This window comes from Enterocloster sp., assembly GCF_057861365.1.
Genome location: NZ_DBMACH010000004.1, coordinates 57,672 through 173,014 on the forward strand (window position 1 = coordinate 57,672; position 115,343 = coordinate 173,014).

Genomic DNA, 115,343 nt, shown 5'->3' on the forward strand with positions numbered 1-115,343 from the left:
ATACTGAAGCTTTTTTTCCAGCTCTTTTAAATGGATATTCATATGTATATTCCTTCCTTTTTAAACGCACAAAAGGGCTGTAAAAACAGCCCCGCGCGTTTTATTCATTCAATGCGTTTTTGATCTGCTCTGCAGCGTCTCCGACCGTAACGATCTGTTCTGCAGCATCATTGGGGATTTCGATATCGAACGCCTCCTCAATTCCCATAATGATCTGGAAAATATCCAGTGAATCGGCTCCAAGATCGTCTACAAAGGTAGCTCCCATGGTGATGTCATCCGGCTCCAGATTTAAAACCTCTGCAATAATTTCCTGCAATTTTTCAAATTCCATATTCTATCCCCTCTCCTGAATCTGTTTCTTTATAACATAGGCCCCTGAGCCTTTTCCTCTGCCAGCGACTGGCGGATCTTTTCGTTGATCTGCTGCTCCTTAAAGGTCACGCACTGGATAATGGAATTGCACACCTCAGTCCGGCTGGAATTTCCATGTGTCTTCACTACCAGTCCCTTTAATCCCAAAAGAGGCGCGCCGCCGTACTGACTGGCATCAAAAGATTTTAAGGTGGTCTTTAAAGCCGGTTTTACAAGAAGTGCCCCGATCTTGCTCCGGAGCGTTGCCATCATCCCCTGCTTTACCATATGGATCAAAGTAGCTCCTACACCCTCATACAGCTTTAAAATCACATTTCCTGTAAAGGCCTCACAGACAATTACGTCTGCGCCGCCGTGGGGGATTTCTCTGGCCTCAATACTTCCGATGAAATTGATATCCTTACATTCCTTTAACAGCGGGAACGTCTCCTTCACCAGTGCGTTTCCCTTTTCCTCTTCCGCACCGATATTTACAATGGCAACTCTTGGATTTGGAATTCCTACTACGTGTTCCATATAGATCGAACCCATTCTGGCAAACTGTACCAGATGAGACGCCCTGGCGTCTACATTCGCCCCGCAGTCGATCAGAAGGGATACGCCTTTTTCTGTAGGAATAAGCGGTGCAAGAGGCGGGCGCTCCACGCCCTTGATCCGTCCCACGATGACCTGTCCGCCTACTAAGATCGCTCCTGAGCTTCCGGCCGATACAAAAGCGTCTGCCTGTCCGTTCTTTACCAGGTTCATGCCTACTACGATGGATGAGTCTTTCTTTTTCCGGATCGCATTTACCGGCGGCTCTTCTGTAGCAATCACCTCTGAGGCATTTACCACCTGGATTTTCTCTTTGTCATAGGTATATTTGGAAAGTTCTTCCTGTACGGTCTTTTCCTGTCCTACCAAAAGAACCTGGATCTCCGGTTTCTTCTTTACCGCCTCAACGGCTCCTGCAACCATCTCCACAGGCGCATTGTCTCCGCCCATAGCATCTACCGCTACTCTGATCATAAAAAAGACTCTCCTTTCGTCTTTGCGATACAATTTATAATATACTAGATATCCGTCTATAAATCAATACGTTTTTATAGCTGCACCAGGGTAAAAAACGCCGAAAAAAGGACCGTCCCCATTCAGGGACAGCCCTTTAAAAAACAGATAAAACTATACCAGATCGTCAAGAACCGAAGCTCCGATGGTGCCCTCCGGCATGGAAACACCAAAATTATCAACTGCTGTAGCGCCGACCACTGCAAAGGTATCCTTTTCGCTCAGCGCGCCGCTTCCCTTCATGGAAGGGGAATAGGCCAAAAACGGTACCTTTTCACGGGTATGATCCGTTCCTGCATAGGTGGGATCATTGCCGTGATCTGCCGTGATGATCAAAAGATCATCTTCTCTTAATACGTCAAGAAGGATCCCCAACTTCTCATCAAAGCGTTCAATCTCCCCTGCATATCCCTTTGGATCCCGTCTGTGGCCCCAGAGGGCGTCAAAATCCACCAGATTCACAAAGCAAAGACCATGAAAATCCGTTCCCGCCACTTCTATGGTCTGCTCCATGCCATGAACAGAGCTTTTCGATTTCAGGGCCTTTGTAATGCCTTCTCCGTCAAAGATATCATTGATCTTTCCAATGGAAATCACATCAAAGCCTGCATCCTTTAAAGCATTTAATGCTGTCTTCCCAAAGGGCTTTAAGGCATAGTCATGGCGGTTGCTGGTGCGCTTAAATTCGCCCTTTTTCTTTCCCACATAAGGCCTTGCAATGACGCGCCCTACCTTCCATTCATCTTTTAACGTAAGCTCTCTGGCAATCTTACAGCACCGGTACAGCTCCTCAAGATCAAAGGTTTCCTCATTGCCGCAGATCTGCAGCACAGAGTCGGCAGAGGTATACACGATCATATGGCCGGTGGCAATCTCCTCCTCTGCCAGCTCGTCCAGGATTTCCGTTCCGCTGGAGCTTTTATTTCCAATTACCTTATGACCGGTGCGCTCCTCCAACTCCTTGATCAGCTCCGGCGGAAAGCCCGTCTCCGTAAAGGTCTTAAAGGGCGTCTTCACCTCCAGCCCCATCATCTCCCAGTGGCCGGTCATGGTATCCTTACCCAGGCTCTTTTCACGCAACTTTCCATAATAGCCAAGAGGCTGTTCCTCCGGCTCCACCTGTTTTAAAGGTGTGAGATTTGCCATCCCAAGCTTTCTTAAATGAGGGATCTTAAAGGTTTCTACCGACTGAGAGATGTGGCCCAGGGTATTGGAACCTACATCTCCAAACTGGGCAGCGTCCTCTGCCTCTCCTACCCCCAGAGAATCCATTACAACCACAAAGATACGTCTGAATTTTTCCATGTTCTGCTCCTTTACTGCTTTTCTTTCAGATTTCCGGGACCAAAGCCCAGGGGAAGAAGCTCTTCCAGCGTTTTTATGATATACCGTTCTTCATCAATTGCCACGATAATCTGAAACTCCTTTGGATCACAGAACTCCATCATTACCTGGCGGCATACGCCGCAGGGGGCTGTATAGTCTGTAACAACGCCGTTCATCCCTCCGGTAACGCAGATTGCATCAAAATCCTTTACTCCCTCGCTGACTGCCTTAAAAAATGCCGTCCGCTCTGCACAGTTACAGGGAGTATAGCCGGCATTTTCAATATTGCAGCCAGTATATATGTTCCCGTTTTTTGCAAGCAGAGCCGCGCCCACATGAAAATGGGAATACGGTGCATAGGAATAATCCAACTGAGCCTTCGCAGTACGGATCAGACGTTTTATCTCTTCCTGTTCCAGTGGTTTCATCGTCTACTCCTTCCTGGCATCAATAACCGGATGCTTCTTCATTTTTTACCAGCTTTACCATACGGCTCGTTCCCAGGCGGTCTGCTCCCAGCGCAAGGAAACGCTCTGCATCCGCCAGAGAGGAAATGCCGCCTGCCGCCTTGATCTTTACATTTTCTCCTATATGAGCGGCAAAAAGCGCAATGTCCTCAAAGGTGGCGCCTGCCTTTGAAAAGCCCGTAGAGGTTTTAATATAATCGGCGCCGGAAGCAGTGACCACCTGGCACATCTTTATCTTTTCTTCCTCTGTCAGCAGACAGGTTTCAATGATAACCTTTAAGATCTTATCCCCGCACACTGCCTTCAGCCTGCGGATCTCATCCTCAATTTCATCATAAAGGCCTGCCTTTGCCCAGCCGATATTGATCACCATGTCAATCTCGTCTGCTCCGTTTTCCAAAGCATTTCTGGTTTCAAACTCCTTTGTTTCCGTAGTCATATAGCCGTTAGGAAAACCGATCACCGTGCAGACGGCCATCTTATCTCCCATATATTCCTTTGCCTGCTTAACAAAGCTTGGCGGAATGCAGACAGAAGCTGTCTGATACGCGACGGCGTCATCACAGATCTGCCGGATCTCCTCCCATGTAGCCGTCTGTGCCAGCAGTGTATGATCTACATGGCTCATAAGTTCTTTTATTCCCATTTTCATATCCTCCTTTAAACATATATTCATCTTTCCTTCACCGGATCCATAAGAATCAGGCCAGTTCCAGGGCAATCTCCATCATCTTTCCAAAACCGATCTGGCGCTCCATTGCGCTTAATCCCTCCTGGCGATAGATATGATCGGAAATAGTAAGCATACAAAGCGCCTTTTTGCCTGCCCTGGCAGCATTCATATACAGGGCTGCCGCTTCCATTTCCACTGCCAGAACACCCATAGAACGCCATTTGTCATTCACATCTGCAGTTTCGTTATAAAAAATATCAGAGGAAAGGACATTTCCCACCACAGCCAGCGTTCCCTGATTCTTTGCAGTTTCGGCAGCCCTGTTTAAAAGGCTGTAATCTGCAATGGGCGCAAATGTACCCGGAAGTCCGTACTGATACGCATAATTGGAATCCGTACAGGCGCCCATGGCAATAACCACATCCATCAGATTCAAAGAATCCTGAAGTGCGCCAGCAGATCCGATGCGGATAATACTGTCCACATCGTAAAAATGAAACAGCTCATAGGAATAGATACCGATGGAGGGCATTCCCATGCCGGCTCCCATGACTGAAATCTCTTTTCCCTTATAGGTTCCCGTAAATCCCAGCATATTGCGGACTCCCGTGACCTGTCTGGGATTCTCAAGATAGGTTTCAGCGATATATCTGGCCCGAAGAGGATCTCCGGGCATAAGCACGGTTTTGGCAAAATCTCCTTTTGCCGCGCCGTTATGAGGAGTTGGTACTGACATAGATAAGCTTCCTTTCCAAACCGCATCTGTAAGGCAGCGGTTTACGTTTTACTTGGATTTGATAAAAATCTTTCCGTTGGCAGCCGGCGTATGGGCTTTTCCAACAAAGAGGATCAGCGCCAGCAGGGTTACCACATAGGGGATCATGGAAATCAGGTTCGGCGAGATCATGTTGCTCTGGCCCGCAAGGCTCTTGATGCCGCTGCAGAAGCCAAAGAGAAGGCAGGCAAGCATAGAGCCACCCGGTGAAAACTTACCGAAGATAACGGCCGCAATGGCGATAAAGCCCTGTCCTACAATTACGCTTGGGCGGAACTGGTTAATGGTAGCCAGCGTTACAAAAGCGCCTCCCAGGCCGGCCATAAAGCCGGACAGTATCACACAGCTGTAACGCACGCGGTACACGTCAATTCCCAGAGATTCACAGGCCTCCGGATGCTCTCCCACTGCCCGCAGATGGGCGCCGAAGCGCGTTTTGTAAAAGATAAACCAGCATACGCCTGCCAGGATAAACACCAGATATGCCACTGAATATACATTCAGTACATTGCTTAAAAAGGAGCCTGTTGGAAATACGCCCTCAAAAAGCTTTGGAAGCTTGCTTGCCGGATCCATGGCCGGAGTATCGGAGGAATTATTGTACATAGCTTTGCAGAGGAATACCGCAAGACCTGGGCCTAAAAAGTTGATGGCAGTTCCGGCAATGGTCTGATCTGCATGAAAGGAAATACATACGACCGCATGAATGACGCCAAAAAGCGCACCCGCAAGACCCGCTCCCAAAAAGGCCAGCCAGCCGTTTCCCGTTTCCAGCCCAAGTACCGCACCGGTAAATGCGCCGATGGTCATCATGCCCTCAATTCCAATATTGATAACTCCGCTCCTCTCAGAAAAGCAGGAGCCCAGGGCCGCCAGAAGAAGGGGCGGCGTTGCGATCAAAGTTGCATTGATCAAAAGGCCAAGATTTTTAATGATTACATCCATATTAGTTTGCCTCCTTCTTTGCAGCGAGCTTCTTAAACAGGATACGGAAGATCTGGGCAATGGCAATAAAGAGGATCACACAGCCCATGATAATGTCTACCACCTCTGAAGGCGCTTTTACAATGCTCAGCTTGGAGCCGCCGTACTTCATGGCTCCATAAAACAGTCCGGCAAAGATACAGCCAATGGGATTGGAGGAACCGATCAGGGCCACTGTGATTCCCTGAAAGCCATAGCCTTCCTGGCCTGCAAACTGGCTTAAACGGCCTGCCATGCCAAGGATCTGAACCGCTCCTCCAAGACCTGCCAGCGCACCGGAAATACTAAGAGCCGTAAGCACAGACGCATCAGAGTTAATACCGCCGTACAGAGCGCCGTTCCGGTTAAAGCCCACTGCTTTCAGTTTGTATCCCAGTGTCGTTTTTTCGATGATCACCCAGATGATCACAGCAGCCGCAACGGCCAGGATGATCCCCCAGTTTGCAACCTTGCATCCCAGTACATCTCTTACTGCCTCAGGGAAGAGGATACGGGCCGTTTCTGCCACATCCTTTGTGGCTTCACCGCCGCCTTCCTTGTGAATGGCAGGAATATTTACCACATAATTGGAGAGGTAAAAGGCAATCCAGTTAAACATGATAAACGACAAAACCTCGTGAATGCCCCGCTTTACCTTTAAAAGTCCTACCAGATAGGACCAGAGCGCTCCTGCTGCCGCTGCCGCCAAAAGGCACAGGGGAATATGGATAACAGCCGGAAGTTTTAAGGTAATTCCCAGCACACAGGCTACCAGGCTTCCCACTACAAACTGTCCTTCTGCTCCGATGTTGAAGACGCCGGTCCTAAAGGAGAATGCAACACTTAATCCGGTAAAGATCAAAGGGCTTGCATAGGTCAGTACCCATGCAAGATATTTTGGCTTGCCAAAAACACTGTCGATCAGCTTGCCGTAGGCCACTGCAGGGCTGATCCCTGCGATCATAAGGAAGACAGCTCCGATGATAAACCCGGCAACGATCGCAATGAGCGTATAAAGTAGATTGGATTCAAGGATACTTTTCTTTTTATTCATTCTTCCGTCCTCCTGCCATCATATAGCCGAGTTCTTTTTCATCTGCATTCTTTCCGGGAACGCTTCCTGTGATCCTGCCGTCAAAGATGACCTCAATCCGGTCAGAAAGACTCATGATCTCATCCAGCTCAAAGGAAACCAAAAGAACGGCCCTGTTTTTATTTCTCTGCTCTACCAGATACTTATGAACAAATTCAATGGCTCCTACATCCAGGCCGCGGGTAGGATTTACAGCGATCAGAAGATCCTTGTCATTGGTGACCTCTCTGGCAATAATGACCTTCTGCTGATTGCCTCCTGAAAGCGTTCCTGCCGGCGCTTCTTCGCAGCCTCTGGGACGCACATCAAATTTTTCAATCAGCTCTGCGGCATGGGCGCGGATCGCTTTCCGATTTAGAAATCCCTTATTTGAGAAAGGGGCCTCCTCAAAATGCTGCAGGATCAGGTTGTCCTCATTGGAAAAGTCCAGGATCAGTCCATGCTTCTGGCGGTCTGCCGGAATACTGGAAATACCGCTTTCAAAGGTTTCTTTCGGCGTTTTATTGATAACCTCTTTTCCCAGCATCTTCACGCTGCCGGATTCTGCCTTCTTAAGGCCTGTGAGGATTTCCACCAGCTCCGTCTGGCCGTTTCCGTCCACGCCTGCAAGACCTACGATTTCTCCCCTGCGGACCGTTAAATTAAGTCCCTTTAAGATCTCTGCGTCCCGATAATCCCTTGCCCTTACATCCTTTACCTCCAGAACGATTCCTCCCGGCTCCTGCTCCTTTTTATCCACCTTAAAATTCACATCACGGCCGACCATCATGGCTGCAAGGTCATTTTCTGTTACCTCATCCACCTTTACCGTGCGGATATATTTCCCCTGGCGGATAATGGTGCAGTGATCCGAAGACGCCGTGATCTCCTTCAGCTTATGGGTAATAAGGATCACGCTCTTTCCATCCCTTGTCAGATTCTCTATAATCTCCATCAGTCCTTCAATCTCCTGAGGGGTCAGGGAAGCGGTAGGCTCATCCAGGATCAGCGTATCCGCACCGCGGTAAAGCACCTTCAGTATCTCCACACGCTGCTGCATCCCAACGGAAATATCCTCGATCTTTGCGTCAGGATCGACCTTCATGCCATAACGCTCCGACAGCTCCATTACCTTCTGTCTGGCGGCTGCCTTATCGATGGAAAGCCCCTTTACAGGCTCAATTCCCAAAATAATATTATCCGTTACCGTAAATGGCTGGATCAGCATAAAATGCTGGTGGACCATACCGATCCCGATGTCGATAGCATCCTTTGGACTGGAAAAATGCACCTCTTTCCCTTTAATAAAAATCTGTCCGCTGGTAGGCTTATAAAGCCCGCAGAGCACATTCATCATCGTACTTTTACCGGCTCCGTTTTCTCCTAAAATGGCATGTACCTCACCCTTATGCACCGTCAGATTGATGTGGTCATTGGCTGTAAAATTACCGAATTTCTTTACAATGTCCTTCATCTGGACCATGACCTGGCTTTCATCCATATGGCTGGTCTTTCCCATGTATATTCCCTCCTTTTTCATATGATCACAATATCTTTAAATCCCATCTCCCTCAGTATGTCTGCCAGTTGCGTCAAACATTCAGGAGACGGAACCTGGTAGTGGGAATACGCTTCCCTCACTCCCATGGGACGGTACGCGATCAGCTTGATACGGATTTCGCGTATATTCCGGTAAGGCGCCAGAAGCGTTCCGATTCCCCGGATGCTTTTTTCTCCGTCATAGAGATCCGGAACGATCACAGCCCGGACTTCCTCCAGTTTTCCGTGCTTTGCAAGAAAAACCGCATTTTTAAGCACGATCCCGTTGCCTTCATCGGTGATCCGGCGGTGGTCTGTATCATCAAACGCCTTGATATCCAGCATTACGCCGTCAGATATCTCTAAAAGCTCCGGATAGTCCCATAAAGGGATAGTCCCATTGCTGTCAATGAGACAGCCAAGTCCGTCTGCTTTGGCAAGCGTAAACAGCGCCTTTAAAAAATCCGGCCAGAGCATACACTCTCCGCCGGATACTGAGATGCCCCGTATAAAGGGAATCTGCCGTTTTACAGCCGCATATACCTCCTCCGGCGTCATTTCCCGCACTTTTGGGGAACTGTCATTGGGACAGACATGGATACAGGTATCACACTGCACGCAGGCTCCCTGATCCCAGATGACCCGGTTATCCTCTCCCAGGGACAGCGCCCCGGCAGGGCACTGTCCCACACAGGCTCCGCAGTTTATACAGAGCCTTCTTGTTTCGGGATTATGACAATATTTGCAGTTAATGTTGCAGCCCTGGAGGAAAATGGCAGTTCTGTTTCCAGGACCGTCTACACTGCTGAAAGGAATGATTCGATTTACAATGGCTTTCATCAGCGCACCTTTCTCTCCAGGATATGACCGTTCTTGGAAGCTCCCAGCCCCAGACCGGTTGTGTTCTGGAGAACGGCCTGTCCCTGATCCAGTTTTTCCATTTCAGAGCGTTTTACCAGATAACCGGTCACTCGGATCACATCGCTGTCGCTGGAATAGAAGGACAGATAGCGCAGATCCATTTTAAAGGCCCCCTTAATGATATCCAGCACATATTCCGGGTTGCGGTGCACCGTCATATCGATTGGGAAAATATCTCCGGTTCCGGAGGTAAAATACCGGTGGAAATGCTCAAGCACCTTTAACTGGTCGATCAGCTCCTCTGGCTCCTCCCCGATCGGGATACGGGTTCCTGGAGTTATATCAATGTCTTCCGCAATTCCCACCTGGGCATGAAGCAGGAAGCGGCCTCCTGTTCCCTCACAGTAGGGATTTACATGGGCTGCGTTAAAAGCCTGGATCTGATCCATAATTTCAACGCCCAGCCGCGTAGCGATCTCATCATGGCCAAACCGTCCCTCTATACCTTCCTTTTCAAGAAGGATATTGACGCACTCTGCCAGGCCTACAAGACCGTACATGCCGGAGAAACGATCCCTGTGGATAAAGCCCTCCTTCGCAAGGAAGTGATGTTCAAAGAATCCGCTTTCCTCTACCTCAAACCGGATTCTCTCATCCATGTACCGTGCCATAATATCCAGTACATACGGCAGCTGCTGTTCTTTAAAATCCCGGATATCCTTTGCGCGCTTTGCAATATTTCCCAGGATCAGGCGGCACAGCGTATAAGCGCCGCCACCGTAAAGCAGGCCGTTATAGCAGCTTGCGATCACATAGCCTTCACCCAATTCACCCTTAAACATCTTATGGTTTGCGAAGCTGGGCTTTGCACTGTGCAGTGCGCACCGGATGGCCTCCAGGGCAAAGTCATCTTCTGTAACGCCTTCCTCATATTTCATGGTAATGTTGGGAACCGCATGTTCAAGCTCCGCTTCCACTTCTAACAGCAGGCGGCCTGCCTTGGTCGCCCTGGGACCGATATTTGCATGAGAGAAGGAGTCCAGTACCGTGCGGTCAATGTGCGTCATAAACATCCCTAAAAGCTTTTTCGCCTGAGCCTCGTCCACTGTATCAATAAAAGGCTCCAGCAGTTCATCTAACTGTCCCACATAAACCGGATAGTTGGTAACGCTGGGAACATGCTTATAAAAGATCAGCAGATTATTAATAGCCTCATACAGATCTGTCGGCGGTTTAAGCTGGAGAAATTCACTGCCCTCTTTCATAAATTTTGCATAATCCGGGATAATGTACCGGGGACGCATGGGCGCATGGCCTTCTGCCAGATCACAGATGCACTTACGGTCTGCAGGAACATTTAAAAGTTCATCCAGCCCTTCGGGGAGGTCCAAAACCTCCATCAGGGAATCCGCCTGGCAGGCCAGGTTCGTAAGCTTCTGCTCATGGGTCAGCACAGGGCTTTTTATAATGCTCAGGATATTCTCCCTTGTTTCATTTACACGCTCCATTGAAATGTCACGCATATATGGTTCCTCCTTCTGTCATTGTTCAATCTTAGTCTAACTGATATACATCGCCGTATGCAGCCTCAAACTCTTCCTTGCTGGCAGGAACAGTCACTTCGCCTGCAAGGATCTTAGCCTTAACATCCTCTACTGCCTTCTTTACATCCTCAGGAAGAAGATCCTGGGAAGGAGCAATATCTACGCCGCCTGCTGCCAGGTCATACGTATGAAGGCCGCCCTCTAAGGTACCGTTAAGCAGAGACTCTACACTGTCATAAACAGCGGTATCTACACGCTTCATAGCGGAAGTAATTACGGTTCCAGGTGCGTCATTGTACTGGTCTCTGTCCACGCCGATAGCATATACGCCTGCTTCCTGGCATGCCTCGATTACGCCAAGTCCGGTTGCGCCTGCTGCATGGAAAACAATATCAGCGCCATTGGTGATCGCGGTACCTGCGTTTGTTTTTCCGGTTGCCGGATCTGCAAAGGAGTTTGCGTTAAACTGCTGGATCGTAATATCCGGATTTGCATCAATAGCACCTGCACAATAGCCGTATCCGAACAGGTTCATGGTTTCATTTGTCATACCGATCACTACGCCGATATTGTCAGTCTCTGTCATAAGGCCGGCAACGTATCCTACCAGATAGGAAGCCTGCTCCTGGCGGAACATCAGACAAGTAACATTGGGCAGGTCAATGGTAGCGTCATCAATAATAGCAAACTTACACTCAGGATTTGCTTCCGCAGCCTGCTTGGTAGCGTCTGCCAGCATATAGCCTACGCTGATGATCAGGTCGTACTCTTCATCAATAAACGTCTCAATGTTTGGAACGTAGTCTGCATCAGTAGAGGACTCAAGATAATTTACCTCAACGCCAAAATCCTCTGCCGCCTTCTGAAGACCCTCCCAGGAAGACTGGTTGAAGGAACCGTCATTTACACCGCCTACGTCTGTTACAAGACCGATCTTGTATTCGGATCCGTCTTTTTTCTCACCTGCTGCCTCTGTTTCAGCTTCTTCTTTTTTTGCTGAAGTATCAGCGGCTGCGGAAGACTCTGCCTTTGTCTCAGAAGTGCCGCCTGAACCTCCACAGGCAGTCAGAGATACTGCCATGGCTGCTGCCAACATAAGTGCTGCTGTTTTCTTTTTCATAATGATTCTCTCCTTTTAAAGTATATAATGAAGCCCTGCTTTTAAGCAAAGCCCATGTGAAGCTGGAAAAATCCCCTGCTTATGAAACAGGGATTTTTCCAGCCTGCTGCCTTTTATAAAACTGCCTATTTCTGTTCCTGGCGGATCAGTTCCCGGATGGCCCCTATGGCGGTGCGGATTGCCATATCCGTATCATGGACCACCGGATTTTCCAGGCCCAGCTTTTCCCGCTCCTGATTTGCAACAACCAGGAATACGGAACCGGCCCGTACATGAAGCGCTCCGGCCACGATAAATAATGCGGCTGATTCCATTTCGGATGCCAGACAGCCCATCCGTTTCCAGGCTTCCCATTTGTTCAAAAGCTCATAGCTTACAGGCATGCGCTCCGGGGAGTGCTGGCCGTAAAAAGCATCCTTGCACTGAACTACGCCTGTATGGAAAGCAAGGCCCAGTTCCTTTGCAGAAGCTGTCAGCGCATTTGTCACTGTAAGGTCAGCAACTGCCGGATATTCAATCGGAGCATACTCTCTGCTGGTTCCTTCCATACGGATGGCCCCGGTGGCAATTACGGCATCACCGCTTTTTACCTCCGGCTGCATCCCTCCGCAGGTGCCTACACGGATAAAGGTATCTGCTCCGCAGTTTACCAGCTCCTCCATGGCAATGGAAGCAGAGGGGCCGCCGATACCCGTAGAAGTAACGCTTACCTTTACTCCATCTAACGTACCAGTATAGGTCACATACTCCCGGTTGTCAGCCACTAATACCGGATCATCAAAATACTTCGCGATCTTTTCACAGCGTTTTGGATCTCCCGGCAGTATCACATACCGTCCGACCTCTCCTTTTCCCACCTGAATGTGATATTGTTTGTTAGGATCTTCTGAATACTTCACGTTCTGTTCCTCCCTGTACGTTTTTTAATTATTATAAACCAGCCGCGGCTGATTCCTAACTGTCAATTTCACTCATCTTTGCATCCGCCAGAGCTTTTAAGCGCTGGTACTGGCTGCTGTCCATAGTGATATTCCATCCTTTTTTTGTAATATATCCTTCTGATACCAGACTCTTGATCGCTCTGGTGATCGTCCGTTCTGAAAGGCCTGTCATCTCAGAAAAATCCTTTCGGCTGATATAGGCGCTGTATGTTCCATTTTCCTCATAGGATTTATATAATTTGATCAATACCTGATAAACCCGCTGATTTCCGGACAACAGCACATACAGCCGTTCTTTTCTTGCCTGCTCCAGAAGATAATTGACAATTTCCTTTGTTTCCATCTGAAATGCATTGCTGTCGCTTTTCAGCCATCGCTCATACTGGTCTCTTCCAATCCGCAGGAAAATACTTTTTTCCACTGCTGCAAGAGAGGTCTTATACCGCTCCATTCCGCCTAAAATTTCCATCACCCCAAAAAGTTCAATAGGATAAAACTGAAAGAAACCATATACGGCCTCCTGTACCCGGTAGTCAACCGCAGACACCTGTCCCTGTAACAGCACATAAACGCGTTCTGCCGGCTCTCCCTCATGGATAAAAACAGTCCCTGCCGGAACCTCGATCACCTGAAACTGTTCCAGCAGCCAACGGGGAGCGCCTGCAAAATACTGTTTCAGATAATCCACCTTTTCCGGATTCAGCTTTTCAATCTGCTTCTGAGTTTCTATATTCAGTTTCTTAATCTGCTTTTGTGTTTCCTTCATAAAGGATTCCCTTTTGTATATTTCTTCCATTTAACTTGTTTTCATCATATCACATTTTCACAAAGAACAAAAGGACATATGTCACTTTTCAAAAAGGAAAAAGAGTTTTTTTGATGTTTGGCACAAAAAACCACCATATTTTTTTGCGTATATGGTGGTTTTTACCTATAGCTATATAAAATTACTGTTTCTGCTTACTTTTCAGATTCTTCACTTCTTTTATATACCTCTTCCAGAGGAATCTTTGCGCCATTCTGCGTTATGGCGCTTACAAGGAAGATTGCTATAAAAGCCAGGGGCACGGAGATGATCGCACTCTGGACGCCGCCCGGAGAACGTAAGACCACATCCCAGATGATCGTCGTCACCGCTCCGGTGATGATGCCTGCCAGACCGCCTGCCTTGGTTGCTTTTTTATAAAACAGCGCACAGATCAGGGCCGGTGTAATGGTTGCTCCATACATGGTATAGGCATACATCTGAACGGAAAGGATATCCGGGAAATAAAAGCCCAGAACAAACGCCAGAAAAGCCACAAGGACAATGGAAATACGAAGCATATTCAGTTTCTGCTTATCATCCGCATCCTTTTTGATCAGGCGCACCCATACGTCATAAGTCAGGTTGGAAGCCGTCGACAGAAGATAGGAGTCACCCGTAGTAATAACAAAACTCATGCAGGCAGCCATTACGATACCGCCTAAAACCGTAGGAAGCTTCTGTGCTGCCAGCTGGAATAAAATGGTATCTGCAGAATCGTTGGTTGGATACAGAGGAATGGCACAGGTTACAAGACCGATAATCAGGGCACATACAACAACCTCTGCAATTACAAGGCCCACATTGGATTTGCGGGCGGTGCGGCTGTCTTTTGCGGAACTGAACCGCTGGATCATGTTCTGATCACCCAGCACCAAAAACAGCGTTGGCAGCACATAGCCCAGCACCTGAGCAATATTCATAGTTCCAAAGATGGAATTTTTCTCTGCGGGAACCTGAGCCAGTACGCCGCCAAAGCCACCGAAATCTCCGCTCAGATATAAAATACCGAACATGAAGCCAAACACCATCATAAAAGCAGATAAAGCATCCGTATATGCCACGCTGACCATACCGCCGATCAGAGCCAGAAGCGCCATAAATATCACGCAGATCACAGTGGAGGTGATAAAATCAATGCCACTGGTAATCATAAAAATATTGCCGGCTGCCTTAAACTGGGAAGCTGTGGTTCCGATATACGCCAGAATAATGCAGATTGCAGCCAGATTTCTGGCAGCTGCTCCGTAGCGCAGCTCAAACAGCTCCGGAATAGTATATGTGGTACTTTTGCGGACTGCTCCTGAAATAAAATAAAGAACGATCATTCCGATCGGAGCTCCTGCAAACAGCAGGATACCAAACAGAGGTCCGTTTTTATAAACCAGGCCTGCGGAACCCGAAATACCGCCGCCGCCGCACCATGTAGCAAGCAGCGTTCCCACTAATACGATCATGGGAAGGCGTCTTCCCGCTACCGCAAAGTCATCTGAGCTTTTTACCATTTTTCTTTTTAAATAAAGACTCACTCCCACCATCAGGAGCAGATAGCCCACTACGAATAAAAACCGTACATCCATATCATTTTCCTCTCTTTTATCATACCTGTTCCATCTGCATTTTTATCCGAACATTATTCCTTATGGGCTGCATAAAGCTTCAGCAGCCGGATCAGGATCTCCACATTTTTCGCCATAGCCTGGATGGAAACAAACTCAAATCTGCCATGAGCATTTTCATAACCTGCTGTAATGTTGGGGCATGGAAGACCCATCTGGGAAATCCAGGAACCGTCTGTGCCGCCTCTCATTGCGATCTCAAAGGGCTCCACTCCGCATTCTTTCATAGCCTGCTTGCAGTAGTCGATCATAAACGGAACCTTTTTGATGACTTCCCGCATGCTGTAATAAATGCTGTCCCATTTAAGCTCCACGGTTCCCTCACCATAGCGCCGGTTCAGCTCCTCTATGCAGGATATAACATAGGCTTTTCTCTCCTCGTACCGATCCAGCTCATGATCCCGAACCAGACAGCGGATATAGGTCTTTTCAACAGTTCCTTCAAAAACAAAGGGATGAAAATACCCTTCCCTTCCTTCTGTAAACTGAGGCCGTTCCAGAGCCGGGAGCATAGCCATAAATTCTCCACCGATCTCCACTGCATTTTTCATAATGCCCTTGGCTGTTCCCGGATGAACACTCAGGCCATGGATAGTCAACTGAGCTTCCGCACCGTTGAAGGTTTCATACACCAGACCGCCCAGGGCGTCTCCGTCCATGGTATATGCAAGATCTGCCCCAAAACGCTCTACGCTGAAATTTTCCGTGCTGCGCGCGATCTCCTCATCCGGAGTAAAGCACAACTTGATCGGACCGTGAGGAATTTCAGGATGGCGGCAGAAAAACTCTGCCATTGTCATAATCGATGCTACCGCAGCCTTATCATCTCCTCCTAAGAGCGTGGTTCCATCTGTAAAAACAAGATCTTCTCCCACATATTTTCTAAGTGTAGGATAGTCATCTTCCCTCATAAGGATATTCTGTTCTTTATTTAACATCACATCCCCACCTGGATACTTTTCAAAAACCCATGGCTTTACATCTGTGCCGTCTGCATCCGGAGAAGTATCCATGTGGGCTACAAAGCCAATAGACAAGCCTGTTCCATCCGGCATCGTAGACGGGATGGACGCATAAACCAGACCTTCTTCTGTCAGCTCTGCATCCGTTACTCCCAATGAAATCAGCTCATCTCTAAGCATCCGCCCCAGATTTTTCTGCTTCATCGTGCTGGGAGCTGTAGAGGAACCAGCCTGAGACTGGGTATCAACCTTTACATAGCGGATAAAACGTTCCTTCACCTGTTCATAAAATTCAGACATATATGAAATTCCCCTCCTTATTTTCATGTATAAGCATAATATTAAAGCTGATTCCTGTATTTGTCAATCAATTATTTATAACGTTAAAGGTTTAAATCAAATGAGAGGACGTGGATAACCACCAGATGCGCATCGAAAAAAGAGGCCACCAGACAGCGATCCGTCTGGTGGTCTACATCATGAATGCGTCTGTTTATTTTTCTTCTGTAAGACCTGCCATCATAGGACCTAACGTTTCTCTGGAAGCATCCTTCTGATCCACGATTCCCATGATCCTGCCTTCAAACATAACCATAATACGATCCGAAAGCTCAATCAGCTCATCCAGTTCCGTAGAAACCATAAGCACCGCTGTGCCTCGGTCTCTCTGTTCCATGATTTTAGACTGGATATACTTGGTTGCGCCAATATCCAGACCTCTGGAGGGGTGGACTGCCACAAGAAGCTTGGGCGTACGGTCTAACTCACGTCCTACCACAAATTTCTGCTGGTTTCCGCCAGAAAGATTAATCGCCTGCTCCTTGATCGTAGGTGTCTTTACCTTAAAAAGCTGACAGATCTTCTTACTGTGATCTGCGATCCATTTCCAGTTCAGGAATTTATGCAGAGAAAACAGCTTCTGATCATAGCTTACCAGGATCAGGTTTTCCTCTATGGACATAGCCCCTACCATACCGTATTTATGGCGGTCCTCCGGGATATGGGCCACATCCAGGTTTAATATCTGCTTTGGTGTATAGTTAGTCGTATCAGTATCACAGATCATAATCTTTCCCTCGGAAGGTTTTCTGAGTCCTGTAATACACTGGATCAGTTCTGACTGTCCGTTTCCGTCTACACCGCAGACGCCTAAAATCTCACCGCCCTGAAGTTCAAAGCTTACATCCTTTACCGCTGGAAGCCCCCTGTCATTTAAACAGGTCAGATGCTCTACCCGAAGGCGTTCTCCCGTATATTCCGGCGGTTTGCGCTCCGTTTTTAACTCTACCTGGTGGCCTACCATGAGATTTGCCAGTTCCTGTCGGTTATGTACTTCAGAGATCTCCACCGTAGCTGCCAGCTTGCCCTGGCGCAGAACCGTACAGCGGTCGCAGATTTTCATGATTTCATTCAGCTTATGGCTGATAAAGATAACGGTGTGGCCTTCACTTGTAAGCTTATTCATCATGTCAAACAGACCATCTACCTCGTCCGGCGTGAGAACAGCTGTAGGCTCGTCCAGGATCAGAAGCTTTGCATCGCGGTAAAGAGCCTTTAAAATCTCCAGTCGCTGCTGCTGGCCGACAGAAAGCTGCTCGACTCTCACCCAGGGATCGATTTCCATGTTATAGCGTTTTCCAAGCTCTGTAAAGCGTTCTGCCGCCGCTTTTAAATCCAGGACCTGTTTATTTTCCTTTAGGCCAAGAACCACATTTTCGATTACGGTCAGGGCCGGAATCAGCATAAAATGCTGATGCACCATTCCAATTCCCAGAGCAATGGCCTGTTTTGGATCATTGATCACAACCTTCTGCCCGTTAAACCAGATTTCGCCCTCATAGCTGTCGTACATACCGTACAGACAGTTCATAAGGGTTGATTTTCCGGCTCCGTTTTCACCCAAAAGAGCATGGACCTCGCCTTTTTTTACACTCAGATTCACATCTTCATTGGCAACTACCGAAGCAAAGCGCTTGGTAATGTGCTTCATTTCCAAAATATACTCTGACATCCTGTTTTCCCCCCTATTCCTTTCTGTAAGCAACACCGCTGCAGGCCGGTTTATTGCTGCGCTTTGCAAACATACACAGTGCTACTATGGTGATGAAATAAGGAAGCATATTTAAGAACTGGTAATAGCTTCCGATGCCGGTTGTCAGCAGACGGTATTTTAACGCATCTGCCGCGCCAAACAGCAGCGCAGCCCAAAGTACCGTCTTGGGGGAATAATTTCCGAATACGCACACAGCCAGGGCCATAAAGCCTTTGCCAGAAACCATGCCCTCTGTAAAGGAAGAAAGCTGCCCCATGGAAACAAAAGAGCCTGCAAAGCCTGCCATCATGCCGGAAAACAGAACGGCTCCATAGCGAATGCGGAATACATTGATACCCACCGTATCACAGGCCTTGGGATACTCTCCCACTGCTCTTACCTTAAGGCCGATATTGGTGCGCTGAAGGACAAACCAGCATACCGGTACGCTTAAAAAAGCCAGATAAACGGGAAATGACCAGTTAAACAGCACTTCTCCCAAAATAGGAATCTTTGACAGTCCGGGAATAGGGATGGCTTCATAACCGGCTACCTTCTCACCATTTAACAGAAGCCTGTTTAATGTGATGGTAAAGCCGCCTGCGAAAATATTAAAGGCAGTTCCTACTACGATCTGATTGGAACGCAGGGTAATGGTAAAAAAAGCAAAGATCAGAGCCATAGCAAAGCCGCCTGCAATTGCTAAAAGAGCTCCCATGGCAGAGGAACCCGTAAGAGCCGCGCCAAGACAGCCCAAAAGAGCTCCTACCAGCATAATACCCTCTGTTCCGATATTTACGATACCGGCCCGCTCGCTGAAAACCAGTCCAAGAGCAGCCAGAAGAAGCGGTGTGGCAGTTCTGATATCCGCTGTCAGAAAGTTAGTAATAAAATCAGCCATGGTTTTCACCTCCTGTTACCCCGTGGGCTTTTTCTTTCTGTAACTTCCTGCCAAACCAGATAAACAGTTCCCGGCTGACAGCAAAGATAATGATCATACCCTGGATCATATAAATAGAAGCAGAAGGAACCTTTGCAAGCAGCTGCATCTTCACACCTCCTGCATTGAGGGCTCCGAACAGAATACCCGATACGATGATCCCCACCGGGCTGCAGCCGCCAAGAAGGGCCACTGCAACACCGCTGAAGCCAAAGTTATTGGAAAAGCCCTCTGTAAGGAAGTACTGCAGGCCGATAATATTGATAATACCGCCAAGACCCGCAAAGCCACCTGCCAAAAACATGGACAAGATAGAGTTGACGGGGATATTCATACCGGAATACCGGCCTGCGTTGGGATTCATGCCAATCACACGCATCTCATAGCCTCTGGTCGTCTTCCACATGAATACATAGTAAATGAGCACTGCGATCAAAGCAAAGATGATACCCAGATGAAGCCTGGTCTGAGGAAGAATGATCGGAAGCTTCACTGCATCTACAACGGAAGGCATACGGGGCGCAGCTCCCGGAGTTGCATCACGGAAAGGCGGATTTGTCACGCAGAAACTTACAAACTCCAGAGCAATATAATTGAGCATGATCGTGGTGATCAGCTCACTGGCTCCAAATTTCATCTTTAAAACCGCAACGATCAATCCCCACAAAGCACCGCCGATAAAGCCGCACAGAAGAACGAACAAGATATGGATCACTGGCGGAAGTCCATGGATATGGGAGCCGGCCAGAGAACCCAGAATCGCTCCGATATAAAGCTGCCCCTCCGCGCCCAGGTTTACCATACCGCAGCGCAGGGCAATAGCATAGCTGAGAGCAGTGAAAATAAGAGGGGTTGTCTGGATCAGGGTTTCTGCAATGGAGTTTTTGCTTCCAAATGCCCCCTTTAACAAGCTGGAATACGCTTTTCCTGCATCATAGCCCATAGCTGACAGTATGACCGCTCCCAGCACCAGCGCAACGACAATTGAGGCAAGCGGAAAGGTTAATTCCTTTAATTTTTTCACAATTTCTTTCTGCATATCTTTTTCCATCCTTTTGTTCAGGCACTTTTGACAAAAGGAGCTGCCAGAAACGTTCCTGACAGCTCCAATTCAATGACCATGGTTCAATTACTGAAGAGAAATCTCAACCTCTCCCTTTGCCATCTTGTCAATGGTTTCCTGAAGCCTTGTCTTTGCTTCATCGTTTACATCACCGAACCACTCGGTTGCATAAACAACACCCTTGTTTGCTCCATAAGTTTCTACCTCGGTTGGATTTAACTCACCCTTTGCATATGCGTCAAAGGTAGACTTAATTGCAATGGCAACATCCTTTACAATGATAATTTTAGTAGCAGTAGGAGCAGATGATTCCTGTCCAAGGCCGCAGCCAACCGCCATAACGCCTTTCTCCTCTCCTGCTTCCATGATGCCTACGCTGGCGTCATTTGCCATAGGAGAAATAACATCGGCTCCGCCCTCGATGATTGAGATGGCAGTTTCCTTTGCCTGGTTTACATCTGTAAAGCTTCCCGTGTTGATGCGGGTTGCTTCTACATTCAAGCCGTAGGTGGAATTGACATAGTCAACACCCTGCTGGAAACCGGAGGATCCCAGCTTAATGGGATTGATCTCCTGTCCGCCTACAAAGCCAACCTTTCCAGTCTCAGACAGGAGAGCTGCTGCAACACCCTGCAAAAAGCCCTGCTCCTCATCTGCGATGCGGACAGAAATAAAGTTGCCGTCTACGATGGTTCCGTTGATCTGCACAAAGGTTGTATCCGGGAAGTCCTTTGCAACAGGAGTACAGTAATCCTGATAGGAATTGGTGGTCAGATAAACCAGATTAAAGCCCTCGGAAGCGTATGTACGGGCTGCCTCAGCAGCATCTGTATCGCTGATGTTTTCCATATAAGCAATCTCTGCACCGGCTTCTTCAATGGATTTTAAGCCATTGTACTGGGTTTCATTCCAGTTTCCGTCATTGATCGCTCCTCCAAAGATAGCTGCAACCTTTAAGCCGGAAGTTTCCTTCGCCTCCCCGCCCTCAGCGGCCTTGCCGCCCTCTTCCTTCGCTGCCTCGGTAGATGCCGGAGCTGCTGCAGACTCCTCTGTTTTGCTGCCGCAAGCGGTCAGTGCTGTCATTGACATAGCTGCCGCAAGCATCAGTGCTGTTAATTTTTTCATAAATCTGTCCTCCTTTTTGTTTTTCCCCTCCTTTTTCGCAAGAAATGGGGATTTGAGAAACATCAATTACTTAACACCTCTATTATGGCAAATCTGGATAAAATTGTCAATATATTAACTCTTTTTTTATAAAAAAGAACGAAAAACACGAAAAATAAAGGAAATAAAGCGAAATGCAGAAATTAAAAAAGATCTCCAGAATTGCTTCCGAAGATCTTTTTATTTTTAATTGAGTAAGGAGAAATTAGTCCTCTACGCTTACGATCTCGCGCTTATTATAGCTTCCGCAAGCTTTACATACTCTATGAGGCATCATCAGGGCTCCGCACTTGCTGCACTTAACCAGATTTGGTGCGCTCATCTTCCAGTTTGCTCTACGGCTGTCTCTTCTTGCTTTAGAAGATTTATTCTTTGGACAAATAGACATGGTTTACACCTCCTTCAACTGTTTAAAAATATCCTGGATAACTGACATTCTCGGGTCCAGTGACTTGCCTGCGCAGTCACAAGTCCCACGGTTGAGATTTGTGCCACATCTATTGCAAATTCCCTTACAGTCTTCACTGCAGAGAACTCTCATAGGCAGGTTCAGGGTTAACTCATTACCAACCAGCTGGTCGACATCCAGATTATAACCTTTGATATAGAACTGCTCATCCAGATCTGCAATCCGGTCTTCACCGGTCTGCTTCATATCAACTTCCTGATCGATCACAAGATTAAAGGAAACCCTTACAGGTTCAAGGCATCTGGCGCAGACCATCGACAGCGTGAGCGCTGCCTCTCCGATCACGGTAAACACCTTATTACCCTCATTTGTAACAGTCAGCGTTACGGGTTCCTTTTCCACAATCTCATAGTCTCCGTCAGCAGCGTGAAATGAAGTCATCTCCAATGGGACTGTGTAAGTTCTGGACTTTCCCTCAACGGGAAACAGTTCTGATAAGTTGATCAGCATATCATACTCCTTGATATGCACCTTTGTTATTATACATAGGTGCATGGGGTTTGTCAACAAAATTTTGCCATATTTTTACCGAACTCTTTTTTACAGGCAAAAACCGCTGTCAAGCAGCTTTACTTTACAAGGCGAAGGGTCTCTCTTGCGATTGCCAGCTCCTCATTGGTTGGGATCAGCATTACCTTAACCTTAGAATCAGGAGCAGAAATAACGGTGCGCTTTCCTCTTACATCATTAGCAGCATCGTCGATCTTTACGCCCAGATAGCCCAGGTACTCGCAGACTTTCTTTCTGGTTGCCTTGTCATTCTCACCTACGCCGGCTGTAAAGGCAATGGCATCCACACCGTTCATGGCTGCAGTGTAAGCGCCTACATACTTAGCCACACGATATACGAATGCATCCAGAGCTACCTCTGCTAAATGGTTGCCCTCTTTTGCAGCATTCTCAATATCACGGAAGTCGCTGGAGATACCGTTTGTCATGCCCAGAACGCCGGACTTCTTATTTAATACATTGAGAACCTCGTTTACATCCATGTTCTCTTTATTTGCAATAAACTGTACGACAGCAGGGTCTACGTCACCGCTTCTGGTACCCATGATCAGGCCCTCAAGAGGAGTAAGTCCCATGCTGGTGTCCACGCACTTGCCGCCGATGGAAGCAGATACACTGGCGCCGTTTCCTAAATGGCATACGATCACCTTTGCATTCTCCGGATCCAGACCGCCGAACTTGATCGCCTCGCCGGATACGAACATGTGGCTGGTTCCGTGGAAGCCGTAGCGGCGGATGCTGTATTTCTCAAAATACTCATGAGGAATCGCATACATATAAGCTTTCTCAGGCATAGCCATACCAAAGGCAGTATCCCATACAGCTACGTTTGGCTTTCCGGGCATAGCCTCCTCGCAGGCCTCGATACCCATCAGGTTTGCAGGGTTGTGCAGAGGTCCAAGGTCGAAGCACTCGCGGATCACACGCTTTACGTCATCATTCACAACAACGGAATCGCTGTATACCATACCGCCGTGAAGTACTCGGTGGCCGATCGCAGAAATCTCATCTGTGTTTGTGATCACGCCATGGTCTGCATCCTGCAGAGCTTCCATAACAAGGCTGATCGCTACGGTATGATTTGGCATCGGCTGCTCAAGCACGAACTTGTCCTTGCCCTCTGGCTGGTGGGTCAGCTTGGATCCGTCAATACCGATACGCTCGCAAAGGCCCTTTGCGATTACATTTTCATTTTCCATATCGATCAGCTGGTACTTTAAAGAGGAACTTCCGCAGTTGATAACTAAAATCTTCATGATAGATATTTTCTCCTTTTACATATTCTGGCACTGTACGGCTGTAATTGCCACAACACCCACGATGTCGTCAGCAGAGCAGCCCCTGGACAGATCGTTTACAGGTCTGGCAATGCCCTGGCACATTGGGCCGTAAGCCTCTGCCTTGCCAAGTCTCTGAACCAGCTTGTAGCCGATGTTGCCTGCATCCAGATCCGGGAATACCAGAACGTTTGCATGGCCTGCTACCTTGCTGTCAGGAGCCTTGGAAGCGCCGATCTCAGGAACGATCGCAGCATCCAGCTGAAGCTCGCCGTCTAAAGCAAGCTCAGGAGCCATCTCCTTTGCGATCCGTGTAGCTTCTACTACCTTGTCAACGTCAGCATGCTTTGCGCTTCCCTTGGAAGAATGGGACAGCATGGCAACCTTTGGCTCATGGCCCGTAAGCATCTTAAAGCTCTCTGCAGAGGAAACAGCGATCGCTGCCAGCTCTTCCGGATTCGGATTCTGGTTCAAACCGCAGTCAGCGAATACGAAGGTTCCGTTGTCGCCCAGATCACAGTTCGGCACTTCCATTAAGAAGAAAGCGGAAACCAGCTTGGTGCCGGGAGCTGTTTTAATAACCTGAAGGCAGGGTCTTAAAGTATTGGCTGTAGAATGGCAGGCGCCGGAAACCATTCCGTCGGCATCTCCGTTCTTGATCATCAGGCAGCCATAGTAAGCGTAATCGCTTAAGATAGTCTCCCTTGCCTTCTCAGGAGTCATCCCCTTTGCCTTTCTCAGCTCTACGAATAAATCAATATATTCCTGAGTCTTCTCATAGGTCTGAGGGTTTACGATGGTAGCGCCGGAAACATCCAGGCCCTCGCTGTGCTCGCCGATATCCTCAGGCGTACCGATGATGATCAGGTTAGCCAGTCCTTCCTTTAAAATCTTTTCAGCAGCTACCCATGTTCTGCGATCCATGGACTCCGGAAGAACGATGGTTTTTTTATCTGCTCTTGCTTTTTCTTTGATAATATCGATTACTGCCATAATCTTATTTACCCCTTTCCTTATGTTAAAGCATATAGTCTTATTATATACGCACCCGTAACCGGAAACAAGTCGATTTTCATAAATTTTTGCATTTTTTTGAATACCTGTACCGCAGAACACAAAAAGTCCCCGAAAATGAGTTTTTCTCTTCCGGGGGCTTTCACTGCCGATACGCCGCGGGGGCGGTCAGATTTTTTCGTAACGGTCTACATTTATCACAAAGATGGTTGCGCCGCCCACATCTACCGTCATGGGCATCGTTGCATAATTTACCATTGTCGTACCGGAGATATAGGGCATATTTACAGTCAGCTTCTGATGCTGTCCGCACTCCTGCTTAATGATGGAAATAACCTCTTCTACCTTATCGTCTTCTGCACCGATCATCAGTGTGGTATTTCCTTTTTTCAGGAAACCTCCGGTGGTAGACAGGCGGGTTACGCTGTAGCGGTGTTGTGTAAGCTGGCTTACCACATCATCCTCATTGTCATTGCGTACGATTGCATATATTAACTTCATAAGCCAAACCTCCTTTTTCGGTTTATTGAAGCTATTATATCACACAATTCTGAAAAATAGTGTAAAAATTTTTATTTTTACGGATTATTTTTATGAGTTGGCTGCCGGCTTTGTTCCCAGTGTAATGGACACTTCATGCTCTACGTATGCACCGTTTACCAGAGACTGTACCGTAAGAGTAATTTCATCCCCTCCCTCATAATAGGCCAGCATATCCTTCAGCTCCTCCATCGTGGTAATGGACTGGCCGTCAAATTTGGTAATGATATCCTTTTCCTTCAGATCCGAAGATGCTGCTGCACCTCCAGGAACAATCTTGTATACATATACGCCTACCGGCATGCCATAAGCCTGTGAGGTTCCTGCATCAATATTGGTTCCCTGAATGCCAAGGTAGCCCTGAGATGCTTCATCTACCGCTTCTCTTGTTTTCTTGGTCATCAGACCGTCTAAAATTTCCCGGGCGCTGGTAATAGGGATTGCAAAGCCCATACCTTCTACCTCTGTGGAAGCAGTTTTGGCTGCATTGATACCGATCACATTTCCCTGAAGGTCAATGAGGGCGCCGCCGCTGTTTCCGGGATTAATGGCCGCATCGGTCTGGATATAGGTATGGACAATGCCGTTTTCATCCGTGATCTGGCGGTCTAAGGCACTGACATAGCCTACGGTAACAGACTGGCCATACCCCAGAGCATTTCCGATAGCAATTACCTGCTGTCCTACTTTTGCATTATCCGAATCTCCCATAGTAGCAATCTGGATTTTGCTCATGGTATCGGAAGGAATATCTGAAAGTTTTACAGCGATGATCGCCAGATCCGTGGCTGAATCTGTACCCTTAATAGCGGCAGAAACGTCTTTGTTGTCTGAAAATGTAACTGTAAGATCGGTAGAACCGGCTACTACATGGTTATTGGTGGCAATAAGAAGCTCTGTGTCATTCTTTCCTACAATAATGCCGGAACCGCTGCTCTGTGTCTGGTACGCCTGTGTCCTTCCAAAGAAATCCCTCTGCTGGATGGTCATGGTATCTGTAATCGCTACAATAGACGGCATGGCCTTCTCCACAATCGCGGAAACATCCGTTACAGTGGAAACTGTGGTTGTGTTTCCGCTGCCCGGCATAGTATTTGGCGCCGTTTCCTGAGCCTCTGTTGCAGCCTGCGGCTGTTCCTGTACATCAGCCATGATCCCTGTCATATTCATCAGTCTGGAACCTGCATAGTTAACGCCTGTCATCACACCGCCGGATACCGTGCCAAACAGGACAGCTGCCGCAGTAATCCCTGCTGCCCTACGTATCATGCGCTTTCCAGAAGATGTTTTTTTCTTTTTTTCATATTTCCGGCTGTCCCCGGAAAAATCCCTGTCCTGTCGGAACTGGTTATTGTATGGGGTATTTTCCCTCCAGGATGCATTTTCACCGGAAGGATGGTTCTGCAGCGGTTCTGTTTCTCTGCTCCGGGACTCATCTGTGCTGCGTCCCTCCTCCAGCTTTTGGGGCGTAGTCCAGTTTACCTTTCTTTCCTCTCTTTCATCCTGATTCATCTGCTCTCTATCTTTTTCTTCGTACATAACGAATGCTCCTTTCGTACACTTCCTTTTGATGGTTCAATCATACGAAAGAGAATTGTTTGATTTGTGACGAAATTGTGGAAATTTTGTGTCCTTGTGTTTATGTTCCTGCCTGTTAAACTGCAGGCCGTTTTAAGTTTCCGGTTGATAATTTTGCAAAAACAGGTAATATAATAGTGAGAATACGGCAGTTCTGCCGCTAAAGGAGCAGCTTATGAATATAACCGGAATTATTGCAGAATATAACCCTTTTCACGGAGGACACTGTTTTCATATAGAAGAAGCAAAAAAAAAGACAAATGCCGATTACTGCATTGTCGTTATGAGCGGGGATTTTGTCCAGCGGGGAGAACCGGCTGTTTTTGATAAATACCTCCGAACAAAAATGGCTCTGATGGGAGGGGCAGATCTTGTGATTGAGCTGCCCTCCGTCTTTGCGGTCAGCAGCGCCGAAGACTTTGCCGCCTGCGGGGTAAATCTTTTAAGCCGGCTGGGAGCCGTAACCCATCTCTGCTTCGGAAGTGAGGATGGAAATCTGGAAGGAATCCAGGCCGCTGCAAAGATTTTATCCGATGAAAGCCCTGATTTTTCAGCCCGTCTGCGGGAAGGATTAAAGCTGGGTTTAAGCTGGCCCCAGGCAAGAAACAGAGCCCTTCTTTCCATGGACATATGTTCCTGTTTCAAGGAGGATTCATTAAGCCGCCTTCTGGGATCTCCAAACAATCTTCTGGGAATTGAATACTGCAAAGCCATTTTCCGTTGCCGCAGCACCATCCGTCCTGTAACCATCCAGAGAAAGGGACAGGGATATCACGATAAAACGCTGGAATCGGGACAGGCATCCGCATCTGCGATCCGAAAAAGCCTTCTTGCATCTCAGCCGGAAAAAAAAGCCCGGTCTCACGAAGATTGTGTTTCCTGGGAGCCTCCCATTTCTTTATCGTCCCACATTCCTCCCCACATTCTCCCGCTTTATTCCCAGGGAAGGATTCTTGGGCCTGAAGACTGCGCAGGGCTTCTAAACTACCGCCTTCTTTCCCTGTTCCATAAGGGGGAGGATCTGACTGCGTTTTCAGATGTATCTAAGGAACTGGCTGACCGGCTCACCGGACAGCTGCTGCAGTATGAGGGCTGGGAAGGAAGGATCCGCCAGTTAAAAACAAAGCAGTATACCTATACGCGGATCAGCCGCTCTCTGACCCATATTCTTCTGGAAATCACAGATGCGCAGGTATTAAAGGCCAAGGAACTGGGCTATTCCCCCTATGCCAGGATCCTGGGCTTTAAAAAAGAGGCAGGATCTCTTTTGTCTCTTTTAAAGAAACAGTCTGAGATCCCGCTTATTACAAAAACTGCAAATGCCTCACAAATCCTTACTGAGGAAGCCATGACGCTTTTTAAGCAGGATCTGTTTGCCTCCCATGTACGCCAGAGTATGGAAGCAGCAAAGTATGGACAGACCGGGCGAAACGAATTTAATCAGCCCATCTGCATTATATAGCCGGTCAGTCCTGCCCTTCTTTCCGGCATCATTCATCTGTTCCTGCACGTTCTCCTGTTCCAAGTTCCGGCGCAAGAAGCCGTACGATCGCCGGATCTGCCTGGAGAAATTCCAGAAGCTTTCTAAGTTCTGTGCCGGTCTTCTCCCGTGCCTTTTTGAAAGCAGCGTCATTTCCCTGGCGGACTGCCCGAATGAGGATGTTTTTGGGAGTGTGTTCCATGTCGATAAATTCCAAAATCTGGGTACGATAGCCCCGGTACTCCAGTACCTGAGCCCGGATGGCATCCGTATACAGGGCAGCCATACGCTCTTTGATCAGGCCATAGCCAAATACCGGCTTCATTAACGGATTTTCAATCTGGCGGTTTAACTCATGCTGGCAGCAGGGAACAGACAAAATCACCTTTGCTCCCCATCCCACAGCCTTTTCCATGGCGTAGTCCGTAGCCAGATCACAGGCATGAAGGGTTACAACCATATCCACCCGATCTACGCCTTCGTAGGAAGCAATATCCCCGCAGAAGAAGCTTAAGCGGTCATAACCATAGGATTTTGCCAGAGTATCACAGCGGCAGATCACATCTTCCTTTAAGTCAAGGCCGATGATCCGGATCGGATACCCCCTTAGCTCCTTCAGATAATAATACATAGCAAAGGTCAGATAGGACTTTCCGCAGCCAAAATCCAGGATCACAGACTCTCTCGCAGGATCCAGATTCGGGAGAATATCTTCGATAAATTCCAGGAACCGGTTGATCTGGCGGTATTTATCATAACGGCTGCGGACAACCTTTCCTTCTGCCGTCATAACCCCCAGATCCACTAAAAAAGGAACCGGGATTCCCTCTTCCAGAATATAACGCTTTTTGCGGTTGTGCTCCAAAAGGCGCAGCCCGTTTTCCTGTCCGTCAAAGCGCGGACGGATTTTTTCGGAACCGGCAGCCTCTGTCCGTTCCTTCCTTCGGATTTTTACGGTTATTTTTCCCTTTTTGCTTACCAAAACCACTCCGGTTCCATGAATACCGCTCATCTCTGCCTGTCTGAAATTCTTATTAAGCATCTGGCAGACATAGGCGACCGCCTCTTCTTTCGTCAGGTTTCGGTGAAAGGCCTGTTTTCCTATCTGTTCCTCTGCCTGAAATACCAGCTCCCCCTTTAAAAGCAGGGGACGGATCCGGCTGCGGCTGCACCCGGAAGGCTCTGTGGGATGGCTTAAAAGCAGCCGCTCCAGCCCCTCATCTAAAAACAGCTCCAGCCCTTCTTCCAGCTTTTTGCGTTCATTCTGATCCATGGGAACACTCCTTTTTATTTCAGTCTGTTTCAGCCTTCCTTCCAGTTTTTTCTCAAAAGCTCCGGACAGGCCTCCAGATGGGCATAGTCATTAAAGCGTTCCAGTGTAAAACGCCTGTGGCCTCTGTCCCATTTTAACTGTGTGATACTTGTATTTTCCAGATCCTTTCCAAGAAGCCTCCATTTTTCCAGAGGCATCCCCAGATACCAGGCTGCCATGGTTCGGATCACTCCGCCGTGAGTCACCACGGCAATCCTCTCATGACCACTCTCTGCAAGCCGTTCCAAAACCGGGCCTGCCCTGCGGATCACATCTGCCGCACATTCTCCGCCCGGATAGGGCAGATCCTCTGTCATGGCAGCCTGACGCTCTTTAAATTCCCGGAAGCGGACTGCGATCTCTTCATCTGGAAGCCCCTCCATTTCCCCAAAAGAAATCTCTCCAAGCTCCGGACAGACCTGATGAGGCAGGAGTAAAAAACGGTTTATCTCCTCAGCCGTCTGTACCGCCCGGATCAGGCTGCTGGAATAAAGAACCTCAATTCCCCAGTCTGCAAGCCTATGGCCAAGAAGGGCAGCCTGACGGCGGCCCTCCGGAGAAAGATCCACATTTACATTACAGAGCCTGCTGCTCTGGCGGCCATGACGTATAAGATACAGCTCCATAAACCGGCCTCTTAATTCTTAAAGCTGTGGATAGGAGCAGGAATCCGTCCGCCTCTTGTCACAAACTTCTCGCAGGAAAATGTATTAACGGGAATAATCGGAGCATATCCTAAAAGTCCGCCAAATTCCGCCGTATCTCCTACCTTTTTTCCGATCACAGGGATCAGGCGTACTGCGGTTGTTTTCTGGTTTACCATACCAATGGCAGCCTCATCCGCAATGATGCCGGCAATGGTAGAAGCTGGTGTGTCACCGGGAATGGCGATCATATCGAGGCCTACTGAGCAGACGCAGGTCATGGCCTCCAGCTTCTCAATGGTAAGGGCGCCAAGGCTTACAGCATCGATCATGCCCTGATCCTCACTAACCGGGATAAATGCACCGCTTAAACCGCCTACATAAGAGGACGCCATAACGCCGCCCTTCTTTACCTGATCGTTTAACATGGCAAGAGCCGCTGTGGTGCCAGGAGCGCCTACCCGTTCTAAGCCGATCTCCTCCAGAATTTCTGCCACGCTGTCGCCTACCGCAGGAGTAGGGGCCAGAGAAAGGTCAATGATGCCAAAGGGAATACCCAGACGTCTGGAAGCTTCCTGGGCTACCAGCTGGCCTACGCGGGTGATCTTAAAGGCCGTCTTTTTGATGGTTTCACAGAGCACCTCAAAATTAGCACCTCTCACCCTTTCCAGAGCCACCTTCACAACGCCCGGGCCGCTGACACCTACATTGATAATGGCGTCAGCCTCTGTAACGCCGTGGAATGCACCTGCCATAAAGGGATTATCGTCGGGAGCATTGCAGAATACCACCAGCTTGGCACAGCCTAAGGAGTCATTCTCCTTTGTTGCCTCAGCCGTTTCCGTCACAATCCGTCCCATAAGCTCTACCGCGTCCATATTCAGGCCTGTCTTTGTAGAACCCACGTTGACAGAGCTGCAGATCCGTTCGGTCTGAGCCAGGGCCTGGGGGATAGAAAGGATCAGATTCTTATCTGCTGTGGTCATGCCCTTGCTTACCAGTGCAGAATAGCCGCCGATAAAGTTTACTCCCACTTCCTTTGCCGCCCGGTCAAGAGTCTTTGCAATAGTCACAAAATCCTCCGGCCTTTTGCAGGCTGCACCGCCCACCAGCGCAATAGGGGTAACGGAAATACGCTTATTCACGATGGGAATCCCGAAATCGCGTTCAATATCCTTTCCGGTGGAAACCAGATTCTTTGCCAGAGTGGTGATTTTTGTGTAAATTTTTTCATTCAGAGCATCCAGATCACTGTCCGCACAGTCTAAAAGACTGATACCCATGGTAATCGTGCGGACATCCAGTTTTTCATGCTCAATCATGTTGTTTGTTTCATTTACTTCATAAATATTTATCATAGCCCGTCTGTTCCTTCCCTTTTTTGCGCTTATCAGATTCTGTGCATCTTTGTGAAGATTTCTTCTCTCTGGATCTTAACAGAAACGCCGATTCCCTCTCCCAGCTTTTCAAGCTCCTCTGCCGCCTGTCCGAAGGAACTGTCCAGAGCACTGATGTCCACGATCATCATCATGTTGAAATATCCCTGTACAATGGTCTGGGAAATGTCCAGAATATTGATGCGGTGCTCTGCCAGATAGGTACATACCTTTGCAATAATTCCTACTGTGTCTTTTCCAACTACTGTAATGATTGCTTTGCTCATGCTCATTCTCCTCTTTCATTGTAATGGCTATATTATATATTAAGCTTGCTAATAATAGCAAGAATAATTATAAATAAACAATATCGCTCATCCTGTCTCTAGATGCTACGGAGATAGAAAAATCAGATGCTCCGTAGGGGCAGTCGCCCTCATCAATTTCCAGGCGAACCGTTTCATAAGCCAGCTCCGGATAATTGTTTTCCTTGCTCAGATGGCCTAAAAAGATCTTTTTTAAATGGTCATGGAGGATCCGGTTTAAAAGACGTCCTGCGTTTTCGTTGGACAGATGGCCGTGATCTCCCAGAATCCTGCGTTTTAAAGGATAAGGATAGGGGCCTGTCTCCAGCATCCGGACATCATGATTAGATTCTAAAAGCACTGCGTCAAGGCCCTTAAGGTTCTCTACAATGTATTCATCAAAATGGCCCATGTCCGTGGCCACGGCTACGCATTTTTTCTGATGCTCTACCCGGTATGCAACCGGATCTGCTGCATCATGATCAATTTTAAAGGGATGTATCTTAAGATCTCCCACCATAAAATCCACATCAGGATCAACGGGCTTTAAAAGCTGTCTGTCAAAATTTCCCAGGCTGCTGCAGGAGGCGATTCCCGCCAGAGTCTTTCGCGTACCGTAAATGGGCAGATGATACTTTCTGGAAATCACCCCAAGCCCCCGGATATGATCCGAATGTTCATGGGTGATCAGAATCCCTGCCATATCGCCTCCTGCCAGCCCAAGCTCATTTAACCCTGCCATGATGCGTTTATTGCTGATTCCGGCATCTACCAGGATATGAGTCTGATCGGAGCCGATATAAATACAGTTTCCGCTGCTTCCGCTTGCTATGCTTACCATTCTCATGTATCTATTCCTTCCCGTCCGTGCAGCAGCTCCCTTACCTGCGCGGCTGTACATTCCTGACTGTGGTTGTTATCGATCACCGCATCTGCTAGAGAACGAAACTCTTCATCCGAAGCCTGGCTTTCCATAATTGCCATCGACTTTTCCAAAGAATAGCCCCGGCTTTCCATCAGGCGGGATATACGGTTTTCTTCTGATGTATAAAGATACCACATTTCATCGCACTTGTCACGAAATTCTTTTGAAGGAAGGGCTGTTTCTATGACAACCCTCTCACTGCCGCAGGAATATGCCTCCGTAAGGACCGCGTTCCAGGTCAGCGGATGTGTGATCGCATTTACCTGTTTTCGTTTTTGTGGATCCTTAAAGATCTGCTCTGCCAGTCGGGCCCGGTCAATCCTGCCGTCGGGTCTTAAAATGTCCCGGCCAAAAAGAGCAGATATCTCTTCAAATGCTGCCTCCCCCGGCTCCAAAAGCCTCCTGGCCGTAAGATCGGTCTGAATCACATAAAAACCGTAGTGATCTTTCAAAAGGGTAAGAACCGTGCTCTTTCCCGCCCCCACACCTCCGATCAGGCCAAGGATAAATGTCTGTTTTTCTGCCATCGTCTGTCCTCCTGAATGTTCTATTTGGCATCAAACCAGGAGGCTCCTGTCTGGGCTTCCACCTCCAGAGCGACCTGTAAGCTGGCCGCATGCTTCATGCGGTCTGTCAGAAGATTTTTCACCTCTTCCTCTTCCTCTAACGGAGCTTCGATCAAAAGTTCATCGTGGATCTGCAGGACAATCCGGGAACGCAGCCCTCTTTTCCTTAACTCCCGATCCACATCGATCATGGCAATCTTCATAATATCCGCCGCGGAACCCTGGATGGGGGAATTCATAGCCACACGCTCTCCAAACTGACGCTGCATGAAATTGGATGACTTAAACTCAGGGATGGGCCTGCGCCGTCCGTAAAGGGTAGTCACATAGCCCTGCTCCTTTCCCTGCTTTACCAGACCGTCCAAAAAGGCCTTTACTCCGGGATAGGATTCAAAATATCGTTCAATATACTCCTTTGCTTCCTTTCGGGAGATGCTTAAGTCCTCGCTGAGTCCAAAGGCACTGATGCCGTAAACAATGCCGAAGTTGACCGCCTTGGCGTTGCGCCGCTGAAGAGGCGTCACCTTATCCAGAGGCACATGGAATACCTGGGAAGCCGTAGCTGCGTGGATATCCCTGGATTCTCTGTAAGCCTCGATCAGCCCTGCATCCCCGGACATATGGGCCAGGATACGAAGCTCGATCTGAGAATAATCCGCATCAATAAAAATACAGCCTTCCTTTGGCACAAATACCCGGCGTATCTCCCGTCCGAGTTCCATACGGACGGGTATATTCTGAAGATTGGGTTCTGTACTGCTGATGCGGCCTGTAGCTGTAATGGTCTGGTTAAATTTGCCGTGGATGCGGCCGTCCTCTCTGATAAATCCGGCCAGACCCTCCGCGTAGGTGGAATTTAACTTGGCAAGCTGGCGGTAATCCAGGATTTTCTGCACCACCGGATGGTCTGCCGCCAGCTTTTCCAGCACATCTGCCGCCGTAGAATAGCCCGTCTTTGTCTTTTTTCCACCCGGAAGCTTCATTTCACCAAAGAGAATCTCTCCCAGCTGCTTAGGGGAATTGATATTAAATTCTCTTCCCGTATCCTCATATATTTCTTTTTCCAGACGGGCAATCCCAACCTTTAGCTTGTCTCCGTATTCCTTTAATTTTTCTCTCTGAACCTGTATGCCTTCCTTCTCCATATGATACAGACTGTAAATCAGCGGCATTTCAATCTCTGTGTACAGTGTATACATTTCTTCATCCAAAAGGCGTTTTTTCAAAATCCCTGCGGATTTCCATACCGCATAGGCCATATAGCAGGCACAGTCCGCCGCCTTTTCCTCTTCCTGAACCAGCAGATCACCGATCTGGCCTTTTCCAAGAAGATCCGTCCGGGAAGGCAGGTCTTCTGAAAGGTAATCCTTTGCAAGGGTATCATAATCGTAGGTATCTTTTAAGGGATTTAAAAGATAGCCCGCCACTCCCGCATCATAAACAGGTGCTGAATCTTCCAGTTCCAGCACAGGAAGCATAGCCTTTAAATCCAGAACCCACACCGGATGAGAACCGCCGCAGATTTTTTTTGCCTCCCGGATCAGATCCTTACTGCTTATCTCTTTCCCGGTACGGATACAGTAAATCTCCTTCTCTCCCAGACAAAGCCCCATACCTGCCGCTGCAAAAACCTCGCTTTCTTCTGTTTCATCCGGCTTAAGGCCGCCTGCATCATCGAAAGAAAAGGAAAGCTGTTCTTCTCCTGCACTGCCTTCTTCCTCAGGAAGCACTGCAAAGGCAAAAATCAGCTGCATTCCTGTTACAGCTGCATTCCGGGCCTTTTTTAAGACCGCCTCTGCCTCCTTCCTTCCGGTAATAACCTGAAACTGTTCTTTGATTTCCAGAGGATTTTCCCCTGCCGCATCCGGAGAAAAACGGCTTAAAATGGACTTAAAGCCCATACGCTTCATAAACCGGAACGCCTGAGGGGTGTACAGATTCTCCACCTTTGCATCCTCATAAGAAAATTCCACCGGACAGCGGGTGCAGATAGTGGCAAGCTCCTTGCTCATCTGTGCTAAATCATAATGTTCTCCCAGGGCCTTCTGTGCTCTGGGCGGACGGATCTCCTCCAGATGGGCATAGGCATTTTCAATGGAACCGTAAGACACGATCAAACTGGTCGCCGTCTTTTCTCCAATAGAAGGAACTCCCGGTATATTATCAGAGGAATCGCCCATAAGGGCCTTTACATCAATAAATTCTTCCGGGGAAACCTGATACTCCCGCTTTACATCTTCCGGATAATAATCATGGATCTCTGTCGTTCCCCGGCTGGTTTTGGGAATACGGATCTTAATATGGCTGTCTGCCAGCTGTAAGAGATCCCGGTCTCCCGAAACAACCGATACCTCAGCGCCCTTCTCCTGGCACCGCTTTGCCACGGTTCCCAGAATATCGTCGGCCTCATAGCCGGCCAGAGTCAGGATCGGGATTTCCATGGCGGTCAGTGCTTCTTTTATAAGAGGCACCTGCTCTCTTAACTCTTCGGGCATAGGCTTTCGGGTCCCCTTGTATGCATCAAACATTTTGTGGCGGAAGGTAGGCTCCGGCAGGTCAAAGGCCACTGCCAGATGATCCGCCTTCTCCTCCTCTAAAATCTTCAGCATAATATTTAAAAAGCCGTATACCGCATTGGTATGCAGCCCCTCTGCATTGGTCAGATCCGGTACTCCGTAAAAGGCACGGTTTAATATACTGTGTCCGTCGATCAGTACAAGTTTGTCCATATTTTTTCAATTCCTCCTATTCTAAACGCCAAAGAATCCCCAGATGCGCAGCTGCAGGATCAGAACCAGAAGCACCGACCAGAAGCATAATGTGTTCACTGCATAAACCGCCGTGCGCAGAATATCCAGTGAGTGAATTCTCTGCCTGGACAGCTCCAGGGCTGTTTCCAGAGCGCCCTTTATATTGTACGTTCCGCTTCCCTCATCTAACTGCCTGATCCCCACATCTACGGTAAAATAGATCTCCAGCTCCTCCCTGCACTCCGGGCAGTGATCGATATGCTTTAAAAAGCCTTCCAGCTCCTGATCGGTAATACTTCCATTGATATAGGGCATCACAAGACGCTCCGCTTCCTCACAGGTCATATAAATGGCACCTCCTTTGGGCCGCTGTGAATGTAAATCCATGCTTTATATCATACAATAAAAAAATATGGTTTTCAACCAAAGTCCCCTGCTGCATTTCCAAAAATCCATTCCTGAAAAACAAAAAAGCCTCAAAAGCTGTATTTTCAAGCTTTTAAGACTTTTCATCCTGCCGGCGGCGGGACTTGAACCCGCACGCGGTTACCCGCAACAGATTTTGAGTCTGCATCGTCTGCCATTCCGACACGCCGGCATTGTTTCACAACGGTTGTTATTTTACCATAAACGTCAGATTTTGGCAAGTGCTTTTCTGTTTATTTTTTCTTGTCCCCTGTGCATGCCGCTTCCAGAACAGATGTTTGCGCCTGATTTTTATATTCCTCCACGATCCCGGCCCTGTTTCGTCCGATCACGTTGCTTAACTCCTTTTCTGTAATCATCCCTTTAAAATACATTTTCACCACATCCATGGGACTGGTCCCGACCCTGGCGATCAGTTCAAGGTATGTCATGGCCTTTTTCCTCCTTCTTGCCCCCACTTTCTTTACACGCTCTAATACTATATGCATCAGCCATGAAAAATATGACTGTTTTTTCCTTTCCTTCACGAATTTGTAAGTTTTTCTTCAAACCCTGTCCATGAGTTTCAGGTATAATTATTTTATTACAAATGAAAAAGGAGGACCCTATGGATAAAAGCAAGAAAATAATGATCGGAGCAATCGGCACTGTGGTAGTGGCCGGAGGTGTGATAATCGGACTGATCCTGGGACGTACGCCGCCAAAAGTAGATCTTTCTACCATTCATACAGAAGCATCAACGGAAGCTCCCGCAGAAAACAAACCGCAGGAAACAAAAGCACCTGAAACAGAACCATCAAAGGCACCTGAAGAATCGGTAACCGCCATCTCTGCAAAGGTGATGACCTATACCTCCGGAAAGGTATCCATTGAATATCCGGCGATTGAGCAGATGGAGGATGAGGAAAAGCAGAGCCGGATCAATGAACATTTAAAGGCAAATGCCCTTTCCATTCTGGATGTTTATGAGATCAATGAAAGTGCAGATACCCTTTCTGTTTCCTGCGAAATCATATCCGCCGATCCCAAGCGTCTCACCGCTGTATATACCGGAGAACTGAGCATCGAAGGCGGCGCTCATCCCAGCCGCATTTTTTACACCAATACACTGAATCTGAACCAGATGAAGGATATGGGACTGAATGACTTCACAGACGCCTATACCATGGCAGGCTATGTGCTAAGTGAAGATGTACGTTTTCCAAAGCTGAATGCCGAGGAAACAAGCGCTGCCTTGGAATACCGGAGCACACAGTCTATGGAAGCATTGACCGCTGTTTTTGAAAATGCAGATTTCCCGCTTTCCGGGAAAGAAACCTGGCCGGAATCCTTCAGCTATGAAAAACAGGGCCGGATTTACTTCTCTCTTCCCATCCCCCATGCTCTGGGAGACTATGTGATCGTAGAATTTGATCCGGCCACCAAATAAGCGTTAAACGATAATTCCTTGAGTTTTCCATTGCACCCCGGCCTTTTATCCAGTATAATGAATGTACGTTAAAAAATATACAAAGGAGCACTGCTTTTATGGAACAGATAATGGTTTTTAATCATCCGCTGATTCAGCACAAAATTTCAATCCTGCGCAACAAGAGTACCGGAACGAATGAATTCCGCGCCCTGATCGAAGAGATTGCCATGCTTATGGGATACGAGGCTTTAAGAGATCTTCCTTTAGAGGATGTTGAGGTAGAGACACCTTTAGAGACCTGCATGACGCCTATGATCGCCGGACGCAAGCTGGCTGTAGTTCCCATCCTGCGCGCTGGCCTTGGCATGGTAAACGGCATTCTGGCCCTGGTTCCCAGCGCAAAGATCGGCCATATCGGCCTTTACCGCGACGAGGTAACCCATGAGCCTCATGAGTATTACTGCAAGCTTCCAAGCCCCATTGAGGAGCGCACCATCATTGTCACCGATCCCATGCTGGCAACCGGAGGCTCCGCCGTGTCTGCTGTTGATTTCATCAAACAGCATGGCGGGAAAAAAATCAAATTTATGGCGATCATCGCTGCTCCCGAGGGCTTAGAGCGCCTTCACAAGGCACATCCAGATATCCAGATCTATGTAGGCCATCTGGACCGCTGCCTGAATGAAGATGCCTATATCTGTCCGGGTCTGGGCGATGCAGGCGACCGTATTTTCGGCACAAAATAATCCCGTTCCCATCATAAAAAACCTCCTCTCTTTCACAGGTTTTCCCGGATTGAGAGGAGGTCTTTTTATGCGCATCATGCGTTAAATCTTATCTTCTATTTACTTTACTACCTTTACAGTGCTGCTGGAAGCTGCTGTGCTCTTCTTTGCTCTGGTTCTCTTTGGCTTTGGAGCAGGCTCTTCTGCCTCTGCCTTAACGGCTTCAGCTTCTGCATCTCTGTTTTCCTTTACGATCACATTTTCCTGATTCTTGTAAATGGAATTTGCCGCTACACAGCCTCTTACACTGGAAAGAGGATATACAACGCTGTTTTTTCCGATTACGGTACCCGGATTTAATACGCTGTTGCAGCCAACTTCAACACAGTCTCCTAAGATTGCGCCGAATTTCTTAAATCCAGTCGTCACATCGCCGTCCTCTGCGTGAACCTTTACCAGGCTCTTGTCAGACTTTACATTAGAGGTCACTGCGCCTGCGCCCATATGTGCCTTGTAGCCCAGGATGGAATCGCCTACATAGTTGAAGTGAGGTACCTGAACCTCGTCAAACAGCAGGGCATTCTTTAACTCACAGGAGTTTCCTACTACAGCCTTTTCACCGATGATTACATTGCCTCTTAAAAATGCGTTGTGGCGCACATTGGCTCCCGCACATATGATCATAGGGCCTGTCATCATAATCGTAGGCGCAACCTTTGCAGTTTTATGGATCCAGATATCTTTACCGATCTTCCGATACTCATTTTCAGGAAGAAGGGATCCCAAAGAACGGATGAAATCGCCGATCTCCGGCAGTACCTCCCATGGATATGCGTGATTGTCAAAGATCCTTTCTGCAATGGTATGGCTCATGTCAAAAAGCTCTTTCATCTTCATTTCTTCCAATTTCATTGATCAGTTCTCCTTTTTTGTTTATAAAATACAGCAGCCGCGTCAAAAAGTCCTCTCAGATCGTACTGATTGTTCAGGCGGATCACATTGACGGTTCTTCCTGCTACAAAGCGTTCCAGCTTTTCCATATATTCGCCGGAGGTAATGAAACCCTCGGCTACATAGGTCAATCCCTTTTCCCAGCTGGCTGTAAGCTCCGGATTTAAAAGCTGGCGGATGGAATGATCCACCACATCATACACCATTTCCCCTAAAAGGGACGGCGTGATCACCTGTGTCTTTCCATTTAAAGAAAGATACTGGATACTCACCAGTTTTTTTAAAATCTCCGCGCGGGTGGCGCTGGTACCGATACCGCTTCCCTTGATCTGGGCCCGCAGCTCCTCATCCTCAATGAGCTGGCCCGCATTTTCCATCGCCAGGATCATAGAGCCTGAGGTATATCGCTTGGGAGGTGAGGTTTCCCCTTCCTTCACCCGCAGGTCCGCTACAGTAAGTATATCATTTTTTTTCAAATCTGCAAGCACCTGTAACAGTTCTGTTCTGTCAACTTTTGGGGATTCTGTATTATTTTTATCGGGATTCTCCTCTTTCTGGTCCTCAAAGGTCTCTTCAACCCCTGGTTTTTTTGCCAGATTCACATCCGCCACCTTCAAATATCCGGGCTCGGAAAGCACCTTAAATCCCGCAAAAAAATGCTCCTTTTTCCGCTCCAGCTCCAGGGTATACTTCTGGTAAACGGCAGGCGGATAAAAAATACTTAAAAAACGGCGGCAGATCACCTGATAGACCTTTTCCTGCAAGGGTGTAAGCTGTCTTAAGCTGCCCAGTCCCTGGCCCGTAGGAACGATCGCATAGTGGTCTGTGATCTGTTTGTCGTTGACATACCTGGTTTTTGCCAGGTTCTGCCAGCTGCTTCCCTGCAAAATCTCCTGAACAAAGGCACGCATGGGGCTGTAGCCGGAGAGTCCGCTTATGTTTTTTCGGATCTCTTTTGCTACCGCCGTGGATAAAACCCTGGCATCCGTACGGGGATAGGTAACCATCTTTTTTTCATACAGCTCCTGAACGACCTTCAGCGCTTCATCCGGGCTGATCTTAAACATTTTTGAGCAGTCATTCTGAAGCTCTGCCAGATTGTAAAGAAGCGGCGGATTTTTTGTTTCCTTTTTCTTTTCCTTTGAAACAACGGCAGCTGTAAGCGGTTCCTCTTCCTTTAGATATGCGATCAGTTCTCTGGCCCGTTCTTCCTCCTTAAAGCCGTTGTCCTTATAAAGGCAGGGCGTTCCAAAATATCTGGAACCTTCCACCGCCTTCCATTCAGCCTCCAGCGGAAGGGCTCGGCCATCCTTTGCCACTGCGTCAAAGGTTCCGATCACACGATAAAAGGGAGTCTTTACAAAGCTTCGTATCTCCCTCTCCCTGCGGACAACCATTCCCAGCACACAGGTCATCACACGACCTACGGAAAGAACCGTAAATTTGGTTCCCAGATAGTTTGACATGGCAGGACCGTACCGCAGGGTAAGCACCCGCGAGAAGTTGATCCCCATCAGGTAATCTTCCTTTGCGCGCAGATAGGCAGAAGCAGAAAGATTATCATATTCCGACTCATCCTTTGCTTCCCGGATTCCCCTGAGGATCTCCTCCTCTGTCTGGGAATCGATCCACACACGTTTCTGGCACTTGTCTTTTACTCCTGCCATCTGAGCCACCAGACGGTAGATATATTCTCCTTCCCGCCCGGAGTCCGTGCAGACATAGATCGTATCCACATCCGGACGGTTTAAAAGCCCCTTTACCACTGCAAACTGCCTGGCTACGCCGGGAATAATCTCGTATTTGAATTCCTTCGGCAGAAACGGCAGGGTCTGCAGGCTCCAGCGTTTAAATTTCATGTCATAGGCATCCGGATAGCTCATCGTCACCAGATGGCCCACACACCAGGTTACAATGGCGTCCTCGGATTCAATATATCCGTCTCCCCGCCGTCCCCGGATCTTTAATGCATCTGCAAACTGCTGGGCTACACTGGGCTTTTCCGCGATGTACAATGATTTTGACATGCGATCCCTCATTTTCCTTTTAATATAAATGCCTGCATGCAGGCATATTTATTTAGTATACCATTAAATAGAAAATATAGCAATAATTGAGTAAAAATCTCATGTTAAATTCAACCATTCTTTGTAGTTTTGCAGTTTGCGAGATAAAATCTCGCGATTTTTTTATCTTTGATGGAATCCACACAAATAAAAAGAGCCCTTTGTGAGTTTTTATCTCATCAAAAAGCCCTTTTCTATGTGAATTTTAATATCTGCCTTTTTATTCCGTTTCTGTATAGAACCTATAAACCGTCGTTGTATCGTACACCTCTCCTGCCTTTAAGATCGGGGACGGAAACTCAGGTTTATGACAGGCATCCGGGAAATGCTGGGTTTCAAAACAGAATGCATGGTGTCCCTCATAGCGGACACCGCCTTTTCCGGGAACCGGATCATTCAGGAAATTGGCTGTATAAAGCTGGATACCGGGAAGATCCGTATACGTCTCCATCATACGTCCGCTCTTTGGATCCTTCGCTCTTGCTGCAAGAGATAAAATCCCCGGATCGTGATCTAATACCCAGTTATGGTCATAACCATGTCCCAGGATCAATGCTTCATATGGCTCATCAATATCACGGCCCAGAGGCTTCATTTCCGTAAAGTCCATAGGGGTTCCCTCTACTGGAAGAATCTCTCCGGTAGGAATGGATACCTCATCTGCAGGAGTAAACTTAGAAGCAGCCAGCCATACCTCTTGATCCATAACAGAACCGCCATCATGGCCCGCCAGATTAAAGTAGCAGTGGTTTGTAAAGTTGGCAATGGTATCTGCATCACAGATCATATGGTAATGGATCCGGATGCTGTCATCCTCTGTCAGCGTATAGCTTACCTGGATGGATGCGTTTCCCGGATATCCCTGATCTCCGTCCGGGCTCTTTAAAGAAAAAGTAAGGCAGCTTCCCTCGTCGGTTTCTGCGGCCTCACAGTCCCAAAGGCGTCTGTGATAGAGATCCGGAGCACTGTGAAGATTATTTGGCCCGTTGTTCGCTTCCAGCTTATAGTCCTTTCCGTCAATGGTAATCACTGCCCCCCCGATACGGTTGGCGTTTCTTCCGATAATTGCGCCAAAATGAGGATTGTTGGACAGATACCCCTCCAGGTTATCATATCCCAGGATCACATCTGCTATTTTTCCCTTTTTATCCGGCACATTCATGGTCACCCAGGTTCCTCCAAGGGTGATAAAGTCTGCGCTGACTCCGTGATGATTCGTCAGCGTATACTTATAAACCGTTTCTCCGGACGGCATCACACCGAATGCCTGTTTTGTAATTGCCATAATTGCTATTTACCCCTTCCGTTTATGCAAAGCGCGTCCTTTGCTTATTTTTCCTTAATATATCCCTTTGCAGTCAGAAGCTCTGCGCAGAGAACGGCTCCGCCGGCAGCGCCGCGGACAGTATTATGGGAAAGTCCTACAAATTTATAATCGTAAACCGTATCCTCTCTCAAACGTCCCACAGAAATTCCCATTCCGTTTTCAAAGTCCACATCCAGGCTTACCTGAGGACGGTTATCCTCTTCCATATAACGGATAAACTGAGCAGGGGCACTTGGAAGCTTTAATTCCTGAGGAAGGCCCTTAAAGCTTTCCAGCTTTTCGATCAGTTCTTCCTTTGTAACCTTCTTTTTAAACTTTACAAACACAGCCGCTGTGTGGCCGTTTAATACAGGCACGCGGATGCACTGGCAGGTGATCACAGGAGACTGGGCCTTTACGATCACACCGTCTTCAATATGACCCCAGATACGCAGAGGCTCCTGCTCGCTCTTTTCTTCCTCTCCGCCGATATAGGGGATAATATTTCCTTCCATCTCCGGCCAGTCCTTAAAAGTCTTTCCGGCGCCGGAAATCGCCTGATATGTAGTAGCCACTACCTCATAAGGCTCAAATTCCTTCCAGGCAGTCAGTACGGGAGCATAGCTCTGAATGGAACAGTTGGGCTTAACGGCAATAAAGCCTCTGGTGGTGCCGAGACGCTTTTTCTGAAATTCGATCACATCAAAGTGCTCCGGATTTACCTCCGGGATTACCATAGGAACGTCCGGCGTCCAGCGGTGAGCGCTGTTGTTGGAAACCACAGGTGTCTCCGTTTTGGCATAAGCCTCCTCAATGGCACGGATCTCTTCCTTTGTCATATCCACTGCACTGAATACGAAATCAACGCCTGCAGCTACCTTTTCTACCTCGTTTACGTTCATTACGATCAGGTTTTTTACCGCCTCAGGCATAGGAGTTGTCATCTTCCAGCGGCCTCCTACAGCCTCTTCGTAAGTCTTTCCGGCAGATCTGGGGCTGGCAGCCACTGTCACTACCTCATACCATGGATGATTTTCCAGCAGGGCGATAAACCTCTGCCCTACCATACCTGTTGCGCCTAATATGCCCACTCTTAATTTTCTTTCCATGTCTCGCTCTCCTCGTCTTTCTTTTTCATAATCCTTCCGCTGATGATATGGGAAGCCTCCCCTGTAGGATTATTTCCTATCCTATACCAAAGTAAAGAAAAATGCAACCAGAAATTCGTGTTTTGCGCACATTTGTATTTCTATGGCGTACTTTTTACTTCTTTGTGCCTTTCGCATCCCGCTTAGTGATCCGCATTCCGCTCAAATTGATCTCCCTGTCTTTATAGGTAATGGCATACGGCTCATCGCCCAACAGATAAAGCTGCTCCAGCTCTTCATTTTTGGAAAGCTTTATGCCTCTGACACCTCTGGATGCCTTTTTAAGTACGGAAATGTCCTCCAACGGGAACCTCAGGAAATATCCCCCCGTGGTCTGAAGCACGACGGTAGCTGTCTGCTCCTCTACCAGCGCTACAGACAGGACTTCGTCCCCTTCCTGAAGCTTGGTAGCTGCCACCATGCGGTTATTAGTCTCAAACTCTTCTCCCGGCACCTGCTTTACCATAGCAAGCTTTGTGGCAAACACGAGCTTTCTTCCTTTCAGCTCCTGGGCGCAGGTAAGAAGACAGATCCGGTCTTCTCTTCCATCATATTTGCTCAAGTTTTCAATGGGCACACCCTTATCTCTCAGCTTTCCTGAGGGGATATCCAATGCCTTGATCTGATGCAGTGTTCCTGAGGCCGTAAACAGGCAGATCTTATCCGTATTCAGGCAGCGCTTTACATATACCTGCTCCGTATCCACCGTTTCCTGATTCCGTTCGTAAGTAGACTTATCCAAAAGCTTACAATAGCCGAAACGATCCATCACAAAAACAACCTCCTGAACCGGAACTGCATTCTCCACATAAACTGCCTCTGGGCCATCCTCGATCCGCGTCCGTCTTGGGACTGCAAATTCCTTCCGGATAGCTGCCAGATCGTCCTTGATCACCCGGTTCATCACCCCACGGCTGCCCAGGATCTTTTTGTAGCTTTCAATTCGTTTTAAGGTTTCCTTATGTTCCTTTTCCAGAGCCAGAATTTCCAGACCGATCAGCTTGTACAGCCGCATTTCCAAAATAGCAGACGCCTGGCGCTCTGTAAAGTGGAGCTTCTTTGCCTCCTCCTCAAATCCCGGCATCCGGAAATGGATATTGCTCACATCACCAGATATCAGACAGGCCTTCGCATCCTTTAAGCTTTTAGAACCTCTTAAAATTGCGATAATCAGGTCAATGCAGTCACAGGCGCTTATGAGGCCCTCCTGAATTTCCTTCTTTTCCAGTTCCTTTTCCAGAAGCACATTGTATTTACGCTCCGTATTCTGATACTGGAATTCCAAAAAATTGCGGAGAATCCCCTTTAAATTCAGCGTTTCCGGACGTCCGTCCGCAATAGCCAGCATATTGACTCCAAAGGTATCCTCAAGCTTTGTCTTCTTATATAAAATGTTCTTGATCCGGTCAATATCCGCGTCCTTTCTCAGCTCCAGTACGATACGGATCCCGTCCTTATTGGACTGATTGGAAATATCCACCACATCCGTAAGCTTTTTAGACTCTACCAGATCGGCTACGTCCACCAGAAACTTATTGATACCTGCTCCGATCATGGTATAGGGAATTTCCGTGATCACCAGCTTGTCCTTATCTGCCTTGCGCTTTCCAAGCTCCACCTCAAAACGGCCTCTGAGCTTTATTTTTCCCGTTCCGCTTTCATAGATTTCCGGAAGGTCGCTCTTATTTGCGATAATGCCTCCGGTGGGGAAATCCGGCCCCGGCATATGCTCCATCAGCTCTGCCGCAGTGATTGCGGGATTGTCAATATAGGCAGTTACCGCATCAATTACCTCTCCCAGATTGTGAGGGGGGATACTGGTGCTCATGCCCACCGCAATTCCCTCAGCTCCGTTTACCAGAAGGTTCGGCACCCGGACGGGAAGAACCTCCGGCTCCTTCTCCGTTTCATCATAATTGGGAACGAAATTTACGGTCTTATCCAAATCCTTTAAATAGACCTCCTGGGCAAATTTCTCCAGCCTTGCCTCCGTGTATCGCATAGCCGCCGCTCCATCACCCTCAATAGAGCCGAAATTGCCATGGCCGTCTACCAGAGCCATTCCCTTTTTAAATTCCTGGCTCATAACTACCAGCGTATCATAGATAGAACTGTCGCCGTGGGGATGGTATTTACCCATGGTATCGCCTACGATACGGGCGGATTTCCTGTGGGGCTTGTCGTAATCCAGGCGCAGCTGGCTCATATCATAGAGCACCCGGCGCTGAACGGGCTTTAAGCCGTCCCTGGCGTCGGGAATCGCTCTTGCAGTAATGACGCTCATGGAATAATTCATGTAGCTGCGCTGCATTTCCTCGCTGTATTCTGTCCGTAATATCTTTTCTGCCATTTTGTCCTCTCCTGTTATGCGTCGATCTCAGCCTCATCGGCGTGCTCATAGATAAACTGGCGGCGGGGGCCTACCTCGCTGCCCATCAGCATCTCCGTCACCTCAGAAGCCAGTCTTGCGTCCTCGATCTCAACCCGCTTTAATACCCGGCGTTCCGGATCCAGGGTCGTTTCCCAGAGCTGCTCCGCATCCATTTCACCAAGACCCTTATAGCGCTGCAGGGTAAAATCACCCTTGTGGGTCCTGCGGTAACGTTCCAGCTCCTTTTCATCATACAGATACTGCTCCTCCCCCTTTTTGGGGATTACCTTAAACAGAGGCGGCATGGCAATATACACATGGCCGTCATAGATCAGCTCCGGCATAAACCGGTATAAAAAGGTAAGAAGCAGCGTATCAATATGGCTTCCGTCCACATCCGCATCCGTCATGAGGATAATCTTGTCATAGCGCAGCTTCGTGATATCAAAATCATTTCCATAACCCTCTGAAAAGCCGCAGCCAAAGGAATTGATCATGGTCTTGATCTCCGCATTTGCCAGCACCTTATCCATAGAAGCCTTTTCTACATTTAAAATCTTTCCGCGGATAGGCAGAATGGCCTGATACTGCCGGTTTCTGGCTGTCTTTGCAGAGCCGCCGGCAGAATCTCCCTCTACGATAAAAATTTCACATTTGGAAGCGTCCCGGCTCTCGCAGTTTGCAAGCTTTCCGTTGCTGTCAAAAGAAAAACGGGATTTGGTCAGCATATTTGTCTTTGCCTTTTCCTCAGCCCTGCGGATCTTTGCAGACTTTTCCGCACAGCCGATCACTCCCTTTAAGACCTCCACATTCCGGTCAAAGTACAGCTGCAGCTCATCTCCCGCTACGGTAAATACTGCCTTGGTAGCGTCTGCGCTTGCCAGCTTTGTCTTGGTCTGTCCCTCAAAGATAGGGTCCGGATGCTTCACTGCGATCACAGCTGTCATACCGTTTCGGGTGTCCGCTCCCGTAAAGTTAGGATCTTTTTCCTTTAAAATACCAAGCTCTCTGGCATAAGAATTAATCATAGCAGTAAAACGGGTTTTAAAGCCTGCCAGATGGGTGCCGCCCTCCTGGGTGAAAATATTATTACAGAAGCCAAGGATATTCTCCTCGAAGGTATCTACAAACTGGATAGCTGCCTCAACCTCTACCCGGTCTACCTCTCCTTTAAAATAAATGGGCTCATGAACGGGAGTTTTTCCTGAATTTAATTCTTTCACATAAGAAATAATTCCCTCCGGCTCATGGTAAGTAATGGCTTCCTCTTCTCCACTCCGGTGATTCTCATAAAAAATCGTCAGATTGGGGTTCAGATAGGCTGTCTCATGGAGACGGCTTTTCAGCCAGTCTGCCTTAAAGCGTGTCTTTTCAAAGATTTCTCCATCCGGAAGAAAATTGATCTGGGTGCCGCTTTCCCTGCTCTTTCCCACAACCGGAAGAAGGCCCTGCTCCAGCTCAACCACCGGACGGCCCTTCTCATAGGCATCATGATAGACCAGACCGCCCCGGCTGATCTTTACATCCATATATTCCGAAAGGGCATTTACCACAGAGGAGCCTACGCCGTGAAGACCGCCGCTGGTTTTATATGCCTCATTGTCAAACTTGCCGCCCGCATGAAGGGTGGAAAGAACGATTCTGGCTGCCGAAACGCCTTTCTGGTGCATTTCCACCGGAATCCCTCGTCCATTGTCCTTTACAGTGCAGGAACCGTCCTTTTCCAGTTTCACCCAGATCTTAGAGCAAAAGCCAGCCAGATGCTCGTCCACTGCATTATCTACAATCTCATAGATCAGATGGTTCAGTCCCTTGGTACCAACGCCACCTATGTACATACCCGGCCGCTTGCGGACGGCCTCCAGGCCCTCTAAGACGGTAATACTGTCCGCATTATATTGTTCTGTTGCCATTCTTATCCTCCATATTCATGAAGCACGCCCCTTAAAAATTAAGGAGCGCGCCGGTTTGTCTCATAGTATTAAATCATATTTGAATGATTTTTTCAAGTTCATTGGGCCTCAAGCTTCTTTTCCAGCTCTTCTGCAAGGCGTTTCAGCTCCGGCCCCGGAGGATGCATATCAAAATCAAGGTGTGCTAAAAGCTCCCGGACGCGGTCCGGGCGGCCGCCGATCACAAGATCAAGATCCATAACAAGGCAGTCTCTTTCCTGTTTCTCTTTTTCACAGATATCCTTTTTGTACATAACATTTCCCTTCTGAAAAATTATTCTTTTATAAAAAGAATGGCCGGATCTATTCCTGATTATACCTCTGGCTGAATCCGGAAATAAAAACTTGTATTTTTAGAAAAAGTCTGCTAATATGGAACATCCGCGGCTAAAAATACAGGAGGATACGATTCAATGAAACAAACAATGAATGAAACAAAACCAAGCGGCTGGCAGAGACGGACAATCCTGTTTCTGACCAGCCAGTGCATTACCCTATTTGGTTCCACCCTGGTACAGATGGCCGTGGTCTGGTACGCCACCATGGAAACGGCAAGCGGAGCCTGGGTTGCAGCATTTACAGTGTGCTCCTATCTGCCCCAGTTTCTCATCTCCTTTTCAGGAGGCGTATGGGCGGACCGGTACAGCAGAAAACTGCTGATCGCAGGAGCAGATGCCCTTACGGCGCTGGCTACTCTGGCCATGCTGCTTGCAGTCCCGCACATCACCTCCAAACCGCTTTTTCTTGGAGGGCTTCTTTTAATGTCTGTCATCCGTTCCCTTGGAGCCGGCATACAGACCCCTGCTGTCAATGCAGTCATTCCTCAGCTGGTACCAGAGGAGCACCTGATGCGCTGCAACGGAATCAATGCAGCCATGCAGTCTGCGGTACAATTTGCCGCTCCTGCTGCCGCCGGAGCCATCTTTGCAGTCAGCACCCTGGATACAACCCTGATGATCGATATTGTGACTGCCATTTTGGGAATCGGCCTTTTATCCTGCCTGTCCATTCCCTCCTGTAAAAGCCAGGGACAGTGTTCCTCATTTATTCAGGATATGAAGGCCGGAGTGAACTATGCCTTTTCCCACCGTACTATCGGAAGGCTTCTGATCCTATATGGGCTTTTTACCTTCCTGTGCGTTCCTGCGGGCTTCCTGGCCGGACTTTTTGTGCGCAGAAGCTTTGGGGATACCTACTGGTACCTTACCGCCGTGGAGGTGATCGGCTTTGGAGGAATGATCCTGGGCGGGATCCTGATAAGCCTTAAAAATAACGGTCAAAGCAAAACCCGCCTTTTATCATGGGGGCTTTTCAGCTTTGGAGCCTTTGCTGTTGGGATGGGACTGTCTGCTTATTTTATTCCCTATCTTATCATGATGTTTTTCTATGGGATTGCTTTGACCGTGGTGCAAACCTCCATCACCACGCTTATCCAGGAACACACAGACGTCTCCATGCAGGGCCGTGTATTCGGTCTTTTGGGAACCATGTATTCCGGCTTTCTTCCCCTGGGAATGGCCCTCTTTGGTCCCATGGCAGACGCTTTCCCCCTTTCCTGGATCATGGTCGGATCCGGCGGCGCTCTGATACTTATGGGATTATATTCTAAATTGTTATAAAATTATAAATTTTTCCAAAAATTCTCTTGCAAAAACCGTTTGGGGCTGATATAATGATTCTATCACGCAGATGTAGTTCATCGGTAGAATATCAGCTTCCCAAGCTGAGGAGGCGGGTTCGATTCCCGTCATCTGCTCTATTTAAAGCCTGGATTATCGTTTTGAACGGTTTTCTGGGTTTTTGTATTCTCATTGATAATAAAATGATACTATTAACTTCATTATCACATGCTTCTATTTTCGAATATTTGATGCTTATATGAATAAACTAATACTACCACTAAAAACAGCTTGACTTTCTGAAGTCAACCCCATATACTATCTTTAGTGGTTGTGCTGCGGATGCTTGAGGGGCCCGTAGCCGGAGGAGCTCATGCGTGGGCTCCTTTTTACTATACAGGAGTAACATATGGAGAAAAAATTTCTTACATACGACCAGCAAATTGAAAAATTACAAAACGAAAAACAATTAACCATTTCAGATGTCCCAACTGCAATCCATACGCTGGAACATATCAGCTACTATTCTTTGATTAGCGGATACAAAAATCCATTTAAACATAAGCCTTCAGGAAACTACTTATATGGTGTTACCTTTGAAGAAATTGTTGCTTTTTATTATTTTGATGAAAAGTTACGGACTTTATTTTTAAAGTATATTCTTCATGTGGAACGGCATCTGAAGTCTTTGATTTCCTATCATTTCTGTGAAAAATTCGGTGAAAATCAGGCAGAATATCTAAATCCTGCAAATTTTAATTCTGCAAAGAAGAACCAAAAAGCGGTCAACCGCCTGATCCATTCCTTGCAAAACTGTATTTCTATGCCTTCTCATTACAACTATATTACTCATTATTCCAGAATATATGGCAATATTCCTCTCTGGGTTGCAATGAATGCTGTTACGTTTGGACAGCTCTCTGCCTTTTATCAATACATGCCGAATGATATTCAAGTAAAAGTCAGCAAACATTTTTCAGGCTATACAGAAAAGCAGTTGCATCAATTTATCACTATTATTGCAAAATGCCGAAATGTATGTGCTCACGGAGAACGGCTGTATGATTTCCGAACTCAAGATACAATTCCAGATACACTCCTGCATCAAAAACTCTCTATTCCGCTAAAAAAGGGAAATTATACGCTTGGTAAACACGATTTATTTGCCGTTGTTCTTTCATTAAGATATCTCATCAGCAATGATGATTTTAAATCTTTTAAAGGTTCTCTTATCCAATTGATTAAGAAAGCACGAAAGCAGTGTCCACATCTGACACAGGCTCAATTATTAAAACAAATGGGATTTCCTGAAAAATGGGAAAATATTTGCAGATACAAATTATATTAAAACCATGCAGAAAAATACAGCCCGACAGGAAATCCCCCGCCGGGCTGCATCTTTCTTTTTAAGGAGTTTTACTTACCTGCCATCTGGCGCTCCTGGGCCTCGATCATCTTTTTGACCATATAGCCGCCTACGGAACCGTTCTGTGCGGAAGTCAGGTTGCCGTTGTAGCCGTTGCTTAACGGTACTCCCAGCTCGCTTGCGACCTCCATCTTAAAGCGATCCATTGCTTCCTTTGCCTCAGGTACGTTTGTTTTGTTTGTGTTGTTAGACATAATAAAACGCCTCCTTATAACAGATCTGCTCCTGCGGTTTTTGTTCCGCTTGAAGCTTGTTTGTTGTTACGTTGTTATTATGTGATTTTCTGAACATAATACACTAGAATGTTTTGCGTAAAATGTCAAAATATAGAAAATATCTGTCTATTCCACCACAACTACTTTTCCGATCCGCTGTTTTTCTGCTTTTACATCATCTGCATATCCCAAAGCAGCCATTCCATATACGATATGATCTGCCGGAATGCCAAAATCATTTAAAATTTCACGAATGGAAGGCTCATCGCAGATTCCCTGAAGCTGATTGATCCACACAGAGCCAATCCCAAGAGAATGAGCGGCCAGAAAGATATTTTCCATAGCGCAGGCATTGTCCTCTTTTCCATGAGGATTATCCCTCTGATTGGAAGGGATGATCAAAATCTCCGGCTGGTACATATCATAATTTTCCCGGCCCAGTATCTTCCCTGCGGCCTCTGCCAGCCTCTGCACCTTTTTTCTGTTCTTTACCACGGTAAACTGCCAGGTCTGCTTTCCCATTCCGCTGGGAGCATGGAGAGCCGCCTTAAGGATCTGATCCAGATCTGTCTGCGGAATCTCCTGAACCTTAAACTTTCTTGTACTTCTTCTCGTAAGGATTGTCTGCATTGTTTCGTTCATCTTCACCGTCTCCTTTTTAAAGATTTAAATGTTCCTCCCTGTCTCCAAGGTACTGCTCAATTTTCTGCTTAAGCTCCCTGTATTCCTCCCCTTCAAGACCGGGATCCTGATCCAGTATCGCATTTACTTCCTCTGATACCTGTTTTAGAAGATTGGCATCCGTAAAGATATCTGCCAGTTTAAACTCCAGCTCCCCGCTCTGGCGTACGCCGAAGATATCTCCCGGCCCGCGAAGCTTTAAATCTTCAGAAGCAATATAAAAACCGTCATTGGAACGGTTCATAATATCCAGCCGTTCCATGGTATCCTTACCGCCGTTTCCATTCACCATAATACAGTAGGACTGGGCTTTCCCACGGCCCACGCGGCCCCGGAGCTGATGAAGCTGGGCCAGTCCGAAGCGCTCTGCATTTTCAATCATCATGACAGTGGCATTGGGGACATTCACCCCAACCTCTATGACAGTGGTAGATACCAGCACATCAATCTCTCCGGCAGCAAAGCGTTCCATGATCTTATTCTTCTCTTTTGCCTTCATTTTTCCGTGGAGATATTCAACAGAAATTGATTCAGGAAATGCTTTTTTCAGCGTTTTCGTGTAATCCACCACATTTTCCGCCTCGATCATCTCACTTGGCTCTACCATGGGACAGATCACATATGCCTGATGGCCCATTTCCACCTGCTTCTGGATAAATGCATATGCCTTTGGCCGGTAACTGATATCCACCACGCAGTTTTTAATTTCCTGCCGTCCCGCAGGCAGTTCGTCGATCACGGAAATATCCAGATCCCCATAAAGGATAATTGCCAGAGTTCTTGGAATGGGGGTTGCGCTCATAACAAGTACATGGGGCGTATTTCCCTTGTTGCTTAAAAGCTCTCTCTGGCCCACACCGAACCGGTGCTGCTCATCCGTAATCACTAACGCCAGACGGTCATAGACCACCTTTTCCTGGATCAGCGCATGGGTTCCCACGATAATATCCGCCTCATGGGAAGCGATTTTTTCATAAGCCAGCCGCTTTTCCTTTGCAGTCATGGAGCCGGTAACAAGCACAGGAACTTTGTCAATTCCATTTTCCGTAAACAGCTTTTGCATGGATTCAAAATGCTGTCTGGCAAGCACCTCTGTAGGTACCATAAGAGCTCCCTGGCAGCCGTTATAAGCAGCCTGCAAAAGGGCAAGTATGGCAATAATGGTCTTTCCGGAGCCTACATCTCCCTGTATCAGCCGGTTCATCACCCGGCCTCCCGCCATATCAGAAAATACCTCTTTTAAAGTCCTCTCCTGAGCTCCTGTAAGGGCATAGGGAAGCCTTTCCCTGAGTTTTAAAACCTCCGGGCATTCCTTTAAGCCCCAGGAAGACATTTCTTTTTCCCTGTGCTCCTTCAGCCGTCTGACGCCTACAAGAAACATGAAAAATTCATCAAACACAAGGCGGCGTCTTGCAAAAAGAAGCTCCTTTTCATCAGATGGAAAATGAATATGCTCCAGCGCATAGTTAATCTCTGCCAGCTCGTATTTTCTGCGGAGAACGGCCGGCATATATTCCCGTTCCAGCCGGCGCATTTCAAGCGCCTGTTTCTGGGCCTTCACAATGGTTTTATTGCTCAGCCCCCTGGTCTGCCCGTATACCGGCTGCATGGAATGCTCCAGCGCATCATAGGCCTCTCTGGTAAAAACCTCCGGCTGTTCCATCATCAGGCGGCCCCGTTTTTTTACCACCCGCCCCCGGAATACATACATCTGGCCGCTTTTTACATTTGCCCGCATATAGGGCATATTAAACCAGGCAAGCTGCAGTGTTCCTGTCAGATCACGGATCACCGCCGATACCATCTGCACCTTTCCGGTGCGCAGAAGATCCGGCGGCTTTGAAAGCACAGAAGCCACGCTCATTACGGTCTGTTCCTTTAACTGTCCAATGGGAACCGGTTCTTCATAGGTCTCATACGCTCTCGGATAATAGGAAAGGAGGTCATCAATGGTGATGACCCCTAGCTTTTCAAACAATTTTCCTGTTTTCTCTCCAATTCCCTTTAAAGCGCTTACAGGCTGATGGCCGCTCATGATTTTTCCTGCTCAAGGGCATTTAATCCCAGGCGGATCGCGCCCATAATTCCCTGATCGTCATTTAAGCTTGCAGGAACAATGTAATTGTCAATATCATCCAGCTCTTTGGAGCAGATATAGCCGTTTACAAGCTCCTTTACCTTCCTTCGGATTAACGGGAACAGCTGCTCCTGATGCATAACGCCGCCGCCCAGGATGATCTTCTGGGGCGACAAAATCATAATATAATTTGCCAGAGCCTGAGCAATATAGAAGCTTTCAAGCTCCCATACCTCAGACTGCTCCTTTAAATCAACTGCCTTTTTTCCCCATCTGGCTTCAATGGAAGGGCCGCTGGCAAAGCCCTCAAAGCAGTTTGGATGGCTGGGGCAGACTCCTCCCTTTGTATCTTCGGGATGGCGGTTTAACAGGATATGGCCTCCCTCCGGATGAAGCATCCCGTGGAGAAGACCTCCATTTACCCACACGCCTACGCCGACTCCCGTTCCGATGGTAATATAAATCACACTGTTTAGGCCTTTGGCGCAGCCATAGGTCACTTCTCCCAGACAGGAGCCGTTTACGTCCGTATCAATGGCCATGGGAACCTTAAGCCCTTTTTTCAGGCTACCCAGAAGATCCTTATTTCTCCAGGCCAGCTTAGGAGTTTCCAGTATATATCCGTAGTTTTCAGAAGCAGGATCCACTCCCACCGGGCCAAAGGCTCCGATGCCAAGGGCTTCGATCTCCTTATCCTTAAAATACTCAATGATCTTTGGAATGGTTTCCTCCGGTGTTGTGGTTGGAATGGAGATCTGGTCTATAATACTCCCGTCTTCCCTTCCCAAGGCGCAGACCATCTTGGTTCCCCCTGCTTCCAGTGCTCCGATTATCATTTTGGCTTTATCCCCCTCTTATCAGTCTTTTCTGTTTCCTACAAAACGCAGAATATAGATAAACAGGTTAATGAAATCCAGATACAGCTGCAGCGCTGAGAAAACGGAAGCCTTTGCCGCCATCTCGGAATTCTGTCCATAATAAGCATAGTATGCCTGGATTTTCTTTGCGTCGTAAGCTGTAATAATTAAAAACAGGAAAATTCCCACACCGCAGACCATTGTTTCAAAAGCGCTTAAGTCAATAAACATGGCTAACAGCCAGAAGACAAACAGGAAGATCAGGCCGCCTGTCATAAAAGGACGCAGAGCGGAAAAATTGATATTTCCAAAGTATCCGATCAGTGCCATGACTCCGAAAAACATAGCTGTAATTCCAAATGCCAGCCACAGAGAAAGAAGGTCAAACATCAGAAAATACATGCTGAATACGATACCATTTACAGCAGAGTACAGGAAAAACATACTTTTCGCTGCAGTTACAGACATCTTTTCCAGTCTGGCAGACAGTGAAATTACTAAAATCAGTTCAGCCGCCAGCAGAAGGAAGTTCCACGCCGGAATCCGGATTACATAGATAAATGCTCCTGTAACATACATACTGATGGCAACGGCCAATGTTATAAGCAGTCCCGCAAACATCCAGCCAAAGGTTTTAGCAGTGTATCGTCCCAGAGATTCCCCCGCCTGATCGACTGTCCTCTGTTCCATTCTAAATTCATCGTTCATACTTGCTTTTCTCCTTTCATTTCTACTCTGCAGATATCATATAATAATAAATAGGCTGACCGCCGTACTGCAGTTCGATTTCCTTATCCGGGAATTCCTCTTCGGCCTGCTTTCTGAAGGCTTCTGCATCTGCCTCGGTCACATCGCTTCCATAATAAATAGTAACCAGCTCGCTGTCCTCATTTAACATCGCCTCAAGAGCCGCCTTCGCTGCTCCTAAAACAGATGTGTCCACTGCCAGCATCCCATGATCGCCGATTGCCATAATATCGCCCTCATGGATTTTCATGCCGTCGATGGAGGTATTTCGCACCGCATAGGTAATCTGGGCTGTCTGCACCCGCTCCATCTCGGCTGTCATATTTTCCAGATTCTCCTCCGGCGTCAGATCGGGGATGAAATTCACCAGAGCCGTGATGCCCTGAGGCACGGTTTTAGAAGGAATAACGATAATCTCCTTATCCTCCGTCAGATCACGAGCCTGATTGGCCGCCATGATAATATTTTTATTGTTCGGGAGAATGAAAATGTGATCGGCATTGACCTTTTTAATGGCGTTTAACATGTCCTCCGTGCTGGGGTTCATGGTCTGTCCGCCTTCAATGAGGTAATCGGCCCCGATTCCCTTGAAAATCTCGCTTAAGCCATCGCCGCAGGATACGGTAATGAATCCATAGGGCTTCCGCTCGCCGGTTTCCTCCTCTGCAGGGTTGGGCTGGGCGGCCTGCTCCTTTGCCAGACGCTCTGAATCCTGGATTACCCGCTCCTCATGCTCTTCCCGCATATTGTCAACCTTCATACGGGAAAGGGAGCCGTAGGTAAGTCCCTTTTCAAAGGCCAGTCCCGGATGATTGGTGTGAACATGGATCTTTACGATCTCATCATCTGAGACCACTACCAGAGAATCTCCGATAGAACCCAGATACTTCTTAAGCTCATCCTCATCCTTCTGGCTGTATTCCTTTTCAAGCTTAATGATAAATTCGGTACAGTAACCGAAGCGGATATCCGCTGTGTCAATATCCGTTCTGGAAGCTCCGGCAGACTGAGGGGTTTTTTCAGAAGAAGGTTTTAAAATGCCTGCGTCCTCAAAGGAGAAATCACTGCATTTTCCCGTAAGGCCGTCAAAAGCTCCCTTTACTACCTGCATCAGGCCCTGACCGCCGGAATCCACTACGCCTGCCTGCTTTAATACGGGAAGCATCTCCGGTGTCTGGCTTAAAACGTAGTCGCCCTCCTCAATGACTGCCTTTGCAAAAATTTCAATATCATCCGTCTGAGCGGCCATTTCGATGGCTTTGTCCGCCATGCCCTTGGCAACCGTAAGAATGGTGCCTTCCTTTGGCTTCATAACTGCCTTGTAGGCGGTTTCTGTACCGCGCACCATGGCATTTGCCAGAATGGTCACATCAATGGACGCTGTGCCCTGGATTTCCTTTGTAAAGCCTCTCAAAAGCTGTGACAGGATAACTCCGGAATTTCCTCTGGCGCCTCTTAAAGAGCCGGAAGAAATAGCCTTTGCCAGCTGCTCCATATCCGGGTCTTCCAGTTCTGCTACCGCTTTGGCAGCCGCCATGATCGTCATCGTCATATTCGTCCCGGTATCTCCATCCGGTACCGGAAAAACATTCAGCTCATTGATCCAGTCTTTCTTGGCCTCAAGGCCCTTTGCTCCTGCCAGAAAGGCTTTTTTTACCATCCCGGCATCAATTGTACTTATACCCACGGGTTGCTTCCTCCTAATCAATCACTCTGACACCTTCTACAAAGATATTGATCTTTTCGATCTCCATGCCGGTGAATTCTTCTACTCTGTACTTCACACTTTCGATCAGATTGTCAGCCACTGCTGAAATGCTGACCCCATACGATACGATCACATGAAAGTCAATGGATATCCTGTTTTCTCTGATATCCACAGTGATGCCGTGTGTCAGGCTCTCTCTTTTCAGCAGCTTCACAAGACCGTCTTTCATACTTACGGCCGCCATACCCACGATACCAAAGCACTCTACTGCAATGGTTCCTGCATATAAAGCAATCACTTCCGGGCTGATCTGGATCTCGCCCATCTTATTGCTGATTCGTCCCTTCATATACACGCCTCCTGTTTTCATATTAAGGACAGTATACACTATTTCCCGAAAAAAAGAAATAAATTTTTGTTTTTTCACTTGCAAAAATTGAAAACATCTGGTATCATTACTTTTGTTGTGGATTTTTCTATTTTCTACAAGAAATCCAAGTAACGTTTAAGGAGGTGCAATAGTATGGCTAAGTGTGCAATCTGTGAAAAGGCAGCTCATTTCGGAAACAAAGTGAGCCATTCCCATAGACGGTCCAACAAGATGTGGAAAGCAAACGTAAAATCTGTTAAGGTTAAAGTAAATGGCGGAACCCAGAGAATGTACGTATGTACTTCCTGCTTACGTTCCGGCCTTGTAGAAAGAGCCTAATTAAATGCAGAGCAAAAGCTCCTGACTGTGATGGTCAGGAGCTTTTTTCTGTCTGGATCGTCTATTTAATGATACCGGTTCTGCAGCTTCCAGAAATCAGCAGCAAAACAGATTATACCCAAGCACAAGGCAGCATACCACAAAGAAAAAGGTAAATATGGTCTCGGGTATAAATAAAAGCACCGCCATCCCAAGGCCGAAACAGAACAGCATCAGTCCGCATATCCTTTTCATATCAAAACGCTCCCTTCTCTTTATCTTATGCAGAAGCGTTCCTTCCCATTCCCCCGAAGCTTTCATATGCCCTCTCCGAGATAGCAAAAGGCCCTGCAGACGCAGGGCCGTAATAATGTCATATTCCTGTTTTAATCCCGTTTGTCATATTCAGCCGCAGCATCCTGAGCCGCTGCGCGGGTTTCCTCCGATACAGCCGGTTTTCCGCCCATAAAACGGTTAATCAGGTCGGGAGCCATATCGATCGCCTTTGTGATGGCATCCTGGTTTTTGATGTTTACCACCTTTGTGACTCCGTTTTGTATCACCAGAACGGCGCTGGGACTCATCTTGGCGCTCATTCCGCCGCCGCCCTTCTGCTTTTCCTTTGTTTTTTCCGAAAATGCTCCTGCCGCCATGCCGCAGGTCACATCAATCAGAGGGACGATAATGGCATCTCCTGCCTGCACCGGTTCGCCTACAACTGTCTTTGAAGTGACAAACTGATCCATCCCCTTAAATAATGTATCAATCATAGATGAAAAATGATTTTCTGCCATACCGTCTTTCCTCTTCCTTTTCTCAACGCGCTAGACTGCGCTTCCCTTTAAAAAACCAAACAGCATGCGCCTGGTATGCCCATCACGCAGGATCCCAAGACCCAGCCACAAAAGATATCCCGCCCGGATGCGTCCCTTAAAGCTGCCTTCTGCCTCAAATACCGTTTCATCAAACACAGGGCAGATTTCCAGATTTCCTTCAAAAAAAGGATAGATAAGAGCTGCCGCCGACAATACCTGTCCCGTAAGATAAGGTTCTTCAAACCCAAAGGTTACGGATCCCTTCCCTCCTCTGGGACATACATGGCGCAGAAAACGGCCCGTCTGCTTCCAGAGAAGCTTAAGCGACGCCTGATTTTCTTCATCCTCCAGCCAGGCTTTCTTTTCTTCTGCAATGTTTTGTATATTCTTAAGCTTATCACAAAATGACTGAAAAGAAAACTTAAGTTTTTCAAGAAAAACCTTTATGCGGCCGAATACATCCTTCTTTTTATGCTCTGTATGTCTTTTATCCTCAGGCTCCGGTCTGGGCTGCGGGTTCTTTGGCAGGGTCTTTTGGGGGTTCTCTGCCGATGCAGCCGGAATGCGTTTCTCTTCCCAAAGGGTAGTTTTCTTTTCTTCCGGCTCTTTCCTTTCTGCATCTGTACCTCTGAGCGTTTCCTCATCCAAAGGCCGGTGGGTTTCCGGTGCTTCTTTCTCTTTATCCATTTCCCAGAGCTTTTGTCCAAACAGCTTTACTCCGGCTGTCAGTCCGCTTTCATCTCCATCATATCCGGCGCTTAAGGAAACAGCTCCGAAAAGCCAGGAAATTTCCCCTTTCCCGGCCGGTTTGTCCTTCCAGCTTCCGCCTGCCTCATAGCACACCGGAACAAAGAGCACCAGACAAACCACAGCCAGAACCAGGCCCAGAAGAACCAGAATCAGGATACCGATGGCCTTTAAAATCAAAAGCAGTATGTGTACCAATATCCGCACCTCATTTCCCGGCCATTTGATCCATATATGCCTTCCAGTCAAAACCGCCTGTCTGATGGTACATATCGTCTACCATCCGTCCTGTAACCTCCGCCGCCTCATGATAGCCTCTGGCGATTCCCAGAACCAGCAGATTTTCCCCCTGCCGTTCTCTCCTCGTGAGCAGAGACACAGGACAGATATCAAATATATGTTTCCCGTTTTCCGGAAGAGTAATCACATAGGTATCAGGCAAAAGGCTGCCCTGGCGGAGTCCTTTCAGGATCCGCGCTCTGGCCCGGTCTGCATTTTGTCCCATATACAGATGATCCCACAAACGCATCCTCTCTCCTCCTTTTTGGCAAAATGACCTTTTTCCCGCTTTACTCTTCCATCAGGCTGCGGATCAGATCTGCACAGGCTTCCCGCTCTATCTCGTCGCTGCAGCTGTCCAGGCTTCCCTGAATATATTCTCTGGCCTCATCCAGAGATTGGAAATTTGCAGGCAGGCTGGACAGACATTTTGCCATGGCAGCCCGCACTACAGCTTTTGGAAGCTCCTTCCAGCGTTCTCCCATATCCTTAAAAAGCGCATCCAGTTTTTCTCTGAAAAATGCTTCGTCTACCTCTGTCTCATCTGCGTCCGGCTTTTCCAAGGACATAAACGCGCTGCCAGACATCAGAAGACCTGCCTTCCAGGCAGCCTCTGCCTCCGGCCCGTTTTCCTCCTGAAGCTCCTCCAGAGAGATATCGTCTCTGAGCCACTGCTCAAAATACTGCTCCTGCTTCCCTTCCAGGGCCGGAAGACGGTCTGTGACCTCTTCGGGGATGTCCTCCCACTCTTTTGATGCAAAAAGCGTCTGTATTCCCTTTAAAATCTCTTTTGTATTCTGTTCGCAGGACAGATCAGATACAGCCGTTCCCTGCGCCAGAAGGATCACGCACAGATCATTTACCATATCCATCAGGCACAGGATTTCTCCGCTGAGAGCATTGATCTCCCGGCTTCCTTCCTCCAGTTCAGAAGCCAGATGACGATACTCTTGTGCAGTAAGATGTCTTAAATCTGCCTGTTCAAACGCTTTCATCCGGTCAAACAATGTTCCATATGCTTCTTCCCGCGCCATCGGCCGGTTTAACAGCCCCTCGGAACGCAAAATATACAGTATATCTTCAAAACCGGAGCGCGGAAGCCCCTTGTAGATGCTCAGACGATCCTCTAACAGGGCAAAGAATTTCTGCTTTGTAAAACGTACCGGGAGCTGTCCTGTAATCACCTGCATCCGTTCGCGAAGGGCTGCCGGATCGGGCGCAGTTTGAAACCAGGACAGGATTTCTTCCGTAAGGCTCTCTGTATCCTCCGGCTTTTTTCCGATCAGCTTTGGTGCAAATCTTCCCTCAATCCGGTTCATCACATATTCATAGGCCTGGAACGCATCCGTATAATCCGTAACCTTTTCCATCTCCCGGATCACATCCTGGCGCAGTTCATCTGCCCCGCAGTCTGACTGTCCTTTCAGACAGGCGTCAAGGAGTTCACAGAATCGGTCATACAGACCGGAAATCCGATCATTTTCAAAGCCTTTTTTCTCTGCCGCCGCCTCATAGGCTGTATAAAAGTTCAGCGCCAGCCTGATATAGGAGCAATGGTAGGCCGCCGTAAGCTGCCTGCGTATTCTTGCTGCTTTCATAAAAATAATTCCTCCTTATGAATCCGAACAGTTTTCATATTCCAATACGCACAGGCGTACCAGATCCAGAGCCTTTACCGTAGACTGTTCCCGAACCTTGGCCCTGTTCCCTTTAAACTGGTAACGTTTTACCACTGTCTTTCCTTTTACGCAGCAGGCCATATATACAAGTCCCACCGGTTTTTCCGGCGTTCCGCCCTCCGGCCCGGCAATTCCCGTAATGGATACGCACACATCCGTCCCGGCTGCCGCCGCTCCGCCCTCTGCCATCTGCACGGCCGTTTCCTCACTGACCGCACCGTAAGCAGCAAGGGTTTCCTCCCGTACTCCCAAAAGACGCATTTTCGCCTCATTGGAATATGTCACCATGCCCTGCATAAATACATCCGATACACCGGATACGTTTACCATGCGGGCAGCCACCATTCCGCCGGTACAGGACTCAGCCGCCGCCATGGTAAGCTGCTTTTCCTTTAAAAGCGCGGCTACTGCCATTTCCAGGCTGACTGTTTCATCTGTGGTGTAAACCGCATTCCCAAACCGGGACTTGATTTCCCGAATCACAGGAGCCACAAGAGCCTCTCCTTCTTCATAATCTGCCGCTCTGGCTGTAATACGGATATGAACCTCTGCTGTCTTTGCATAGGTAGCAATGGTCGGATTGGTCTGGCCATCGATCAAATCCAGCAGCTTATCCTCCACCTGGCTCTCGCCGTATCCGCAGATTTTTACCATCCGGGACACCAGAACCGACTGCTGGAGCCGTTCCAGATAGGGAAATACCTGCCCTTCAAACAGCGGGTACAGCTCATTTGGCGGGCCCGGAAGAAGAATGGCTGTTTTCCCATTTTTTTCCAATATCAATCCGGGAGCCATACCGTTAGGATTGTCCAGTACGATCGCCCCCTGGGGAACCATCGCCATCTTCCAGTTATTATCCGGGATTTCTTTATAAATATTGCCTGCAAAAAACGCCTCCAGCTGGCTTCGGGTATGGGAATCCTCCACCAGTTCCATTCCCATGGCCTCTGCACAGACTTCTTTTGTCATATCATCTTCCGTAGGGCCAAGTCCTCCTGTGAGGATTACGATATCCGACCGGTCAAGGGCTCTCTTTACGCTCTCCATCATCCGGCCATAATTATCGCCGACCGTTACCTGATAATACTGATCCAGCCCCAAAAGGGCGCATTTTTCCGCCAGATACTGCGTATTGCTGTTTAAAATATTCCCCATCAGGATCTCAGTTCCTACGCTGATCAGCTCAACGACCATTTTACAGGCCTCCTTCCGTCAGGACCTTTATATTCTTTGCAACATAATCCACCAGAGATACGACCGTCAGGATAACGGCAATCCACAAAACAGCGCTTGTCAGAACAGACAGAGCCGGGATATTGAAGATCAGAAGCACTACCGCCGTCATCTGGAACACGGTTTTAAATTTGCCCCAGTAGCTGGCTGCGATCACAATGCCGTTATCTGCTGCCACCAGGCGGAAGCCGCTGATGATAAACTCACGGCTGATGATAACGATCACAACCCAGGCAGGAAGCTGACCCAGCTGGATCAGGCAGATCAGGGCCGAGCAGACTAAAAGTTTATCTGCCAGGGGATCCATAAATTTTCCAAAATTTGTCACAAGGCCGTATTTTCTGGCAATCTTTCCATCCAGAAGATCCGTCAGGCTGGCTGTAATAAAAATCACATTGGCAATGATCCGCATGGTCTGATCGGCGCCATTTTCATAAAGAAGGGCGGCCACAAAAAACGGGATCATACAGATACGAAGAACGGTAAGCTTATTGGGCAGATTCATGATACACCTCTCCTATCAGGTCATACTCGGCGGCTCCTGTGACCTTTACCCTTACAAAGTCGCCGGACATCAGCATCTCATCGGCATTTACAAAAATCAGTCCGTCCACATTGGGCGCATCCATGTAGGTGCGGCCTACATAGGCCGGTTCATCTGCTACCTTTCCCTCGATCATGACAGTAAGGACTTTTCCCACCATTTTTTCACAGTGTTCAAACGCAATCTCCTGCTGAAGCTCCATGATGGCATCCCGGCGCTCCTCCTTTACCTCCTGGGGCACCTGATCGGGATAGGAGTACGCAGGGGTATCTTCCTCTGCCGAATAGGCAAACACTCCAAGACGCTCAAACTCCATCTCGTCCACAAACTCCATCAGCACCTCATGATCCTCCTCTGTCTCTCCCGGAAAACCGGAGATCAGAGTAGTACGCAGGGCAATATCCGGGATTTCTCTGCGCAGTTTTGCAATGCGCTCCTTTAATTCTTCTTTGTGAGTTCTGCGGCCCATGCGGCGCAGGATCCGGTCACTGGCATGCTGGATGGGGATATCCAGATAATGGCAGACCTTTTCCTCTGATTTAATGGCCTCGATCAGCTCATCCGTAATCTCCTCCGGATAGCAGTACTGGATGCGGATCCAGTAAATCCCCGGAATCTTTGCCAGCTCATGGAGCAGCTTTGGAAGGGATTTTTCCCCATAAATGTCTTTTCCATAAAGAGTGGTCTCCTGAGCCACCAGGATCAGTTCCCGCACTCCGTTGTCAGCCAGCTCTCTGGCCTCCTCTAACAGCCGTTCCATGGGAACGCTACGGTAAGGCCCTCTTAAGGACGGGATAATGCAGTAGGTACAGCGCTTATCACAGCCCTCGGCAATCTTTAAAAAGGCGTAATAGCCGCCGGTAGTTACCACACGCTTTTTAGCTGTGTGGGGCAGCTCGCTCAGACTGTGAAAAACTGAAATGTGGCTGTCAGCCGTTCCTTCCCCGTCCCTCTCATCTTCTCCAAAAAGCTCCGTCAGAACCCGTCCGATCTCTTCGTAGGAGGCGGTTCCTAAAATTGCGTCTACCTCCGGGATCTCCTCTGTGATCTCCTCTTTATAGCGCTGAGCCAGACAGCCTGCCACGATCAGGGCACGGCATTTGCCCTCTTCCTTTAAGCGGGCCATCTCCAGAATGGTATTTACGCTTTCTTCCTTGGCGTCCCCGATAAAACAGCAGGTATTGATCAAAACAGCATCCGCCTCTGTTTCATCATCTGTAAAGGTTACGCCAAGGCCTCCGGCTACGCCTAACATTTTTTCTGTATCCACCAGGTTTTTATCACAGCCCAAGGACACACAGAATAATTTTATCTTCTTCATAAATGCATTTTACTCCTGATTAACATTTAAGCCATCTTCCCGTGTCTGCCGGGCGTAGATCGCCCCGGCGTTTCAGGCACAGGAGACGGCTTCTTCTTTCTCTTATTCGTTTTGGGCAGCCTCTTTTGCATCAGCTTCTTCTTCCTCTGTTGTCTCCTCTTCCGGAAGGATCTTTACCTGCTGATGGTACAGCTCGTCAATGGCGATCGACAGAGGCTTTTTCCCTGCTGTGCCGGGAACCAAGGGTTCTTCCCCTCCAATCAGCTGTCTTGCACGCTTGGAGGCTGCAATGACGATAGAATAGCGGCTCTGTACCACCGGCTGCTCGCCCGGTTCGATATCGCTGTTTACAACGTTGATCAGATCTGTGTATGATGGATGTAACATTCTACATTCCCCTTTCAATTTTAAATATATAATCGCTCTGTCTGCGGCCCGAAAATGATCCCGGCTTTTAACAGGGCAGTTTGCTGACATTAGTTTCTCTCATCCAGATGATACAGGTCCTCCCGCATCTTTCCAAGGAAATCCAGATGATAGGAGGTTTTTTCGTGCTGCAGCTGGATCAGCTGGTGCATTTTTTCCACACATGTATCAATCTCATCATTGATCAGGAGGTAATCATAGGCTTCCATGCCGTCCGCCTCCTCAGCCGCTCTCTTTAAGCGGGCGTTGATCACCTCAATGCTTTCCGTACCGCGGCCCACCAGGCGGCGCTTTAACTCCTCTGCGCTGGGCGGCGTAACAAAAAGAAGCAGCGCCTCAGGATAACGCTTCTTTACCTTTAAAGCGCCCTGGATCTCAATCTCCAGGATCACGTCCTTGCCCTGAGCCATCTTTTCTTCTACATACTCCTTGGGAGTGCCGTAATAGTGATTTACATACTTGGCATACTCGATCAGCTTATGCTCATCCCGCAGCTTCTTAAACTCTTCTTCCGAAAGGAAAAAGTATTCTCTTCCGTTTTCTTCACCTTCCCGTGGTTTTCTCGTAGTGGCCGAGATCGAAAGCGCATAATTATCATAACGCCTTAAAAGCTCCTTCATCAAGGTTCCCTTGCCCGCTCCCGAAAATCCGGATACAACCACTAAAATTCCCTGCTGGTTCATGGGATCTCTCCTCACTTTCATCTCTATTCGATGTTCTGGATCTGTTCTCTTACCTTTTCAATCTCCGTTTTCAGGGCAATGGCCTTATCGGAAAGCTCCAGATCGTTTGACTTTGATAAAATGGTATTGGCCTCCCGGTTCATCTCCTGAGCGATAAAATCAAGCTTTCTGCCTACACTTTCACCGCTTAAAAGCTCCCGTTTCGTATTTTCAATGTGGCTTCTCAAACGTACCGTTTCCTCATCTACACAGATCTTGTCTGCATAGATCACCACCTCAGAGGCAATCCGTCCCTCGTCTACCGCAGTTCCGTTTAACAGCTCCTTTACCTTTTCCTCCAGGCGTGTCCGGTACTCGGAAATAATCTGCGGAGAACGGGCCTCGATAAAATCAACCAGCTCTGTCATGTAATCCAGCTTGCCTAAAAGGTCATGTTTCAGGTGTTCGCCCTCAATCTCTCTGGAAGCCACAAACTTTTCGGCAGCCTCCTCCATAGCGGATGAAAGGATCTCCCAGAGGTGCTCCTCGTCATCCGGGGTCTGCTCCATGGTCAGAACCTCCGGGCATCTGGCAAGAGTGGATACATGGATATCGTTTGGAATGTGAAATTCCTCCTCCATCCGTTTAAAATGCTCCATATACTCTGCTGCCAGAGCACGGTTGTACTTTAAGCAGAGGTTTCCCTCCGTATAGTCCTCATAGTTGATAAAAATATCCACCTTCCCCCGCTGGATGTACTTCTTAAGCAGGGTACGGATGGCAGCCTCGAAGTAATTGAACTTCTTCGGCATCTTAATGCTCAGATCCAGATATCTGTGGTTCACTGCCTTCATCTCCACAGAAATCTTATACTCATCAGTAGCATTCTCGCATCTTCCAAAGCCGGTCATGCTTTTTAACATAAAGGAATGCCTCTCTTTCATCGTTACATAGTTATACAGTATTATAATTCATCTGTGGGGGCAAGTCAACTTTTTTTCAAAAAGAGGAGACGCGCCTTCTGAGCGTGTCTCCCCTGAAAAACTTTATGAAATGGTACTCATTTAATTCACCTTGGAGCCGCAGGCTGTGCAGAAAGCATCCCCCTCTGCCAGCGAAGCGCCGCAGGAAGGGCAGAACCGTCCGCCTGCGCTGGATATTTCCAGAGACTCCAGTTTGGAGCCGCATTTATTGCAGAATACGCTGTCCAGCGTAATAATCTGCCGACAGTGCTCGCACATGCGCAGTCCCTGAGCCGCCAGCTTGTTGCGCTCCAGCGTCTCCTTCTGCTCCTCCAGAGCCTTTATCTGGTTTATAAACTCCCTGTATTCCGACTCACAGTCCTCCCTGTGTTTTTCCAGATACACGGTTCCGATCTGAATCAGCGATTCCCTGATCTGCCCTTCCACCGCTTCAATCTGCTGGTCAAACTTTCCGGCCGGCTGGCTGTTTCCCCCTCTGACCAAATTGGTATTTTCTTTAATCGTATCAAACAGTCCCATATGTCCAATCCTCCTACTGTATTCCAAACCAAGCGTCTAAAAGCCCGCTGTCAACGCTGCTGATCTCCCAGCGCTTCTCCTCTTTATTATATGTAAATTCTACGGTTCCCGTATAGGTTTTGTCTGCCGTACTGCTTTCTGCTTTTTCTTCAAATCCGTTCAGTATAAGAGAAGCGTCCCCAAACGCCATATCCGTCAGGTTCATCCACAGATTCTTCCTGTTTATTACCAGATTCACAAGCTCGGACAGGCCTGTGTAGTCCTCTATTACCCGACGGTTTATATCGGGGATATCCAGATAATGCACTGTTACGGCTGCGCTGACGATCCCGTCCTTCTTTTTCGCTTTTTCCGCCTCAAAATAAGAGCGGCCGGTCACAGACTCTGCCAGCTGTTCCATATTAGCGGCTCTGGAAAAGGACTCTGAAAGAACCTTTCCCAGTTTTGATGAAAGATCCCTTACCTCTTTATCTTCAAAATTTTCTCCCAGCTTTCCCAGAGAAAGCTTTATATTCTGAAAAAACTGTTCGGTCAGATCATTTACCATATAGTCAAAGCAGGAATGGTACAGATTTTCATTTTCCGAATATTCGCTATGCTCCGCAAAATATTCCTCCATCATAGCCTGCGTATCAATCTTTCCCGCACTGGGCTTTAATAAAAGAACGGCAAAAACAAGCACAAGAACCGCTCCCAGAAGCCTTGCAGCCTTTATGGAAATCTGCGGGCGCTTCCATGTGAAGGATACGCCTTTTTTCTCTGCCATTTTTGCACTTCCTGTGTTTACACGCATCTTTTCACCGCATTTGGGGCAAAACTGCGCGCCATTCTTAACGTCATTTCCACACTTGGGACAAAACATAATTACCTCTCCTCATTTGTACTTTTCTTATTTCGGATATCCTCCAGAATCGAATACAGAATCCGATAATAGGAGCGTTCCCTTCCGCCAAATAATGCCCGGCACTCTGCGCATATAATCAAAAGAGATATCACAGCGGAAAGCAGTCCGCAGATGATGGCAATGATTCCTTCCTGATTTATTGAATAGACCATACTGAAAATGGAAATAACCAGAGACAGGATAGGAATAACAGCCACATAGGACGTATTGTAAATCTCATCCCGTATGACATGAGCCTTGGTTGTCCAGTAAAATAATTCAAATTCTTCCGGATCTTTGTTTTTAAGCTGCGCTGCCTGTTCTCTTAAACTGGAAACCAGTTCGCGGATTTTCTCTTTTTCCTTTTCCCATTTTTGATCTTTCTTCTTTTTTTTAAGCCATCTTTGCCGGATTTCCTCAATTTTCTCCAGTTCCTCTGTATATTCCTGATCGTTCTTTTGTGTTTCGTTCATTGTTGATTCTCCTTTTAGTAAAAGATAATTTCCACCTGGTCGCTGATAGCATCCTTTTCTATATCGGCACTCTCTGGAATATTTATGCTCTTCAAACTACTACATCCCTCAAAAGCACTGCTTCCTATCTCGGTGACACTCTCTGGAATATTTATGTTACCCAAACTACTACACCCCGAAAAAGCATATTCTTCTATCTCAGTGACACTCTCTGGAATATTTATGCTCTCCAAACTACTACACCCCGAAAAAGCATATTCTTCTATCTCAGTGACACTCTCTGGAATATTTATGCTCTTCAAACTACTACACCCATCAAAAGCATTGAATCCTATCTTGGTAACACTCTCTGGAATATTTATGCTCTCCAAACTACTACACCCCAAAAAAGCATATTCTTCTATCTCAGTGACACTCTCTGGAATATTTATGCTCTTCAAACTACTACACCCATCAAAAGCACTTCTTCCTATCTCGGTGACACTCTCTGGAATATTTATGCTCTTCAAACTACTACATTCGCTAAAAGCACTGCTTCCTATCTCGGTGACACTCTCTGGAATATTTATACTCTCCAAACTACTACATCCCCCAAAAACATCGAATTCTATCTCAGTGACACCCTCTGGAATATTTATGCTCTCCAAATTATAACACCTCGAAAAAGCATCGTTTTCTATCTTGGTGACACCCTCTGGAATATTTATGCTCTTCAAACTACTACACCCTGAAAAAGCATTGCTTTCTATCTTGGTAACACTCTCTGGAATATTTATGCTCTTCAAACTATCACAGTTATAAAAAGTCATATCTTGTATCACGGTGACACTTTCTGGAATATTTATGCTCTCCAAACTATCACAGTCCCTAAAAGCAGTATCTCTTATCACGGTGACACTCTCTGGAATATTTATGCTCTTCAAACTACTACATCCCGAAAAAGCACTAGTTCCTATCTTGGTGACACTCTCCGGTATTGTTATGCTTTCCAAATCGGTATACTCTAAAAACTCCTCATCCTTAATTTTCGTTGTTCCCTCCGGTACAGTTATACTTACCACTCCAAGACCTTGTCCTTCAGATAGCATCTCTATCGCTCCCATCCCCGCTTTAAAAATCAAAAAACCGCCGCAAAGCACAGCCGCCGCGGCAACTGCATACTTCATCCCGGACTTTTTCGTTTTAGCTTCCGCTCTTTCTTCCTTTTTCTCCGTACTTTCTCTCAGTTTCTCTCCGCACTCCGGACAAACCTCAACCCCGTTATCATCGTTCAGGTTGAAACCACACTTTGGACAATACATGCTTGTTCCCCTTTTCTAATGTATTTATCTCTGCATTTACTACATAATTACACTTATGTTGTTATTTTTATCCTTCTCTACCGCGCTGAACACATCTGGTAATACTTGCAAAATACAACCACAAATGATATACTTTCCAAAGAATCCTTAATAAAGGGTCTTTCTTATAATATCCTGCATTTATAAGCGGTATTTCACCCGTTTTTAACAACATATGTGTAATTATGTACTACGCTTTTTTAACCCTCTTCCCATCCCGGAGCATCCCCTCTTTTCTCCCACGCTCCAATCTTCATCCAACAGCCCCAGCCTCTCAATCAGCCGTTCATGCTCCCTTCCATTTTCCATCACATAGATTCTGGTTGTCTCGATATCCGAATGTCCCAGCACATCTGCCAGCTTTGCCAGATCCTTTCCCTCCTGATAAAAGGTCTTTGCAAATAAATGTCTCAGATTGTGAGGGAATACCTTTTTCGGATCAACGCCTGCCTTTTCGCAGAGCTTTTTCATTGCCGCCCATATATTGCTTCGGTTTAAGGCTCGTTTTCCTCTGGTGATAAAGACAGGGCCGTCCGCAATCCGGTGTTTTTTCATATACTCCTTCAAAATCCGCCGCAGCTTCTCCGGAAGAAAGACAATGCGCTTTTTATTTTTGCAGCTTACCTCTGCCCGCCCTGTTTTCACCGCCTCTGCCGTGATAAATGCAAGCTCTGACACCCGTATCCCCGTAGCGCAGATGGTCTGCATCACAAGCTTCAGGCGCTCCTTCCCCTGTCTTTGCGCTTCCTCAATCAGGCGCATATATTCTTCCCGTGATAAATCCTCCTCCGGTTCCCTGTAGATCCGCTTCTGCTGCCGGAAGGGTTTTACCCTCAGCTCCTCCCAGCCGCGAAAATCAAAATACCCGTTTAAAGCCGCAAGCATGGAATTGGCAGAGGATACCGCATAGCATGTCCCCAGATATTCCTTCCATTCCAACACGCGGAGCCGGTCGATCTCCTTTTCTCCATTCCACCTGCAAAATGCTCTTACATCTCTTATATATTTTTCAATGGTAGCCCGGCTTCTTTCATTTTCAAGCATATCCCGGCGGTAAACCTCCAGTTCTTTTTCGCAAATAACATATTTCTTCCCTTCACCCATTCCAGCTCTCCTGCCTTTCTTTTTTACAACCATTATATTGCTCTTTTCCTTGAGTTTCCGCATTTTACAGTGTGATCTGGGGGTCTGGTGTGCAGGGCGACTTTGAAGGTCATTAGAAAACCTTAGAGGATTAAATTTTTTGTTAAAAGCCATATCAAACCTGTTTGAGCGCAGCGAGTTTTTGATATGGCTTTTGTTTTTAGAAAAATTTCAGACTCTTAGGCTTTCTTATGACCGGAAACCGGAGCCCTGCACACCAGACTCCAGAGGGCGGTGCAAAATGCGGAAACTCAAACCTTTTCTGCTTTTCTATTTCCCCAAATTATGCTATCCTAATAAGCAAGGCCCCGTTTCAGGCAAACAAATATGGGCTCGACAGGAGTGTATCAAATGGCATTTGATGGTATTACCATTGCAAATCTGGCTTATGAGTTCAAAAGCACCTTAGAGGGCGGAAAGATCGCAAAAATCGCCCAGCCGGAAAAGGACGAGCTTCTCATTGCCGTTAAAAATAACCGTGAAACCTACCGGCTGCAGATTTCCGCCAGCGCCAGCCTTCCCCTTATCTATCTCACGGAAAATAATAAACCCAGCCCTCTGACCGCCCCCAATTTCTGTATGCTTTTAAGAAAGCATATCGGAAGCGCCAGGATCCTTTCCATCACCCAGCCGGGGCTGGAGCGTATCCTGGAATTTGAGCTGGAGCATCTGGACGAAATGGGCGACTTGTGCAGAAAAAAGCTGATCGTAGAGATCATGGGAAAGCACAGCAATATCATTTTCTGTAAGGAAGACGGCACGATCATTGACAGCATCAAGCATGTGTCCGCCAATATGAGTTCTGTAAGGGAGGTTCTGCCCGGAAGGGAATACTTTATCCCTCAAACAGTAGCAAAAGAGAACCCTCTGACCGTCACGGAAGCGGATTTCTGCCGGATCATAAAAGCCGCGCCCATGACGGTTCAGAAGGCCCTGTACAATCATTTCACAGGCATCAGCCCCATTGTGGCAGAGGAGGTCTGTCATCTGGCTTCCATCGATTCCGACCTGTCTGCCAACGGGCTGTCTGAGGCAGAACTGACCCATCTGGCCCATACCTTCTGCCTGCTGATGGAGGATGTAAAGGAAGGACGCTTCTCTCCTGCTATTATCTATGATGAGGAAGGCCCTCTGGAATACGCTTCCATTCCCCTGACCTGTCTGGAAGGAAGGGGCTGCCGCAGAGAGGGCTGGTCTTCCATCAGCGCTCTTCTGGAAAATTACTATGCCTCCAGAGACAGCCGCACAAGGATCCGCCAGAAATCCGCCGACCTGCGCCGGATCGTCCAGACCGCCCTGGAGCGCAATTATAAAAAATACGATCTGCAGTTAAAGCAGCTAAAGGATACGGAAAAGCGGGAAAAGTACCGGATCTACGGAGAACTGTTAAATACCTACGGCTACGAGCTGGCAGGCGGTGAGAAATCCTTTTCCTGCATCAACTATTACACAGGGGAAGAAATCTCTATCCCCCTGGATCCTCAGCTTTCTGCAAAGGACAATGCAAAGAAGCATTTTGACAAGTATAATAAATTAAAGAGGACCTTTGAGGCCTTAACCCAGCTGACCGACCAGACAAAGGCGGAAATCGACCATCTGGAATCCATCAGCTCTGCCCTGGATATCGCTCTGGCTGAAAATGATCTGGTGCAGATCAAGGAGGAACTGATGGAATACGGCTATGTGAAAAAGCGCCGTCCAAACGATAAGCGGCCAAAGATCACCAGCAAGCCCTTCCATTATATTTCCTCTGACGGATACCACATCTATGTGGGCAAAAACAACTATCAGAATGAGGAGCTGACCTTCCGGTTTGCAAATGGAAATGACTGGTGGTTCCACGCCAAGGGCATACCCGGCTCCCATGTGATTTTAAAAAATGACGGGAAAGGCGAGCTGCCGGACCGGGCCTTTGAGGAGGCGGGCGCACTGGCTGCCTTCTATTCCAAGGGCCGCGAAAATGAAAAAGTGGAAATCGACTATATCCAGAAAAAAAATATCAAAAAGGTTACAGGAGCCGCACCGGGCTTTGTGATCTACCACACCAATTATTCTTTGGTTGCGATCCCTTCCTGCAATTTGAAAGAAGCAGAATAGCGAAACAGGCCCCGATTTTCACACCGGGGCCTGTCGTTTTTTATCGTATCATTTTATACTGTCACAAATAAAACAGCCAGCCATCGGAATCTCTCCCGACAGCCGGCTGATTTACTTTACTCAAAATCAACTAATCCCGTGCGTGAATTAGTTATACTTGCGCTTACGAGCAGCTTCAGACTTCTTCTTACGTCTTACGCTTGGCTTCTCGTAATGCTCTCTCTTACGAATTTCCTGCTGAATGCCAGCCTTTGCACAGTTTCTTTTGAATCTGCGTAAAGCACTGTCTAAGCTCTCGTTATCTTTAACAATTACGTTTGACATCGCTCACACCTAACCTCCCTCCAGTTGTGTAATTGTGCATAATACAACTGTTTGGGTATTTTTAGCACTGCTATGATTATAGCATAAAAATCCCATACGTCAAGAAAAAAATCATATTTTTTTCTTATTTTTATTTCCACAGTAAACTTTCGGGCAAAATGGATTATTTTGTCTGCTCTTCTACTGTTTCAACCGCTTTCTTAAGGGCCTCGTCTACTCCTGCCGGATTCTTTCCGCCTGCCTGAGCCATGTTGGGACGGCCTCCGCCGCCTCCGCCTACCAGACCTGCAATGGCCTTGATCAGATTGCCTGCGTGAACGCCCTTCTTCTGAGCAGCCTCCGTTGCGGTAGCCATCAGATTTACCTTTCCATCCATTACAGATGCGATTACAACTACGCCCTCGCCCAGCTTATCCTTTAACTGGTCGCCCAGGTTTCTCAGGCCGTTCATATCTACATCCGCTACTCTGGAAGCCAGAACCTTTACGCCGTTTACTTCTTTTACCTGGCTCATTACATCGCCCAGGGAGTCATTTGCCAGCTTGCTCTTTAATTTTTCATTTTCAGAGCTCAGAGCCTTAATTTCCTCTAAAAGAGCCTCAATCCGGGAGGTTAAGGATGCAGGAGTGGTCTTGGCTGCCTTTGCCGCCTCATGAAGCTCCTCTTCCACCTCTGCATAGTGCTTCATCAGTCCGTCGGAGGTAAGAGCCTCAATACGTCTTACGCCTGCTGCAATGCCTGCTTCAGAAAGGATCTTAAAGGAAGCAATGGCGCTGGTATTTGCCACATGGGTACCGCCGCAAAGCTCTGTGGAGAAATCTCCCATCTTTACCACGCGGACCTTCTCGCCGTATTTTTCACCGAAGAGGGCCATAGCGCCTGTCTTCTTTGCCTCATCCAGGGTCATAACCTGTGTTTCAACCGGAAGGGAAGCGCTGATCTCTGCATTTACCATATCTTCCACCTTTTTGATCTCCTCAGGAGTCATGGCGGAGAAATGGGTAAAGTCAAAACGGAGTCTGCCTGCGTCCACATAGGAGCCTGCCTGCTCTACATGGCTTCCAAGAACGGTTCTTAAAGCCTTCTGAAGCAGATGGGTCGCACTGTGGTTTCTGCAGGTTAAGGCGCGGTTTCTCTCGCATACGGACAAAGTTACGGCTTCTCCAACGCGGAGCATTCCCTTTGTCATCACGCCTACATGGCCGATCTTTCCGCCCTGAAGGTGAATGGTATCCTTAACCTTGAACTCGCCGTTTTCATTGGAAATGATACCCTTATCGCCCTGCTGGCCGCCCATGGTGCCATAGAAAGTGGTTTCATCTGTGATAATGGTTCCGGTCTGGCCGTCTGTAAGCGCCTCTACAAGCTCCTCCTCTGTAGTCAGAACGGAAATCTTAGAATCCACGCTCAGCTTGTCATAGCCTACGAATTCAGAGGTAATAGCCGGATCGATGGACTGGTATACGGTCACGTCTGCACCCATGTAGTTGGTTGCCTTGCGGGCCTTGCGGGCCTTGTCCTTCTGCTCCTTCATGGCAGCATTAAAGCCTTCCTCATCAACGCCGCAGCCCTTTTCCTCCAGGATCTCTCTTGTCAGATCCAGAGGGAAGCCGTAGGTGTCGTAAAGCTTAAATGCATTTTCTCCGGATAAGGTCTTTTCACCGGCAGAAACCATGGAAGCCTCCATCTCGGCAAGAATGGCAAGACCCTGGTCGATGGTCTTATTAAACTTATCCTCTTCCTCGCTCAATACCTTAAAGATCATGGACTGCTTCTCTTCCAGCTCCGGATAACCGTCCTTGGAAAGGTCGATTACGGTCTTTGAAAGGTCTGCCAGGAACTTTCCTTCGATTCCCAGCTTGCGTCCATGGCGGGCAGCGCGGCGCAGCAGGCGGCGCAGCACATAGCCTCTGCCCTCGTTGGAAGGCATGATGCCGTCGGAAATCATAAAGGTGCAGGACTTGATATGGTCTGTAACAATACGAAGGGAAACGTCTGTCTCATGCTCCTTCTGGTATTCCTTGCCGGACAGGGCGCATACGCGGTCTAAGAGAGCCTTGTTTGTATCCACCGTAAACAGGGAATCTACGCCCTGAACCACTACAGCCAGACGCTCCAGTCCCATACCGGTATCGATATTTTTCTGCTTTAATTCGGAATAATTGCCGTGGCCGTCATTGTCAAACTGGCTGAATACATTGTTCCAAACCTCGATATAGCGGTCGCACTCGCAGCCTACGGTACATCCGGGCTTTCCGCAGCCAAATTTCTCGCCTCTGTCATAGTAGATCTCAGAGCAGGGACCGCAGGGGCCGGAGCCGTGCTCCCAGAAGTTGTCCTCTTTTCCAAAGCGGAAAATACGGTCTGCAGGAATACCGATTTCCTTATTCCAGATTTCAAAAGCCTCGTCGTCATCTACATAGATGGAAGGGTACAGGCGGTCCGGATCCAGGCCGACTACTTCTGTTAAAAATTCCCAGGACCAGTGAATGGCCTCTGTCTTAAAGTAATCGCCAAAGGAGAAGTTGCCCAGCATCTCAAAGAAGGTGCCGTGGCGGGCTGTCTTTCCGATATTTTCAATATCGCCGGTGCGGATGCACTTCTGGCAGGTAGTAACTCTTCTTCTGGGAGGGATCTCCTGTCCGGTAAAGTAAGGCTTTAAGGGAGCCATACCGGAGTTGATCAGCAGAAGGCTGTTGTCATTATGAGGCACGAGTGAAAAGCTCTTCATTGCCAGATGTCCCTTGCTCTCAAAAAATTCAAGGAACATACGGCGCAGTTCGTTCACTCCGCGGTACTGTGGTTCTTTCACTTTCTCTTCCTCCATATCCTTTGACGCGCAGTATACGCACATCTTAATTTGAAATCATAACCATAAGCGACATTTTACCATATTGACTTGTATTTATCAAGATATTTGCCCTCTATTTCGTTATTATCTCCATTGTGGCACGTTTCGGAGTATGCTACACTTACTCTCAGAATAATATGGCGCCGCAGCGAATGCGCCGGAAAGGATCCTTTTCCCCATGAACCAATCCCCATCCCAAACCACCCATCTTTTTACCAACCGTCAGATCACCGCCATGCTGCTTCCCCTGATGGCCGAACAGCTTTTGATCACCCTTATGGGCATGGTAAATACCTTTATGGTAGCCCATGTAGGCTCTTATGCCATTTCTGCCGTATCCCTGGTGGATTCCATCAATATTCTGGTGATCCAGGCCTTTTACGCCCTGTCTACCGGCGGAACCATTGTCTGCGCCCAGTATCTGGGGCAAAAAAAGACAGGGCATGCCATCCGCTCTGCTGAACAGACCCTGTTTATTGTAACGCTGATCTCTCTTGTAACAGCTGCATTCTGCATCCTGTTTGACCGGCAGATTTTAAGGCTGACCTTCGGGACAGTGGATGAAGAAGTATTTAACTCTGCTCGTACATACTTTTTCTATTCATCCCTCTCCTACCCATTTATCGCCCTGTATGATGCCGGTTCCTCCATCTTCAGAGCACAGAAAAATACCGGCTTTCCCATGGCCATGTCCCTGATCGCAAACATTGCAAATGTGATCGGAAATATCATTCTGGTGCTGATCCTGGGACAGGGTGTAGCAGGCGCCGCCATCTCCACTCTGGCTGCCAGGGCCTTATGTGCTCTGCTGGTTCTCCTGCGCCTTGTAAAGCCCAGGGAAAATCAGCCGGTCTATGTAGCCAATTATACCCGCATACGCCCCCATATGCCTTTGATCCGGCGGATTCTCCATATCGGTATTCCCGCAGGCATTGAAAACAGTATGTTCCAGTTTGGAAAGCTTGCTATCCAGTCCAGTGTGTCTACCCTTGGTGTTACCGCCATGGCAGCCCATGCAATGGCCTCCAATTTTGAAAGCTTTAACGGGATCGCAGGCATTGGCGTGGGAATCGGCCTTATGACCGTTACCGGACACTGTCTGGGAGCCGGAAGAAAGGACGAAGCGGTCTATTATGTAAAGAAATTCTGCGTGGCAGCAGAAATCGCCGTGGCCGGAAGCTGTATCCTTCTTTTCCTTTTAGCCCGCCCCATTGTCACCCTTTCAGGCATGGAGCCCGAAAGCATGCGTCTGTTTCTGGGACTTTTGACCTTCATCACCCTTGTAAAACCGATCATCTGGGTACCGTCCTTCATACCCGCTTATGGCCTGAGGGCCGCAGGAGATGTAAAATATACCATGGTCGTTTCCTGTCTTACCATGTGGCTGTGCCGGGTGTCCTTATGTATTTTTCTCATCCGCGGCCTTGGCGTGGGCCCTATCGCCGTGTGGATCGGTATGTTCTCCGACTGGATCGTGAGGGGAATCTTCTTTACAAGACGGTATATGAGCAGAAAATGGCTGGAGTTTCATGTGCTTTAACATAACCCCTGCCGTTTCCCCTCTCTCTTTTTCATTTTTTATAATTTAAAATAGAAAATCTCCGTATTTTATGGTAATATCAAACAAAAACGCTTTATCAGGAGGTACCGAATGAAAAATGTACTTATTATTTCAAGCAGCCCCAGAAAAAATGGAAATTCTCAGATGTTGTGTGAAGCTTTTAAAAAAGGGGTGGAAGAAAGCGGAAATTTCGCAAAACTGATCCGTCTGGCAGAAAAGAACATTGGATACTGCAAAGCCTGCGATTTTTGCATGAAAAATGATGGAGTCTGTGTCCAAAAAGATGATATGTCTGAAATCCTGGATGCATATAAAAAAGCAGACGTTCTGGTATTGGCAACGCCCGTATACTTCCACGGCGTTTGCGCCCAGATGAAAACCTTTATCGACCGTACCTATCCCATATGGCAGAATTTAGGAAAAAAAGAAATCTATTATATTGTTACAGCCGGTTTAGGCCGCGATATCATCGAATGTTCTCTGGGAGATCTGGACGGTTTTATTTTTCATCTGGAAAAGCACGAAATAAAAGGGCGTATCTATGCGACAGACGTTACGGATGCCGGTGCTGTCAGCAAAACGCCCTTTATCAATATGGCTTATCAAATGGGATACTGCGTTTAAGCCTCCGATTATTTAAGCCTTCTTTTTTCCTCATAAAGCCCGATCAGATACTCTCCCACCTCTCTGCTGTAGCGCAGGGAGGGGAGTAATAGCGCCTCAGGAACTTTATTTAAAAACCACTGGGCCTCAAAATTCAGATTCCCTTCATATCCGATCTCTGCCAGTCCTTCCATGGCAGCCTTCCAGTCGGTTTTTCCCTGGAAAGGCATTACATGGATATTGTCCACGCCGGTCTGGTCGGACACATGGGTGACCTTCAGGCGGTTTCCGATGATTTTCAGAGATTTTTTCTGATCCTGCCCCATGATGCTGGCATGCTCCAAGTCCCAGCAGATGCCGATATTTTCTGCGCCCACCGCGTCTGTGAGCTCACACAGCTCCTCTGCATGATCCGCATAATAGCGTTTAGGCGCAATATGCAGATCCCACATATTTTCCACCGCGATTCCCACGCCGTGCTTTGCGGCAAACTCGCAGAGACGCTTAAAATACTCTGTATTGCCGGACCGGGAGGCTGCATAAACTGCATCTGCCGAAAAGGCCGTAGAGGGATGAACCACAAGCCAGGGAATCCCCATTTTCTCAGAGGCCAGGACACAGCGCTCCATGATGGTCTGGTGAAACTCATGATCGGCTTTGGGGTTCAAAAAATCATATACATTGGCATGGCCCTGTTCGTAAGAGAGGCCATGTTCCTCCTTCAGCGCGCACATTTTTTCCGTATATGCTTCCCAGCGTTCATCTAAAAAAGGGCTTTTAAAGGTAATCAGGTCATGGAAGCAGAAATCGAATACCCTGTATCCCGCCTGGACACAGAGAAGGATTCCGCGCTCCTGGGAAATAGGCTCCATATTGATGCGTTCAAACACCATATTGGTTGAAGTAGACAGTTTCATTTCTCATTCTCCTCAAGACAGATCCGGCGGATGATCTCTGCCGCCCCGGCTCCGCTTTCCTTCCCGGCAGTCAGGTCTGCACAGGCTTTGGTAGCTGCCTCTGCATTTCCCACTGCGGCTCCGATACCGGCTTGCGTCAGCATCTCATTGTCATTTTCATTATCTCCGATTGCCAGAACCTGTTCCATGGAAATCCCAAGTCCGGCGCAGATCCGCCTTACGCCGTAGGCCTTTCCAAAGCCGGCCCGTACGATCTCAAGGCCCTGGTTTCCATAATGGGTAATCTCACAGCTTCCCTCAAGAGGCTGCTCCCATTCCAGAAGGCTGGAAATTTCGCCCTGTTCATCGGAAATATTTACCTTATCCGCCCACAGGCTTTCCCATTCATCTTCCCTCACCGGGCGGATTGGATGGTAGCTCCCCCGCTCTGCCTGCTTGCGCCGGACCGCTTCATTTTCCCGCATACAGTATTCTGTTCCGTTTAAGGAATACAGTACGGTCATTTCTCTTAAAAGCGCCATCTCGATCAGAGGACGAAGCTCTAAAAGGCGAAGGGGATGGTTTTCCAGTATCTCATCCTTCCGGTAAATAAGCGTGCCATTGCAGGCGCATACGGGGATTTCGATTCCAAGGGACTCTGCAAAAGGCGTAATCATATAGGGCAGCCGGCCGGAGGCAAAGGTAAAGAGGATCCCCCTCTTTTTTAACTCTGCCGCCGCCTGCTCCACCTCTTTAGGGAACCCTTCTCCTCTGCGGATCAGGGTTCCGTCAATGTCGCTCACAACAAGACGTATGTCTTTTTTTCTTTTTTCTGTCATATTTTTCCTAGTCGTTAGCAGCATGATACTCGTCTAACAGAGCGTTGCATTCTCCTACGATTGCATCTACAGTTTCATCTATGGTCAGACTTCCCTCGCAGAACTGCAGCATCAGGTCTGTCATTACGCCGTTGATTTCATTATATACCAGATCCAGAGGCTCCTGTGCCAGAGGGGAAGAGCTCTTCATCTGATCCAGAGGAACCTTAAACTCAGGATGCTCCTCATAATAAGCTTTCATCTCATCCATTTCTTCTACCTGGTTATTGACAGGAATATAGCCGGAACCGGTAGAAAGGATATACTGTGCCTCAGGAGAGGAGCAGTACTGGAGCACATCCCAGGCTGCCTCTACCTTTTTCTCATCACCCAGATCAAACAAGGTCAGGCAGGAACCGCCCAGAGCTGCTCCGCTTCCGTCTGCTTCGGTGATTTTTGGAATTGGGGCTGCCTTCCACTGGAAGGAATCGCCTACCAGGCCGTCAATGGTGGCAAGACGGGAGGAGGACATCATGCACATGGCGGTAAGGCCGTTGGCAAATTCCTCATTCAGACTGTCTTCCACATACTTATAACCGCCTGTCTTTAAAAGGGCGTCTACCTTTTCCAGAACGGTTTTTAAGGTGCCGTCCTCGCCAATGGTAAGCTTTGTCATTTCTCCTGCACGGCCGCCCTCATTATCACCCACAAAGGAGTCCTCGGACTGCTGTACAATATAGTTCACCAGATGGTATCTCTTAATCTGAGCTTCAAAGCCGTAACGCTCTACACTGCCGTCTTCGCCCTTCTTTGTAAGCGCCTCCGTATACTGTGCCAGCTCATCCCAGGTGGCAGGCGGAGCATCAAAGCCCGCCTCCTTTAACGCATCCTCATTGTAGTAAAGAAGCATATTGGAGTTTGCAAAGGGGATCGCCATCAGCTTTCCGTCTGCTGTGCAGGAACGGAGCATAGGCTCATAGAAATCATCTTTTTTTACTGCGTTTTCTTCCTTTTCAATCCACGGGGTAAGATCGACGGTCCAGCTTAAATCCATCATGCTGGGGATGGTAGAGGTCAGTCCCTGGTTGATGTCGGGAGCATTTTTCCGGTCATCGGTCTGGTACGCTAAAATCGCCTTATCTGTTCCCTCATAGCCCTGGAACACCAGGTTTACATGGATGCCCTTTTCCTTTCCCTGCCCCTCATTATAATTAGAAATGACAGTCTCCAGCGCCTCTCCCGCAGAACCGTTTAAGCTGTGCCAGAAGGTAACAACTGTTTCTCCCTCTGCCGCTTTTTCTGTGGCCTTTGTTTCCTCTTTCGCCTCTGTCGCCGCCTCGGCTGCCCCGGTGGACACAGCACTGTCATCTGTTGTCTTGACGCCTCCGCAGCCGGCGAGAGAACCAAGAATTGCCGCTGAGAGAATGGTTGTAGCAATCACTTTCTTTTTCATCATCTTGTATTCCTTTCTTACATGTCATTATGTACGTTTACGTCTGTAGCATCAGCCCTTTACAGCTCCGCCCATCATGCCGCCTACGATCTTGCGCTGGAAAAGCGCAAGCACCAGAACGGAGGGGATCAGGATAATGGTCGCTGCTGCCATCACAACGCCGAAATCACTGGACGCCTCTGTATTGAGCATGGTAATGGCTACCTGGGCCGTTCTCATTTCATTTACATTTGTCACGATCAGGGGCCACAGGTACGTATTCCAGGTTCCCACAAAGGAGGAAATGAAAACCGTAACCAGGGCCGGAGTGGTGGTCGGCAGAAGGATCTGCAGGAAAAACTGCAGGTTTCCGCAGCCGTCAATATGGGCCGCTTCCTTTAAAGACAGGGAATAGCTTAAAAAATACTGGCGGATCACAAAAATATTCATTCCGGAAACAAAGAAAATCACCATCATTCCCGTATAGGTATTGATCAGGTTCATTCCGGAAACGGTAAAATAATTCTGTACCAGCAGCACATCCGTGGGAATGATCATAGTACCGATGGTGAGATAAAATAAAAACTTTTTTCCCGGATACTCAAAAAATGCGAAGGAATAGGCCGCGCAGCTGGAGGTAATGATCCGGACTACGCTTGATACAAAGGCTACGATAAAGGAGTTGAGCATAAAGCGGAAAATATCCGTCTGAGTCACAGCCTTTATATAGTTTACCAGATAAATGTAATCCGGTATCAGATGCACTTCTTTTGTCAGGATCTCCGACGGCTGCATAAAGGAAACCAGGACGCAGTATATAATCGGTGAAATGACAGCCAGTCCCACAAACATACAAAACAGCTGGTAAATCAGGCTCTGCAGCTTTCTCTTATTGATCATAATGCACCTTCTTTCCCTCCAAAGCCATGCTTAATGCCATCATAAGAGCCGACAGCACAAAGCATACGGTCGTAGCCGCAAAGGCCGCGTTGTAATTGGTTCCCGTAATGGCTTTTTTGTAAATATAAGAGATCATGGTTTCAGTGGCTCCGTTGGGCCCGCCCTCAGTCATGATCAGCGTAAAGCTGGCTGTGGTCATGGCATAGGCCACATCCTTTACCAACAGAAACAGCAGGGTGGGGGAAAGCATGGGAAGGATGATCTTTGTCTGCATCTGGATGCCGCTTACGCCGTCAATGGCCGCGCTCTCCATCACTTCCTCCGAAAGCCCTCTCACGCCGGATAAGATGAAAATAAAATTGTACCCTACATTGGCCCAGATCTGCACGATCATAATGCTGATCAAGGCCAGCTTCTGATCGCTCAGCCAGTTTACATTCAGTCCGGTGAGCTTATTGATAATACCCATGGACGGATTGTAGGCCAGCTGAAAGATCATGGCAACAACCGATGCCGAAACTGCCATGGGAAGGGCAAACATGGCTTCATACACAAAGGAGCTCTTTCTCTTTTTTCTGCACAGCAGAGCCAGAAAATACCCCAGAACCATGGATACAGGCACAGTCACAGCCACATAGACCAGGGTGTTTTTTACAGCCAGTAAAAACTTCTCATCTCCAAAGACCCTTACATAGTTCTGGATTCCCGCAAATCCCTTTACTGTCCTGAATTTATCAAGGGTGAAAAAGCTTAAAACCTCATTTTTTAAAAACGGGTAATACACAAACAGGACAAACAGCACCACAGCCGGGAGCAGGTATAAATAGGGCTCAACGCATCTTAAAAGGCTTTTCTTCCGTTTCATTTCATATTTCCTCTTTCGATATCAGATAGATGCCAGCTTATCAAACAGATCATTCATCAGACGGTCACGGTTGATGCTGTAGACATATCGGATAAAATGGCGCCGCTTATCCTTTGCATAATGGTGGTCATACTCCATAATAGGGCTTGGTTCCAGACGGTCCAGCATAAAGGAGGTATCAAGCAGCCAGGCCACTGCCGTTACGTCTGAAATCGGCCGGCTCCAGCAGGTTTCTCCGCTTACAATCTCTGCCTCATGACGGGTCTTGTCAATGATGTAATCGCAGAACTCATTTTTCCCCCGCAGCCAGTACTCCAGCTCAGGCCCTGTGGTTGAAAAATGGTCTACCACCCCTCTGCCCGGCAGAAGCACCAGGGGAACTCCGCTTCCAAGAAGCACACGGGCCGCCGCCACATCCTGCTTTGCATTAAAGGAAAAATTATCATGCCAGTCCAATGACAGGCCTCCCAGCCATACCACAAAGATCCTGTCCTTAATCTCAGGCTTCATAAGAAGGGCGGAGGCAATATTGGTACAGGCTGCGATGGCAATCACATAGAGGGGATCTTCCTTTGTATACTCCATTGCCAGACTGCACAGATGCTCTGCAGCCGCTGAAACAGCAGGAGTCTCCTCGCTGTCTAAAAACTGCTCTGCACCTTTGTAGGTACATTCTTCATACTGGCTTTTTTTCAGCATCGCCAGCACTCTGAAAATCTCCTCATAGCTGCGCTCCATGCCGTCTTTGGGACCATTGGAATGATGGTTGTCAAAGGGAGCTGCATAAATTGCCTTCAGGTTCAGACGATCCTCTGACTGAAGCAGGTACGCCAGAGCAAACTGATCGTCCACCTCATTAAAGGTATCCGTATCCAGCACAACGTCAATCCGCCCCTGAGGCCGTTTTAAACGGGCGATGGACTGTTCCATTTCTGAAATGTCAATATCATCTGAATAGGAAAAGCCAAAGGGATTTGGTATCATGGTATGACTCCTTTTCTCTTTTATTTTGTTTCGACAACTTTTAATTACTTTTTATCATTATTTTCGCCAATAGTCAATATTATTTTTGGTTTTTTACAATATTTTTGCGATAGTTAATTTGTTTTTTCACATTTCAATCATTATCAGTTGCTTCTTCGGAGCCAGTAGGCACATAGATCAGATGAAGGCCGGCTGCTGCAAAGCGCTCCTTATCCTCTTTTTTAAAGGGCACATTGCTTACCATATAGTCAAAATTGGTGGCAGCCGTTACAGAAAACACAGCAGCCTCCGGGTATTTTCCCGCTTCCAGCAAAAGAATGGTCTCTCCCGCGCTTTCCATAGCCAGCTTCTGAAAATGCATATCGCTCTCATAGTAGGAGGACAGGATCAGGTTCTTTCCAAGAGCCGCCCCGCTGAGGATGCATTTATCCACATGGAAGCTTTTTAACTGTTCCGCCATAAACTGCCCCTTGGTAGCCCCCTCTCTCTCATTGATCCAGCCGCCTAAAAGAAACACTCTCTTACACAGCTTCCCCATCTCCACCAATGTAAGAATGTGAATTGAATTTGTAACAATCGTCAGAGTTTTCAGCAGTTCCGGAACTTTTACAAGCTCCTTTACAAATTCTGCCGTCGTGGTGCTGCTCTCTATGATCAGGGTATCCCCCTTCTGTATCAGCTTTACCGCCTCTTTCCCCAGCTTCTGCTTTTCCCTGCGGCGCACGCCTTCTCTGAACTGAAAGGGAGAAGCCATTTCCGTATTTCCTGCAAGGGCGGCCCCGCCATGGACACGGACGATCTTGCCCTGTTCCGACAGGATATTTAAGTCCTTTCTGATGGTTTCCATAGAAACGGAAAGACGCTCTGCAAAATCCGCCACCGTAACAATGGGATTTTCCTTTAATATTTCTATGATTTCCTGATATCGTTCCTCTGCTTTATTCATTTCTCTCCTCCATATGGGTATTTTGATTTCATTATAACAGTTTTTTGGTTTTTTCCAACTATTTTTTATAAAGTTGTAAAATACAAAAAGACGTCTGATTTCTCAGACGCCCTTATAAGAATATATCTCACTGCTTATGGCAAAACAGCCGTATCGCTTTCGTTTTCAGCATCCTGCGGCCCGCAGGCCTCTTTCTCGTATCGGTCTGCCAGTTCATAGGCGCGATTTCTGGTTAAATCCACCAGGCTGGCTGCATAACTGATGCTTCCTACCCCTTCCGCCTTTCCAGACTGTCCGGCAGCCGTTTCACGATTTATGAGCCACTCCTTCTGCTCCTTTGCAAGTTCCTCCGCCTCCTCCTGAGGGAGGATTCCCAAAAGGGCATTGTACACTGCATTCAGCTCCCTGTCCCACATTTTGACTTCGGTCTCCGCAGATGTTTTAATGGAGTATACGTTCGGATCCCTTTCCTGCTCCTGCATTTTCTGGATCTGTGCGTCCAGATCATTCAGACGCTGTCTATAAAGTCCGCCTTCACACGGACTGTCTGCCTGTGAATCTGTGGCCGCTCTCCCACTTTCCGGGACTGCTGACCGGGCCATTGCAGGGACAGGCTCAGAGATTGCAGCGGGTTCTCCCGCCTCTTCTTCCTTTTGTTCCGTTTCCGGGACTGCCGTATCTGCCTGAGCCTGTTCCTGCACAGCGCCGCTCTCCTCCTTCTGAGCCTCTTCCTCTGTCTGTTCCTTAAACGGCCCCAAAGAAGCCTCTGTGGATATTTCTCCCTCAAAGGCGGCACTGTCTGCCTGTTTTTTTACTACAGACCTGGTATAACCGGTCACCAGAATGCCGATTACCAGAATCCCCAAAATCACCAGCCATATCCTTTTATCTTTCATATTCCATCATCCCTGTCTGACTCAATTTCACTTTCCAGTGATACATTATCACAAAAACGGATAATTGTGAATACGATTTTCAAAGGAGTAATACATTGTAAGATATCTGTAATATCTAAAAAGGACTCCTATTGGAGTCCTTCATCGATCATCAGATCAGTTCCGTCGGCAGCCGTCGTAGCCAGCTGGTCGCAGCGTTCATTTTCCGGATGGCCCGCATGGCCCTTTACCCATATAAAGGTGACCTGATGAGGCTCCTTTGCTTTTAAAAGGCGCTTCCACAGGTCAATATTTTTTACCGGCCCGCTCTTTCCCCGATCCCAGTTTTTTGCCACCCAGCCTTCGATCCAGTGTTTGTTAAAGGCATCTGTCAGATATTTGGAATCGGAATAAAGGGAAACCGCGCAGGGACGGTTCAGGGCTTCCAGGCCTGCAATCGCCGCCATAAGCTCCATGCGGTTATTGGTGGTGCGGACATAGCCACCGGACATGGTTTTTTCGTAGCGCTTTCCGGTCCGGTCTGTATAGTGCATTACTACGCCGTAGCCGCCGGGACCGTCCGGGTTTCCCCGGGCGGAACCGTCTGTATAGATCTGTACTTCTGTCATTGTTTTTTGTCTCTCCTGTTGTTCATTGATAGGAAGCGGCACTTTACCGGTCCCACTTCTCGCACAGAGCCAGAATCTGCTCTGTAAACCGGGCCAGATCCCGGTTGGCACCGCCCTGGTTATGGCTGATCACATCCAAAAGCCGGCTGCCTGCGTCTACCAGTCTGGTATAAACGCCTGTGGCCTTGCGTCTGGCCTCTGTCTCCTTCTCAACAAGAACCGGCTCTGTCTGGCAGATCCAGCAGTTCTTTATAAGGTCAAACTGGGAACCGGAGTACGGGGCATCCGCCGTCAGCCTGAGCTGGTTTTGAAGAGCCTCTGTAAAGGCGGTGCAGGATTCCTCATTTCCATGTACTACAAATACATGGGAGGGCTGTTTTTCAAAGGCTGAGATCCAGGCAAGGAGACCGTCTCTGTCTGCATGGCCGCTGATGCCGTCTATGGTTTCAATGTGAGCCCGCACGTCAATTTCCTCTCCGAAAATCTTTACCGCCGGCGCGCCATCCTGAAGAACCCTTCCTAAGGCCCCCTCGGCCTGATAGCCGGCAAATACGATCGAACACTCCGGGCGCCACAGGTTATGCTTTAAATGATGGCGGATACGGCCTGCATCGCACATACCGGCTGCGGAAATAATAACCTTGGGCGTCATGTCAAAATTGATGTTTTTGGATTCATCACTGGTAACTGAAAGCTTCAGCCCTTTAAAATCAATGGGGTTGATCCCCCGCTCTACCAGTGCCTTTGTCTCATCATCATAGCAGTCCAGAAGGTTTTCCGTAAATACCTGTGTTGCCTCCACAGCCAGGGGACTGTCCACATACACCAGAAATCCATCGTGGCCGTGAACCAGATTATGTTCCTTGATATGGCGGATCATATAAAGAAGCTCCTGGGTACGGCCTACGGCAAAGGCGGGAATCACCACATTCCCTGAACGGTCCAGCGTTTCCTGGATGATCCTTGTCAGGCTCTCTACATAGGTAGTGGTCTTTTTGTGGTATCTGTTTCCATAGGTGGATTCCATCACCACATAATCTGCCTCTGAAATATACTGAGGGTCACGGATCAGCGGTTTGCTTTTATTTCCGATATCGCCGGAAAATACGATCTTTCGCTCCTCATCCCCCTCTTTGGCCCAGATTTCAATGGAAGCAGAGCCAAGCAGATGGCCCACATCGGTAAACCGGAGGGTCAGATTGTCATTCAGCTTAAACACCTGACCATATGCTACGCCCTCAAAATGGCTCAGTACGCCCTCGGCATCCTCTACCGTATAAAGAGCCTCTACCTCGCCGCGTCCGGCTCTTTTAGCCTTCCTGTTTTTCCATTCTGCCTCCATCTCCTGGATGTGGGCACTGTCGCGAAGCATGATCTGGCATAAATCCATCGTGGCATAGGTGGTAATGACCCGGCCCTTAAAGCCTCTGGCATAAATCCACGGCAGCAGGCCTGCGTGGTCAATATGGGCGTGTGTGAGAAAAACGTAATCAATCTCACTGTAGCTTACAGGCAGCTCTGCATTGACGTATGGATTATTCCCCTGCTCCATGCCGCAGTCGATCAGCACCTTACTGCCTCCTGCCTCAAGAAAATGACAGCTTCCCGTTACTTCATGATCTGCTCCGATAAAGGTTAGTTTCATATGCATTCTCCCCTCTGAAGGTGGTTGAATAAAAAGTATAATAGTCTGTCAACTTGTAGGTATTATACCATATTCACAGTATGATTTGCAATATTTATAAAAATTTTATATAATAATACAAATCATACCCCCATTACTATCATTGATGATCTTCTGCAGCGTATCCTGAAGCTTCATCTGGCAGTCCTCTGTCATCTGGGAGATCTTGGCCTGGATTCCATCCTCTACGATCTGTTCAATGGACTTCCCGAAAATATTGGCATCCCATACGCCCTCCTCGCTTTCTCCCGCATTGGATTTAATATAGGCGATGAGGTCTCTGGCCTGCTGTTCACTTCCCACGATTGGGGCAATTTCCGTCTCAATATGAGCCTTGATCAGGTTAATGGACGGAGCCTGCGCCTTCATTTTTACCCCGTATTTGTTTCCGTGGCGGATCACCTGTGGTTCGTCTAAGAGGATTTCCTCCCGCTCTGGCATCATGACGCCATACCCCTTGATCCGTGCCTGAGCCAGCGCATTTTTGACCTTTTCATACTCCTTCTGCATCCGGGCCAGACCGCTTAAGGTCTGCATCAGTTCATATTCTCCCCCAATAGGAAGACCCACATAATCGCTTAAGATCTGATAGTAATAGCTGTCGTCCATTTCCACTGCAAGATCCACGCTTCCGTCTGCCATTTCCATTTTCCGCACGGAAAGAGACTTAATGGCTCCCGATTCATCCTTCATCTCCCGTATTCTTAAAGCCACATCCTTCATGTGCTCCACCTTCTGTAAGATCTCTTTTGCCGTCTGGATCACCCGAGCCTTCAGCCAGTGGGATGCAGGAAGGATCTCCAGCCATTTTGGAATGTGAAAATCCATCTCCGTAACCGGAAATTCCTTTAAAACGCACTCTAAAATATGAAAAATGTCCTCTTTTTTCAGCTGCTCACAGTTGACCGGAAGCACAGACACCCCATACGTCTCCTCCAGTTCCTTTGCCAGCCGGGCAGTTTCTTCCGAATAGGGCTTTACGGAATTTAAAAGAATGACAAACGGCTTTCCCAGTTTTTTAAGCTCCTCTACGGTCTGGCGCTCTGCCGCTATGTATCCCGGACGTTTCAGATCCCCTATAGTGCCGTCTGTCGTCACCACAATGCCGATGGTAGAATGATCTCCGATCACCTTCCTGGTTCCAAGCTCTGCAGCCTGGGTGAAGGGGATCTCGTGGTCAAACCAGGGCGTCTTTACCAGCCGCTCCTCCTCATTCTCCACATGACCCGCGGCCCCCTCTACCATAAAGCCCACACAGTCAATCAGGCGCACTCTGGCTTCAATCCCGTCGTCCAGGGAAATTTTTGCCGCCTCCTTTGGGATAAATTTGGGTTCCGTTGTCATAATGGTTTTTCCCGCAGCGCTCTGGGGCAGTTCATCCCGGCTGATGGCGCGCAGATGTTCGTCCTCCATGGCCGGAAGAACCAGAAGCTCCATGAAGCGTTTGATAAAGGTGGATTTCCCCGTCCTCACCGGCCCCACCACTCCAATATAGATTTCTCCCCCGGTTCTGGCTTCAATATCTCTGTATACATTAAAATTGTCCATAAAAATACCCCCTTGCACGTTTTTATAATATATGCACAGGGGGTTCACTTGTATTACTCGCTTAAGTATGCCTTCTTTACCTGATCGTTGTTCATCAGTTCCTTTGCATCTCCGGAAAGAGCAATAGTACCTGTTTCCAGAACATAGGCCTTGTCTGCAATGGAAAGGGCCTTTTTTGCATTCTGCTCTACCAGGAGAACGGTCGTTCCATCCTCATTGATCTTCTGGATGATATCAAAAATCTCATTTACATAAATTGGAGAAAGTCCCATAGACGGCTCGTCCAAAACGATCAGCCTGGGGTGGCTCATAAGAGCGCGTCCCATGGCAAGCATCTGCTGCTCGCCGCCGGAAAGAGTGCCTGCCAGCTGGTTTTTCCGCTCCTCCAGACGTGGAAAGCGCTTATAGATCATCTTTAGCGTTTCTTCCATCTCATTTTTATCCTTGCGGGTGTAAGCGCCCATTTTCAGATTCTGAAGCACTGTCAGGGTAGCAAATACGCGCCGTCCCTCAGGCACATGGGCGATTCCCATGCTTACCAGCTTATAACCGGGTACACGGGTAATATCCGTTCCTTCATAGACGATCTTTCCTGCCTTGGCGCTTAAAAGGCCTGTAACGGTGTGTAGTGTTGTGGTCTTTCCCGCACCATTTGCGCCGATCAAAGCCACGATCTCTCCCTGGTCTACATCAAAGGAGATTCCCTTTAACGCCTGGATCACACCGTAATACACCTCCAGGTCTCTGACTTCAAGCATAGCCATAATATCCTCTCCTCCTATTCACCAAGATATGCTTTTACAACTTCCGGATCATGGAGCACCTGGCTGGTGGAGCCTTCTCTTAATACCTGTCCGAAGTTTAAGACAGTAAGCTTCTCGCAGATACCGCTTACCAGCTTCATATCGTGCTCAATGAGCAGAATCGTCATATCAAAATTGTCTCTGACAAAACGGATGGTATCCATAAGCTCTGCCGTCTCGTTGGGATTCATGCCTGCCGCAGGCTCGTCTAAAAGGAGCAGCTTGGGATCTGTAGCCAAAGCTCTGGCAATTTCCAGCTTTCGCTGCTTTCCATAGGGAAGATTGGAGGCCTTAAAATCACACTCTCCTGCCAGCCCGAATACTTCTAACAGGCTCATGGCTTTTTCATCCATTTCCTTTTCTGTCTTATGGTATCTTGGAAGCCGGAAAATCCCCTCTAGTGTAGAATACCTGTGATGATTGTGAAGACCCGTCTTTACATTGTCAAGCACAGACATATCCGCAAATAAGCGGATGTTCTGGAATGTTCTTGCAATACCCTCCTGATTGATCTGGATGGTGCTTTTTCCTGTGATATTTTTGCCGTCCAGCACAATACTTCCCGCATTTGGCTTATAAACGCCTGTAAGAAGGTTAAACACGGTAGTCTTTCCCGCTCCGTTCGGTCCGATCAGACCGTAAAGCTGCCCTTTTTCGATATCGATATGGAACCCGTCAACGGCCTTAAGACCGCCAAAGGAAATGCTTAAATTTTTTACTTCCAGCAGTGCCATTATGCCGCCTCCTTCTCTTTCTTTCTGAAATTCTGAGCAATCCGCTCTCTGAGCACTACAAACTGGGGTGCAGAGTTAAAGAGCATGGCAAGGATCAAAACAACTGCATAGATCAGCATACGATAATTGCTCAGTCCTCTCAGAAGCTCCGGAAGCATATACAGAACAACGGCGGCGATGACAGAACCGCGGATATTTCCGATCCCGCCCAAAACCACATATACAAGGATCATGATGGACATATTATAACCAAAGTTCTTCGGCAGAGCCGTTAAGGTAGTCAGGTTATGGGCATAGAGAACGCCTGCTACGCCTGCCAGAGCCGCTGATACAGAAAATGCCAGCAGCTTATACTTTGTAATATTGATTCCTACAGACTCAGCCGCAATCCGGTTGTCACGGATCGCCATGATCGCCCGTCCAGTCCGGGAATTGATGATATTCAAAACAATAAACAGCGTAATCAGCACCAGGATCACGCCAATGGTAAAGGTGGCTGCCTGGGGAGTGCCTGTGATCCCCTGAGCGCCCTTGATCAGCACCTCTCCGTCCGGTGCCAGCCCCAGAGAAAGAGAGTCCTTTAAAGAAAAATGGAAACCGGCGCTGTCTCTGCCGAGATAAATGGCATTTACAAGGTTTTTAATGATCTCTCCAAAGGCAAGCGTTACAATCGCCAGATAGTCACCCTTTAAACGCAGTACCGGAATACCGATAAGGATCCCAAAAACTGCCGCCGCCGCTGCTCCTATGAAAATTGCGATCACCAGGGAAAGGGTGGGATCAATGGAGCCCTTCATGCACTTGGAAAAAAGAGCACCCGCAAAAGCGCCCACACACATAAAGCCTGCATGGCCAAGGCTCAGCTCTCCTAAAATGCCTACGGTCAGATTCAGGGACACAGCCATAATGACATAAATGCAGAAAGGCACCAAAAGTCCCTTGACGAGGCTGGAAATATGCCCTCCGCTTATCATAAACTGCATGATCAACCAGGCAGCGATCACCATACAGTAGGTGATCATGTTATTGATAAATATTTTTTTCTTTGCTGTGCTTTTCATACCGGTACACCTACACTTTCTCTCTGATCTGTTTTCCAAGAATACCTGTGGGCTTCACAAGCAGTACAACGATCAGAACAGAGAACACAATGGCATCTGATAACTGGGAAGAAATATATGCCTTTGACAAAATTTCGATCACTCCCAGAAGGATTCCTCCGATAAATGCTCCCGGTATGGAGCCAATCCCTCCAAATACGGCAGCCACGAAAGCTTTGATGCCTGGCATAGAACCGGTGTATGGCGTTAAAGACGGATAAGCAGAGCACAAAAGCACACCTGCGATGGCTGCAAGAGCAGAACCAATAGCAAAGGTAAGGGCAATGGTACCGTTTACATTGATACCCATAAGGGTAGCAGCACCCTTATCCTCTGATACAGCCAGCATAGCCTGTCCTGCCTTGGAGCGGTTTATAAATATCACAAGCCCCGCCATGATAATAATACACGTTATAATCGTAACAATTGTTTCTCCTGTAACCGTCAGCTGTCCGTCTGCCAGACGCAGAGCCGGAAGAGTTACAACAGACTGAAAGGATTTGGTATCGGCTCCAAAGATCAAAAGAGCCAGGTTCTGAAGCAGATAGCTGACGCCGATGGCTGTGATCAGTACTGCCAGCGGGGAAGCTGCACGAAGAGGCTTATATGCCACTCTCTCGATCACAACGCCCAGAACCGTGCACACCACTACTGCTAAAAGCACACCTGCCAAGGGAGGAAGCCCCATGGAACCGGTTGCCACGAATACCACATAGCTTCCGATCATTATAACATCGCCGTGAGCAAAATTCAGCATCTTGGCGATTCCATATACCATGGTATATCCAAGGGCTATGATTGCGTATACGCTGCCCAGGCTGACGCCGTTGATCAAATAGTTAACAAAGCTCATTCTATAACACCTCTTCTATGGTTTACTACAGATAAGAGGGCTGTCTTACGACATCCCTCTTTCGGGTCTTTCGTTATGAAAATTTATTCCATGGCCGCATATGCGCCGTCTACGATCTTCACAGCCTTAGGTGCCTTGTGCGGCTCGCCGTCCTCTGTCCAGGTCATTCCGGTGCCGGTAAGACCATCCAGCTTGATATTCAGCATGGATGCCTTCATCGCCTCGCACAGATCGCTGACAGACATATCCGGTGTTGCCTTTGCATCCTCAATGGCTGCCTTTACAGCATAAACTGCATCGTAAGCGTCTGCTGCAAACTGGATCGGCGTCTCTTTGTAAGCATCTTCATATGCCTTTACAAACTTTACTGTGAGGTCATCCTTTGCATCAGCTGCAAATGGAGTTAAGAGCATCAGCCCTTCTGCCAGACTGGTATCAAAGCCCTCTACCTGAAGGATACCGTCCATACCGTCTACCCCAAAGAACTGGGGCGCAAAGCCCATGGTATTGGCCTGCTGAAGGATCAGAGAAGCCTCTGTGTAATAGATCGGAAGGAATACCATCTCAGCGCCGGCATCCTTTGCCTTCTGAAGCTGCGTGGAGAAATCCTTGTTGCTGTCGGCTGTGAATGCCTCTGCTGCTACGATCTCAATCCCCTGGGCCGGAGCTTCCTGAGCAAACTTCTCATATACCCCGCTGGAATATACGTCCGAGCTGTCATAGATTACCGCAATCTTAGATGCAAGCTTATGCTCTCCAATATAAGTAGCAGAAGCCGCACCCTGATCCGGGTCAGAGTAGCAGATACGGAATACGTTCGGATTCGCTGCACATTCAACAACGGAACCGGATGGCGTGATCTGGAACATATTATCAGCCGCTGTTTTATCCGCTACTGCAAGACATGGGGCTGATGTGGTGGTTCCTACCAGTACCTGCATTCCCCAGTCCTTTAAGGTATTATACGCATTTACACTTTTTTCCGCGTCATGTTCATCATCCTGGAACTGGAACTCAATCTGATAGCCATTGATACCGCCTGCTGCATTGATCTCATTTACAGCCAGCTCTGTACCGTGCTGTACAGCCATTCCATATACAGCCGCGCCGCCTGTAACAGGGCCGATCCCGCCGATCTTAAATACCTTCGCCGCTTCACTTCCGCCCTCAGAGTTTGCTTCTGCTGAAGCGGAACTTCCCTCAGCTTTTGTCCCGGCTGCCGAACCTCCGCAGGCGGTTAATGAAACTGCCATTGCTGCCGCAAGTCCTGCGCATAAAAGTCTTTTTTTCATAATATCCTCCTCCTGCAGTACCAGACACTGTCCCTGCCCTCTTTAAAGCCGGAACACTGCTCACTGCATATTATAATGCTCTGCTGTATTAAAGCTTTCTTAAGATTATAAGAATTTCCCTCTGCATTGTCAACCGTTTTCCCTGATTCCTGCTATAACGAAAAGTTATTCCTTCCATTCCAGCAGAGCATTTTCTGCCCGCCGGTCCCTGAGCATCAGATCATACAGCGCATCCTTTGCAGGCTTTCCGTCAAAAAGAACCTCATTTACCTGCTCCACGATCGGCATGGACACCTGATATTTCTTAGAAAGAGCCCTGGCCGCTCTGGCAGAGTATACACCCTCTACTACCATTTTTACTTCTTTCATGGCTTCATCCATCGTATATCCCTTACCGATCAGGATACCTGCTCTGCGGTTTCGGCTGTGCATACTGGCGCAGGTAACAATCAGATCTCCGATTCCAGTCAGGCCGGAAAAGGTCTCCGGGCTTCCTCCCATGGCAGTACCAAGCCTGGTGATCTCGGCAATGCCTCTGGTGATCAATGCAGCCTTTGTGTTATCACCGCAGCCTAAGCCGTCCGCAATCCCCGCAGCAAGGGCGATTACATTTTTAAGCGCGCCTCCCAGCTCAATTCCCAGCATATCCGGACTGGTATACACCCGGAATACAGGGCTCATAAACAGGTTCTGCACCAGCTCCGCATCCTGTCTTCTGTGCGCTCCTGCCACGCAGGTTGTAGGGAGTCCCCTGCTTACCTCCTCTGCATGGCTGGGCCCGGAAAGAACCGTAACCCTGGCAGCCGGAAGCTCTTCCTCAATGATCTCAGACAGATTTTTAAGAGTCGTATCCTCAATCCCCTTGGCTACATTGGTAATGACCTGCCCTTCCTTTAAAAAGGGAGCCATCCTGTGCGCCGTTTCCCTCACATAAACCGATGGAACCGAAAGAACCAGAAGCGCCTTATCCTTCATAGCCTGCTCAAGATCTCCTGTCACACGGATCTTCTCCGGGATCGGCGTATCCCCCAGATTGGGATGGCGTCTTGTGGCTGTAAGCGCTTCTACCTCCGCAGGAACCGCAGACCACAGCTCCACCTCATGGCCGTTTCCCGTAAGGAGAACCGCTAAAGCAGTTCCCCAGGTTCCTGAACCGATCACACCAATCTTAGACATATCGTACCCCTCCTGTCACTGTATTTATGTATTTACTGCTTTTTGGCTCCCACTTTATTTTCCGTGCCCTTTAAAAGACGGCCGATATTCGCCCGGTGGCGCCAGAAGGCCATGACCGTGATCACGGCTGTCACAGCTGTAAACTCCAGTCTTCCCGGTATCAGGCCATAGGCTCCGCGGAGATTCTGTACTGCGTCCCAGACAAGAAGGATCACAGATACCACTAAAGAACCTAACGATACATAGCGTGTCACTGCCACAAGCAGAATAAAGCAGGATAGGCAGATCACAGTCAGTCTCCAGTCAATGGAGAAAATAATTCCCGCTGTGGCTGCAATTCCCTTTCCTCCCTTAAATCCTAGATAAAAAGGAAAATTATGTCCCAGGATCACTCCAAGGCCCGTATAGAGCATATACACATACATAAGCTCCGGCTGATCCTTAAACAGCAGCCGCGTGATAAAGCAGGGGATCACGGTTTTTAAGAAATCTCCCACAAAAACCGTAAGACCTGCTTTTTTTCCCATTACACGCAGGGCATTGGTACTGCCGGAGTTGCCGCTTCCGTAACTGCGTATATCAATGCCGTGAAGTTTTCCATAAATATATCCGGTCTGAAAGAGGCCGCACAGATAACCGGCGGCCAGACAAATGATGCGTTCCATTTCTCATATCCCCTTGTATTACTGATCTTTTTCCTTCCGTTCCCGGATGATGAATTTTAAGGAGGTACCCTTAAATCCAAAAGCGTTTCGGATCTGATTCTCCAGATATCTCGTATAGGAGAAATGCATCAGTTCCTTATCGTTTACAAACACCACAAAGGTCGGCGGCTTTACAGATACCTGGGTCATGTAGTAAATCTTTAAGCGCTTGCCCTTATCGGAAGGCGGCTGCTGCATGGCTACTGCCTCTGTCATGATCTCATTAAGAACACCGGTCGCTACACGGAGATTCTGGTTCTGGCGCACCATATCGATCATGTCAAACAGCTTTGGAAGACGCTGTCCGGTGGCAGCCGAGATAAAGATAAATTCCGCATAGGGCATGAATGCCAGAGTTTCCCGGATTTTATTTGTATACTGGTAAATGGTCTTGTCATTCTTCTCAATGGCATCCCATTTATTTACAGCCACAATAATTCCCTTGCCTCTGTCATGTGCAATTCCGGCGATCTTTGCATCCTGCTCCGTAACGCCTTCCTTGGCATCAATGACCACAACCACAATGTCCGCCCGCTCCACTGCGGTTACCGTACGGATAATACTGTAGCGCTCCAGTTCTTCTTTGATTTTATTTTTGCGGCGGAGTCCCGCTGTGTCGATAAATACATAGGGCGTACCGTTGTGGACAATCTCTGTATCCACTGCATCTCTGGTAGTTCCGGCAATATCAGATACAATGACCCTGTTTTCTCCTAAAAGCTTATTGATAATGGAAGATTTTCCCACATTGGGCTTTCCGACCACCGCAATTCTCGGACGGTCATCCTCCTCTTCCTCTGAGGCAGTTCCGTCAAAATGTTTTACCACCTCATCCAACAGATCACCGATCCCCAGACGGGATGCCGCAGAAACAGGAACAGGATCGCCGATTCCCAGATTGTAAAACTCATATACGTCATTTCCAAATTTTGCCATGCTGTCCACTTTATTTACAGCCAGCACAACCGGTTTTCTGGATTTGCGGAGCATATCTGCCACCTTGGAATCCGCATCTACCAGTCCCTGACGCACATCTACGATAAACACGATCACATCTGCGGTGGAAATGGCGATCTCCGCCTGCTCCCGCATCTGGGATAAAATGATATCGCTGGTATCCGGTTCAATACCGCCTGTATCAATTAAAGTGAAATTCATATCCAGCCAGGAACAGTCCGCATAAATACGGTCTCTGGTAACGCCTGGGGTATCCTTTACAATGGAGATGGTATCTCCTGCAATTACATTAAACAGCGTAGATTTTCCCACATTGGGTCTTCCTACGATGGCTACCACTGGTTTGCTCATTTATCTTTATTCCTCCTACTTATATGACTCGTCCGACAGCTCATCAAGCTCATAGCCCTCATAGCCGTAGTCTGCTCCAAGGCCTGCTTCATCCTCCGTTTGTTCTGCTTCCAGCTCTGGATAAAGAACCGCCTTTACAAAATCGCGCCCGCTTGATTTTACTATACGCACCTTTACTTGTAAAGCCTTTTCTGCGTCCTCGGCCGTGAGATCATCCAAAAAAACGGTCTCGCCGCTGCGGAACATATTTACCGGAAGAAGAAGGTATTCTCCCAGCTCTTTGCCCTTTAGCTGGGCGATCACATCCTGCCCGGTGAGAAGGCCGGATACAGTGATGGATTCTCCAAAAAAATCATTTCTTATGGGATAAATATGAATGGTGCGGCCGGGGAATTTTTCATTGATCCATCCGGCATATTTCTTTATATAAGGATAGGGAAGGCGGCCGGTTGCAATGGAAACGGTACGGTTTTGACCGTCATCAGAGTACCCTTTTAACGCCTCCTCTACTTCTGAGGCCAGAAGCCTCAGCATTCCCACTCCGTTTTCCAGCTGGATATAACCGTCATATCGCTCCTCCTCCGGAAGGGGGCGCTCTGCCAGAATATACCACTCGTCGCTGGCGTGGATAAAGTGGATCCCATGCTCCTTATACAGCTTTTTCTGCCACATCTCGATCAGGTCGATGACCTGGCAGGCGTCCTCCTTTGTAAACGGTTCTAAGGGGTACAGACCGTCTCTGTACTTGGAAAGCCCCACCGGCACCACAGATACGCTCTGCATACAGGGAATATACTTTGTAAGATCCTCAATGGAACGCTTTAACTCCTCCCCGTCATTGACACCCTTGCACAAAACAATCTGTCCGTTCATGGGCGTACCTGCCTCATAAAGGCGGTCGATCAGTTTCAGGGATTGTCCTGCAAAACGGTTGTGCAGCATCTTGCAGCGAAGCTCCGGATTGGTGGTCTGGACGGAAATATTGATCGGAGCCAGTTTAAAGCGGATGATCCGCTCGATATCTTTTTCCTTCAGATTCGTAAGGGTCACATAATTTCCCTGGAGAAAGGACAGTCTGGTATCATCATCCTTAAAATACAGTGTTTCCCGCATTCCCGGAGGCATCTGGTCAATAAAGCAGAAAATGCACTTGTTGCTGCAGGATCGGTACTCGCTCATAAGTCCGTTTTCAAACGTAAGTCCCAGATCCTCATAATCGTTTTCAATGTCAAGCTCCCACTCTTCTCCGTCAGCCTTTCTCACCGTCATAAGCATGGACGGACTGTTTACATAGTATTCATAATCGAATATATCCTCTATGGGATTTCCGTTGATCGTAAGGACACAGTCTCCCGGCTCCAGCTCCAGTTCTTCGCCAATGGAACCCGGATCTACCTTTGAAATAAGATGTCCCTTCAGTTTCTTTTCCATATTATTTTAACCTCAATCTGTCTGTATTCTGATGTTCTTTTTCTATCATAACAATTTTACCTATGTTTGTAAATGGCAACTTCCCAATGTATTTTTCAGTAAAATCTCTGTAAAGCCTTGACCGGAATGGCGGGAAATGGTATATATCATATGTATGCCCTCAGACAGGGACGGCCTGTCCGCCTTGTTTTCTGAGGAAAACCGTCACTACAATGGACAAAGGAGTAAGCTTTCATGGCTAACAATTTCGTATTTAATGATTCCCTCCCCGTTGCACCTTTAAAGCTGGCTGCCCTGGAAAGCTGCCGGGACTTCGCCTCCAAGGTCAACGATCACATTGTGCAGTTCCGCCGCAACGATATTGAGGAACTGACCCGCCGCAAGGCAGACCTGCGCTACCGCGGATATGATGTGGATTCCTATCTGTTGGACTGCTACTGCCCGCGCTTTGGCACTGGCGAGGCAAAAGGCGTGATCAATGAATCTGTACGCGGCAACGATGTATTTGTAATGGTTGATGTAATGAACTACAGCATCCCCTACACTGTATGCGGCTACACCAACCACATGTCCCCGGATGACCATTATCAGGATTTAAAGCGTATTATCGGTGCCTGCTCCTCTACAGCTCACCGGATCAATGTAATTATGCCTTTCCTCTATGAAAGCCGCCAGCACAAGCGCAGCAAGCGCGAGTCCTTAGACTGTGCTATGGCACTGGAGGAGCTGGTTGCAATGGGCGTAGAAAACATCATTACCTTTGATGCTCACGACCCCAGAGTGCAGAATGCCATCCCCCTTTACGGCTTTGACAACTTCCTGCCTACGTATCAGTTTGTAAAAACACTGTTCTCCCACGATACTACCACAAAGATCGACAAGGAGCATCTGATGGTGATCAGCCCGGATGAAGGCGCCATGAACCGCGCGGTATATCTGGCAAACAACCTGGGCGTAGATATGGGTATGTTCTACAAGCGCCGCGACTATTCCAAGGTTGTAAACGGACGCAACCCCATCGTAGCCCATGAGTTCTTAGGTTCCTCCGTAGAAGGCAAGACCGTTCTGATCATTGACGATATGATCTCCTCCGGTGAAAGTATGCTGGATACCTGTAAGGAATTAAAGGAGAGAAAGGCTGCCAAGGCGATCGTATGCTGTACCTTCGGCCTGTTCACCAATGGACTTGAGAAGTTCGACGAGTATTTTGAGAAGGGTTATCTGGATTATGTGATCACAACCAACTTAAATTACCGTCCAAAGGAGCTCTTTGACCGCAAGTGGTATCTGGAGGCAGATATGAGCAAATACACCGCTGCTATTATCAACTCCTTAAACCATGACCGTTCCATCGGAGCAACCCTTTCTCCTACAGAGAAGATCCAGAAGCTTGTAAGAAAAAGACAGCAGATCATCTAATGATATCATGAAACCCCGTCCGGGCCGCCATCAAGGGCCGTCCGAAGACGGGGTTTTTCATTGCCGTATCATTTCAGGCATAAAAATGCTGCCAGAGTTCCTCTTTTAGCCCCAGCCTTCCGGTGGGAAAAAAGCACCTCATGGTTGCACATGGTACAGATATTGGCCGTGTGGATCTGCTCTTTTTTTAGTCCAGCTTCCAGAAAAAGGATTTCATTTGCCGTCCACAAATCCAGCTGATATTTGCCCGGAGCCTTTCCTTCTGTAAAAAGGGAAGAATGCCATCTGGGAGCAAAGGCTTCTTTAAATTCCTCCACCACCTCTTCTCCCACTTCAAAGCAGTCCTTACAGATGCTGGGGCCGATGCAGACCACCAGATCCTCAGGCCGTGTTCCGAAGGCCTCCTTCATGGCCTTTATAGTTTCCTGCCCCATGGCCTTTACCGTCCCCCGCCAGCCGGAATGGCTTAAGCCGATGGCCCTATGGGTCCGATCCACAAAATACAGCGGCACACAGTCCGCATAAAAGGTCACAAGGGTCTGGCCGGGTACATCTGTGATCATCCCGTCTACATCCCTGTAATCTCTGGGAATGATCACCCCTTTTCCCTCATCTGCCTTGGTCATACGCCGGACATTGACTGTATGGGTCTGCCAGGATACGGTCATCCGGTCTCTGTCTACCCCAAGAGCCGTGGCCATTCTGGTAAAATTTTCCAATACATCCTTCGGATCGTCCCCTCTGGTATAAGAAAAGTTCATAGATGCGCAGTCCCCTTTGCTTACGCCTCCAAGCCTGGTGGAAAAACCGTTGATCACAAGGCCGGTTTTTTCAAGAACATCAAAGGAAAGATACGGCACTCCTCCCTTTTCTCTTGTCGTAAGAACCTTCGCACTGTTTTTATACTTCCACTGAATCATAGAGCATTCTCCCCTGTATCTTTTGATCAATTCTTTTAAAAAGCATCCTGTATCCACTGAATTGATTCTCCCATAATACCTACTGCGTCAAAGCGGCAGGGTGTATCCTGAGAAATGCGGCGGATATACATATAATAAGCGGCCGTATGGCGGATTTTTTTCTGTTTGCGTCCATCAATGGCCTCCAGGGGAGAGCCGCAGCCCGGACCGGATCTGTATTTTACTTCTGTAAATACAAGGCAGGCGCCGTCCATCAGGATCAGGTCAATCTCCCCTTTGCGGCAGCGGAAATTCTTTTCCAGAAGCCGCAGCCCTTTACTTTGAAGAAAGGCAGCCGCTGCATCTTCATAACGGCTGCCTGTTTCTCTTTTATTCATTCTGCTTCCTCTGCAACAAAGTTTTTAATAAAGCTTCTTCTGTGGATCGGACAGGGCCCAAGCTCCTTTAAAGCCTGAATATGGGCCGCCGTGCCGTAACCCTTGTGCTTTGCAAAGCCGTAACCGGGATAGATTTCATCATATTCTGCCATCATGTGATCCCTTGTAACCTTTGCCAGAATACTGGCGGCAGCGATGGATACGCTCTTTGCATCTCCCTTTATAATAGATACCTGCGGGATCTCTACCTTTGGAATCTGGACCGCGTCATTGAGCAGAATCTCCGGTACCGCAGAAAGCCCCCAGATTGCTTCCCTCATGGCCTCATAGGTAGCCTGCAGAATATTGATTTCATCAATCCGGGCCGGAGAAGCAGTCCCTACGCACCAGGATACAGCCTTTTCCTTAATCTCAAGAAAAAGCTCTTCCCGTCTCTTTTCTGACAGCTTTTTAGAATCATTCAGATAGAGGATCTGACAGTCCTTTGGCAGAATCACTGCCCCTGCCGTAACCGGCCCTGCAAGGGGCCCCCTGCCGGCCTCATCAATCCCGCAGATCAACGTATAATCTTCATATTCTTTTTCATAGGCTTTCATCGCCTCCAGTCTGGCAAGCTCCTTTTTCAGACGTTCTCCCTTTAATTCACGCGCCATTTATTTCACCCTGTCTGTGTAATCCTGTGCCTGCTCCAGACTGAGCTTTCCAAGCTTTCCGGAACGGAACTCATCTAAAAGAAGGGCAGAGGCTCTGGCAAGATCCAGCTCTCCTCCCTTCATCAGGCACGCACGGTTTTTCGCAATCCGCTCCAGCATCCGGCTTGCCTTCAGATTCTGCTCCTCTTTTGACAGTTCCTTCCAGGCACTGTTGTCTTCCGTTTCTCCCTCAGCAGCATCCCCGTAGCGCTCTGTGAGCACGCCGGGATAAATCTGCTCCAAAAGCCCGATCAACTCCCAGGCCAGCTCTTCCCGGTTTAAAATCTGGTCGTTAATGGAGCCGATCAGAGCCAGATGCAGGCCTACGGTCTGATCCTCAAATCTGGGCCACAAAATACCCGGAGTATCTAAAAGCTCCAGCGTTTTATTCAGACGGATCCACTGGTTTCCCTTTGTGACACCGGGCTTATTTCCCGTTTTGGCGCAGGCCTTTCCGGCAAAGGAATTGATAAAGGTGGACTTTCCAACATTTGGGATTCCCACTACCATCGTACGGATAGGACGGTTTAAAATCCCTCTTCTGCGGTCTCTTTCAATCTTTTCCTTACAAGCCTCCTGGATCACAGCCTGAACCTGCTTTAAGCTTCCCTTATTTCTGGCGTCAATCTTTGCCACATGGATGCCCCGTGATTCAAACAGAGCGGCCCAGGCTGCATTTTTCGCCTCGTCTGCCAGATCTGCCTTATTTAACAGAACCATCCGCGCCTTCCCGGCTGCCAGCTCGTCAATATCCGGATTCCGACTGGAAAAGGGCACTCTTGCGTCCACCAGCTCGATCACCAGATCAATGAGCTTCATATCCTCTTTCATTGCCCGTCTGGCCTTTGTCATATGGCCCGGGTACCACTGTATATTCATCGCTTATAACTCCTCGTTCTTCTCATTTTTACTGCCCGGTTTTTTCACTGTCCTCCGGGGATAAAATCAAGCTTTAACAGGGGAAGAAAACGCAGCCATACCCGGCCGAGGATCTGATTTTCCTTCACATTTCCCACATTGGAAAAACGGCTGTCCTCACTGCTGTCCCTGTTGTCTCCCAGCAGAAAGTATTCATCCTCCGACAGAAGGACCGGACTTTCTGCACGTCCGGCTAAAGAAACAAGATCCAGTCCCTCAGGGGCTTTTAAGGGGCTTCCATCAATATAAACAAGGCCATTTTTAATCTGTACCGTTTCTCCGGGAAGCCCAATGACCCTTTTTACATTTTTCCTTCCATCTTCCCGTTTAAACACTACGATGTCAAAACGCCTGGGACGTCTCACCACATAAGTGATCCGGTCTGTAAGCACCACGTCGCCCCCGTCTAAAACTGGCTGCATGGAATTGCCTGAGATTTCCACCTGGCCCCCATAACCATAGACTAAAAACCAGGCGCAGGCTAAAACTACTACAATATTCACCACCCAGCTGACTGCCCTGCGAAGCCAGGCGGTATCTTCATTGATATAAAAATCCAAGTCTGCCCCCGATTCTGTTTTCAATCCGCAGCTACTAAAATGGGGACAATTTTCATTGTCCCCGTTTTGTCTGCCTTACTTATTTAACTAACTCTTTTACCTTAGCAGCCTTACCTACTCTGTCTCTTAAGTAGTTCAGTTTTGCTCTTCTTACTTTACCCTTGCGGACAACCTCAACGTTGTCTACGCTTGGGGAATGTAATGGCCATGTCTTCTCTACGCCGATGCCGTTGGAGTTCTTTCTAACGGTGAAGGTCTCTCTTGCTCCGCCGTTCTGTCTCTTGATCACAACGCCCTCAAAGATCTGGATTCTCTCGCGGTTACCCTCTTTGATCTTGTTGTATACCTTTACGGTATCGCCTACGTGGAAGCTGGGTACGCTTTCCTTTAACTGTGCTGCTTCGATATTCTTGATAATTTCGTTCATTGTGTGAACCTCCTTCATTTATTGGATGTTCTTAATACTCTATGCGGTAAAACGTGTTCACTGCAATTCAGTAGCAGAGGACCATCTATTCTTTGTCACAACGGAATCAGTTTATCACAGATCCGCTTCATTTGCAACCGTTTTTTTTACATAAATATGAACCTTGTCAATCCGGTTTTTATTGACTTTTTCCACTACCAGACGGACTTCTTCTGTGTCCACCTCTTCTCCTTCTGCCGGAAGATGCTCCAGACGGTCGATCATAAAACCGCCCAGTGAATCAAAATCTTCTGATACAAGCTCCAGGCCAAGCCGGTCATTGATATCGTCCAGGTTCATGGAACCGTCTGCCAGATATTCTCCTTTGGAAATCTCCTTAAGCTCGTCTTCCTCATCTGCGTCAAATTCATCCCTGATATCGCCTACGATCTCCTCCAGGATATCCTCCAGCGTGATCAGGCCTGCGGTTGCACCATACTCATCCAGAACGATCACGATATTATTTGATGTCTTTCGCATCTCGATCATGAGTTCGGAGAGTTTCTTTGACTCAAAGGTAAACAGGGGCTGGCGCAGGTAGTCGCGGACGGAAAAAGCGGCTCTGTCCTCCAAAAGGATCAGATCCTTCATGTTGATAATGCCGATGACATTGTCGGTGTTGTCCTCATAGACAGGAAGGCGGGTATAATGATCCCTGCGGAAAATTTCCATCAGTTCCTCATAGGACGCCTCCACATCTACAAAGCTCATGTCGATCCTGGGAACCATGATATCTCTGGCAACAGAGTCTCCCAGATCGAACACATTGTTGATCATCTCTTTTTCTTCTGATTCGATCACACCCTTTTCGTGACCTACCTCTACGATCGTTCTCAGCTCATCTTCCGTAATACTGTCTGTCGGCTTGTTGGGATCCACGCCCAAAAGACGCAGAACCCCGCCGGAGAGCAGGTTTACAACAAAAATAACTGGTGTCAGTATGGTCATGAGAAGGCAGATTACTCTCGCAAAGCGAAGGGCGTTTTTTTCTGCCTCCAGAGTAGCTATGGTTTTTGGCGTAATCTCTCCAAAAAGCAGCACTAAAAGAGTCAACACTCCGGTAGCCGCTCCTACGGCCTGGCTTCCGAATACATCCGTTACCAGCACGGTAAGCATGGAGGACGCAGAAAGATTAACCACATTGTTTCCGATCAAAATGGCTCCCAGCATTTTGCTCTGATCTCTTCTGGCCTTTAAAACCCAGGCTGCCGCCTTATCTCCGTTGTCTGCAAGATTTCGTATACGGATCAGATTCACCGTTGTAAGGGCGGTTTCCGAAGAAGAGAAAAACGCCGAAAGCACCAGACAGACCACTACTAACACCAAACGTATGACGACCGTATCACCTGATAGATCCAAAATTCATCAACTCCTATTTCTTTTGTTTATTTTTTATTTTTACACAGGTTTCAAGAAATTTTACACTAGAAGCCCTTCCCTTGTCAATAAGCGTTAAAATTTTTACATACTTTCCTTTAAAGCCATGACCTTAAAATAGCCCTTTAATTCCTCTGCCGTGCACTGTTTTTCATTTAAAAGCTTCTTTACCAGAGCCATCTGGCGGCGCACCTGTTTTCCGGCGCTCTCTCCGCATTCCGGATCCACAAGCTTTTCAATGTATGTTTCCAGTTCCTTTAAAATGCTCTCCTGTCCCAGTTCAGACTTAAGGCTGTCCAAAAACTTCTGCTCCTTTAAAGTCAGACTGGCTTCTGCCAGAAGATCCGGACGGCGCTCAAGGGTGCGGCGGATGGATTGCTCCCGTCTCCAGGCTTCAATATTTTTATGATGGCCTGTGAGGAGAACCTCCGGCACCGGACGGCCTTCAAAGACCTCCGGGCGGGTATACTGGGGATACTCTAAAAGATTGTCATAAAAGGACTCTATTTCTGCAGAATCTCCGTTCCCCAGCACCCCTGGCACCAGTCGGGAAATGCAGTCGATCATCACCATTGCAGGAAGCTCCCCTCCGGTAAGGACAAAATCCCCAAGAGAAAGGTACTCTGCACCGATGGCCTCCAGAGCCCGCTCATCAATGCCCTCATAGTGGCCGCAGAGGAATACAAGCTCTTCCTCCTTAGACAGCTCCTCCGCAATCTTCTGGTTAAACCGCTGGCCCTGAGGGGTCATATAGATTACTCTGGGACGGCGGTTTAAGCGGCGGCACAGATCCTCATAGGCATCGCACACCGGACCGGGCTGCATTACCATGCCTGCTCCGCCGCCATAAGGCGCGTCATCCACATGGCGGTGCTTGTCCCTTGAATAAGTCCGAATGTCCACCGCCTCTGCCTGAATGGCCCCGCTTTCCATGGCCCGTCCTGTGATGCTGGTGCCAAGACCATCCATAACCATGTCAGGAAACAGGGTAAGAATATGAAAATTCATGTATATTTACTCCTTCCATCGGTTTTTCAGCTTTGTCTGAAGCCGGTACAGGGTATTTAAGGCATCAAGCGGCGTCATAGTGGAAAGCTCCAGGCCGTCCAGCTCCTTAATAATATCATCATCCTTTACCGTATCAAAGAAGGTAAGCTGCTGCAGATCCACCTCATCCGGCTTTGGAACCGCCCTGTGCTGGGTCACATTGGCATTCGCCTGAGCGATTTCCTTTGCACGGGCCGTAATATCATTTTCACTGAGCTCTCCGGCGATCTCCCTGGCGCGGCTGATGACAGAATCCGGAACCCCGGCCAGCTTTGCCACCTGGATGCCGTAGCTCTTATCTGCGCCGCCCCGGACAATCTTCCTTAAAAATACAATATCGTCTCCCTGCTCCTTTACTGCAATACAGTAATTTTTCACGCCTGCAATGGTACCCTCTAATTCCGTCAGCTCATGGTAATGGGTAGCAAAAAGCGTCTTTGCTCCCAAAAGCTTTGTGCTGCTGATGTGCTCGATCACGGCCCATGCGATCGAAAGGCCGTCAAAGGTGCTGGTGCCGCGGCCGATCTCATCCAGCACCAGAAGGCTGTTCCTTGTGGCGTTTCTAAGGATATTTGCCACCTCGGTCATCTCCACCATAAAGGTACTCTGTCCGCTTGCTAGATCATCCGAAGCGCCCACACGGGTAAAAATACGGTCGCAGATACCGATATCCGCCTCCTGAGCCGGTACAAAGCTTCCTAACTGTGCCATTAGCACGATCAGAGCCACCTGGCGCATATAGGTAGATTTTCCCGCCATGTTGGGACCGGTAATTACGGAAAGACGGTTCTTTCCATTGTCTAAAAAGGTATCATTTGCCACAAACAGATCATCCCGCATCATCTGCTCCACTACCGGATGGCGGCCGTTCTTGATGTGGATCACGCCCTTTTCATTGATAGAGGGCTTGACGTAATTGCGGCGGGTCGCCACAGAGGACAGGGAACAGAACACGTCGATTCCCGCAATGGCTCTGGCCGTCTGCTGGATCCGTACTACCTGGGAAGAAATGGAATCCCTTACCTCACAGAACAGATCGTATTCCAGGGCTGTCAGCTTTTCCTCCGCCCCCATGATCACATCCTCAAGCTGCTTTAGCTCATCTGTGGTAAAGCGCTCTGCATTCGTAAGGGTCTGCTTGCGCACAAAATAGTCCGGCACCATGTCTTTAAAAGAATTTGTCACTTCAAAATAGTAGCCGAACACCTTATTGTACTTGACCTTCAGGGTTTTAATGCCCGTCTTTTCCTTTTCACGTGCTTCTAACTCAGCTAACCAGGTCTTTCCCTCGGTTTTAGCATTGCGCAGCCGGTCGGCTTCCTCATGGAAGCCTTCCTTAATGATACCGCCGTCTCTCACAGTAATGGGCGGATCATCTACAATGGAACGGCGGATCAGATCCCAAATATCTTCCAAAGGATCCAGCTCGCTCTCAAGCTCCTTTAAAAGCCCGGTCTGAAATTCTCCAAGAAGGCGTTTGATATGAGGCAGCATTTCCAGAGAGGTCTTAAAGGCAATGAGGTCTCTGGGACTGGCCGTCTTATAGCTGATCCGTCCGATCAGGCGCTCCAGGTCATAAATGGGATTTAAATACTCTCCCAGCTCCTCCCTGGAAATATAATTCATATTCAGCTCTTCCACCGCATCCTGCCGCCGGATGATCTCATCTTTGTGGATCAGCGGCTGCTCGATATAGCTTCGCAGCAGCCTGGCGCCCATGGCTGTCTTTGTCCGGTCAAGAACCCACAAAAGAGTGCCCCTCTTCTGTTTTTCCCGCATGGTTTCCACAAGCTCCAGATTCCTTCTGGTAGAGGTGTCGATCACCATATACTGGCCGGTGCGGTAGGGGGTGAGGGAAGTAATATGCTCTAAGGTGCTCTTCTGAGTCTCATACATATATTCCATCACCGCTCCTGCTGCAATGATCCCCGTAGCATAGTCCTCTAATCCCAGCCCACTTAATGAATTTACCTTAAAGTGCTCCTTTAATACTTTTTTACAGGATTCATCCCCAAAGAAATGGCTGTCCAGAGCGGATATGATGACCTGATACCGGTTTTTCAGTTCATCCAGGTCTACCCCAGACATATAAAATGCATTGTTGCAGATGATCTCAGAGGGAGAAAATTTATTGATCTCATCAAACAGCTCCCGGTCAGAATCCACTTCTGTAACCAAAAATTCTCCCGTACTGATATCTGCGGTGGAAATACCGTAGCGGCCGTCCACATAGACAATTCCCATCAGGTAATTATTTTTCGTCTCATCCAGAGCCTGAGCGCTGGTAATGGTGCCCGGCGTTACCACCCGGATAACCTCTCTCTTTACAAGCCCTTTTGCCTGTTTTGGGTCTTCCATCTGCTCTGCAATGGCTACCTTAAAACCCTTTTGAACCAAACGGTACAGATAGGAATCCACTGCATGATAGGGAACTCCGCACATGGGGGCGCGTTCCTTAAGGCCACATTCCTTTCCGGTCAGCGTAATCTCCAATGCTTTGGAAGCTGCCAGGGCATCGTCGAAAAACATTTCGTAAAAATCGCCCAGACGGTAAAACAAGATACAGTCCGGATATTCTTTTTTTGTCTCCATGTAATGCTGCATCATGGGAGACAGCTGTGAAATATCAATCTCCACGATCACGCCTCCCCTGAATCCTCATGGATCCGTCCCATGTAGTAAAAGCCCCTGCTCTCTTCCAGATAAACATCTACCAGGGAACCGATCATAGACGCATCTCCCGGAAAATGTACTACGGTATTATTTGACATACGGCCCGTCATCAGCTCAGGAGAATGGTCGTTTACCTCCTCCACCAGCACCTGCTGCACCGTATGCACATCCCGTCCGCAGACCTCTGCGGAAATATCCTGTACTTCTTTTAAAAGACGGTCAAAGCGTTCCTTTACCACGTCCTCAGGCACCTGGTTTTCCATGGCCGCCGCAGGAGTTCCCGTGCGCTTGGAATAGATAAAGGTAAATGCACTGTCAAAGCGTACGTTTCTTACCACATCCAGGGTTTCCTCAAAATCCTCTTCTGTCTCTCCTGGAAAGCCCACGATAATATCCGTCGTCAGGGAAATACCCGGCACAGCGGCCTTGATCTTTTCCGCCAGAGCCAGAAACTGCTCCTTGGTATATCTTCGGTTCATCTCCTTTAAAATGCGGGAGCTCCCGGACTGAAGGGGCAGATGGAGATGGCGGCAGATCTTTTGGGACTCTGCCATTACCTGAATCAGTTCATCCGAAAGATCCTTTGGATGGGAGGTCATAAAGCGTATCCGCTCCAGTCCCGGAATCTTCTCAATCTCGCGAAGCAGCTCTGCAAAGGTCATGGGCGTCTCCAGATTTTTGCCATAGGAGTTTACATTCTGCCCCAAAAGCATTACCTCCACTACGCCGTCTGCCACCAGCCGCTTGATTTCCTTTATAATCTCCTCCGGCTTTCTGCTGCGCTCCCTGCCCCGGACATAGGGGACAATACAGTAGCTGCAGAAATTGTTGCAGCCAAACATAATATTGACGCCGGATTTAAAGGAATATTTGCGCTCCACCGGAAGATCCTCCACGATCATATCCGTGTCCTTCCATACGTCCACCACCATGGTGTGTTTTGTATGGACGCCTTCCTCCTCGTTCAGAAGCTCTTCCTGGCGTTTTTCCAGGCAGATGCTGATCAGCTCTGCCAGCTTAAAAATATTGTGGGTCCCAAAGATCAGATCCACATAGCGGTAGCTCTTTCTGATCTTTTCTACCACTTCCTTTTCCTGCATCATACAGCCGCAGAGCGCGATCATCATATGGGGATGCTTTTTCTTTCTTGCTCCAAGCTGTCCTAAACGGCCGTAAACTCTCAAATTGGCATTTTCACGAACTGTACAGGTATTATAGAGAACAAAATCCGCCTCTTCCGTGTCCGATGCCACATAGCCGATGGCTTCCAGGATCCCTAAAAGTTTCTCCGAATCTCTGGCGTTCATCTGGCAGCCAAAGGTATTGATACAGCAGGTCAGAGGACGGCCCAAACGATCCTTAAAAACCTCCAGCTGCTTCTTTGCTTTTTCCATAAAATACTGCTGGCGTTCCGGTTCACAAGCCGGAGGAGCGCCGTGCAGCGCCTCATAAGAGATGTTTGCAGATAATTCCATGTATGTTTACTCCTGTTCTGATGGTATAATGTTTCTTTTCCGGCAACGTAAGGCGGCTGGGCAGATAAGCCCAGCCGGTTCCGGTGGTAATCTCTATTTATTCCACAGGTCCGAATTGGGAAAGAGGATAATAACAGAATAATACCTTTGCTATGATCTTTTCCTTTTTTACGAACTTGTTTTCCCAGTATCTGGCATCTCTGGAATTGTTGCGGTTGTCGCCCAGCATGAAATAGCTTCCCTCAGGCACTGTGTAAGGACCGTAGGAGCCCTCCATAGGCTCAGGAAGATAAGGTTCCTCTAAGGGTGTGTCAGAGCCATTAATATAAACCTTTCCGTCTACGATCTCCACCGTTTCTCCCGGAAGGCCGATCACGCGCTTTACATAGTAAACGGATTCATCATCCGGGTAATGGAAAATCACGATATCTCCCCGCTCCGGGTCATCGGTTAAGTAGGAAAGCCTGGAGCCGATCACACGGCTTTTGGTCATAATGGTATTTTCCATAGAACCGCTGGGAACACGGCTGTTGGCAATAATGAAATTATTCAGCACAAGGGCAATGATCACAGCTGCCGCAATAATCTGGATCCAGCTGATGATCTCCTTTTTCAGATCAAAGGGCTCCTCCTCTTCTTTCTTGCGGCTTCTGCCCTTCTTTTCTTCTTCTAACATATAAATAAGTTCCTCTCTTCTCAGCTGCGGATCTGGCCGTCTCCGTAGATGATATACTTGGTTGTAGTCAGCTCCTTTAAGCCCATAGGGCCTCTGGCGTGAAGCTTCTGGGTACTGATCCCGATCTCCGCTCCAAAACCGAATTCCTCTCCGTCGGTAAAACGGGTGGAGGCATTTACGTACACAGCTGCCGCATCCACCTCATCCAAAAACTTCTGTGCGTTAAAATAATCAGAGGTGATAATGGCCTCAGAATGACCGGTATTGTATGTATTGATATGACGAATGGCTTCATCCAGGGAATCCACCAGCTTTAAGGACAGGATGTAATCCAGATATTCCGTTCCCCAGTCCTCCGGCTCTGCCGGCTTAAAGGACGGTTCAATGGCTCTGGCTGCCTCATCCGCCCGGATCTCCACCTGCTTTTCTTCCAGTTTTTTCCTTAATAATGGAAGGAAGTCCGCTGCAATTTTTCTGTGGACCACCAATGATTCACAGGCATTGCAGACCCCGATCCTCTGGGTCTTTGCATTGAAGATAATATCCAGAGCCATATGGAAATCCGCAGACTCGTCTACAAAAATATGGCAGTTTCCTGTTCCTGTCTGGATCACAGGCACGGTACTGTTTTCCACAACCGTACGGATCAGTCCGGCTCCGCCTCTGGGGATCAGCACATCCACATACTGATTTAAGCGCATCAGTTCTCTCGTAGTTTCCCGGCTGGCATCTTCAATGAGCTGCACAGCATCCTCCGGCAGTCCCGCACGGACAAGACCGGTGCGGATCCATCTTACAATAGCCTTATTGGACTCTCCGGCATCGCTTCCACCCTTTAAGATCACAGCATTTCCGGACTTAAAGCACAGGCCGAAGGCGTCGGCTGTCACATTGGGACGCGCCTCGTAGATCATGCCGATCACGCCTAAAGGCACCCGTTTCTGGCCAATTTTTAAACCATTGGGACGAAGCTTCATGGAGATGACTTCTCCCACAGGATCCTCCAGAGAAGCGACCTTTAAAAGTCCGTCTGCCATGGATTGAACTCTGGCCGGAGTCAAACGCAGACGGTCTAAAAGTCCCTGGCTCATGCCCTTTTGCCGTGCCATCTCATAATCTGCCTCATTTGCAGCAAGGATCTCATCCTCGCCCTCAAGCAGCGCTCTGGCTGCTTCCTCCAATCCAATATTTTTTTCTCTGGAGCCCAGGCTGTTCAGTATTCTGGAAACTGCCCTGGCCTGACCGCCGATCTCATTTAATGTCATATTCCCTCTGCGCTCCTTTTCGCTCATTCTCCGGGCTGCTACACCTCTTTGATACCGCCGTATTTCTTTCCAAGATCTGTAACAGATCCGTCCTTTTCTACGATAGAAATATTATTTAAATTATTTCTCAGGCTTCCTCTGATTGCTGCAAGATACTCCCTGCGCAGAGCCGCCTGCTCACTTTTTTCTTTCTCCGTCAGTCCTACAGACTTGGATTTATGGTAAAGTTCGTTGATCCGATCTATCTTTTTTGCGTCCATTTTCTCCTCCTGTCCTTAATACTCGTTATTTAAGTAATGCATCAGGTCAAAATCCAGATTAGTATGGGCTAAAAACAGGGTTCCTGTTTCTTTCCCTCCTACAATTTCCATTACTGCCTCTACATGGTCTCCATTGGCAATTACCATATCCGCTCCGCTGTCTGTGGCGATCCGGGCTGCTGCCAGCTTGGCAGACATACCTCCTGTGCCCACATCGCTTCCTGAGGTTCCCTTTCCCATGGAAAGAAGCTCCTTTGTGATTTCCGGCACAAAACTGATAAAGCGGGCTTCCTTATTAGTTCTGGGATCATCTGTATAAAGACCGTCAATATCCGATAAAAGGATCAGAAGATCTGCTCCGATCAAAGCAGCTACGATCGCGGAGAGGCGGTCATTGTCTCCAAAGCTGTCCACATAAGGAATCTCAGAGGTAGAAACGGTATCGTTTTCATTTACAATGGGAATCGTTCCCAGATTTAAAAGCTCCTCAAAGGTATTCTGGGCATTGTAGCGGGAAGCGTCATTTACCATGGTATCCTTTGTAAGAAGCACCTGAGCGGCTGTCTGGTTGTATTCCGCGCAGAGCTTCTGATACACCATCATCAGCCGGGCCTGCCCCACAGCGGCAAAGGCCTGTTTTTCCGCCAGGGAGTCCGGGCGCTTGTGATGGCCCAGAGCCTGCCTTCCTGCGGCAATGGCGCCGGAAGATACCAAAACCACGTCCTTTCCCTGTCCTCTTAAATCGCTTAAGGTGCGGATCAGCTTCTCTATTTTCATAAGATTTAACTCCCCTGTTTCCGGATGGGTTAGAGAGGAGGAACCAATCTTAATGACGATTCTTTTTTTATCCTTCAGGTTCTTTCGTTCCTGTGCTTCCATGATACTGCTCCTTTTTCTTCTGCTTTCAGGCGCTGAAACGCCATGTTTTTTATCTTACACCAAATTTGATAGCCCGTCAATTTTTTTATCCCTCAAGTTCTCCCGTTTTCTCCTTAAGAGGCCGGTATCTGCGGATCAGCTCTTCCGCTACCTTGATGCCATCCATGGCCGCGGAGGTAATCCCCCCTGCATAGCCTGCCCCTTCCCCACATGGAAAAAGGCCGCGAACCGCACTTTCAAGCGTTTCATCTCTGGGAATCCGAACAGGCGATGAAGTGCGGCTTTCAATTCCTGCCAGAATCGCATCCGGACAGTCAAAGCCCTTTATCATATGGCCGAAGCCTTCCATAGCCTCTATAAAAGAAGCAGACAATGCCTCCGGCAAGATCCGGCGCAGGTTCGCAAACCCATACTGCCCCCTGAAAGCCGGCCGAACCTTGCCAAAGTGATCTGAAGTGCAGTCCGAGATA

At 48.1% G+C, this 115,343-nt stretch carries 113 protein-coding genes and 2 tRNA genes (2 of these 115 cut by a window edge); 11 read left to right on the forward strand and 104 right to left on the reverse strand.

The window, feature by feature from the left end; all coding sequences use genetic code 11:
• The 27 genes from rnc to ACZM6M_RS05750 form a co-directional block, all read right to left on the reverse strand.
• A protein-coding gene (gene rnc, locus ACZM6M_RS05620; protein ID WP_337433293.1) for a ribonuclease III crosses the window boundary here: on the reverse strand, positions 1-42 show its 5' portion. Its footprint begins 657 nt before the window's first position; 42 of the gene's 699 nt are visible here — the first part of the coding sequence; it begins with the start codon at positions 40-42; its stop codon lies beyond the left edge, outside the window.
• Positions 43-100: 58 nt separating this feature from the next.
• The gene (gene acpP / locus ACZM6M_RS05625; protein ID WP_296038569.1) at positions 101-334 is read right to left on the reverse strand and encodes an acyl carrier protein; all 234 of its coding nucleotides are present in this window, start codon (positions 332-334) and stop codon (positions 101-103) included.
• Positions 335-363: 29 nt separating this feature from the next.
• Positions 364-1,383 (reverse strand): phosphate acyltransferase PlsX, encoded by a 1,020-nt coding sequence (gene plsX / locus ACZM6M_RS05630; RefSeq protein ID WP_066548582.1) that lies wholly within the window; start codon positions 1,381-1,383, stop codon positions 364-366.
• A gap of 153 nt (positions 1,384-1,536) precedes the next feature.
• Positions 1,537-2,727, reverse strand: coding sequence for a phosphopentomutase (locus ACZM6M_RS05635; RefSeq protein ID WP_317438505.1), 1,191 nt, complete (start codon positions 2,725-2,727; stop codon positions 1,537-1,539).
• A gap of 11 nt (positions 2,728-2,738) precedes the next feature.
• Positions 2,739-3,176 carry a cytidine deaminase gene (locus tag ACZM6M_RS05640; protein WP_331467939.1) on the reverse strand — a complete coding sequence of 146 codons (438 nt, stop codon included), beginning with the start codon at positions 3,174-3,176 and terminating at the stop codon, positions 2,739-2,741.
• Positions 3,177-3,195: 19 nt separating this feature from the next.
• The gene (deoC, locus tag ACZM6M_RS05645; protein WP_418926429.1) at positions 3,196-3,861 is read right to left on the reverse strand and encodes a deoxyribose-phosphate aldolase; all 666 of its coding nucleotides are present in this window, start codon (positions 3,859-3,861) and stop codon (positions 3,196-3,198) included.
• A gap of 55 nt (positions 3,862-3,916) precedes the next feature.
• Positions 3,917-4,624 (reverse strand): purine-nucleoside phosphorylase, encoded by a 708-nt coding sequence (gene deoD / locus ACZM6M_RS05650; RefSeq protein ID WP_418926430.1) that lies wholly within the window; start codon positions 4,622-4,624, stop codon positions 3,917-3,919.
• A 48-nt stretch (positions 4,625-4,672) separates the two neighbouring features.
• Positions 4,673-5,608, reverse strand: coding sequence for an ABC transporter permease (locus tag ACZM6M_RS05655; protein ID WP_066548593.1), 936 nt, complete (start codon positions 5,606-5,608; stop codon positions 4,673-4,675).
• A gap of 1 nt (position 5,609) precedes the next feature.
• Entirely contained in the window at positions 5,610-6,680 is a 1,071-nt protein-coding gene (locus ACZM6M_RS05660; protein ID WP_296038577.1) for an ABC transporter permease, read from the reverse strand.
• Positions 6,673-8,217 (reverse strand): ABC transporter ATP-binding protein, encoded by a 1,545-nt coding sequence (locus tag ACZM6M_RS05665; protein WP_418926821.1) that lies wholly within the window; start codon positions 8,215-8,217, stop codon positions 6,673-6,675. The genes ACZM6M_RS05660 and ACZM6M_RS05665 overlap by 8 nt, the downstream gene beginning before the upstream one ends.
• A gap of 17 nt (positions 8,218-8,234) precedes the next feature.
• Positions 8,235-9,077 carry a YjjW family glycine radical enzyme activase gene (locus tag ACZM6M_RS05670; protein ID WP_066548604.1) on the reverse strand — a complete coding sequence of 281 codons (843 nt, stop codon included), beginning with the start codon at positions 9,075-9,077 and terminating at the stop codon, positions 8,235-8,237.
• Entirely contained in the window at positions 9,077-10,621 is a 1,545-nt protein-coding gene (locus ACZM6M_RS05675) for a YjjI family glycine radical enzyme (RefSeq protein WP_337433289.1), read from the reverse strand. Before ACZM6M_RS05675 ends, ACZM6M_RS05670 begins: the two co-directional genes overlap by 1 nt.
• 31 nt (positions 10,622-10,652) lie before the next feature.
• Positions 10,653-11,762, reverse strand: coding sequence for a BMP family lipoprotein (locus tag ACZM6M_RS05680; protein ID WP_066548610.1), 1,110 nt, complete (start codon positions 11,760-11,762; stop codon positions 10,653-10,655).
• Between the two features lie 125 nt (positions 11,763-11,887).
• Complete coding sequence (udp, locus tag ACZM6M_RS05685; RefSeq protein WP_317438514.1) at positions 11,888-12,661, reverse strand: uridine phosphorylase; 774 nt, start codon at positions 12,659-12,661, stop codon at positions 11,888-11,890.
• A 55-nt stretch (positions 12,662-12,716) separates the two neighbouring features.
• Positions 12,717-13,469: a Crp/Fnr family transcriptional regulator gene (locus ACZM6M_RS05690; RefSeq protein ID WP_167544879.1), complete on the reverse strand. Its 753-nt coding sequence runs from the start codon at positions 13,467-13,469 to the stop codon at positions 12,717-12,719.
• Positions 13,470-13,663: 194 nt separating this feature from the next.
• Positions 13,664-15,088, reverse strand: a complete 1,425-nt coding sequence (locus tag ACZM6M_RS05695; protein WP_066548620.1) for a sodium:solute symporter family protein — start codon at positions 15,086-15,088, stop codon at positions 13,664-13,666.
• Positions 15,089-15,141: 53 nt separating this feature from the next.
• Entirely contained in the window at positions 15,142-16,389 is a 1,248-nt protein-coding gene (gene pepT / locus ACZM6M_RS05700; protein ID WP_066548628.1) for a peptidase T, read from the reverse strand.
• 193 nt (positions 16,390-16,582) lie between these two features.
• Positions 16,583-18,100: an ABC transporter ATP-binding protein gene (locus tag ACZM6M_RS05705; RefSeq protein WP_066548631.1), complete on the reverse strand. Its 1,518-nt coding sequence runs from the start codon at positions 18,098-18,100 to the stop codon at positions 16,583-16,585.
• Between the two features lie 13 nt (positions 18,101-18,113).
• Entirely contained in the window at positions 18,114-19,022 is a 909-nt protein-coding gene (locus tag ACZM6M_RS05710; RefSeq protein ID WP_066548632.1) for an ABC transporter permease, read from the reverse strand.
• Positions 19,015-20,100 (reverse strand): ABC transporter permease, encoded by a 1,086-nt coding sequence (locus tag ACZM6M_RS05715; protein WP_066548636.1) that lies wholly within the window; start codon positions 20,098-20,100, stop codon positions 19,015-19,017. Before ACZM6M_RS05715 ends, ACZM6M_RS05710 begins: the two co-directional genes overlap by 8 nt.
• A gap of 90 nt (positions 20,101-20,190) precedes the next feature.
• Positions 20,191-21,249: a BMP family protein gene (locus ACZM6M_RS05720; RefSeq protein WP_337433286.1), complete on the reverse strand. Its 1,059-nt coding sequence runs from the start codon at positions 21,247-21,249 to the stop codon at positions 20,191-20,193.
• 244 nt (positions 21,250-21,493) lie between these two features.
• Positions 21,494-21,676 carry a 50S ribosomal protein L32 gene (rpmF, locus tag ACZM6M_RS05725; RefSeq protein WP_002564324.1) on the reverse strand — a complete coding sequence of 61 codons (183 nt, stop codon included), beginning with the start codon at positions 21,674-21,676 and terminating at the stop codon, positions 21,494-21,496.
• Between the two features lie 3 nt (positions 21,677-21,679).
• Complete coding sequence (locus ACZM6M_RS05730) at positions 21,680-22,207, reverse strand: YceD family protein (RefSeq protein ID WP_066548648.1); 528 nt, start codon at positions 22,205-22,207, stop codon at positions 21,680-21,682.
• Positions 22,208-22,326: 119 nt separating this feature from the next.
• Positions 22,327-23,523: an acetate/propionate family kinase gene (locus ACZM6M_RS05735; RefSeq protein ID WP_066548650.1), complete on the reverse strand. Its 1,197-nt coding sequence runs from the start codon at positions 23,521-23,523 to the stop codon at positions 22,327-22,329.
• Between the two features lie 18 nt (positions 23,524-23,541).
• The gene (gene pta, locus ACZM6M_RS05740) at positions 23,542-24,537 is read right to left on the reverse strand and encodes a phosphate acetyltransferase (RefSeq protein ID WP_066548652.1); all 996 of its coding nucleotides are present in this window, start codon (positions 24,535-24,537) and stop codon (positions 23,542-23,544) included.
• Between the two features lie 189 nt (positions 24,538-24,726).
• Positions 24,727-25,059, reverse strand: a complete 333-nt coding sequence (locus tag ACZM6M_RS05745) for a cyclic-di-AMP receptor (RefSeq protein WP_066548657.1) — start codon at positions 25,057-25,059, stop codon at positions 24,727-24,729.
• A gap of 90 nt (positions 25,060-25,149) precedes the next feature.
• Complete coding sequence (locus ACZM6M_RS05750; protein WP_337433285.1) at positions 25,150-26,637, reverse strand: S1C family serine protease; 1,488 nt, start codon at positions 26,635-26,637, stop codon at positions 25,150-25,152.
• A 214-nt stretch (positions 26,638-26,851) separates the two neighbouring features.
• Between ACZM6M_RS05750 and ACZM6M_RS05755 the strand changes: the two genes are divergently transcribed.
• A complete protein-coding gene (locus ACZM6M_RS05755; RefSeq protein ID WP_337433284.1) occupies positions 26,852-28,138 on the forward strand; it encodes a tRNA(Met) cytidine acetate ligase in 1,287 nt (428 codons plus the stop codon).
• A gap of 28 nt (positions 28,139-28,166) precedes the next feature.
• Here the strand turns inward: ACZM6M_RS05755 and ACZM6M_RS05760 are convergent, their stop codons facing one another.
• From ACZM6M_RS05760 to ACZM6M_RS05805, 10 genes are all read right to left on the reverse strand, one after another.
• Positions 28,167-29,429 carry a class I SAM-dependent methyltransferase gene (locus ACZM6M_RS05760; RefSeq protein ID WP_337433283.1) on the reverse strand — a complete coding sequence of 421 codons (1,263 nt, stop codon included), beginning with the start codon at positions 29,427-29,429 and terminating at the stop codon, positions 28,167-28,169.
• Positions 29,430-29,458: 29 nt separating this feature from the next.
• The gene (locus tag ACZM6M_RS05765) at positions 29,459-30,094 is read right to left on the reverse strand and encodes a histidine phosphatase family protein (protein ID WP_317439491.1); all 636 of its coding nucleotides are present in this window, start codon (positions 30,092-30,094) and stop codon (positions 29,459-29,461) included.
• An 11-nt stretch (positions 30,095-30,105) separates the two neighbouring features.
• On the reverse strand, positions 30,106-31,470 hold the full coding sequence (locus ACZM6M_RS05770) for a PFL family protein (RefSeq protein WP_066548672.1): 1,365 nt from the start codon (positions 31,468-31,470) through the stop codon (positions 30,106-30,108).
• 32 nt (positions 31,471-31,502) lie between these two features.
• Complete coding sequence (locus ACZM6M_RS05775; protein ID WP_066548675.1) at positions 31,503-31,775, reverse strand: ACT domain-containing protein; 273 nt, start codon at positions 31,773-31,775, stop codon at positions 31,503-31,505.
• A 67-nt stretch (positions 31,776-31,842) separates the two neighbouring features.
• Positions 31,843-32,640, reverse strand: a complete 798-nt coding sequence (locus tag ACZM6M_RS05780) for an MBL fold metallo-hydrolase (RefSeq protein WP_066548678.1) — start codon at positions 32,638-32,640, stop codon at positions 31,843-31,845.
• Positions 32,637-33,245 (reverse strand): dephospho-CoA kinase, encoded by a 609-nt coding sequence (gene coaE, locus ACZM6M_RS05785; RefSeq protein WP_418496793.1) that lies wholly within the window; start codon positions 33,243-33,245, stop codon positions 32,637-32,639. The genes ACZM6M_RS05780 and coaE overlap by 4 nt, the downstream gene beginning before the upstream one ends.
• Positions 33,246-33,265: 20 nt before the next feature.
• Entirely contained in the window at positions 33,266-36,013 is a 2,748-nt protein-coding gene (gene polA, locus ACZM6M_RS05790) for a DNA polymerase I (protein ID WP_418763334.1), read from the reverse strand.
• A 21-nt stretch (positions 36,014-36,034) separates the two neighbouring features.
• Positions 36,035-36,379: an anti-sigma factor family protein gene (locus tag ACZM6M_RS05795; protein WP_066548690.1), complete on the reverse strand. Its 345-nt coding sequence runs from the start codon at positions 36,377-36,379 to the stop codon at positions 36,035-36,037.
• Positions 36,380-36,549: 170 nt separating this feature from the next.
• Positions 36,550-36,632 (reverse strand) — tRNA-Leu (locus ACZM6M_RS05800).
• A gap of 61 nt (positions 36,633-36,693) precedes the next feature.
• A complete protein-coding gene (locus ACZM6M_RS05805; protein WP_317439486.1) occupies positions 36,694-36,891 on the reverse strand; it encodes a hypothetical protein in 198 nt (65 codons plus the stop codon).
• Between the two features lie 176 nt (positions 36,892-37,067).
• Between ACZM6M_RS05805 and ACZM6M_RS05810 the strand changes: the two genes are divergently transcribed.
• Positions 37,068-37,889 carry a polysaccharide deacetylase family protein gene (locus tag ACZM6M_RS05810; protein WP_489489905.1) on the forward strand — a complete coding sequence of 274 codons (822 nt, stop codon included), beginning with the start codon at positions 37,068-37,070 and terminating at the stop codon, positions 37,887-37,889.
• A 98-nt stretch (positions 37,890-37,987) separates the two neighbouring features.
• Positions 37,988-38,617 carry a uracil phosphoribosyltransferase gene (gene upp / locus ACZM6M_RS05815; RefSeq protein WP_066548698.1) on the forward strand — a complete coding sequence of 210 codons (630 nt, stop codon included), beginning with the start codon at positions 37,988-37,990 and terminating at the stop codon, positions 38,615-38,617.
• Positions 38,618-38,716: 99 nt separating this feature from the next.
• Here the strand turns inward: upp and ACZM6M_RS05820 are convergent, their stop codons facing one another.
• The 7 genes from ACZM6M_RS05820 to ACZM6M_RS05850 all read right to left on the reverse strand — a co-directional run bounded on the left by ACZM6M_RS05820 (position 38,717) and on the right by ACZM6M_RS05850 (position 48,644).
• Positions 38,717-39,508 (reverse strand): acyltransferase, encoded by a 792-nt coding sequence (locus ACZM6M_RS05820; RefSeq protein ID WP_296038206.1) that lies wholly within the window; start codon positions 39,506-39,508, stop codon positions 38,717-38,719.
• Positions 39,505-41,574 (reverse strand): DNA topoisomerase, encoded by a 2,070-nt coding sequence (locus ACZM6M_RS05825; RefSeq protein ID WP_489489907.1) that lies wholly within the window; start codon positions 41,572-41,574, stop codon positions 39,505-39,507. The genes ACZM6M_RS05820 and ACZM6M_RS05825 overlap by 4 nt, the downstream gene beginning before the upstream one ends.
• A gap of 259 nt (positions 41,575-41,833) precedes the next feature.
• Entirely contained in the window at positions 41,834-42,898 is a 1,065-nt protein-coding gene (locus tag ACZM6M_RS05830) for an aldose epimerase family protein (RefSeq protein ID WP_489489908.1), read from the reverse strand.
• A gap of 44 nt (positions 42,899-42,942) precedes the next feature.
• Positions 42,943-44,028 (reverse strand): aspartate-semialdehyde dehydrogenase, encoded by a 1,086-nt coding sequence (gene asd / locus ACZM6M_RS05835; RefSeq protein WP_296038214.1) that lies wholly within the window; start codon positions 44,026-44,028, stop codon positions 42,943-42,945.
• Between the two features lie 154 nt (positions 44,029-44,182).
• The gene (locus tag ACZM6M_RS05840) at positions 44,183-46,417 is read right to left on the reverse strand and encodes a DNA gyrase/topoisomerase IV subunit A (protein ID WP_317439481.1); all 2,235 of its coding nucleotides are present in this window, start codon (positions 46,415-46,417) and stop codon (positions 44,183-44,185) included.
• 14 nt (positions 46,418-46,431) lie between these two features.
• Positions 46,432-48,351 carry a DNA gyrase/topoisomerase IV subunit B gene (locus ACZM6M_RS05845; RefSeq protein WP_066548722.1) on the reverse strand — a complete coding sequence of 640 codons (1,920 nt, stop codon included), beginning with the start codon at positions 48,349-48,351 and terminating at the stop codon, positions 46,432-46,434.
• A 98-nt stretch (positions 48,352-48,449) separates the two neighbouring features.
• A complete protein-coding gene (locus tag ACZM6M_RS05850) occupies positions 48,450-48,644 on the reverse strand; it encodes a hypothetical protein (RefSeq protein WP_066548724.1) in 195 nt (64 codons plus the stop codon).
• A gap of 159 nt (positions 48,645-48,803) precedes the next feature.
• Between ACZM6M_RS05850 and ACZM6M_RS05855 the strand changes: the two genes are divergently transcribed.
• From ACZM6M_RS05855 to ACZM6M_RS05865, 3 genes are all read left to right on the forward strand, one after another.
• Positions 48,804-50,009: an MFS transporter gene (locus ACZM6M_RS05855; protein ID WP_337433276.1), complete on the forward strand. Its 1,206-nt coding sequence runs from the start codon at positions 48,804-48,806 to the stop codon at positions 50,007-50,009.
• Between the two features lie 66 nt (positions 50,010-50,075).
• Positions 50,076-50,146: transfer RNA gene (locus ACZM6M_RS05860), tRNA-Gly, on the forward strand.
• A gap of 272 nt (positions 50,147-50,418) precedes the next feature.
• Entirely contained in the window at positions 50,419-51,357 is a 939-nt protein-coding gene (locus ACZM6M_RS05865) for an Abi family protein (RefSeq protein WP_337932536.1), read from the forward strand.
• Between the two features lie 68 nt (positions 51,358-51,425).
• On the opposite strand, the gene ACZM6M_RS05870 is transcribed toward ACZM6M_RS05865, so the two are convergent.
• The 7 genes from ACZM6M_RS05870 to ACZM6M_RS05900 form a co-directional block, all read right to left on the reverse strand.
• A complete protein-coding gene (locus ACZM6M_RS05870; RefSeq protein WP_066548732.1) occupies positions 51,426-51,629 on the reverse strand; it encodes an alpha/beta-type small acid-soluble spore protein in 204 nt (67 codons plus the stop codon).
• Between the two features lie 147 nt (positions 51,630-51,776).
• Complete coding sequence (locus ACZM6M_RS05875; protein ID WP_337932533.1) at positions 51,777-52,292, reverse strand: nitroreductase family protein; 516 nt, start codon at positions 52,290-52,292, stop codon at positions 51,777-51,779.
• Positions 52,293-52,308: 16 nt separating this feature from the next.
• Positions 52,309-54,366, reverse strand: a complete 2,058-nt coding sequence (recG, locus tag ACZM6M_RS05880; RefSeq protein WP_489489912.1) for an ATP-dependent DNA helicase RecG — start codon at positions 54,364-54,366, stop codon at positions 52,309-52,311.
• The gene (locus ACZM6M_RS05885; RefSeq protein WP_317439629.1) at positions 54,363-55,244 is read right to left on the reverse strand and encodes an ROK family protein; all 882 of its coding nucleotides are present in this window, start codon (positions 55,242-55,244) and stop codon (positions 54,363-54,365) included. The genes recG and ACZM6M_RS05885 overlap by 4 nt, the downstream gene beginning before the upstream one ends.
• 21 nt (positions 55,245-55,265) lie before the next feature.
• Entirely contained in the window at positions 55,266-55,973 is a 708-nt protein-coding gene (locus ACZM6M_RS05890) for a Bax inhibitor-1/YccA family protein (RefSeq protein ID WP_317439628.1), read from the reverse strand.
• Between the two features lie 22 nt (positions 55,974-55,995).
• Entirely contained in the window at positions 55,996-57,699 is a 1,704-nt protein-coding gene (locus tag ACZM6M_RS05895; RefSeq protein WP_317439627.1) for a DAK2 domain-containing protein, read from the reverse strand.
• Between the two features lie 13 nt (positions 57,700-57,712).
• The gene (locus tag ACZM6M_RS05900) at positions 57,713-58,069 is read right to left on the reverse strand and encodes an Asp23/Gls24 family envelope stress response protein (RefSeq protein WP_066548747.1); all 357 of its coding nucleotides are present in this window, start codon (positions 58,067-58,069) and stop codon (positions 57,713-57,715) included.
• A gap of 174 nt (positions 58,070-58,243) precedes the next feature.
• Here ACZM6M_RS05900 and rpmB point away from each other — a divergent pair, with 174 nt between their 5' ends.
• On the forward strand, positions 58,244-58,429 hold the full coding sequence (rpmB, locus tag ACZM6M_RS05905; RefSeq protein WP_066548750.1) for a 50S ribosomal protein L28: 186 nt from the start codon (positions 58,244-58,246) through the stop codon (positions 58,427-58,429).
• Between the two features lie 96 nt (positions 58,430-58,525).
• Here rpmB and ACZM6M_RS05910 read toward each other — a convergent pair whose 3' ends face one another.
• The 16 genes from ACZM6M_RS05910 to ACZM6M_RS05985 all read right to left on the reverse strand — a co-directional run bounded on the left by ACZM6M_RS05910 (position 58,526) and on the right by ACZM6M_RS05985 (position 71,416).
• Positions 58,526-58,729 carry a hypothetical protein gene (locus ACZM6M_RS05910; RefSeq protein WP_066548753.1) on the reverse strand — a complete coding sequence of 68 codons (204 nt, stop codon included), beginning with the start codon at positions 58,727-58,729 and terminating at the stop codon, positions 58,526-58,528.
• 65 nt (positions 58,730-58,794) lie between these two features.
• Positions 58,795-59,202 (reverse strand): GerW family sporulation protein, encoded by a 408-nt coding sequence (locus tag ACZM6M_RS05915; RefSeq protein ID WP_066548763.1) that lies wholly within the window; start codon positions 59,200-59,202, stop codon positions 58,795-58,797.
• A 30-nt stretch (positions 59,203-59,232) separates the two neighbouring features.
• Positions 59,233-60,168: a DUF2953 domain-containing protein gene (locus ACZM6M_RS05920; protein WP_489489916.1), complete on the reverse strand. Its 936-nt coding sequence runs from the start codon at positions 60,166-60,168 to the stop codon at positions 59,233-59,235.
• Between the two features lie 10 nt (positions 60,169-60,178).
• Positions 60,179-60,499 carry a hypothetical protein gene (locus ACZM6M_RS05925; RefSeq protein WP_331624851.1) on the reverse strand — a complete coding sequence of 107 codons (321 nt, stop codon included), beginning with the start codon at positions 60,497-60,499 and terminating at the stop codon, positions 60,179-60,181.
• A 40-nt stretch (positions 60,500-60,539) separates the two neighbouring features.
• Entirely contained in the window at positions 60,540-61,847 is a 1,308-nt protein-coding gene (locus tag ACZM6M_RS05930) for a hypothetical protein (RefSeq protein ID WP_489489918.1), read from the reverse strand.
• A 15-nt stretch (positions 61,848-61,862) separates the two neighbouring features.
• Entirely contained in the window at positions 61,863-63,122 is a 1,260-nt protein-coding gene (locus ACZM6M_RS05935) for a competence/damage-inducible protein A (RefSeq protein ID WP_317439624.1), read from the reverse strand.
• Position 63,123: 1 nt separating this feature from the next.
• On the reverse strand, positions 63,124-63,666 hold the full coding sequence (gene pgsA, locus ACZM6M_RS05940) for a CDP-diacylglycerol--glycerol-3-phosphate 3-phosphatidyltransferase (protein ID WP_066548774.1): 543 nt from the start codon (positions 63,664-63,666) through the stop codon (positions 63,124-63,126).
• Positions 63,650-65,026, reverse strand: a complete 1,377-nt coding sequence (rimO, locus tag ACZM6M_RS05945; RefSeq protein ID WP_489489921.1) for a 30S ribosomal protein S12 methylthiotransferase RimO — start codon at positions 65,024-65,026, stop codon at positions 63,650-63,652. Before rimO ends, pgsA begins: the two co-directional genes overlap by 17 nt.
• A gap of 102 nt (positions 65,027-65,128) precedes the next feature.
• Entirely contained in the window at positions 65,129-65,413 is a 285-nt protein-coding gene (gene rpoZ / locus ACZM6M_RS05950) for a DNA-directed RNA polymerase subunit omega (protein WP_066550834.1), read from the reverse strand.
• Between the two features lie 89 nt (positions 65,414-65,502).
• Positions 65,503-66,135, reverse strand: coding sequence for a guanylate kinase (gene gmk, locus ACZM6M_RS05955; RefSeq protein ID WP_066548775.1), 633 nt, complete (start codon positions 66,133-66,135; stop codon positions 65,503-65,505).
• Positions 66,136-66,158: 23 nt separating this feature from the next.
• Entirely contained in the window at positions 66,159-67,037 is an 879-nt protein-coding gene (locus ACZM6M_RS05960; RefSeq protein WP_066548777.1) for a YicC/YloC family endoribonuclease, read from the reverse strand.
• 141 nt (positions 67,038-67,178) lie between these two features.
• Positions 67,179-67,616 carry a zinc ribbon domain-containing protein gene (locus ACZM6M_RS05965; RefSeq protein WP_489489924.1) on the reverse strand — a complete coding sequence of 146 codons (438 nt, stop codon included), beginning with the start codon at positions 67,614-67,616 and terminating at the stop codon, positions 67,179-67,181.
• A gap of 13 nt (positions 67,617-67,629) precedes the next feature.
• Positions 67,630-68,478, reverse strand: coding sequence for a zinc ribbon domain-containing protein (locus ACZM6M_RS05970; protein WP_489489925.1), 849 nt, complete (start codon positions 68,476-68,478; stop codon positions 67,630-67,632).
• 2 nt (positions 68,479-68,480) lie between these two features.
• The gene (locus tag ACZM6M_RS05975; RefSeq protein ID WP_489489927.1) at positions 68,481-68,972 is read right to left on the reverse strand and encodes a hypothetical protein; all 492 of its coding nucleotides are present in this window, start codon (positions 68,970-68,972) and stop codon (positions 68,481-68,483) included.
• 14 nt (positions 68,973-68,986) lie between these two features.
• Complete coding sequence (locus tag ACZM6M_RS05980; protein WP_489489929.1) at positions 68,987-70,273, reverse strand: leucine-rich repeat domain-containing protein; 1,287 nt, start codon at positions 70,271-70,273, stop codon at positions 68,987-68,989.
• 222 nt (positions 70,274-70,495) lie between these two features.
• Positions 70,496-71,416: a tyrosine-type recombinase/integrase gene (locus tag ACZM6M_RS05985; protein WP_489489930.1), complete on the reverse strand. Its 921-nt coding sequence runs from the start codon at positions 71,414-71,416 to the stop codon at positions 70,496-70,498.
• 390 nt (positions 71,417-71,806) lie between these two features.
• Here ACZM6M_RS05985 and ACZM6M_RS05990 point away from each other — a divergent pair, with 390 nt between their 5' ends.
• On the forward strand, positions 71,807-73,552 hold the full coding sequence (locus ACZM6M_RS05990) for an Rqc2 family fibronectin-binding protein (protein WP_296038245.1): 1,746 nt from the start codon (positions 71,807-71,809) through the stop codon (positions 73,550-73,552).
• Between the two features lie 147 nt (positions 73,553-73,699).
• Here the strand turns inward: ACZM6M_RS05990 and rpsU are convergent, their stop codons facing one another.
• Together rpsU and alaS are read right to left on the reverse strand one after the other, a co-directional pair.
• Complete coding sequence (rpsU, locus tag ACZM6M_RS05995) at positions 73,700-73,876, reverse strand: 30S ribosomal protein S21 (protein ID WP_003504099.1); 177 nt, start codon at positions 73,874-73,876, stop codon at positions 73,700-73,702.
• A 163-nt stretch (positions 73,877-74,039) separates the two neighbouring features.
• Complete coding sequence (alaS, locus tag ACZM6M_RS06000; RefSeq protein WP_417045850.1) at positions 74,040-76,688, reverse strand: alanine--tRNA ligase; 2,649 nt, start codon at positions 76,686-76,688, stop codon at positions 74,040-74,042.
• A gap of 217 nt (positions 76,689-76,905) precedes the next feature.
• Here alaS and ACZM6M_RS06005 point away from each other — a divergent pair, with 217 nt between their 5' ends.
• Positions 76,906-78,267 (forward strand): MATE family efflux transporter, encoded by a 1,362-nt coding sequence (locus ACZM6M_RS06005; RefSeq protein ID WP_489489935.1) that lies wholly within the window; start codon positions 76,906-76,908, stop codon positions 78,265-78,267.
• Between the two features lie 111 nt (positions 78,268-78,378).
• Entirely contained in the window at positions 78,379-78,912 is a 534-nt protein-coding gene (locus ACZM6M_RS06010) for a flavodoxin family protein (RefSeq protein WP_317438782.1), read from the forward strand.
• Positions 78,913-78,920: 8 nt separating this feature from the next.
• Here the strand turns inward: ACZM6M_RS06010 and ACZM6M_RS06015 are convergent, their stop codons facing one another.
• The 20 genes from ACZM6M_RS06015 to ACZM6M_RS06110 form a co-directional block, all read right to left on the reverse strand.
• Positions 78,921-79,808 carry a sugar phosphate isomerase/epimerase family protein gene (locus ACZM6M_RS06015; protein WP_489489936.1) on the reverse strand — a complete coding sequence of 296 codons (888 nt, stop codon included), beginning with the start codon at positions 79,806-79,808 and terminating at the stop codon, positions 78,921-78,923.
• Positions 79,805-80,626, reverse strand: coding sequence for a Cof-type HAD-IIB family hydrolase (locus tag ACZM6M_RS06020; protein ID WP_489489938.1), 822 nt, complete (start codon positions 80,624-80,626; stop codon positions 79,805-79,807). Before ACZM6M_RS06020 ends, ACZM6M_RS06015 begins: the two co-directional genes overlap by 4 nt.
• A 7-nt stretch (positions 80,627-80,633) precedes the next feature.
• The gene (locus ACZM6M_RS06025; protein WP_489489940.1) at positions 80,634-82,061 is read right to left on the reverse strand and encodes an extracellular solute-binding protein; all 1,428 of its coding nucleotides are present in this window, start codon (positions 82,059-82,061) and stop codon (positions 80,634-80,636) included.
• Positions 82,062-82,109: 48 nt separating this feature from the next.
• The gene (locus tag ACZM6M_RS06030) at positions 82,110-82,937 is read right to left on the reverse strand and encodes a carbohydrate ABC transporter permease (RefSeq protein ID WP_296038259.1); all 828 of its coding nucleotides are present in this window, start codon (positions 82,935-82,937) and stop codon (positions 82,110-82,112) included.
• A complete protein-coding gene (locus tag ACZM6M_RS06035; protein WP_066548806.1) occupies positions 82,927-83,802 on the reverse strand; it encodes a carbohydrate ABC transporter permease in 876 nt (291 codons plus the stop codon). Before ACZM6M_RS06035 ends, ACZM6M_RS06030 begins: the two co-directional genes overlap by 11 nt.
• A gap of 21 nt (positions 83,803-83,823) precedes the next feature.
• Positions 83,824-84,786 carry a nucleoside hydrolase gene (locus ACZM6M_RS06040; RefSeq protein ID WP_489489942.1) on the reverse strand — a complete coding sequence of 321 codons (963 nt, stop codon included), beginning with the start codon at positions 84,784-84,786 and terminating at the stop codon, positions 83,824-83,826.
• A 133-nt stretch (positions 84,787-84,919) separates the two neighbouring features.
• Positions 84,920-85,732 carry a DeoR/GlpR family DNA-binding transcription regulator gene (locus ACZM6M_RS06045; RefSeq protein ID WP_418497259.1) on the reverse strand — a complete coding sequence of 271 codons (813 nt, stop codon included), beginning with the start codon at positions 85,730-85,732 and terminating at the stop codon, positions 84,920-84,922.
• Between the two features lie 134 nt (positions 85,733-85,866).
• A complete protein-coding gene (locus ACZM6M_RS06050; protein ID WP_296038265.1) occupies positions 85,867-86,628 on the reverse strand; it encodes a lysozyme inhibitor LprI family protein in 762 nt (253 codons plus the stop codon).
• A 128-nt stretch (positions 86,629-86,756) separates the two neighbouring features.
• On the reverse strand, positions 86,757-87,236 hold the full coding sequence (gene rnhA / locus ACZM6M_RS06055) for a ribonuclease HI (protein WP_296038267.1): 480 nt from the start codon (positions 87,234-87,236) through the stop codon (positions 86,757-86,759).
• Positions 87,237-87,279: 43 nt separating this feature from the next.
• Positions 87,280-88,887, reverse strand: coding sequence for an MBL fold metallo-hydrolase RNA specificity domain-containing protein (locus ACZM6M_RS06060; RefSeq protein WP_418762114.1), 1,608 nt, complete (start codon positions 88,885-88,887; stop codon positions 87,280-87,282).
• 99 nt (positions 88,888-88,986) lie between these two features.
• The gene (spoIVA, locus tag ACZM6M_RS06065; protein ID WP_066548820.1) at positions 88,987-90,468 is read right to left on the reverse strand and encodes a stage IV sporulation protein A; all 1,482 of its coding nucleotides are present in this window, start codon (positions 90,466-90,468) and stop codon (positions 88,987-88,989) included.
• Positions 90,469-90,521: 53 nt separating this feature from the next.
• The gene (locus ACZM6M_RS06070) at positions 90,522-91,232 is read right to left on the reverse strand and encodes an ABC transporter ATP-binding protein (RefSeq protein ID WP_066548825.1); all 711 of its coding nucleotides are present in this window, start codon (positions 91,230-91,232) and stop codon (positions 90,522-90,524) included.
• Positions 91,233-91,246: 14 nt separating this feature from the next.
• Entirely contained in the window at positions 91,247-92,005 is a 759-nt protein-coding gene (locus tag ACZM6M_RS06075; RefSeq protein WP_337933736.1) for an ABC transporter ATP-binding protein, read from the reverse strand.
• Complete coding sequence (locus ACZM6M_RS06080; protein WP_317438793.1) at positions 92,005-93,066, reverse strand: branched-chain amino acid ABC transporter permease; 1,062 nt, start codon at positions 93,064-93,066, stop codon at positions 92,005-92,007. The genes ACZM6M_RS06075 and ACZM6M_RS06080 overlap by 1 nt, the downstream gene beginning before the upstream one ends.
• Before the next feature lie 10 nt (positions 93,067-93,076).
• Positions 93,077-93,958 carry a branched-chain amino acid ABC transporter permease gene (locus tag ACZM6M_RS06085; RefSeq protein ID WP_066548837.1) on the reverse strand — a complete coding sequence of 294 codons (882 nt, stop codon included), beginning with the start codon at positions 93,956-93,958 and terminating at the stop codon, positions 93,077-93,079.
• Positions 93,959-94,041: 83 nt separating this feature from the next.
• A complete protein-coding gene (locus ACZM6M_RS06090; RefSeq protein ID WP_337433254.1) occupies positions 94,042-95,250 on the reverse strand; it encodes an ABC transporter substrate-binding protein in 1,209 nt (402 codons plus the stop codon).
• A gap of 165 nt (positions 95,251-95,415) precedes the next feature.
• The gene (locus ACZM6M_RS06095) at positions 95,416-96,426 is read right to left on the reverse strand and encodes an NAD(P)H-dependent glycerol-3-phosphate dehydrogenase (RefSeq protein WP_337933734.1); all 1,011 of its coding nucleotides are present in this window, start codon (positions 96,424-96,426) and stop codon (positions 95,416-95,418) included.
• 32 nt (positions 96,427-96,458) lie between these two features.
• Positions 96,459-97,091: a glycerol-3-phosphate 1-O-acyltransferase PlsY gene (gene plsY / locus ACZM6M_RS06100; RefSeq protein WP_317438796.1), complete on the reverse strand. Its 633-nt coding sequence runs from the start codon at positions 97,089-97,091 to the stop codon at positions 96,459-96,461.
• A gap of 18 nt (positions 97,092-97,109) precedes the next feature.
• On the reverse strand, positions 97,110-98,438 hold the full coding sequence (der, locus tag ACZM6M_RS06105) for a ribosome biogenesis GTPase Der (RefSeq protein WP_066548845.1): 1,329 nt from the start codon (positions 98,436-98,438) through the stop codon (positions 97,110-97,112).
• 15 nt (positions 98,439-98,453) lie between these two features.
• Entirely contained in the window at positions 98,454-99,869 is a 1,416-nt protein-coding gene (locus ACZM6M_RS06110) for a DUF512 domain-containing protein (RefSeq protein WP_337433253.1), read from the reverse strand.
• A 234-nt stretch (positions 99,870-100,103) separates the two neighbouring features.
• Here ACZM6M_RS06110 and ACZM6M_RS06115 point away from each other — a divergent pair, with 234 nt between their 5' ends.
• Entirely contained in the window at positions 100,104-101,288 is a 1,185-nt protein-coding gene (locus ACZM6M_RS06115) for a ribose-phosphate pyrophosphokinase (RefSeq protein WP_337933730.1), read from the forward strand.
• A gap of 68 nt (positions 101,289-101,356) precedes the next feature.
• Here the strand turns inward: ACZM6M_RS06115 and pgeF are convergent, their stop codons facing one another.
• The 15 genes from pgeF to ACZM6M_RS06190 all read right to left on the reverse strand — a co-directional run.
• Positions 101,357-102,208 carry a peptidoglycan editing factor PgeF gene (pgeF, locus tag ACZM6M_RS06120; RefSeq protein ID WP_066550848.1) on the reverse strand — a complete coding sequence of 284 codons (852 nt, stop codon included), beginning with the start codon at positions 102,206-102,208 and terminating at the stop codon, positions 101,357-101,359.
• Positions 102,209-102,243: 35 nt separating this feature from the next.
• Positions 102,244-102,585 carry a YraN family protein gene (locus ACZM6M_RS06125; RefSeq protein WP_066548851.1) on the reverse strand — a complete coding sequence of 114 codons (342 nt, stop codon included), beginning with the start codon at positions 102,583-102,585 and terminating at the stop codon, positions 102,244-102,246.
• Positions 102,582-103,238 (reverse strand): ribonuclease HII, encoded by a 657-nt coding sequence (gene rnhB / locus ACZM6M_RS06130; protein ID WP_337433251.1) that lies wholly within the window; start codon positions 103,236-103,238, stop codon positions 102,582-102,584. Before rnhB ends, ACZM6M_RS06125 begins: the two co-directional genes overlap by 4 nt.
• Entirely contained in the window at positions 103,239-104,156 is a 918-nt protein-coding gene (gene ylqF, locus ACZM6M_RS06135; protein WP_066548856.1) for a ribosome biogenesis GTPase YlqF, read from the reverse strand. It lies immediately after the preceding gene.
• Positions 104,157-104,200: 44 nt separating this feature from the next.
• Positions 104,201-104,755, reverse strand: a complete 555-nt coding sequence (gene lepB, locus ACZM6M_RS06140) for a signal peptidase I (protein WP_317438813.1) — start codon at positions 104,753-104,755, stop codon at positions 104,201-104,203.
• A gap of 79 nt (positions 104,756-104,834) precedes the next feature.
• The gene (gene rplS, locus ACZM6M_RS06145; RefSeq protein ID WP_066548861.1) at positions 104,835-105,182 is read right to left on the reverse strand and encodes a 50S ribosomal protein L19; all 348 of its coding nucleotides are present in this window, start codon (positions 105,180-105,182) and stop codon (positions 104,835-104,837) included.
• Positions 105,183-105,296: 114 nt separating this feature from the next.
• Positions 105,297-106,580: an HlyC/CorC family transporter gene (locus tag ACZM6M_RS06150; RefSeq protein ID WP_066548863.1), complete on the reverse strand. Its 1,284-nt coding sequence runs from the start codon at positions 106,578-106,580 to the stop codon at positions 105,297-105,299.
• Between the two features lie 102 nt (positions 106,581-106,682).
• Complete coding sequence (gene trmD, locus ACZM6M_RS06155) at positions 106,683-107,606, reverse strand: tRNA (guanosine(37)-N1)-methyltransferase TrmD (RefSeq protein WP_066548864.1); 924 nt, start codon at positions 107,604-107,606, stop codon at positions 106,683-106,685.
• Between the two features lie 6 nt (positions 107,607-107,612).
• Positions 107,613-110,252 (reverse strand): DNA mismatch repair protein MutS, encoded by a 2,640-nt coding sequence (gene mutS, locus ACZM6M_RS06160; RefSeq protein ID WP_337433327.1) that lies wholly within the window; start codon positions 110,250-110,252, stop codon positions 107,613-107,615.
• A gap of 32 nt (positions 110,253-110,284) precedes the next feature.
• On the reverse strand, positions 110,285-111,793 hold the full coding sequence (gene miaB, locus ACZM6M_RS06165) for a tRNA (N6-isopentenyl adenosine(37)-C2)-methylthiotransferase MiaB (RefSeq protein ID WP_296038286.1): 1,509 nt from the start codon (positions 111,791-111,793) through the stop codon (positions 110,285-110,287).
• Positions 111,794-111,890: 97 nt separating this feature from the next.
• Positions 111,891-112,469, reverse strand: coding sequence for a signal peptidase I (gene lepB / locus ACZM6M_RS06170; protein ID WP_296038287.1), 579 nt, complete (start codon positions 112,467-112,469; stop codon positions 111,891-111,893).
• 20 nt (positions 112,470-112,489) lie between these two features.
• On the reverse strand, positions 112,490-113,734 hold the full coding sequence (locus ACZM6M_RS06175; RefSeq protein WP_337933752.1) for a glutamate-5-semialdehyde dehydrogenase: 1,245 nt from the start codon (positions 113,732-113,734) through the stop codon (positions 112,490-112,492).
• 38 nt (positions 113,735-113,772) lie between these two features.
• Complete coding sequence (locus ACZM6M_RS06180; protein ID WP_317438801.1) at positions 113,773-113,994, reverse strand: DUF896 domain-containing protein; 222 nt, start codon at positions 113,992-113,994, stop codon at positions 113,773-113,775.
• A gap of 15 nt (positions 113,995-114,009) precedes the next feature.
• Positions 114,010-114,873: a glutamate 5-kinase gene (gene proB / locus ACZM6M_RS06185; RefSeq protein WP_317438802.1), complete on the reverse strand. Its 864-nt coding sequence runs from the start codon at positions 114,871-114,873 to the stop codon at positions 114,010-114,012.
• A gap of 85 nt (positions 114,874-114,958) precedes the next feature.
• Positions 114,959-115,343, reverse strand: partial view of an NAD(P)/FAD-dependent oxidoreductase gene (locus tag ACZM6M_RS06190; RefSeq protein ID WP_489489948.1) — the end only. 1,259 nt of this gene lie beyond the right edge of the window; only the last 385 of its 1,644 coding nucleotides appear in the window; its start codon lies off the right edge, out of view — the gene reads right to left on this strand; it ends in the stop codon at positions 114,959-114,961.

Excerpts from the sequence above, each read along its gene's own strand:
- acpP (WP_296038569.1), bottom strand. The coding sequence starts at position 334 with ATGGAATTTGAAAAATTGCAGGAAATTATTGCAGAGGTTTTAAATCTG.
- plsX (WP_066548582.1), bottom strand. The coding sequence starts at position 1,383 with ATGATCAGAGTAGCGGTAGATGCTATGGGCGGAGACAATGCGCCTGTG.
- ACZM6M_RS05635 (WP_317438505.1), bottom strand. The coding sequence starts at position 2,727 with ATGGAAAAATTCAGACGTATCTTTGTGGTTGTAATGGATTCTCTGGGG.
- ACZM6M_RS05640 (WP_331467939.1), bottom strand. The coding sequence starts at position 3,176 with ATGAAACCACTGGAACAGGAAGAGATAAAACGTCTGATCCGTACTGCG.
- deoC (WP_418926429.1), bottom strand. The coding sequence starts at position 3,861 with ATGGGAATAAAAGAACTTATGAGCCATGTAGATCATACACTGCTGGCA.
- deoD (WP_418926430.1), bottom strand. The coding sequence starts at position 4,624 with ATGTCAGTACCAACTCCTCATAACGGCGCGGCAAAAGGAGATTTTGCC.
- ACZM6M_RS05655 (WP_066548593.1), bottom strand. The coding sequence starts at position 5,608 with ATGGATGTAATCATTAAAAATCTTGGCCTTTTGATCAATGCAACTTTG.
- ACZM6M_RS05660 (WP_296038577.1), bottom strand. The coding sequence starts at position 6,680 with ATGAATAAAAAGAAAAGTATCCTTGAATCCAATCTACTTTATACGCTC.
- ACZM6M_RS05665 (WP_418926821.1), bottom strand. The coding sequence starts at position 8,217 with ATGGGAAAGACCAGCCATATGGATGAAAGCCAGGTCATGGTCCAGATG.
- ACZM6M_RS05670 (WP_066548604.1), bottom strand. The coding sequence starts at position 9,077 with ATGAAAGCCATTGTAAATCGAATCATTCCTTTCAGCAGTGTAGACGGT.
- ACZM6M_RS05675 (WP_337433289.1), bottom strand. The coding sequence starts at position 10,621 with ATGCGTGACATTTCAATGGAGCGTGTAAATGAAACAAGGGAGAATATC.
- ACZM6M_RS05680 (WP_066548610.1), bottom strand. The coding sequence starts at position 11,762 with ATGAAAAAGAAAACAGCAGCACTTATGTTGGCAGCAGCCATGGCAGTA.
- ACZM6M_RS05690 (WP_167544879.1), bottom strand. The coding sequence starts at position 13,469 with ATGAAGGAAACACAAAAGCAGATTAAGAAACTGAATATAGAAACTCAG.
- ACZM6M_RS05695 (WP_066548620.1), bottom strand. The coding sequence starts at position 15,088 with ATGGATGTACGGTTTTTATTCGTAGTGGGCTATCTGCTCCTGATGGTG.
- pepT (WP_066548628.1), bottom strand. The coding sequence starts at position 16,389 with ATGTCTGAATTTTATGAACAGGTGAAGGAACGTTTTATCCGCTATGTA.
- ACZM6M_RS05705 (WP_066548631.1), bottom strand. The coding sequence starts at position 18,100 with ATGTCAGAGTATATTTTGGAAATGAAGCACATTACCAAGCGCTTTGCT.
- ACZM6M_RS05710 (WP_066548632.1), bottom strand. The coding sequence starts at position 19,022 with ATGGCTGATTTTATTACTAACTTTCTGACAGCGGATATCAGAACTGCC.
- ACZM6M_RS05715 (WP_066548636.1), bottom strand. The coding sequence starts at position 20,100 with ATGCAGAAAGAAATTGTGAAAAAATTAAAGGAATTAACCTTTCCGCTT.
- ACZM6M_RS05720 (WP_337433286.1), bottom strand. The coding sequence starts at position 21,249 with ATGAAAAAATTAACAGCACTGATGCTTGCGGCAGCTATGTCAATGACA.
- rpmF (WP_002564324.1), bottom strand. The coding sequence starts at position 21,676 with ATGTCTATTTGTCCAAAGAATAAATCTTCTAAAGCAAGAAGAGACAGC.
- ACZM6M_RS05730 (WP_066548648.1), bottom strand. The coding sequence starts at position 22,207 with ATGCTGATCAACTTATCAGAACTGTTTCCCGTTGAGGGAAAGTCCAGA.
- ACZM6M_RS05735 (WP_066548650.1), bottom strand. The coding sequence starts at position 23,523 with ATGAAGATTTTAGTTATCAACTGCGGAAGTTCCTCTTTAAAGTACCAG.
- pta (WP_066548652.1), bottom strand. The coding sequence starts at position 24,537 with ATGGCAGTAATCGATATTATCAAAGAAAAAGCAAGAGCAGATAAAAAA.
- ACZM6M_RS05745 (WP_066548657.1), bottom strand. The coding sequence starts at position 25,059 with ATGAAGTTAATATATGCAATCGTACGCAATGACAATGAGGATGATGTG.
- ACZM6M_RS05750 (WP_337433285.1), bottom strand. The coding sequence starts at position 26,637 with ATGTACGAAGAAAAAGATAGAGAGCAGATGAATCAGGATGAAAGAGAG.
- ACZM6M_RS05755 (WP_337433284.1), top strand. The coding sequence starts at position 26,852 with ATGAATATAACCGGAATTATTGCAGAATATAACCCTTTTCACGGAGGA.
- ACZM6M_RS05760 (WP_337433283.1), bottom strand. The coding sequence starts at position 29,429 with ATGGATCAGAATGAACGCAAAAAGCTGGAAGAAGGGCTGGAGCTGTTT.
- ACZM6M_RS05765 (WP_317439491.1), bottom strand. The coding sequence starts at position 30,094 with ATGGAGCTGTATCTTATACGTCATGGCCGCCAGAGCAGCAGGCTCTGT.
- ACZM6M_RS05770 (WP_066548672.1), bottom strand. The coding sequence starts at position 31,470 with ATGATAAATATTTATGAAGTAAATGAAACAAACAACATGATTGAGCAT.
- ACZM6M_RS05775 (WP_066548675.1), bottom strand. The coding sequence starts at position 31,775 with ATGAGCAAAGCAATCATTACAGTAGTTGGAAAAGACACAGTAGGAATT.
- ACZM6M_RS05780 (WP_066548678.1), bottom strand. The coding sequence starts at position 32,640 with ATGAGAATGGTAAGCATAGCAAGCGGAAGCAGCGGAAACTGTATTTAT.
- coaE (WP_418496793.1), bottom strand. The coding sequence starts at position 33,245 with ATGGCAGAAAAACAGACATTTATCCTTGGCCTGATCGGAGGTGTGGGG.
- polA (WP_418763334.1), bottom strand. The coding sequence starts at position 36,013 with ATGGACAAACTTGTACTGATCGACGGACACAGTATATTAAACCGTGCC.
- ACZM6M_RS05795 (WP_066548690.1), bottom strand. The coding sequence starts at position 36,379 with ATGACCTGTGAGGAAGCGGAGCGTCTTGTGATGCCCTATATCAATGGA.
- ACZM6M_RS05805 (WP_317439486.1), bottom strand. The coding sequence starts at position 36,891 with ATGACATACCTTGAACTGATCGCCAGGGTCGGGACCAGTCCCATGGAT.
- ACZM6M_RS05810 (WP_489489905.1), top strand. The coding sequence starts at position 37,068 with ATGGATAAAAGCAAGAAAATAATGATCGGAGCAATCGGCACTGTGGTA.
- upp (WP_066548698.1), top strand. The coding sequence starts at position 37,988 with ATGGAACAGATAATGGTTTTTAATCATCCGCTGATTCAGCACAAAATT.
- ACZM6M_RS05820 (WP_296038206.1), bottom strand. The coding sequence starts at position 39,508 with ATGAAATTGGAAGAAATGAAGATGAAAGAGCTTTTTGACATGAGCCAT.
- ACZM6M_RS05825 (WP_489489907.1), bottom strand. The coding sequence starts at position 41,574 with ATGTCAAAATCATTGTACATCGCGGAAAAGCCCAGTGTAGCCCAGCAG.
- ACZM6M_RS05830 (WP_489489908.1), bottom strand. The coding sequence starts at position 42,898 with ATGGCAATTACAAAACAGGCATTCGGTGTGATGCCGTCCGGAGAAACG.
- asd (WP_296038214.1), bottom strand. The coding sequence starts at position 44,028 with ATGGAAAGAAAATTAAGAGTGGGCATATTAGGCGCAACAGGTATGGTA.
- ACZM6M_RS05840 (WP_317439481.1), bottom strand. The coding sequence starts at position 46,417 with ATGGCAGAAAAGATATTACGGACAGAATACAGCGAGGAAATGCAGCGC.
- ACZM6M_RS05845 (WP_066548722.1), bottom strand. The coding sequence starts at position 48,351 with ATGGCAACAGAACAATATAATGCGGACAGTATTACCGTCTTAGAGGGC.
- ACZM6M_RS05850 (WP_066548724.1), bottom strand. The coding sequence starts at position 48,644 with ATGTACAAAAAGGATATCTGTGAAAAAGAGAAACAGGAAAGAGACTGC.
- ACZM6M_RS05855 (WP_337433276.1), top strand. The coding sequence starts at position 48,804 with ATGAAACAAACAATGAATGAAACAAAACCAAGCGGCTGGCAGAGACGG.
- ACZM6M_RS05865 (WP_337932536.1), top strand. The coding sequence starts at position 50,419 with ATGGAGAAAAAATTTCTTACATACGACCAGCAAATTGAAAAATTACAA.
- ACZM6M_RS05870 (WP_066548732.1), bottom strand. The coding sequence starts at position 51,629 with ATGTCTAACAACACAAACAAAACAAACGTACCTGAGGCAAAGGAAGCA.
- ACZM6M_RS05875 (WP_337932533.1), bottom strand. The coding sequence starts at position 52,292 with ATGAACGAAACAATGCAGACAATCCTTACGAGAAGAAGTACAAGAAAG.
- recG (WP_489489912.1), bottom strand. The coding sequence starts at position 54,366 with ATGAGCGGCCATCAGCCTGTAAGCGCTTTAAAGGGAATTGGAGAGAAA.
- ACZM6M_RS05885 (WP_317439629.1), bottom strand. The coding sequence starts at position 55,244 with ATGATAATCGGAGCACTGGAAGCAGGGGGAACCAAGATGGTCTGCGCC.
- ACZM6M_RS05890 (WP_317439628.1), bottom strand. The coding sequence starts at position 55,973 with ATGAACGATGAATTTAGAATGGAACAGAGGACAGTCGATCAGGCGGGG.
- ACZM6M_RS05900 (WP_066548747.1), bottom strand. The coding sequence starts at position 58,069 with ATGAAGGGACGAATCAGCAATAAGATGGGCGAGATCCAGATCAGCCCG.
- rpmB (WP_066548750.1), top strand. The coding sequence starts at position 58,244 with ATGGCTAAGTGTGCAATCTGTGAAAAGGCAGCTCATTTCGGAAACAAA.
- ACZM6M_RS05910 (WP_066548753.1), bottom strand. The coding sequence starts at position 58,729 with ATGAAAGCTTCGGGGGAATGGGAAGGAACGCTTCTGCATAAGATAAAG.
- ACZM6M_RS05915 (WP_066548763.1), bottom strand. The coding sequence starts at position 59,202 with ATGGCAGAAAATCATTTTTCATCTATGATTGATACATTATTTAAGGGG.
- ACZM6M_RS05925 (WP_331624851.1), bottom strand. The coding sequence starts at position 60,499 with ATGCGTTTGTGGGATCATCTGTATATGGGACAAAATGCAGACCGGGCC.
- ACZM6M_RS05930 (WP_489489918.1), bottom strand. The coding sequence starts at position 61,847 with ATGAAAGCAGCAAGAATACGCAGGCAGCTTACGGCGGCCTACCATTGC.
- ACZM6M_RS05935 (WP_317439624.1), bottom strand. The coding sequence starts at position 63,122 with ATGGTCGTTGAGCTGATCAGCGTAGGAACTGAGATCCTGATGGGGAAT.
- pgsA (WP_066548774.1), bottom strand. The coding sequence starts at position 63,666 with ATGAATCTGCCCAATAAGCTTACCGTTCTTCGTATCTGTATGATCCCG.
- rimO (WP_489489921.1), bottom strand. The coding sequence starts at position 65,026 with ATGAAGAAGATAAAATTATTCTGTGTGTCCTTGGGCTGTGATAAAAAC.
- rpoZ (WP_066550834.1), bottom strand. The coding sequence starts at position 65,413 with ATGTTACATCCATCATACACAGATCTGATCAACGTTGTAAACAGCGAT.
- gmk (WP_066548775.1), bottom strand. The coding sequence starts at position 66,135 with ATGAACCAGCAGGGAATTTTAGTGGTTGTATCCGGATTTTCGGGAGCG.
- ACZM6M_RS05960 (WP_066548777.1), bottom strand. The coding sequence starts at position 67,037 with ATGTTAAAAAGCATGACCGGCTTTGGAAGATGCGAGAATGCTACTGAT.
- ACZM6M_RS05965 (WP_489489924.1), bottom strand. The coding sequence starts at position 67,616 with ATGGGACTGTTTGATACGATTAAAGAAAATACCAATTTGGTCAGAGGG.
- ACZM6M_RS05970 (WP_489489925.1), bottom strand. The coding sequence starts at position 68,478 with ATGTTTTGTCCCAAGTGTGGAAATGACGTTAAGAATGGCGCGCAGTTT.
- ACZM6M_RS05975 (WP_489489927.1), bottom strand. The coding sequence starts at position 68,972 with ATGAACGAAACACAAAAGAACGATCAGGAATATACAGAGGAACTGGAG.
- ACZM6M_RS05980 (WP_489489929.1), bottom strand. The coding sequence starts at position 70,273 with ATGTATTGTCCAAAGTGTGGTTTCAACCTGAACGATGATAACGGGGTT.
- ACZM6M_RS05985 (WP_489489930.1), bottom strand. The coding sequence starts at position 71,416 with ATGGGTGAAGGGAAGAAATATGTTATTTGCGAAAAAGAACTGGAGGTT.
- ACZM6M_RS05990 (WP_296038245.1), top strand. The coding sequence starts at position 71,807 with ATGGCATTTGATGGTATTACCATTGCAAATCTGGCTTATGAGTTCAAA.
- rpsU (WP_003504099.1), bottom strand. The coding sequence starts at position 73,876 with ATGTCAAACGTAATTGTTAAAGATAACGAGAGCTTAGACAGTGCTTTA.
- ACZM6M_RS06005 (WP_489489935.1), top strand. The coding sequence starts at position 76,906 with ATGAACCAATCCCCATCCCAAACCACCCATCTTTTTACCAACCGTCAG.
- ACZM6M_RS06010 (WP_317438782.1), top strand. The coding sequence starts at position 78,379 with ATGAAAAATGTACTTATTATTTCAAGCAGCCCCAGAAAAAATGGAAAT.
- ACZM6M_RS06015 (WP_489489936.1), bottom strand. The coding sequence starts at position 79,808 with ATGAAACTGTCTACTTCAACCAATATGGTGTTTGAACGCATCAATATG.
- ACZM6M_RS06020 (WP_489489938.1), bottom strand. The coding sequence starts at position 80,626 with ATGACAGAAAAAAGAAAAAAAGACATACGTCTTGTTGTGAGCGACATT.
- ACZM6M_RS06025 (WP_489489940.1), bottom strand. The coding sequence starts at position 82,061 with ATGATGAAAAAGAAAGTGATTGCTACAACCATTCTCTCAGCGGCAATT.
- ACZM6M_RS06030 (WP_296038259.1), bottom strand. The coding sequence starts at position 82,937 with ATGATCAATAAGAGAAAGCTGCAGAGCCTGATTTACCAGCTGTTTTGT.
- ACZM6M_RS06035 (WP_066548806.1), bottom strand. The coding sequence starts at position 83,802 with ATGAAACGGAAGAAAAGCCTTTTAAGATGCGTTGAGCCCTATTTATAC.
- ACZM6M_RS06040 (WP_489489942.1), bottom strand. The coding sequence starts at position 84,786 with ATGATACCAAATCCCTTTGGCTTTTCCTATTCAGATGATATTGACATT.
- ACZM6M_RS06045 (WP_418497259.1), bottom strand. The coding sequence starts at position 85,732 with ATGAATAAAGCAGAGGAACGATATCAGGAAATCATAGAAATATTAAAG.
- ACZM6M_RS06050 (WP_296038265.1), bottom strand. The coding sequence starts at position 86,628 with ATGAAAGATAAAAGGATATGGCTGGTGATTTTGGGGATTCTGGTAATC.
- rnhA (WP_296038267.1), bottom strand. The coding sequence starts at position 87,236 with ATGACAGAAGTACAGATCTATACAGACGGTTCCGCCCGGGGAAACCCG.
- ACZM6M_RS06060 (WP_418762114.1), bottom strand. The coding sequence starts at position 88,887 with ATGCATATGAAACTAACCTTTATCGGAGCAGATCATGAAGTAACGGGA.
- spoIVA (WP_066548820.1), bottom strand. The coding sequence starts at position 90,468 with ATGGACAATTTTAATGTATACAGAGATATTGAAGCCAGAACCGGGGGA.
- ACZM6M_RS06070 (WP_066548825.1), bottom strand. The coding sequence starts at position 91,232 with ATGGCTATGCTTGAAGTCAGAGACCTGGAGGTGTATTACGGTGTGATC.
- ACZM6M_RS06075 (WP_337933736.1), bottom strand. The coding sequence starts at position 92,005 with ATGGCACTGCTGGAAGTAAAAAATTTAAGCATTTCCTTTGGCGGTCTT.
- ACZM6M_RS06080 (WP_317438793.1), bottom strand. The coding sequence starts at position 93,066 with ATGAAAAGCACAGCAAAGAAAAAAATATTTATCAATAACATGATCACC.
- ACZM6M_RS06085 (WP_066548837.1), bottom strand. The coding sequence starts at position 93,958 with ATGAGCTTTGTTAACTATTTGATCAACGGCGTCAGCCTGGGCAGCGTA.
- ACZM6M_RS06090 (WP_337433254.1), bottom strand. The coding sequence starts at position 95,250 with ATGAAAAAAAGACTTTTATGCGCAGGACTTGCGGCAGCAATGGCAGTT.
- ACZM6M_RS06095 (WP_337933734.1), bottom strand. The coding sequence starts at position 96,426 with ATGTCTAAGATTGGTGTGATCGGTTCAGGAACCTGGGGAACTGCTTTA.
- plsY (WP_317438796.1), bottom strand. The coding sequence starts at position 97,091 with ATGGAACGCATCATTTGTCTGGCCGCCGGTTATCTGTGCGGCCTCTTT.
- der (WP_066548845.1), bottom strand. The coding sequence starts at position 98,438 with ATGAGCAAACCAGTGGTAGCCATCGTAGGAAGACCCAATGTGGGAAAA.
- ACZM6M_RS06110 (WP_337433253.1), bottom strand. The coding sequence starts at position 99,869 with ATGGAAAAGAAACTGAAGGGACATCTTATTTCAAAGGTAGATCCGGGT.
- ACZM6M_RS06115 (WP_337933730.1), top strand. The coding sequence starts at position 100,104 with ATGGCTAACAATTTCGTATTTAATGATTCCCTCCCCGTTGCACCTTTA.
- pgeF (WP_066550848.1), bottom strand. The coding sequence starts at position 102,208 with ATGATTCAGTGGAAGTATAAAAACAGTGCGAAGGTTCTTACGACAAGA.
- ACZM6M_RS06125 (WP_066548851.1), bottom strand. The coding sequence starts at position 102,585 with ATGAATAAAAGAGAAACAGGCAGCCGTTATGAAGATGCAGCGGCTGCC.
- rnhB (WP_337433251.1), bottom strand. The coding sequence starts at position 103,238 with ATGGCGCGTGAATTAAAGGGAGAACGTCTGAAAAAGGAGCTTGCCAGA.
- ylqF (WP_066548856.1), bottom strand. The coding sequence starts at position 104,156 with ATGAATATACAGTGGTACCCGGGCCATATGACAAAGGCCAGACGGGCA.
- rplS (WP_066548861.1), bottom strand. The coding sequence starts at position 105,182 with ATGAACGAAATTATCAAGAATATCGAAGCAGCACAGTTAAAGGAAAGC.
- trmD (WP_066548864.1), bottom strand. The coding sequence starts at position 107,606 with ATGAATTTTCATATTCTTACCCTGTTTCCTGACATGGTTATGGATGGT.
- mutS (WP_337433327.1), bottom strand. The coding sequence starts at position 110,252 with ATGATGCAGCATTACATGGAGACAAAAAAAGAATATCCGGACTGTATC.
- miaB (WP_296038286.1), bottom strand. The coding sequence starts at position 111,793 with ATGGAATTATCTGCAAACATCTCTTATGAGGCGCTGCACGGCGCTCCT.
- lepB (WP_296038287.1), bottom strand. The coding sequence starts at position 112,469 with ATGTTAGAAGAAGAAAAGAAGGGCAGAAGCCGCAAGAAAGAAGAGGAG.
- ACZM6M_RS06175 (WP_337933752.1), bottom strand. The coding sequence starts at position 113,734 with ATGACATTAAATGAGATCGGCGGTCAGGCCAGGGCAGTTTCCAGAATA.
- ACZM6M_RS06180 (WP_317438801.1), bottom strand. The coding sequence starts at position 113,994 with ATGGACGCAAAAAAGATAGATCGGATCAACGAACTTTACCATAAATCC.
- proB (WP_317438802.1), bottom strand. The coding sequence starts at position 114,873 with ATGGAAGCACAGGAACGAAAGAACCTGAAGGATAAAAAAAGAATCGTC.